General features: G+C 67.2%; 107 protein-coding genes and 1 tRNA gene (2 of these 108 running past the window's edge). 44 read left to right on the forward strand and 64 right to left on the reverse strand.

What is annotated here, in order from left to right:
* The 4 genes from LRA87_RS12385 to LRA87_RS12400 form a co-directional block, all read left to right on the forward strand.
* Positions 1-633 carry the final stretch of a chromosome segregation SMC family protein gene (locus LRA87_RS12385; RefSeq protein ID WP_230631766.1) on the forward strand. 2,754 nt of this gene lie to the left of the window's left edge, so only the last 633 of its 3,387 coding nucleotides appear in the window; its start codon lies beyond the left edge, outside the window; the stop codon is at positions 631-633.
* A 73-nt stretch (positions 634-706) separates the two neighbouring features.
* Positions 707-1,954, forward strand: a complete 1,248-nt coding sequence (locus tag LRA87_RS12390) for a putative DNA modification/repair radical SAM protein (RefSeq protein WP_230631767.1) — start codon at positions 707-709, stop codon at positions 1,952-1,954.
* Between the two features lie 62 nt (positions 1,955-2,016).
* Entirely contained in the window at positions 2,017-2,502 is a 486-nt protein-coding gene (locus LRA87_RS12395; protein ID WP_230632278.1) for a hemerythrin domain-containing protein, read from the forward strand.
* A gap of 77 nt (positions 2,503-2,579) precedes the next feature.
* A complete protein-coding gene (locus LRA87_RS12400; protein WP_230631768.1) occupies positions 2,580-3,971 on the forward strand; it encodes a UdgX family uracil-DNA binding protein in 1,392 nt (463 codons plus the stop codon).
* Positions 3,972-4,008: 37 nt separating this feature from the next.
* Here LRA87_RS12400 and LRA87_RS12405 read toward each other — a convergent pair whose 3' ends face one another.
* Complete coding sequence (locus LRA87_RS12405) at positions 4,009-4,803, reverse strand: aldo/keto reductase (RefSeq protein WP_230631769.1); 795 nt, start codon at positions 4,801-4,803, stop codon at positions 4,009-4,011.
* A 75-nt stretch (positions 4,804-4,878) separates the two neighbouring features.
* On the opposite strand from LRA87_RS12405, the gene LRA87_RS12410 reads away from it, so the two are divergent.
* Positions 4,879-5,517, forward strand: coding sequence for a DedA family protein (locus tag LRA87_RS12410; RefSeq protein ID WP_230631770.1), 639 nt, complete (start codon positions 4,879-4,881; stop codon positions 5,515-5,517).
* Here LRA87_RS12410 and LRA87_RS12415 read toward each other — a convergent pair.
* The 14 genes from LRA87_RS12415 to LRA87_RS12480 form a co-directional block, all read right to left on the reverse strand.
* A complete protein-coding gene (locus tag LRA87_RS12415) occupies positions 5,508-6,200 on the reverse strand; it encodes a DJ-1/PfpI family protein (RefSeq protein ID WP_230631771.1) in 693 nt (230 codons plus the stop codon). The genes LRA87_RS12410 and LRA87_RS12415 overlap by 10 nt on opposite strands.
* Complete coding sequence (locus LRA87_RS12420; protein ID WP_230631772.1) at positions 6,197-7,645, reverse strand: hypothetical protein; 1,449 nt, start codon at positions 7,643-7,645, stop codon at positions 6,197-6,199. The genes LRA87_RS12415 and LRA87_RS12420 overlap by 4 nt, the downstream gene beginning before the upstream one ends.
* Positions 7,646-7,648: 3 nt before the next feature.
* Positions 7,649-8,152: a DUF2306 domain-containing protein gene (locus tag LRA87_RS12425; RefSeq protein ID WP_230631773.1), complete on the reverse strand. Its 504-nt coding sequence runs from the start codon at positions 8,150-8,152 to the stop codon at positions 7,649-7,651.
* 32 nt (positions 8,153-8,184) lie between these two features.
* Positions 8,185-8,655 carry a hypothetical protein gene (locus LRA87_RS12430; RefSeq protein WP_230631774.1) on the reverse strand — a complete coding sequence of 157 codons (471 nt, stop codon included), beginning with the start codon at positions 8,653-8,655 and terminating at the stop codon, positions 8,185-8,187.
* Between the two features lie 11 nt (positions 8,656-8,666).
* Entirely contained in the window at positions 8,667-9,203 is a 537-nt protein-coding gene (locus tag LRA87_RS12435; RefSeq protein WP_230631775.1) for a demethoxyubiquinone hydroxylase family protein, read from the reverse strand.
* Positions 9,200-9,694, reverse strand: a complete 495-nt coding sequence (locus LRA87_RS12440; protein WP_230631776.1) for a disulfide bond formation protein B — start codon at positions 9,692-9,694, stop codon at positions 9,200-9,202. The genes LRA87_RS12435 and LRA87_RS12440 overlap by 4 nt, the downstream gene beginning before the upstream one ends.
* A complete protein-coding gene (locus LRA87_RS12445; RefSeq protein ID WP_230631777.1) occupies positions 9,691-11,025 on the reverse strand; it encodes a S41 family peptidase in 1,335 nt (444 codons plus the stop codon). Before LRA87_RS12445 ends, LRA87_RS12440 begins: the two co-directional genes overlap by 4 nt.
* A gap of 111 nt (positions 11,026-11,136) precedes the next feature.
* Positions 11,137-12,276 (reverse strand): murein hydrolase activator EnvC family protein, encoded by a 1,140-nt coding sequence (locus LRA87_RS12450; protein WP_230631778.1) that lies wholly within the window; start codon positions 12,274-12,276, stop codon positions 11,137-11,139.
* A gap of 106 nt (positions 12,277-12,382) precedes the next feature.
* Complete coding sequence (locus LRA87_RS12455) at positions 12,383-12,805, reverse strand: 23S rRNA (pseudouridine(1915)-N(3))-methyltransferase RlmH (protein WP_230632280.1); 423 nt, start codon at positions 12,803-12,805, stop codon at positions 12,383-12,385.
* A 1-nt stretch (position 12,806) separates the two neighbouring features.
* Positions 12,807-13,163 carry a ribosome silencing factor gene (gene rsfS / locus LRA87_RS12460; RefSeq protein ID WP_230631779.1) on the reverse strand — a complete coding sequence of 119 codons (357 nt, stop codon included), beginning with the start codon at positions 13,161-13,163 and terminating at the stop codon, positions 12,807-12,809.
* 58 nt (positions 13,164-13,221) lie between these two features.
* Positions 13,222-13,842, reverse strand: a complete 621-nt coding sequence (locus LRA87_RS12465; RefSeq protein ID WP_230631780.1) for a nicotinate-nucleotide adenylyltransferase — start codon at positions 13,840-13,842, stop codon at positions 13,222-13,224.
* Positions 13,839-14,069 (reverse strand): hypothetical protein, encoded by a 231-nt coding sequence (locus LRA87_RS12470; RefSeq protein WP_230631781.1) that lies wholly within the window; start codon positions 14,067-14,069, stop codon positions 13,839-13,841. Before LRA87_RS12470 ends, LRA87_RS12465 begins: the two co-directional genes overlap by 4 nt.
* A gap of 14 nt (positions 14,070-14,083) precedes the next feature.
* Positions 14,084-14,341, reverse strand: coding sequence for a hypothetical protein (locus LRA87_RS12475; protein WP_230631782.1), 258 nt, complete (start codon positions 14,339-14,341; stop codon positions 14,084-14,086).
* 36 nt (positions 14,342-14,377) lie between these two features.
* Positions 14,378-15,637: a glutamate-5-semialdehyde dehydrogenase gene (locus LRA87_RS12480; RefSeq protein WP_230631783.1), complete on the reverse strand. Its 1,260-nt coding sequence runs from the start codon at positions 15,635-15,637 to the stop codon at positions 14,378-14,380.
* A 61-nt stretch (positions 15,638-15,698) separates the two neighbouring features.
* Between LRA87_RS12480 and LRA87_RS12485 the strand changes: the two genes are divergently transcribed.
* Positions 15,699-16,769: a DUF3667 domain-containing protein gene (locus LRA87_RS12485; RefSeq protein ID WP_230631784.1), complete on the forward strand. Its 1,071-nt coding sequence runs from the start codon at positions 15,699-15,701 to the stop codon at positions 16,767-16,769.
* Positions 16,770-16,843: 74 nt separating this feature from the next.
* Here LRA87_RS12485 and LRA87_RS12490 read toward each other — a convergent pair whose 3' ends face one another.
* The 8 genes from LRA87_RS12490 to ruvB all read right to left on the reverse strand — a co-directional run bounded on the left by LRA87_RS12490 (position 16,844) and on the right by ruvB (position 26,324).
* Entirely contained in the window at positions 16,844-17,143 is a 300-nt protein-coding gene (locus LRA87_RS12490; protein ID WP_230631785.1) for a hypothetical protein, read from the reverse strand.
* A 157-nt stretch (positions 17,144-17,300) separates the two neighbouring features.
* Entirely contained in the window at positions 17,301-19,280 is a 1,980-nt protein-coding gene (ftsH, locus tag LRA87_RS12495) for an ATP-dependent zinc metalloprotease FtsH (protein WP_329958597.1), read from the reverse strand.
* 146 nt (positions 19,281-19,426) lie between these two features.
* A complete protein-coding gene (gene tilS, locus LRA87_RS12500) occupies positions 19,427-20,440 on the reverse strand; it encodes a tRNA lysidine(34) synthetase TilS (protein WP_230631786.1) in 1,014 nt (337 codons plus the stop codon).
* The gene (locus LRA87_RS12505; RefSeq protein WP_230631787.1) at positions 20,403-21,365 is read right to left on the reverse strand and encodes a tetratricopeptide repeat protein; all 963 of its coding nucleotides are present in this window, start codon (positions 21,363-21,365) and stop codon (positions 20,403-20,405) included. Before LRA87_RS12505 ends, tilS begins: the two co-directional genes overlap by 38 nt.
* A 75-nt stretch (positions 21,366-21,440) precedes the next feature.
* Positions 21,441-22,307, reverse strand: coding sequence for a helix-turn-helix domain-containing protein (locus tag LRA87_RS12510; protein ID WP_230631788.1), 867 nt, complete (start codon positions 22,305-22,307; stop codon positions 21,441-21,443).
* 205 nt (positions 22,308-22,512) lie between these two features.
* Entirely contained in the window at positions 22,513-24,786 is a 2,274-nt protein-coding gene (gene ptsP / locus LRA87_RS12515; RefSeq protein WP_230631789.1) for a phosphoenolpyruvate--protein phosphotransferase, read from the reverse strand.
* A 78-nt stretch (positions 24,787-24,864) separates the two neighbouring features.
* Entirely contained in the window at positions 24,865-25,224 is a 360-nt protein-coding gene (locus tag LRA87_RS12520; RefSeq protein WP_230631790.1) for a DUF3060 domain-containing protein, read from the reverse strand.
* A 77-nt stretch (positions 25,225-25,301) separates the two neighbouring features.
* Positions 25,302-26,324, reverse strand: coding sequence for a Holliday junction branch migration DNA helicase RuvB (gene ruvB / locus LRA87_RS12525; RefSeq protein WP_230631791.1), 1,023 nt, complete (start codon positions 26,322-26,324; stop codon positions 25,302-25,304).
* A 72-nt stretch (positions 26,325-26,396) separates the two neighbouring features.
* Between ruvB and LRA87_RS12530 the strand changes: the two genes are divergently transcribed.
* Positions 26,397-26,993, forward strand: a complete 597-nt coding sequence (locus tag LRA87_RS12530; protein ID WP_230631792.1) for an exopolysaccharide biosynthesis protein — start codon at positions 26,397-26,399, stop codon at positions 26,991-26,993.
* A 93-nt stretch (positions 26,994-27,086) separates the two neighbouring features.
* Here the strand turns inward: LRA87_RS12530 and ruvA are convergent, their stop codons facing one another.
* The 4 genes from ruvA to LRA87_RS12550 all read right to left on the reverse strand — a co-directional run bounded on the left by ruvA (position 27,087) and on the right by LRA87_RS12550 (position 29,443).
* Positions 27,087-27,686: a Holliday junction branch migration protein RuvA gene (gene ruvA, locus LRA87_RS12535; RefSeq protein ID WP_230631793.1), complete on the reverse strand. Its 600-nt coding sequence runs from the start codon at positions 27,684-27,686 to the stop codon at positions 27,087-27,089.
* A complete protein-coding gene (gene ruvC, locus LRA87_RS12540) occupies positions 27,683-28,189 on the reverse strand; it encodes a crossover junction endodeoxyribonuclease RuvC (protein WP_230631794.1) in 507 nt (168 codons plus the stop codon). Before ruvC ends, ruvA begins: the two co-directional genes overlap by 4 nt.
* Positions 28,186-28,581, reverse strand: a complete 396-nt coding sequence (locus tag LRA87_RS12545; RefSeq protein ID WP_230631795.1) for an endonuclease domain-containing protein — start codon at positions 28,579-28,581, stop codon at positions 28,186-28,188. Before LRA87_RS12545 ends, ruvC begins: the two co-directional genes overlap by 4 nt.
* Before the next feature lie 118 nt (positions 28,582-28,699).
* A complete protein-coding gene (locus LRA87_RS12550) occupies positions 28,700-29,443 on the reverse strand; it encodes a YebC/PmpR family DNA-binding transcriptional regulator (protein WP_230631796.1) in 744 nt (247 codons plus the stop codon).
* A 112-nt stretch (positions 29,444-29,555) separates the two neighbouring features.
* Here LRA87_RS12550 and LRA87_RS12555 point away from each other — a divergent pair, with 112 nt between their 5' ends.
* A complete protein-coding gene (locus LRA87_RS12555) occupies positions 29,556-31,022 on the forward strand; it encodes an ATP-binding protein (protein ID WP_230631797.1) in 1,467 nt (488 codons plus the stop codon).
* Positions 31,023-31,040: 18 nt separating this feature from the next.
* Here the strand turns inward: LRA87_RS12555 and LRA87_RS12560 are convergent, their stop codons facing one another.
* The 4 genes from LRA87_RS12560 to LRA87_RS12575 all read right to left on the reverse strand — a co-directional run bounded on the left by LRA87_RS12560 (position 31,041) and on the right by LRA87_RS12575 (position 32,632).
* Positions 31,041-31,319, reverse strand: a complete 279-nt coding sequence (locus tag LRA87_RS12560; protein WP_230631798.1) for a DUF1294 domain-containing protein — start codon at positions 31,317-31,319, stop codon at positions 31,041-31,043.
* A gap of 49 nt (positions 31,320-31,368) precedes the next feature.
* A complete protein-coding gene (locus LRA87_RS12565; protein WP_230631799.1) occupies positions 31,369-31,815 on the reverse strand; it encodes a DUF4440 domain-containing protein in 447 nt (148 codons plus the stop codon).
* 71 nt (positions 31,816-31,886) lie between these two features.
* Positions 31,887-32,153, reverse strand: coding sequence for a DUF2312 domain-containing protein (locus tag LRA87_RS12570; RefSeq protein ID WP_230631800.1), 267 nt, complete (start codon positions 32,151-32,153; stop codon positions 31,887-31,889).
* Positions 32,154-32,257: 104 nt separating this feature from the next.
* Positions 32,258-32,632, reverse strand: a complete 375-nt coding sequence (locus LRA87_RS12575; RefSeq protein WP_230631801.1) for a DUF1244 domain-containing protein — start codon at positions 32,630-32,632, stop codon at positions 32,258-32,260.
* 75 nt (positions 32,633-32,707) lie between these two features.
* On the opposite strand from LRA87_RS12575, the gene pyk reads away from it, so the two are divergent.
* Complete coding sequence (pyk, locus tag LRA87_RS12580) at positions 32,708-34,162, forward strand: pyruvate kinase (protein WP_230631802.1); 1,455 nt, start codon at positions 32,708-32,710, stop codon at positions 34,160-34,162.
* Positions 34,163-34,255: 93 nt separating this feature from the next.
* Here the strand turns inward: pyk and LRA87_RS12585 are convergent, their stop codons facing one another.
* Both LRA87_RS12585 and ykgO read right to left on the reverse strand, forming a co-directional pair.
* Positions 34,256-34,903, reverse strand: coding sequence for an HAD family hydrolase (locus LRA87_RS12585; RefSeq protein WP_230631803.1), 648 nt, complete (start codon positions 34,901-34,903; stop codon positions 34,256-34,258).
* A gap of 6 nt (positions 34,904-34,909) precedes the next feature.
* On the reverse strand, positions 34,910-35,035 hold the full coding sequence (gene ykgO / locus LRA87_RS12590) for a type B 50S ribosomal protein L36 (RefSeq protein WP_003046794.1): 126 nt from the start codon (positions 35,033-35,035) through the stop codon (positions 34,910-34,912).
* 139 nt (positions 35,036-35,174) lie between these two features.
* Between ykgO and LRA87_RS12595 the strand changes: the two genes are divergently transcribed.
* Genes LRA87_RS12595 through LRA87_RS12620 form a run of 6 tightly spaced genes read left to right on the forward strand, consistent with a single transcriptional unit; the run spans position 35,175 to position 39,643 of the window.
* Positions 35,175-35,777, forward strand: coding sequence for a DUF4136 domain-containing protein (locus tag LRA87_RS12595; RefSeq protein ID WP_230631804.1), 603 nt, complete (start codon positions 35,175-35,177; stop codon positions 35,775-35,777).
* Between the two features lie 12 nt (positions 35,778-35,789).
* Positions 35,790-36,899 (forward strand): M14 family metallopeptidase, encoded by a 1,110-nt coding sequence (locus LRA87_RS12600; RefSeq protein WP_230631805.1) that lies wholly within the window; start codon positions 35,790-35,792, stop codon positions 36,897-36,899.
* The gene (locus LRA87_RS12605) at positions 36,899-37,360 is read left to right on the forward strand and encodes a GNAT family N-acetyltransferase (RefSeq protein WP_230631806.1); all 462 of its coding nucleotides are present in this window, start codon (positions 36,899-36,901) and stop codon (positions 37,358-37,360) included. Before LRA87_RS12600 ends, LRA87_RS12605 begins: the two co-directional genes overlap by 1 nt.
* The gene (gene gpmA / locus LRA87_RS12610) at positions 37,360-38,046 is read left to right on the forward strand and encodes a 2,3-diphosphoglycerate-dependent phosphoglycerate mutase (protein WP_230631807.1); all 687 of its coding nucleotides are present in this window, start codon (positions 37,360-37,362) and stop codon (positions 38,044-38,046) included. Before LRA87_RS12605 ends, gpmA begins: the two co-directional genes overlap by 1 nt.
* 59 nt (positions 38,047-38,105) lie before the next feature.
* Positions 38,106-38,588 carry a 5-(carboxyamino)imidazole ribonucleotide mutase gene (gene purE, locus LRA87_RS12615; protein ID WP_230631808.1) on the forward strand — a complete coding sequence of 161 codons (483 nt, stop codon included), beginning with the start codon at positions 38,106-38,108 and terminating at the stop codon, positions 38,586-38,588.
* Entirely contained in the window at positions 38,588-39,643 is a 1,056-nt protein-coding gene (locus LRA87_RS12620) for a 5-(carboxyamino)imidazole ribonucleotide synthase (protein ID WP_230632284.1), read from the forward strand. The genes purE and LRA87_RS12620 overlap by 1 nt, the downstream gene beginning before the upstream one ends.
* Positions 39,644-39,665: 22 nt before the next feature.
* Here LRA87_RS12620 and LRA87_RS12625 read toward each other — a convergent pair whose 3' ends face one another.
* The 3 genes from LRA87_RS12625 to LRA87_RS12635 form a co-directional block, all read right to left on the reverse strand.
* Positions 39,666-40,535, reverse strand: a complete 870-nt coding sequence (locus tag LRA87_RS12625; RefSeq protein ID WP_230631809.1) for a hypothetical protein — start codon at positions 40,533-40,535, stop codon at positions 39,666-39,668.
* Positions 40,536-40,740: 205 nt separating this feature from the next.
* Positions 40,741-41,040 carry a hypothetical protein gene (locus LRA87_RS12630; protein WP_230631810.1) on the reverse strand — a complete coding sequence of 100 codons (300 nt, stop codon included), beginning with the start codon at positions 41,038-41,040 and terminating at the stop codon, positions 40,741-40,743.
* Between the two features lie 11 nt (positions 41,041-41,051).
* Positions 41,052-43,895: a M16 family metallopeptidase gene (locus tag LRA87_RS12635; protein WP_230631811.1), complete on the reverse strand. Its 2,844-nt coding sequence runs from the start codon at positions 43,893-43,895 to the stop codon at positions 41,052-41,054.
* A gap of 182 nt (positions 43,896-44,077) precedes the next feature.
* Here LRA87_RS12635 and clpB point away from each other — a divergent pair, with 182 nt between their 5' ends.
* Positions 44,078-46,657 (forward strand): ATP-dependent chaperone ClpB, encoded by a 2,580-nt coding sequence (gene clpB / locus LRA87_RS12640; RefSeq protein ID WP_230631813.1) that lies wholly within the window; start codon positions 44,078-44,080, stop codon positions 46,655-46,657.
* Positions 46,658-46,742: 85 nt separating this feature from the next.
* Here clpB and LRA87_RS12645 read toward each other — a convergent pair whose 3' ends face one another.
* Entirely contained in the window at positions 46,743-49,982 is a 3,240-nt protein-coding gene (locus tag LRA87_RS12645; protein WP_230631815.1) for a TonB-dependent receptor, read from the reverse strand.
* Positions 49,983-50,400: 418 nt separating this feature from the next.
* On the opposite strand from LRA87_RS12645, the gene LRA87_RS12650 reads away from it, so the two are divergent.
* The 7 genes from LRA87_RS12650 to LRA87_RS12680 all read left to right on the forward strand — a co-directional run bounded on the left by LRA87_RS12650 (position 50,401) and on the right by LRA87_RS12680 (position 56,854).
* Positions 50,401-52,878 carry a helicase-related protein gene (locus tag LRA87_RS12650; RefSeq protein ID WP_230631816.1) on the forward strand — a complete coding sequence of 826 codons (2,478 nt, stop codon included), beginning with the start codon at positions 50,401-50,403 and terminating at the stop codon, positions 52,876-52,878.
* Complete coding sequence (locus LRA87_RS12655; protein WP_230631818.1) at positions 52,871-53,164, forward strand: RNA-binding S4 domain-containing protein; 294 nt, start codon at positions 52,871-52,873, stop codon at positions 53,162-53,164. The genes LRA87_RS12650 and LRA87_RS12655 overlap by 8 nt, the downstream gene beginning before the upstream one ends.
* A 107-nt stretch (positions 53,165-53,271) precedes the next feature.
* Complete coding sequence (fdxA, locus tag LRA87_RS12660) at positions 53,272-53,613, forward strand: ferredoxin FdxA (protein ID WP_230631819.1); 342 nt, start codon at positions 53,272-53,274, stop codon at positions 53,611-53,613.
* Positions 53,614-53,818: 205 nt separating this feature from the next.
* Positions 53,819-54,352, forward strand: a complete 534-nt coding sequence (locus LRA87_RS12665) for a CarD family transcriptional regulator (RefSeq protein ID WP_230631821.1) — start codon at positions 53,819-53,821, stop codon at positions 54,350-54,352.
* 231 nt (positions 54,353-54,583) lie between these two features.
* The gene (locus LRA87_RS12670) at positions 54,584-55,312 is read left to right on the forward strand and encodes a GIN domain-containing protein (RefSeq protein ID WP_230631823.1); all 729 of its coding nucleotides are present in this window, start codon (positions 54,584-54,586) and stop codon (positions 55,310-55,312) included.
* Between the two features lie 25 nt (positions 55,313-55,337).
* Positions 55,338-56,102: a head GIN domain-containing protein gene (locus LRA87_RS12675; protein ID WP_230631825.1), complete on the forward strand. Its 765-nt coding sequence runs from the start codon at positions 55,338-55,340 to the stop codon at positions 56,100-56,102.
* 50 nt (positions 56,103-56,152) lie between these two features.
* Positions 56,153-56,854: a GIN domain-containing protein gene (locus LRA87_RS12680; RefSeq protein WP_230631827.1), complete on the forward strand. Its 702-nt coding sequence runs from the start codon at positions 56,153-56,155 to the stop codon at positions 56,852-56,854.
* Between the two features lie 19 nt (positions 56,855-56,873).
* Here LRA87_RS12680 and LRA87_RS12685 read toward each other — a convergent pair whose 3' ends face one another.
* Positions 56,874-57,275: a DUF1489 family protein gene (locus LRA87_RS12685; RefSeq protein ID WP_230631829.1), complete on the reverse strand. Its 402-nt coding sequence runs from the start codon at positions 57,273-57,275 to the stop codon at positions 56,874-56,876.
* Between the two features lie 55 nt (positions 57,276-57,330).
* Entirely contained in the window at positions 57,331-58,734 is a 1,404-nt protein-coding gene (mgtE, locus tag LRA87_RS12690) for a magnesium transporter (protein WP_230631831.1), read from the reverse strand.
* Between the two features lie 143 nt (positions 58,735-58,877).
* Here mgtE and LRA87_RS12695 point away from each other — a divergent pair, with 143 nt between their 5' ends.
* Positions 58,878-59,336 (forward strand): peptidylprolyl isomerase, encoded by a 459-nt coding sequence (locus LRA87_RS12695; RefSeq protein WP_230631833.1) that lies wholly within the window; start codon positions 58,878-58,880, stop codon positions 59,334-59,336.
* 194 nt (positions 59,337-59,530) lie between these two features.
* Here the strand turns inward: LRA87_RS12695 and LRA87_RS12700 are convergent, their stop codons facing one another.
* Positions 59,531-60,415 carry a LysR substrate-binding domain-containing protein gene (locus LRA87_RS12700; RefSeq protein ID WP_230631835.1) on the reverse strand — a complete coding sequence of 295 codons (885 nt, stop codon included), beginning with the start codon at positions 60,413-60,415 and terminating at the stop codon, positions 59,531-59,533.
* A 257-nt stretch (positions 60,416-60,672) separates the two neighbouring features.
* On the opposite strand from LRA87_RS12700, the gene LRA87_RS12705 reads away from it, so the two are divergent.
* Together LRA87_RS12705 and LRA87_RS12710 are read left to right on the forward strand one after the other, a co-directional pair.
* Positions 60,673-62,964 (forward strand): CDC48 family AAA ATPase, encoded by a 2,292-nt coding sequence (locus LRA87_RS12705; protein WP_230631836.1) that lies wholly within the window; start codon positions 60,673-60,675, stop codon positions 62,962-62,964.
* Between the two features lie 275 nt (positions 62,965-63,239).
* Positions 63,240-64,337 (forward strand): metallophosphoesterase, encoded by a 1,098-nt coding sequence (locus LRA87_RS12710; RefSeq protein ID WP_230631838.1) that lies wholly within the window; start codon positions 63,240-63,242, stop codon positions 64,335-64,337.
* Here LRA87_RS12710 and LRA87_RS12715 read toward each other — a convergent pair.
* On the reverse strand, positions 64,334-65,602 hold the full coding sequence (locus LRA87_RS12715; protein ID WP_230631840.1) for an MFS transporter: 1,269 nt from the start codon (positions 65,600-65,602) through the stop codon (positions 64,334-64,336). The two genes, LRA87_RS12710 and LRA87_RS12715, sit on opposite strands and share 4 nt — an antisense overlap.
* Before the next feature lie 14 nt (positions 65,603-65,616).
* Complete coding sequence (locus LRA87_RS12720; RefSeq protein WP_230631842.1) at positions 65,617-65,946, reverse strand: antibiotic biosynthesis monooxygenase family protein; 330 nt, start codon at positions 65,944-65,946, stop codon at positions 65,617-65,619.
* Between the two features lie 174 nt (positions 65,947-66,120).
* Between LRA87_RS12720 and LRA87_RS12725 the strand changes: the two genes are divergently transcribed.
* Together LRA87_RS12725 and LRA87_RS12730 are read left to right on the forward strand one after the other, a co-directional pair.
* Positions 66,121-66,732, forward strand: coding sequence for a class I SAM-dependent methyltransferase (locus tag LRA87_RS12725; RefSeq protein WP_230631844.1), 612 nt, complete (start codon positions 66,121-66,123; stop codon positions 66,730-66,732).
* 90 nt (positions 66,733-66,822) lie between these two features.
* Positions 66,823-67,308: a MarR family winged helix-turn-helix transcriptional regulator gene (locus LRA87_RS12730; protein ID WP_230631846.1), complete on the forward strand. Its 486-nt coding sequence runs from the start codon at positions 66,823-66,825 to the stop codon at positions 67,306-67,308.
* Positions 67,309-67,311: 3 nt separating this feature from the next.
* Here the strand turns inward: LRA87_RS12730 and purD are convergent, their stop codons facing one another.
* Positions 67,312-68,571 (reverse strand): phosphoribosylamine--glycine ligase, encoded by a 1,260-nt coding sequence (purD, locus tag LRA87_RS12735; protein ID WP_230631848.1) that lies wholly within the window; start codon positions 68,569-68,571, stop codon positions 67,312-67,314.
* Between purD and xseA the strand changes: the two genes are divergently transcribed.
* The 4 genes from xseA to LRA87_RS12755 all read left to right on the forward strand — a co-directional run bounded on the left by xseA (position 68,570) and on the right by LRA87_RS12755 (position 72,707).
* Positions 68,570-69,991: an exodeoxyribonuclease VII large subunit gene (xseA, locus tag LRA87_RS12740; RefSeq protein WP_230631850.1), complete on the forward strand. Its 1,422-nt coding sequence runs from the start codon at positions 68,570-68,572 to the stop codon at positions 69,989-69,991. The two genes, purD and xseA, sit on opposite strands and share 2 nt — an antisense overlap.
* A gap of 14 nt (positions 69,992-70,005) precedes the next feature.
* The gene (locus LRA87_RS12745; protein WP_230631852.1) at positions 70,006-70,206 is read left to right on the forward strand and encodes a DUF2093 domain-containing protein; all 201 of its coding nucleotides are present in this window, start codon (positions 70,006-70,008) and stop codon (positions 70,204-70,206) included.
* A complete protein-coding gene (locus LRA87_RS12750) occupies positions 70,203-71,030 on the forward strand; it encodes a M23 family metallopeptidase (protein ID WP_230631854.1) in 828 nt (275 codons plus the stop codon). Before LRA87_RS12745 ends, LRA87_RS12750 begins: the two co-directional genes overlap by 4 nt.
* A gap of 186 nt (positions 71,031-71,216) precedes the next feature.
* Positions 71,217-72,707: a M23 family metallopeptidase gene (locus LRA87_RS12755; protein WP_230631856.1), complete on the forward strand. Its 1,491-nt coding sequence runs from the start codon at positions 71,217-71,219 to the stop codon at positions 72,705-72,707.
* Positions 72,708-72,874: 167 nt separating this feature from the next.
* Here the strand turns inward: LRA87_RS12755 and LRA87_RS12760 are convergent, their stop codons facing one another.
* The 5 genes from LRA87_RS12760 to LRA87_RS12780 all read right to left on the reverse strand — a co-directional run bounded on the left by LRA87_RS12760 (position 72,875) and on the right by LRA87_RS12780 (position 78,771).
* Positions 72,875-74,557 carry an ATP-binding protein gene (locus LRA87_RS12760; RefSeq protein WP_230631859.1) on the reverse strand — a complete coding sequence of 561 codons (1,683 nt, stop codon included), beginning with the start codon at positions 74,555-74,557 and terminating at the stop codon, positions 72,875-72,877.
* A 68-nt stretch (positions 74,558-74,625) separates the two neighbouring features.
* Complete coding sequence (locus LRA87_RS12765) at positions 74,626-75,372, reverse strand: TIGR02186 family protein (RefSeq protein WP_230632286.1); 747 nt, start codon at positions 75,370-75,372, stop codon at positions 74,626-74,628.
* 35 nt (positions 75,373-75,407) lie between these two features.
* The gene (locus LRA87_RS12770) at positions 75,408-76,322 is read right to left on the reverse strand and encodes a sulfite exporter TauE/SafE family protein (RefSeq protein ID WP_230631861.1); all 915 of its coding nucleotides are present in this window, start codon (positions 76,320-76,322) and stop codon (positions 75,408-75,410) included.
* A 62-nt stretch (positions 76,323-76,384) separates the two neighbouring features.
* Positions 76,385-77,389 (reverse strand): hypothetical protein, encoded by a 1,005-nt coding sequence (locus tag LRA87_RS12775; protein ID WP_230631863.1) that lies wholly within the window; start codon positions 77,387-77,389, stop codon positions 76,385-76,387.
* Complete coding sequence (locus tag LRA87_RS12780) at positions 77,386-78,771, reverse strand: glycosyl transferase family protein (RefSeq protein ID WP_230631865.1); 1,386 nt, start codon at positions 78,769-78,771, stop codon at positions 77,386-77,388. Before LRA87_RS12780 ends, LRA87_RS12775 begins: the two co-directional genes overlap by 4 nt.
* Positions 78,772-79,011: 240 nt before the next feature.
* Between LRA87_RS12780 and LRA87_RS12785 the strand changes: the two genes are divergently transcribed.
* Positions 79,012-84,741 (forward strand): alpha-2-macroglobulin family protein, encoded by a 5,730-nt coding sequence (locus tag LRA87_RS12785; protein WP_230631867.1) that lies wholly within the window; start codon positions 79,012-79,014, stop codon positions 84,739-84,741.
* Positions 84,742-84,868: 127 nt separating this feature from the next.
* Entirely contained in the window at positions 84,869-86,998 is a 2,130-nt protein-coding gene (gene pbpC / locus LRA87_RS12790) for a penicillin-binding protein 1C (RefSeq protein ID WP_230631869.1), read from the forward strand.
* A 165-nt stretch (positions 86,999-87,163) separates the two neighbouring features.
* On the opposite strand, the gene LRA87_RS12795 is transcribed toward pbpC, so the two are convergent.
* Positions 87,164-88,237 carry an alkene reductase gene (locus tag LRA87_RS12795; RefSeq protein WP_230631871.1) on the reverse strand — a complete coding sequence of 358 codons (1,074 nt, stop codon included), beginning with the start codon at positions 88,235-88,237 and terminating at the stop codon, positions 87,164-87,166.
* A gap of 52 nt (positions 88,238-88,289) precedes the next feature.
* Here LRA87_RS12795 and LRA87_RS12800 point away from each other — a divergent pair, with 52 nt between their 5' ends.
* The 6 genes from LRA87_RS12800 (at position 88,290) to LRA87_RS12825 (ending at position 94,477) form a co-directional block, all read left to right on the forward strand.
* The gene (locus LRA87_RS12800; RefSeq protein WP_230631873.1) at positions 88,290-89,240 is read left to right on the forward strand and encodes a DMT family transporter; all 951 of its coding nucleotides are present in this window, start codon (positions 88,290-88,292) and stop codon (positions 89,238-89,240) included.
* Entirely contained in the window at positions 89,237-89,890 is a 654-nt protein-coding gene (locus LRA87_RS12805) for a COQ9 family protein (protein WP_230631874.1), read from the forward strand. Before LRA87_RS12800 ends, LRA87_RS12805 begins: the two co-directional genes overlap by 4 nt.
* A gap of 265 nt (positions 89,891-90,155) precedes the next feature.
* Complete coding sequence (locus LRA87_RS12810) at positions 90,156-90,434, forward strand: FeoA family protein (protein WP_230632288.1); 279 nt, start codon at positions 90,156-90,158, stop codon at positions 90,432-90,434.
* A 3-nt stretch (positions 90,435-90,437) separates the two neighbouring features.
* Positions 90,438-92,294, forward strand: a complete 1,857-nt coding sequence (gene feoB, locus LRA87_RS12815) for a ferrous iron transporter B (RefSeq protein ID WP_230631875.1) — start codon at positions 90,438-90,440, stop codon at positions 92,292-92,294.
* A gap of 18 nt (positions 92,295-92,312) precedes the next feature.
* A complete protein-coding gene (gene ssb, locus LRA87_RS12820; RefSeq protein ID WP_230631876.1) occupies positions 92,313-92,885 on the forward strand; it encodes a single-stranded DNA-binding protein in 573 nt (190 codons plus the stop codon).
* Positions 92,886-92,905: 20 nt separating this feature from the next.
* Positions 92,906-94,477: a sensor histidine kinase gene (locus tag LRA87_RS12825; RefSeq protein ID WP_230631877.1), complete on the forward strand. Its 1,572-nt coding sequence runs from the start codon at positions 92,906-92,908 to the stop codon at positions 94,475-94,477.
* A gap of 24 nt (positions 94,478-94,501) precedes the next feature.
* Here the strand turns inward: LRA87_RS12825 and LRA87_RS12830 are convergent, their stop codons facing one another.
* The 4 genes from LRA87_RS12830 to metX form a co-directional block, all read right to left on the reverse strand.
* Positions 94,502-94,906 carry a response regulator gene (locus LRA87_RS12830; protein WP_443024874.1) on the reverse strand — a complete coding sequence of 135 codons (405 nt, stop codon included), beginning with the start codon at positions 94,904-94,906 and terminating at the stop codon, positions 94,502-94,504.
* An 89-nt stretch (positions 94,907-94,995) separates the two neighbouring features.
* Positions 94,996-95,583, reverse strand: a complete 588-nt coding sequence (metW, locus tag LRA87_RS12835) for a methionine biosynthesis protein MetW (protein WP_230631878.1) — start codon at positions 95,581-95,583, stop codon at positions 94,996-94,998.
* Positions 95,580-96,011, reverse strand: coding sequence for a GNAT family N-acetyltransferase (locus LRA87_RS12840; RefSeq protein ID WP_230631879.1), 432 nt, complete (start codon positions 96,009-96,011; stop codon positions 95,580-95,582). The genes metW and LRA87_RS12840 overlap by 4 nt, the downstream gene beginning before the upstream one ends.
* The gene (gene metX / locus LRA87_RS12845) at positions 96,008-97,138 is read right to left on the reverse strand and encodes a homoserine O-acetyltransferase MetX (protein ID WP_230631880.1); all 1,131 of its coding nucleotides are present in this window, start codon (positions 97,136-97,138) and stop codon (positions 96,008-96,010) included. The genes LRA87_RS12840 and metX overlap by 4 nt, the downstream gene beginning before the upstream one ends.
* Before the next feature lie 73 nt (positions 97,139-97,211).
* Here metX and hisC point away from each other — a divergent pair, with 73 nt between their 5' ends.
* Together hisC and LRA87_RS12855 are read left to right on the forward strand one after the other, a co-directional pair.
* Entirely contained in the window at positions 97,212-98,306 is a 1,095-nt protein-coding gene (gene hisC, locus LRA87_RS12850) for a histidinol-phosphate transaminase (protein WP_230631881.1), read from the forward strand.
* A complete protein-coding gene (locus tag LRA87_RS12855; protein WP_230631882.1) occupies positions 98,306-99,211 on the forward strand; it encodes a prephenate/arogenate dehydrogenase family protein in 906 nt (301 codons plus the stop codon). The genes hisC and LRA87_RS12855 overlap by 1 nt, the downstream gene beginning before the upstream one ends.
* 4 nt (positions 99,212-99,215) lie before the next feature.
* Here the strand turns inward: LRA87_RS12855 and LRA87_RS12860 are convergent, their stop codons facing one another.
* Genes LRA87_RS12860 through ftsE form a run of 4 tightly spaced genes read right to left on the reverse strand, consistent with a single transcriptional unit; the run spans position 99,216 to position 102,026 of the window.
* Positions 99,216-99,902 (reverse strand): lysophospholipid acyltransferase family protein, encoded by a 687-nt coding sequence (locus tag LRA87_RS12860; RefSeq protein WP_230631883.1) that lies wholly within the window; start codon positions 99,900-99,902, stop codon positions 99,216-99,218.
* Complete coding sequence (locus tag LRA87_RS12865) at positions 99,899-100,435, reverse strand: YdcF family protein (protein WP_230631884.1); 537 nt, start codon at positions 100,433-100,435, stop codon at positions 99,899-99,901. The genes LRA87_RS12860 and LRA87_RS12865 overlap by 4 nt, the downstream gene beginning before the upstream one ends.
* Positions 100,432-101,319 (reverse strand): cell division protein FtsX, encoded by an 888-nt coding sequence (locus LRA87_RS12870; protein ID WP_230631885.1) that lies wholly within the window; start codon positions 101,317-101,319, stop codon positions 100,432-100,434. Before LRA87_RS12870 ends, LRA87_RS12865 begins: the two co-directional genes overlap by 4 nt.
* Positions 101,316-102,026, reverse strand: a complete 711-nt coding sequence (gene ftsE, locus LRA87_RS12875) for a cell division ATP-binding protein FtsE (protein ID WP_230631886.1) — start codon at positions 102,024-102,026, stop codon at positions 101,316-101,318. Before ftsE ends, LRA87_RS12870 begins: the two co-directional genes overlap by 4 nt.
* A 171-nt stretch (positions 102,027-102,197) precedes the next feature.
* Here ftsE and LRA87_RS12880 point away from each other — a divergent pair, with 171 nt between their 5' ends.
* On the forward strand, positions 102,198-102,953 hold the full coding sequence (locus tag LRA87_RS12880; protein WP_230631887.1) for an MJ0042-type zinc finger domain-containing protein: 756 nt from the start codon (positions 102,198-102,200) through the stop codon (positions 102,951-102,953).
* Here the strand turns inward: LRA87_RS12880 and LRA87_RS12885 are convergent.
* The gene (locus tag LRA87_RS12885; protein WP_230631888.1) at positions 102,925-104,292 is read right to left on the reverse strand and encodes an MATE family efflux transporter; all 1,368 of its coding nucleotides are present in this window, start codon (positions 104,290-104,292) and stop codon (positions 102,925-102,927) included. The two genes, LRA87_RS12880 and LRA87_RS12885, sit on opposite strands and share 29 nt — an antisense overlap.
* A 133-nt stretch (positions 104,293-104,425) precedes the next feature.
* Between LRA87_RS12885 and LRA87_RS12890 the strand changes: the two genes are divergently transcribed.
* A tRNA-Leu gene (locus LRA87_RS12890) sits at positions 104,426-104,512 on the forward strand.
* A 43-nt stretch (positions 104,513-104,555) separates the two neighbouring features.
* Here the strand turns inward: LRA87_RS12890 and LRA87_RS12895 are convergent.
* From LRA87_RS12895 to LRA87_RS12920, 6 genes are all read right to left on the reverse strand, one after another.
* On the reverse strand, positions 104,556-105,167 hold the full coding sequence (locus LRA87_RS12895) for a PilZ domain-containing protein (RefSeq protein WP_230631889.1): 612 nt from the start codon (positions 105,165-105,167) through the stop codon (positions 104,556-104,558).
* A gap of 4 nt (positions 105,168-105,171) precedes the next feature.
* Positions 105,172-105,411, reverse strand: coding sequence for a hypothetical protein (locus LRA87_RS12900; protein WP_230631890.1), 240 nt, complete (start codon positions 105,409-105,411; stop codon positions 105,172-105,174).
* A 3-nt stretch (positions 105,412-105,414) separates the two neighbouring features.
* On the reverse strand, positions 105,415-110,430 hold the full coding sequence (locus LRA87_RS12905) for a DUF11 domain-containing protein (RefSeq protein WP_230631891.1): 5,016 nt from the start codon (positions 110,428-110,430) through the stop codon (positions 105,415-105,417).
* Between the two features lie 70 nt (positions 110,431-110,500).
* The gene (locus tag LRA87_RS12910; RefSeq protein ID WP_230631892.1) at positions 110,501-111,607 is read right to left on the reverse strand and encodes a hypothetical protein; all 1,107 of its coding nucleotides are present in this window, start codon (positions 111,605-111,607) and stop codon (positions 110,501-110,503) included.
* A gap of 41 nt (positions 111,608-111,648) precedes the next feature.
* Positions 111,649-112,119, reverse strand: a complete 471-nt coding sequence (locus LRA87_RS12915) for a hypothetical protein (protein WP_230631893.1) — start codon at positions 112,117-112,119, stop codon at positions 111,649-111,651.
* Positions 112,120-112,130: 11 nt separating this feature from the next.
* Positions 112,131-112,967: the 3' portion of a hypothetical protein gene (locus LRA87_RS12920; protein ID WP_230631894.1), read on the reverse strand. It continues 180 nt past the right edge of the window; only the last 837 of its 1,017 coding nucleotides appear in the window; its start codon lies off the right edge, out of view; its stop codon occupies positions 112,131-112,133.

The raw sequence follows: 112,967 nt of genomic DNA on the forward strand, positions 1-112,967 counted from the left end.
GAACGCATCGGCCCGGTCAACCTCGTCGCCGCGACCGAACTGGCCGAGCTCGAAGCCGCAGGCCAGAGCAACGCCGCCGAACGCGATGAACTCGGGCAGGCCGTCAACCGCCTGCGCGGCTCGATCGGCACGCTCAACCGCGAAGGGCGCCAGCGCCTGCTCGCCGCGTTCGAGGCGGTCGACGGACATTTCCGCCGCCTGTTCACCACGTTATTCGACGGCGGCGCCGCGCATCTCGAACTGATCGATTCGGACGATCCACTCGAGGCGGGGCTTGAGATCATGGCGCAACCGCCCGGCAAGCGGCTGCAATCGCTCACCCTCCTGTCCGGCGGCGAACAGGCGCTGACCGCCGTCGCGCTGATCTTCGCGCTCTTCCTCACCAACCCCGCGCCGATCTGCGTGCTCGACGAGGTCGACGCACCGCTCGACGACGCCAATATCGAACGCTTCTGCGACCTGCTCGACCGAATGACGCAGGAGACCGACACGCGCTATCTGATCGTCACCCACAATGCGGTGACGATGAGCCGGATGCACCGCCTGTTCGGCGTCACCATGGTCGAACGCGGCGTCAGCCGGCTCGTGTCAGTTGATCTAGGCGGCGCGACGACATTGCTCGCGGCGGAATGATGTTGCGGTCGATCAATATCCTATTGCAGCCATCGCCCTTGTCGCTCGCTGTCGCGGAACGTATATCGAACGGATGGCGCAGCTCGACACCCGTGAAAAGCTCGCGATCCTCGCCGATGCCGCCAAATACGATGCCTCCTGCGCGTCGTCGGGCACCGAAAAGCGCAACAGCCGCGACGGCAAGGGGCTGGGCTCGACTGAGGGCATGGGCATCTGCCACGCCTACGCTCCCGATGGCCGCTGCATCAGCCTGCTCAAGATCCTGCTGACCAACAGCTGCATCTTCGACTGCCATTATTGCATCAACCGCAAGAGCAGCAACGTCCGCCGCGCGCGCTTCACCGCGCAGGAGGTCGTCAATCTGACCATCGCCTTCTACAAGCGCAATTATATCGAGGGGCTGTTCCTCTCGTCCGGCATCATCAAATCGTCTAACTACACGATGGAACAGATGGTCGAGGTCGCGCGGTCGTTGCGCGAGGATCACCATTTCCGCGGCTACATCCATCTCAAGACCATCCCCGATGCCGATCCCGAACTGGTCCATCAGGCCGGGCTGTACGCCGACCGCGTCTCGATCAACGTCGAGCTGCCGACGGTCAGCGGGCTGAAGCGCCTCGCGCCGGAAAAGGACGGCGCGCGGATCGAGGGCGCGATGAAGGACGTGAAGACCTCGATCGCCGACAACGGCGACGCCCGCAAGAAGTACAAATCCGCGCCGCGCTTCGCCCCCGCCGGCCAGTCGACGCAGATGATCGTCGGCGCCGACGCCGCGACCGATGGCGAGATCGTCACCCGCGCCTCGACGCTTTACGATCGCTTCGGCCTGCGCCGCGTCTATTACAGCGCGTTCAGCCCGATCCCCGACGCCAGCACGGTGTTGCCTCTGCAACGCCCGCCGCTGATGCGCGAACACCGGCTCTACCAGTCCGACTGGCTGATGCGCTTCTACGATTACAAGCCGCACGAGGTCGTCGCGGCGGCGGACGATGCCACCGGCATGCTGCCGCTCGACATCGATCCCAAGCTCGCCTGGGCGCTGAAATTCCGCGAAAGCTTTCCGGTCGACGTCAACCGCGCCCCGCGCGAGATGTTGCTCCGCGTGCCGGGCCTCGGCGTAAAGGCGGTCGACCGGATCATCGCCACGCGCCGCTGGCGCCGCCTCCGCCTCGATGATGTCGCGAGGTTGACCGTCAGCATCGCCAAGATGCGCCCGTTCCTCATTGCCGAGGACTGGCGCCCGGTCGCACTCACCGATCGCGCCGAACTGAAAACGCTCATCGCACCGAAGAAGCAGCAGCTGGAGCTTTTCGCCGCGTGAGAATGACTCACAAGTGAAACGACCCGGACGCTCGCCGGTTGGGTGAGCCGAAGGAGATCATGATGGCGCTGGCACAAATCTACGCGGACCTGAAGCGGGATCACGACAAGCAACGCGACATGCTGAAGCAGCTTGCCGACATGCAGGGTGCCGGCGAGGAGCGGCAGCGGCTGTTCGAGGCCTTCCGCCTCGAAATCCAGAGCCACGCCGCCGCCGAGGAGGAGTCGCTCTACGCGACGATGCTGCGCGATCCCGAACTGCGCGACGACGCCCGCCATTCGGTCAGCGAACACAAGGAGGTCGACGACCTGCTCGGCGAGATGGCCGACGTGGAATTCGGCTCCGATGCGTGGAGCGAAAAGTTCTTCCACATGCGCCGCCGCTACGAACACCACATCACCGAGGAAGAGGAAGAGATGTTCCCCGCCGCCGCCGAGGAACTCGACGACAAGACCGAAGCCGAACTCGCGACGATCTACGAGGAGCGCAAGCCCGAGGAGCTGGAGCTGGCGAAGGCCAATCCCCCCGGTGGCGACGAACGCGACTGATTACGTGAGGCGGACGCCCATCCCTGCAAACCTACCGTCACCCCGGACGTGTTCCGGGGTGACGAGGTGAATACCCAATGCGTATAGCCGTACTGCCCGCGCCCGACGATTTCGATGCCTGGCGTGACACCGCCCGCGCGCTCGCCGCACAACAGGTGCCGCCAGACGACGTCGTCTGGCAGGTCGGCGACACGCCCGAAGACCTGTTCGCCACCACCCCCGAAGACGCCGCACCAGCGCAGGCGCCCAGCCCCTTCTCCGTCCCCCGCGCCTTCATCGACCTCGCCCGCAGCGTCGTCATGGCCGACGAACCCGAACGCTTCGCCCTCCTCTACACCGCGCTCAGCCGCCTGCGCCGCGAACCCAAGCTGATGGAGGATCAGGCCGACCCGCTGATCCGCAAGCTGGAGGTCATCGCCAAGAACGTCCGCCGCGACATCCACAAGATGCGCGCTTTCCTCCGCTTCCGCGAGGTGCAGGACGACGACGGCACCAGTCGCTACGTCGCGTGGTTCGAGCCCGAACACCATATCGTCCGCGCCAACGCTGCCTTCTTCGTCAACCGCTTCGCCAGCATGCGCTGGTCGATCCTGACGCCCGAAGTGTCGCTCCACTGGGACGGCAAGGCGCTGTCGGAAGGCCCCGGCGCCAGCAAGGCAGACGCCCCCGACGGCGATCCGACCGAAGAGGTGTGGAAGACCTATTACGCCAGCATCTTCAACCCCGCCCGCGTGAAGATCGGCGCGATGCTGAAGGAAATGCCGCGCAAATACTGGAAAAACATGCCCGAAACCGCGTTGGTCGGCCAATTGATCGCAGGCGCGCAGGCACGGGAGAGCGGCATGATCGAAACCGCCAGAACAGCCATCGGCGGCAATGCACAGGCGGCGTGGGAGGCACTGCGCGACGAGGCGGCGACCTGCACCCGCTGCCACCTCTACAAGCACGCGACGCAAACGGTGTTCGGCGAAGGTCCGGTCGATGCGGCAATGATGTTCGTCGGCGAACAGCCCGGCGATCAGGAGGACCTCGCCGGCACGCCGTTCGTGGGTCCAGCCGGGCAGGTATTCAACCGCGCCGTCGCCGCCGCCGACATCGACCGCTCGCGCGTCTACGTCACCAACGCGGTCAAGCATTTCAAATACGAACAGCGCGGCAAACGCCGTATCCATGCCAAGCCCGACACCGGCGAGATTACCGCCTGCCGCTGGTGGATCGAACAGGAACGCATGCTCATCCGCCCGCAGGTGACTGTCGCGCTGGGCGCCACCGCCGCCCGCTCGCTGCTGGGTCGCACCGTCACGATCGGCAAGGAACGCGGTCGCCCGGTGCAGCTACCCGACGGCGGCGAAGCATGGATCACCGTCCACCCCAGCTACCTCCTCCGCCTGCCCGACGAGGCGCAAAAGCAGGACGAATACGCACGTTTCGTGGAAGACCTGAAGCTGGCGAAGGCGGCGTTGGGCTAGCGTCTTCAACCGCGACACGCCTTACCCACGGGCCAGATCACATCGCGCGAGCATCCTCCCCCATCCGCTCGCCCCGCTCCAACGCATCGATCGCCGCCAGATCCCCGTCGTCGAGCGTCAGATCCAGCGCCGCGAAATTGTCGCTCATATGCTCCGGGTCCGCGGCCTTCGGGATCACCGAAAACCCGTGCGCCAGATGCCAGGCGATCACCACCTGCGCGGCCGAGCGCTGATGCTTCTCCGCCACCGCCACGATCGCCGGATCGCGCAACAGGTCGCCGCCCTGCCCCAGCGGGCTCCACGATTGCGTCACGATGCCGTGCGCCTCGTGATACGCCCGCTCCTCGCGCCGCTGATAGCGCGGGTGGAGTTCGATCTGGTTGAGCACGGGCGTCACGCCCGTCGCCTCGATGATCGCATCCAGATGTTCGGGCAGGAAGTTCGATACGCCGATCGATCGCGTCTTGCCTGCCACGCGCAGCTCCACCAGCGCCTTCCACGCATCGACGTACAGGCCCTGCCCCGGTGCCGGCCAATGGATCAGATACAGGTCGACCGCGTCCAGCCCCAGCAGCGACAGGCTCTCGTCCAGCGCCGCCGCCGGGTCGCGCTGCCGATCGTTCCACAGCTTGGTCGTGACGAACGCCTCGCTACCCCGAACGCCATCGCCGACACCACGCTCGTTGCCATAGATCGCGGCGGTGTCGATCAGGCGATAGCCCGTATCGAGCGCGCGCCGCACCACCATCGGCGCCTGCGCATCGGGAAGTTTCCAGGTGCCGAGCCCCAGCTGGGGCATGGTGCGGCTGTCGTTGAAGGTGAGATCGGTCATGGTCGCACAAGCGCCCGATGCCCCCACGCGGTTCCCCCTTCCCTTCGCGCGCGCGATCCGCCAAGCCCCACGCCCATGTTCGAAAAGATCCTGGGCGTCCTCGCCACCTTCACCATCTGGGTGATCTCCAGCGGCGGCTACGTCGGCATCGCGATCCTGATGGCGATCGAGAGCGCATGCATCCCGCTCCCGTCCGAGATCATCATGCCCTTCGCGGGCTATCTGGTCTCCACCGGCCGCTTCGACCTCTATCTCGCCGCGACCGCCGGCGCGATCGGCTGCAACCTCGGCTCGATCGTCGCCTATGAAGTCGGCAAGCGCGGCGGCCGGCCGATGGCGGAACGCTGGGGTCGCTATGTGCTGATCGGGCCGGGCGAGCTCGACGCCGCCGACCGCTTCTTCGCGCGCTGGGGGTCGGCCGCGGTGCTGATCGGTCGCCTGCTGCCCGTCATCCGCAGCTTCATCGCCTTTCCCGCCGGCGTCGCCCGCATGCGGCTGGTGCCGTTCCACGTCTACACCTTCATCGGCAGCTGGCCGTGGTGCTTCGGCCTCGCCTGGGTCGGGCTGAAGCTCGGCGACAAGTGGAACAGCGATCCGCGCGTCAAGGCCGCCTTCCACCGTGCCGACCTGCTGATCGGTATCGTCCTCGTCGCGCTCGTCGCCTTCTACATCTGGCACCGCGTCCGCGGCCTGAAGCGCCAGCCTCAGCCGTAACCGCGCCGTTTCGCGAGCGCGCGCAAATCGTCGTCGCGGGTCGGCACCAGCGCCCGCGTACGACGCTGGACCGCGGCGACGATATCGGGACCCGCGCGCTCCGGTGAGCCGCTGTCGAACGGCGGCTGCGGATCGTATTCGAAGCTGAGCTGCACCGATCTGGCATGGTCCTCACCGCGCAGGATCGCGGTCAGCCTCAATGCGAAATCGATCCCCGCCGTCACCCCGCCGCCGGTCACCCGGTTGCGATCGATCACGACGCGCTCGGCGACCGGTTCCGCCCCGAACAGCGGCAGCATGTGTCGCTGCGACCAGTGGCACCCGGCGCGATAGCCATCCAGCAAACCGGCCGCACCGAGGATCAGCGATCCGGTGCACACGCTGGTTACCCACGCCGCCTCGCGCCCGATTGCCCCCACCCAGTCCATCACCGCATCGTCGGCGATGACGCCGTTCACCCCGAACCCGCCCGGCACGCACAGGATGTCGGCGCGCGGTATCTCCGCCAGTGTCGCGGTGGGCAGGATGGAGAAACCGGCATCGGTCGGCACCGGCTCCAGCGTCTTCCAGACCAGATCGAGCCGGGCGTCACCGAGTCGCGAGAGCACCTGCACCGGCCCGGTAAGGTCGAGCTGGGTGACGTTCGGAAACAGCAGAAAGGCAACGCGAAGCGGCTCGGTCACGGGCAGTTTCCTTCCAGCGAGGCCGAAGCCTGTGTCCGTCGCAAGTCCGCCCGGTGCACCCGCCACGCAAGCCATCCCATCATCGGTATCGCCAGCGCTGCCCACCAATAGAATCCCGCCCATGCGCTCCAGCCGAACCACTCGCTCGGCACGGTGCGCAGGTATCCGTTGGCGAAATTGCCCGCGATCACCCATTGCCACACGGGAAACGCAGTCAGTGGCGGCGCGAAGATATCCGCCGAGGCGATCGCCGCATTGATGGCGATCGAGAGCGCCAGCACCAGCGTCATCGCGGTCCGCTCGCCGCGGCTGTTCGACCGCATCCACTCCGCCGCAAGACCCAGCGCCAGCGGGGCGACCACGGGGATCGCGAACCGGGGCCCGGTCGCATTGCCGCCGTCCCAATAGACATAGGCGGCGTTGACCAGCAGCACGATGGCCGCCACGGCCACCGCGACGATCGCCACGTCGCGGGTGGACCGCCGACGCGCCCAGAACCACAGGCCGAGCGGAGCGAGCACCAGCACAGGCGCCACCCAGATCAAACCCAGTCGAAAGCTGAACAGGATCGATTGCACCACGCGCAACCGCGGCATGCCGAGCCCGAACAGCCCCTGATGCATGCCCTCCCACCCGACGACGCCGGAATAGCCCACGCGAAACGGCGTGCCGAACGCCACCAGATTGTAGAGGCCGAGCGGCACGAGCGCGATGACGCCCGCTGCCGTCGCCGCGCCGATCAGCCGCCACCGGTCGGGACGCGGCCATATTCGCCACGCGGCCCATCCGGCGATCGCCAGCCCGGCGAGCACCGCCTGATGCTCCACCACCACGGCCCACCCCAGGCTCGCGCCGGCGATCATTGCATAGCCGATCCCGCCCGACGAATGACGGGTCCCGCGCATGATCGCCCACAAGGCGACGACGTAGCAATCGGCAACGACGGCATGCCCCAGCACCGTCGTCGACCAGCCCCATACCGGCGTACCGAGCGCATAACCGATTGCCGCGAACAGCCCCGCTGCCGCACTGCCGGTGATCCCGACCGCCAGATCGAACAGCAATACGGCTGCCAGCGCCGTCAGCATCGCCGGTCCGCTCGCGGTCGCCAGCCGGGTTCGCAGCCGCAGATATCGCTCGAACCCCGGGCCTGCCGGCGCCGCCCCGAACGTCGCGCTCGTTTCCCCCGTCGCCTTGCCCGCCAGCCACACGGCGGGCAGCGCCATCAGCGTCATGCCCGGTGGCTTGTCGAGATAGGCGTGACCCGCGAACGCCGCCTTGTCGATCGTCAGCGCTGCGAACTCGTCGATCGTCGCATCGCCGTCCTCGACCAGGCTGACCGCGGCGAACATGCGCGTGGCATTGTTCGCGTTGAGCTCCCAAGATCCGAACCACGCGCAACTGAACCACACCAACGCGAACAGGACGATGCGTATGTCGCGCATGCGTCAGCCGAACAACCAGTGGCCGAGCATTCTGTCGAACGGAAAGGTGAAGAACCCGGCGATGAGCAACGCGCCGGTGACCAGCCCGCGAACGCTGCGCCGGTGGCGCGCGACCTGATGCGTCCGCGCGGTATGCCACAGCAACGGTGCCTGGATCAGCACCCATATCGACAGGATGTGGATCAGGCTGAAGCCGCCGGGATCGGCGAAGCGGATACCGAACGACAATGCCGCCGTCAGCAGCATGGCGGCGACCCAGATCCGTCCGAGTTGCCGATGGCGCGTATCGCCCCTTCGGCCCAGCAGGATGACGGGAGTCAGGGTCAACGCAACGAGGATCGTCGCGATATGCGCCCACACCATACCCGGCACCGCATGCCATTGCGCCTGTCCGCGGGCGAGGGCCGCCGCGACCGCGGCGATCAGGACGACGGCGAATGCGCTCAGGATGCGCTCGAATGCATCGGCCTTCAGTGGCACGGTGCGTCGTTCGATGATCGTCGCCATGTCGTGTCCCCCCGGATCGTCGAGCGCCCCCGTCAGGGAACGCGGGCTTCCTCGACCTTGCGTGCCTGGTTCTCCTTGCGGACGGCACGGGCATTCTGGACGAAGCAGCCGGTCTGGCCTGCCGCACCCACCGCCGAACAGCTCCCCAACGTGCTGACGCCGACGCCGGTGTCGAGCGTACCCTGCGCGCGCGCCGCCCAGCTTTCATTTTGCGGCGTCACCTGGAAATCGCGCAGTTCCTTGGGAACGCGATACTGCTCGCGCGCGCTCCGGCGTTCGCAAACGACGATCTCGTCGCCATCCGTATTGGTCGGGCACCGCTCGTTGCCATACAGCACCAGCACGCCGTTCACCGGTGCGCGCTTGGCGACCTCTCCCGGCGTATTGATTACGGTCGGCCTGGATGCTCCGGGCAACGCGGGCGTTGGCGTGACCTGCGCGGCCTGTTGGGCCAGCGCCGGGCTGGCGACCAGCATCAGTGCGGTTGCGACGATCGTACGCATCGACATTCCTCTCAAATCCTCTTCGCCGCCGCGATCGCGACTTTGCAGCCCAGCCGGATGAATCCGCTCAGCACTGGATAGCCCACCGCCTGTTCGGCACCGTTGGCAAGCGCATGGTCACGATGCTCCAGCTCTTCCGCCTGAAAATCGGCGATCGCGTCGGACAGTTCGGGGTCGCTGGTTCCCAACGCGTCCAGCTGTTCCTGATAATGCTGGTCGATCTCGGTCTCCACCGCCGCGGTGCAGGCCATCGCGGCATTGGGGCCGATCGCCGCGGTGATCGCGCCCAGCGCAAAGCCCGCCTTGTCCCAGAACGGCTGGAACAGTGTCGGCCGCACGCCGCGCCGCGCGATCAGATCGTCGAAAAAGGCGCGATGCCGCTCCTCCTGCACCGCCATATGGTGGATCGCGCGCGAGGCTGGATGCCGGTCGCCCAACACCGCGAGCTGCCCCGCATAGATGCGCGTCGCGCCGTATTCGCCCGCCTGATCGACGCGGATCATCGCATCGGTCGGCTCGCGCCGGTCCCCGGGCTTCCAGCGGCTCATCGCGATCTCCTCATCAGCCACAAGATAAGGGCCGCGCCGCCCAATGACAGGATCGCGTTGAACCCGGCGAGCGAAATGCCCGCCACCGACCATTGCGCGACGTCGCAGCGCACCACCGGCGCCTTCATCAACGCCTCCAGCCGCGCCTCCGGCCCCAGCCCGCGCAGATCGACCGTCTGGGTGCAGGCGGTGAAGCCGTTCCACCAATGATATTCCACCCCGGCATGCGCGACGCCGATCGCCCCCGACACCGCGATCAGCAGCGCGGCGAGGATCACGAATGCCTTGGCGATGCTTCGCTGCGGCACGACGAATGCCAGCACCGCGAACGGCAGCGCGGCATAGTGCGGCCAGCGCTGCCAGTGACACATCTCGCACGGATACAGGTGGCCGATCAGCTGCGATCCCCATGCCCCCGCCAGCAAGGCGGCCGGCAACAGCAGGGCGATCCAGCGCGCCTGCCGCTCGGCGTGGGTCAGCGGGCGGCTCACTTGGCCTTCGGCCTGGTCGCCGCCGCCACCTGCGTCGGCCCGCCCAGTCGCGCGACCGTCTTCAGCGCATAATAGAGCTGGAAGTCCTCGATGCCCTGCTTCTTGAGCTGGTCCGCGGTCATCGCAAAGCGGGGATCGTCCTTGACGTCCTCCTCCAGCACCTTGTTGTCCGCCTTCACCTCGTTGATCAGGTGGCGGCGCAGGTCGGCCTCGCGGAATACGGGACGCGTCTTGAAATCGGGGTCGCTGATCTGCGGCACGCGGATGTCGGGCTCGATCCCGCCCTCCTGCACGCTGCGACCGGACGGCGTGTAATAGCGCGCGGTGGTCAGGCGCAGGGCGGTCTGCGGCCCGAGTTGCAGCAGCGTCTGCACCGATCCCTTACCGAAGCTGCGCTCGCCCATTACCAGCCCGCGGTGATGATCCTGCAGCGCGCCCGCGACGATCTCGGATGCCGATGCGGTGCCGGGATTGGTCAGCACGACGACCGGCAAACCGTGTGCATCATCCCCCGATTTCGCGAAATAACGCTCGATGTCCGCCTTTTCACGCCCGCGCTGTGAAACGATCTCACCACGCTCAAGAAACGCATCACTCACCGCGATCGCCTGCGTCAGCAGCCCGCCGCCATTGTCGCGCAGATCGACGACATAGCCGAGCGGTCGATGGCCGAGGCTCTTGTCGATCGCCATGATCGCGGCGCGGGTATCGGCTCCAGTGCTTTCGGAAAACGTGTTGATGTTGATGTAGCCGACCTGACCGCGGACTTCCCATTTTACCGGCTTCTGGATGATGACCTCACGGTTCATCGTCACCTCGACCGGCTTGTCCTGCCCAGGTCGGACCAGCGTCAGGCTGATCTTGGTCCCGGGCTTGCCCCGCATCAGGCCGATCGCCTCGTCCAGCGTCTCGCCATAGATCAGCTTGCCGTCGATATGGGTGATATAGTCGCCCGACTTTACACCCGCGCGGAACGCCGGCGTATCCTCCTGAGGCGCCACCACCTTGACCGCGCCGTCCTCCATCTGGACGGTAAGGCCGAGGCCGCCGTAATTGCCTTCGGTCTGGATACGCAGATTGTCGTAGTCGAGCGCATCGACATAGCTCGAATGCGGATCGAGACTGGTCAGCATGCCCTGGATCGCGCCCTTGATCAGCTTCTTATCGTCGACCTTGTCGACGTAATCCGCCTTGATCCGGTTGAACACGTCGAGGAACTGGTCGAATTCGCGGTAGGTGTCGGTATCGACCGCCGCCATCGCCTGCGTTGCGAGCGGGATCAGGCAGAGCGAGCCGAGGATTGCGGTCGCGGTAAGCAGCGGACGGGCCATCGAACATCCTGAAGGCGGGAAAACTGTACGCGTTTAGCCTTTTTCTCGAACACTAGCAAAGCGCAGCGACGCTGAATGCGGGCTGACTTTGACCCAACGAGTCCGGGGGCTTCAGCCGAGCAGCGCAGCGATGTCCATCGGCCGGCCGCGACGGCGCAATTCGACGGTGATCCGCGGCTCCTCGCTCCGGCTGGCGATACCCAGCGGCGCTCCGGTAGGCAGGCGCTGGCCGACCACGACCCCGGCACTGGCCAATCCCGTGATAAGACTGGTCCAGCCGTCGCCATGATCGACGATGACGATCGTACCGTAACCCCGGAACGGCCGGGCGTAACGCACCACGCCTGCCGCCGGTGCGACGACCTGCGCGCCGGACGACACGGCAAAGGTCAGCCCGCGCGAACGGACGCCGGCTGCGGATATCTCGTCGAACCCGGTGACGAGCCGCCCGCGCACCGGCAAGCGATAGGCGCCTGCCAGCGGCACGGGCAGGACTGCGCCGGGTGCCAGCGGACGCGGCAATGGCCCGACCAGCCCGGCGAGATCAACCGCCGTCGCCTGAGCGACATCGCCCTCGTCGAGAGAATCGACAAGATCGCGTGCACGCTCACCGAGTGCCAGCGCACGGTCCGATTCGCTCATCGCGCCGCGGACCAGCATTCGACTGCGCTGTCGATGATTCGCCTCCAGCCGCGCCAGCTCGACACGACTCGCTTCCAGTTCGGCACGTCCGGTGCGAAGGGCAGCAGCAGCGACGATCGCGTCATGCTGAAGCGCGCGAGTGCGCGCGATCTGCCGGCGGACCGATTGCGTTTTCGCCTGCACGATCGGCAGTGCCCCACCCAATACCGCGCGAACATGGACGAGGTCGTCGACCGATCCGGGCTGCGCGATAGCGACCATCGTCGGCCGCCGGGCCAGCGCGGTCAGTGCGGCGAGCAGTCGCGCAACGGGGGCCTGTGCCGTACCGAGCGTCGCCTGCTGGTTTGCAAGCAGCCGGGTGACGATCGCCTGCCGCGCCTGGGCCGCGGTAAGCGTAGCCTCGGCAGCGGTGACGCGCGCGGCGAGTGCGGCTTCCTCGGCACGCGCCTTGTCGGCCGCGTTTCGCTCGGCGGAGGCGCGGGCGGCGAGATCTTCTGCCTTGCGCGTGGCAACGGCGGCATCGCGCTTGGCCGCCGCGAGCCGCTGGCGCTGATCGGGTAACGTCTGTCCTTGCGCGGGAATGACGAGCGAAAGAAGGGCTAGGGCCACCAGCGCGACATGCTTGTTGCCCCGCCCCCTCGCTCTCTTGCCCCCCTCTCTTAGCGAGAGGGCACCGCAGGTGCGGAAGGGTGAGGACAGCAGCACCGCCATCGCTTTACCCCTCCCGATGATACGGATGACCCGCCAGGATCGCCGTCGCGCGAAACAATTGCTCCGCCAGCATCGCCCGCGCCAGCATGTGCGGCCACGTCGCGCGACCGAACGACAGCAGCAGGTCCGCCTCGGCGCGCTCGGCGTCGCCGAAGCCGTCCGCCGCGCCGATCATGAAGCGGACCTCACGCGTACCGCTGTCGCGCCAACGCTCCAGCCGGCGCGCGAAATCGATCGAGCCCAGCACCTCGCCCTTCTCGTCCAGCAGGACGCGGATCGTCTGCGTCGCCAACGTCGGCAGCTTGCCGCCGGTGTCGGGCAGCTCGGTGACGCGCGTCGGCCAGACGATCCGCTTCAGATAGCGGTCGACCAGTTCGGCCTCGGGCGAGCGCCCGATCCGCCCGCGTGCGACCACGTGAAGAAGGATGTCAGACCTCGGTGGTCGGGTTGGTGACTTCCGGCGGCAGCGGCTTCAGCGACGACGACACGGTATCGCCGAACTGCCACATCCGCTCCAAGTTGTAGAAGGTGCGCACCTCCGGCCGGAACAGGTGGATGATGACGTCGTTCGCGTCGATCAACACCCAGTCGGCGGTCTGCAATCCTTCGATCCGCACGCTGCGGCCGAATTCCGCCTTGATCTTCTCGGCGAGCTTGTGCGCCATCGATGCGACCTGGCGCGTCGACCGACCGCTGGCGATCACCATGTGATCGGCGATCGACGATTTGCCGGCGAGCGGGATCGTGATGACCTCTTCCGCCTGATCGTCGTCAAGCGACGCCATGATCAGCCGATGCAAAGCTTCGACTTCGGCCGGGTCGGCTGGCCGCACGGCATGGGGGTTACTCGCCAAGGGTACTCCTGGGTTGCTGGGCCGGGTGGCGCCGGTGCCAGTCGGGATCGGCCGCTCGGGCCGCGGTCGCGGAGGTAGGGTCGGGGCGGAAGCGCAACAGCACGAGTGCCGGCAATCTCCACGTCGTCCAATGCTTCGCCTGGCGTGCGGGCCGTTGGAAGCGTCGCAGCCAACCCATCGCGACACTCGCGAGGGCGTCATCGTCATACCCCGGACGCGCGATCACCGCAATCGGCATCGTACGGGCGATCTCACGCCATCCCCGCCAGCGATGGAACTGCGCCAGATTGTCCGCCCCCATCAGCCAGATGAACCGTCGCTTGGGGTACCGACGCTCGAGCTTGCGCAGGGTATCGAGCGTGTAGCGCGTGTGCAGCCGCGTCTCGATGTCGGTCGCCCGGATCGGCGCACGCCGCGCCATGCTTCGAGCAGACGCGAGCCGCGCAGCAAGCGGCGCCATGTCGCGCGCGCCGGCCTTCAGCGGGTTGCCGGGCGACACCAGCCACCACGCCTCGTCGAGGTCCAGCGCGCGGATCGCGGCGAGCGTGATCCCGCGATGCCCGCGGTGCGCCGGATTGAACGATCCGCCGAGCAGGCCGGTTGTCCTCAACGACCAAACAGCCAATTCTCGCACTCTCGAACGCAGATGATCTCTACGGCCGTATCAATAATACGGTCGCGGATCAGGTGAGGCGTATCATTACCGCGAAGGATGCGATGATCGTCGACGATCAGACAATCACCCTGCGCGACATTGCCGAAAAACTGGCTATTATCTCGCGCTGCCCTCAACGCCACGGGGCGACGTCTGACAGCGCCTTCCGCATCGGCAGTCATCGATGTCGCGGATGTCATCCAGCGCCAACGGCGACCGGATTATCCGCGTCAAGCCGGCGCTTGGCGATCATCGCATCGAGCCCCGCCATCGCCGGCTCATGCGGTATGCCGTCACTCCGGTCGAGCACATCGACACAGACCTGAATGAACGCGTCCAAACCGTCATTGCTTTCCGTCGCCCGACGGATCGCCTGACTGCTTATGCCCCGCCGTTGTGCGATACGATCGAAGAGCGCCATCCTCTCGGTTTGAAGCGGCTGACGATTGGCCATAAGACCGATATAGACCGCTTGTCCCGCCATCTCAACTTATCGGCGCACCTGCCCCGTCCCGCGTCCTACCCATTTATACGTCGTCAGCCCCTCCAGTGCGACCGGACCACGCGCATGCAAACGGCCGGTAGCGATGCCGATCTCCGCGCCGAGCCCGAATTCCCCACCGTCGGCAAACTGGGTCGACGCGTTCCACAAGACGATCGCGCTGTCGACGCCAGCCAGGAAGCGTTCGGCGACCGTCGTGTCCGCGGCGACGATCGCATCGGTGTGATGCGAGCCGTGGCGGGCGATATGCGCCATCGCGTCCTCGACGCCGTCAACTTGCGCGACCGAGGCGATGGCGTCGAGATATTCGGTATCCCAATCGGCAGCATCCGCGGGTGCCGCGCCAGTCAGGGCAACGATCGCATCGTCACCGCGAACCACGCAGCCTGCTTCTGCAAGCGCCGTCACCAGCGCTGCAGGCTGCGGATAGCCACGATCGATCAGCAGCGTTTCCATCGATCCGCACACCCCCGTGCGGCGCATCTTGGCATTGACGACGATGTCCCGCGCCATCGCCGAATCCGCAGAGGCGTGGACATAGACGTGATTGATACCGTCGAGATGCGCGAGCACCGGCACGCGCGCCTCGGCCTGGACACGGGCGACGAGGCTCTTGCCGCCGCGCGGCACGATGAGATCTATCGCGCCGTCCGCAGCCAGCATCGCGCCGACGGCGGCGCGGTCGGTGGTCGGCACCAGTTGCACCGCATCGACGGATAGACCGGTGTCGGCGAAGCCCGTGATCAGCGCAGCATGGATCGCGCGGTTGCTGTGGACGGCTTCGGAACCGCCGCGCAGGATCGCCGCATTGCCCGCCATGACGCAAAGTGCCGCAGCGTCCGCAGTGACGTTGGGGCGCGATTCGTAGACGATGCCGATCACGCCGATGGGCACGCGGACGCGCGTGAGCGCAAGGCCATTAGGCCTTTCGCTGCGGTCGATCGTCCGGCCGACCGGATCGTCCAGCGCCGCCACCGCCTCCACACCCGCGACCATTCCTGCAATGCGGTCGGGATCAAGTCTCAACCGGTCGAGCAGCGCATCGGACAGCCCCCGTCCGGCTGCCGTCGCCATGTCCCGGGCATTGGCGGCGAGGATCACAGGCTCCGCATCGCGCAGACGGGCGGCGGCAGCCCGCAGGCCGGTGGCCTTTGCCGGCGTCGGCAGGCCCGCGATCGCTCGGGCGGCGACCCGAGCGCGCCGACCCATTTCCGCGATCAATTCTGTCAGATGCGCTATGTCGGTCATACCGATCGTTATCATGACAAGGCCCCTCGCGCCACGATCGAGAGCTTGCTAGGCATCGCATATGTCGGGGGATATCGCAGCAGCAGGGGATTTCATCACGGGTGCGCTCGCCGCCCGGTCGGTGGAGCCGCACGCCGGAGAAGGCGCGCATCAGGGTCATGGTGACTTGTGTCTCAATTGCGGGACGAGGCTGATCGGCGCGCATTGCCACGCCTGCGGGCAATCGGCACACGTCCATCGAACGGTCGGCGCGATCGGGCATGAGATCGCGCACGGCGTCTTTCATTTCGAAGGCAAGATCTGGCGCACCCTTCCCATGCTGCTGTTGCGTCCTGGTGACCTGACCCGCCGCTATGTCGCGGGTGAGCGGGCACGGTTCGTATCTCCGCTGGCGCTGTTCCTGTTCACCGTATTCCTGATGTTCGCGACGATCAGCGCGCTGGGCGGCGATATTGCCGAGGCGGTTTCACCCGAAACCATGAGCCGCAACGTGGTGGGCTTCGCCCGCGGCGCGGAAAAGGCGCAGAAGGCGCTCGAGAAAGCCGAGGGGCAACGTGTCACGCTGGCTGCGGAGGGCAAACCGACGCAGGAGGTCGATCGTGAGATCACCGCGTTACGCACCACAATAGCAGCACTGAAGAAGACGCAGGCCGGCGGAACGAGCGATACCGAATTCAAGCTGGCCGAAGCGAAGACTGGCTGGGTGGCGCTGGACCATGGCCTGGAAAAGGCGAACAAGAATCCAGGGCTGGCACTCTACAAGCTCCAGACCAGCACCTATAAATATAGCTGGTTGCTGATCCCGATCTCGACGCCGCTCGTCGCCCTCCTGTTCCTGTGGCGGCGGCGGTTCGGGCTGTACGACCATGCGATCTTCGTCACGTACAGCCTCGCGTTCATGATGCTGATGGTGATTGCGCTGATGCTGCTGAGCGTTGCCGGCCTGAGCGGCGGATGGATGTCGCTGGTGGTGCTGTTGCTGCCGCCGGTCCATATGTTCCGGCAGTTGCGTGGCGCCTATTCGCTGCGCAAGCGGTCGGCATTGTGGCGGACGGCTGTGCTGCTGGTCTTTGCCTGGACCGCGCTGTCGATGTTCCTGGTGTTGCTGACCTTGCACGGACTGACGGACTAATCGAACTCCGGTTCCGTGTCGTTCGGAACTGCCCGTTTCGTGATTGCCCGTCCGCGCAGTCCGTGCCGGAAGGATCAGCAGGGATAGGTTCGGGCCAGAACCTTGGCGTAGCCATCCTTGAGCGGCAGCTTCCGATCGGACGCAGGCAACGCATCGAGGCCGACGAGCATCTGGAGAATGCCGATCTTCTCACCGTCTGGCACGCAGGCGATCGGCTTTTTCTTGCCAACCTTGCGTGCAGCCGATTCCGCGCGGAGTTGGCGCGTCGCGGCGTCGGCTTCCGCCTTCAGCACCTGATAGTCCGGGTTGGTCAGGGCAGTGAAGGGATTGGCGCGTAGTGGGGCCGCCTTCGCCAGGAACGTGCCGACGGTCATTGCTGCGGATGCGGGAGCGGCAAGGCCGAGTGACACCGCACTTAAGATGATCGCGGGGGCTATCAGAACTTTAAACGACATCGGCGGCACTCCTAGGGAATGCCGCCGAATTAGTCGGATATTGCTGACGGGGCGATGAACACCCCGCGATACCGGATCACGCGCCCAACGGAGCCGGAGTCCCGAACGGTCCGCCCGGACGGCGCGTTTTCGGAATCGAAGTTCCGGCGCGCGGCACGCTGGACTTGGGACCCGCCGGATCAGGACGACCGATTTCCTCACCGGCGATCAGCTTCTTGATCTCGTCCCCCGAAAGCGTCTCATATTCGAGCAATGCACCGGCTAGCAAGTGAAGCTGATCGACATGCTCGGTCAGCAACTGCTTGGCACGGGTCAGGCCGCCTTCGACGATGCCCTTGATTTCGTCATCGATCAGCTGGGCCGTCGCATTCGACATGCGGACCGGCTGCGAAGACGAATAGCCGAGGAACGATTCGCCCTCCGGCTGGGCGTATTCGACCGGGCCGACCTTGTCCGACATGCCCCATTTGGTGACCATGTCGCGGGCGAGGCCGGTAGCGTACTGAATGTCGCCCGACGCGCCCGACGATACCTTGTCGTAGCCGAAGATGATCTCCTCTGCGACGCGGCCGCCCATCGCCACCGCGAGGTTCGCGTACATCTTGTCGCGATGATAGCTGTACGAATCGCGTTCCGGCAGGCGCATCACCATACCCAGCGCGCGGCCGCGCGGGATGATCGTCGCCTTGTGGATCGGGTCCGACGCCTGTTCGTGGATCGATACGATCGCGTGGCCGGCCTCGTGATAGGCGGTCATCCGCTTCTCATCCTCGGTCATGACCATCGAGCGGCGCTCGGCGCCCATCATGACCTTGTCCTTGGCCTCTTCAAACTCGGCCATCGCCACGAGGCGCTTGCCCTTGCGCGCGCCGGTGAGCGCGGCTTCGTTGACGAGGTTGGCGAGGTCCGCACCCGAGAAGCCCGGCGTACCGCGCGCAATGACGCGGGCGTCGACGTCGGGCGCCAGTGGCACCTTCTTCATGTGTACTTCGAGTATTTTTATCCGGCCTTCGATATCCGGGCGTGGAACGACGACCTGACGGTCGAAACGGCCGGGACGCAGCAGCGCAGGATCCAGCACGTCGGGACGGTTGGTCGCGGCGACGATGATGATGCCCTCGTTCGCCTCGAACCCGTCCATCTCGACGAGCAGCTGGTTGAGCGTCTGTTCGCGTTCGTCGTTGCCGTTGCCGAGGCCGGCACCGCGATGGCGACCGACCGCGTCGATCTCGTCGATAAAGACGATGCACGGCGCGCTCTTCTTGGCCTGTTCGAACATATCGCGGACACGGGATGCGCCGACACCGACGAACATCTCGACGAAGTCGGAGCCCGAAATGGTGAAGAACGGCACGCCCGCTTCACCTGCGATCGCGCGGGCGAGCAGCGTCTTGCCGGTGCCGGGCGAACCGACAAGCAGGGCGCCCTTGGGGATCTTGCCGCCGAGGCGCGCGAACTTGGTCGGGTCCTTCAGGAAGTCGACGATCTCGGTCAATTCCGATCGCGCTTCGTCGATGCCGGCGACATCGTCGAACGTGACCTTGCCTTCCTTCTGCGTCAGCATCCGCGCGCGGCTCTTGCCGAAGCCCATCGCGCCGCCGCCGGTGTTCTTCTGCATCTGCTTCAGAACGAAGAAGGCGATGCCGAGAAACAGCAGGAAGGGCAGCGACTGATAGAGCAGCACCATCCACATCGACGTGCCCTCGTCGGGCTTGGCCGCGATCGTCACGTTCTTGGCACGCAGGTGCGGGACCAGCGTCGCGTCCTGGATCGGATAGGTCCGGAATTTTTCACCGCTCGAGTAGGTGCCGGTGATGACGTCGCGACTGATCGCGACATCCTTCACGGTGCCTTCGTCGACCGAATCGAGAAACTTCGAATAGGCGACGGTATTGCTCGCGCCCGCGCTCGTCGGCCCGTTGAACAACTGCACGAACAAGGCGAGCGCCAGCAGGATACCCACCCATATGAGCAGGCTTTTCATCCAGGGGCTGCCACCATTGTTGCCGCCGTCATTCCCGCCGTTGTTGGGGGACTGCTTGTCGTTGTCGTTCATCCGCTCAAGATAAGCGTACTCAGGTTAATGGCAATGGAACGGCAGCGCGTATTCGTGACGTCCGACGATGATTCCGGGCGGATCGCCCACCCGCCGCTTTATAAAAGTTTCAAAACCCCGATCGACCGACCAATGCGCGGGGCGTATCAGCTCGATCGCCGCGCCGGCGCAGGGCGGAAGCGCCACTCCGTACCTTGCGGATTGACCATCACACCCGCCTGCGTCGCACGCTTGCCGACGGCGAGCGCGTCCAGCAGCGCCTCGATATTCACCGAATCGTTCCACCGCGGTGCGACGAGGCCGGCGGTGTCGATCACCAGCCCGATCGCGCGGCGGGCGAGGCGCCGCGTCAGTTCCCGCGGCAGGCCGTCCACATCGATCCGCACGACGTTGCCCCTGGCGGACGCGCGGCTCGACCACAGCCATGCGACGATCGCCCGGACATCGCCGTCCGCCTCCGCCAGCGCCGCGGCCGACCGTGCCAGTTGCGGCGGACCGAGCCATTCGTTGGCATCGAGCAGGCGGCGGAAACGGGTGCGATCGTGTGCGGGATCCTGGTTCGACGGGTCGTCGACGAACGGCACCTCCGCGCGCCGGACGATCGCCCGCAATTCGGCACGACGCCATTCAAGCAGCGGCCGGATGACCGTGACGCCGTCGATCGTCGCGCGCGGTCGCACGCCCGCCAGCCCCGCGATGCCCGACCCGCGGGCGGCACGCATCAGGAAGGTTTCGGCCTGATCGTCGACGTGATGCGCCGTGGCCAGCACCTCCGCACCCGTCTCGCACGCATGCGCGGCGAGCAAAGCGTATCGGGCGGTCCGCGCCGCCGCCTGAATGCTGGCACCGGCGATCGGTTCGGCGGGGGTTAGAATCGCATGCGGCACGCGCAGCATCGCGCAATGCGCGGCAACCATCGCCGCCTCGTCCGCCGCAGCCTCGCGCAGGCGATGATCGACCGTCACCGCCTGAACCCGCCCCGCGAACGTCGCGGCGGCGAGCGTCAGCATCGCCATGCTGTCCGGCCCGCCGGATACGGCGAACAGCGTCGGTCCACGGGGCTCGTGCCCCAGCGTCCGGATCAGGTCCTGATGGAAACGTTCCGCCTGTCGGGCGAACGGTTCACTGGCATTTGGCGGCGGTGCGGCCCTTTTCGACATCGGCCTTCATCTGTCCGGAGATCTTGGTGGCATAGACATCGGTCAGCTCGCCGTACACCTTGCAGGCGTCGGCAGGCTTGTTGAGCTTCATCAGCGATTGCGCGAGATAATACAGGCTGTCCGGCGCCCGCTCCCCGTCCGGCATCTTCTTGTAATTGTCGTAGAACGCCATCGAGGCGAGGCTCGGCTTGCCTTCATCCAGATAGGCGCGACCCAGCAGATTCTGCGCGAAGCTGGCGCGGCGGTGCTTGGGATAGGCCGCGACCATCTTCTTCAACTGCGCCTCGGCCTGCGGATATTGCTTCGCCGCCCACAGGCGGTAGCCATAGGTATATTCATCCTCGGGCGTGTCACCTGTGGCGGGCTTTTCGACGCCAGCGACCGCAACCGGGGCAGCCGCAACATCCTCGGCGGCGGGCCGCGACGCGGTCGCCGTGGGCCGGGACGTCGTCGTGCGCGGGGGGCGACCGGTGGTGCTGGCCGTCGCGCCGCTTGCGGCCGCATCGTCGCCGAGCGGTGTCGACGGCGTGGTCGTCGCCAGCGCGGGCGTCGCAGCGAGGCCGGCGAGCTTCGCATCGGTGCCGCGCTTGTACGCGTCGAACTGGTCCTGCAACTGGCGAAGCTTGTAGCCGGTTTGTTCGATCTGGTCGGTCATGCCGGCCATCTGCTGTTCCAGCGCGGTGACGCGGCTGGTGACATCGGCGACCGCGCTGGTCGCGGGAATGCCGCCGGCCTGCTGCGGCGCATCGGGACGGGTGATCTCGGGCTGAAGATATTGGCCGCCGCCTCCCGGGAACACCTTGCGCTGCACCGCGCGCATTTCGCTTTCGAGCTTGCCGACGCGGCCCTCGACGTTGCTCTGCGCCAGCGCAGCGGCCGGAACGAGAGCGGTTGCGGCGGCGAGCGCCCAAATGATCGTACGCATGGTCAAGGCACCCCCCGGCGCGTGGTTGGTTAATGGCACGCCGTCATAGCTGCATCCGGCCACCTGTCGCCAGCCTTAAGGCGCGGAAGAATTTACCGTAGCCGCCGGTTCTTGCGACGACTGGAGGTTGGCACGCTGCGTCCCGGTCAATGCGGGACGCGTGTCGCGCCGGCTGGTGCGCGCGCCGCTGCTCCCGCCGGTCGAGCGATCGACGCCGGTATCACCCGCCACGCCGGGGCTCGACGTGGCGGCGGCCGCCGGCTGGCCGGACAGGCGCGCAGCGATCGCCTCGCCACTGACGCGGACGTCCTTGATGGCGCGTGATCCATCGCCGAGCGGTGGAATCGCAGAGCCGTTGAGCGTCACCGCCAACTTGTCCGGACGGCCGACGTTGATCATCGGATTGTTCGCGTTCGCCGGCACCTCGAACCGCTCGCCCGGCTTCATCGTGCCGAGGTACAGCGTCTTGTTGTCCGCATCGTAGACGCGCAGCCACACGTCGTCGCTGGCGGTCAGCACCACCTGGCCACCGGTCGCGGCCACAGGCCGGGCAGCGGCGTTCGGCGTCGGCGCGATCGTTTGCGCGACGACCGCCTCGCTGGTTCCCGGGGTCCGGTTGCCCGGCTGGAACAGGTTGGTGCCGTACCACAGCCCGACCAGAATGAGCACCGCGAGCGCGATGCCGACACCGGCGATCGCGATACCCCGCGACGGCACGCGAGCGGGATCGGCGGTTTCATAGGGGACATATTCCGGACGGCGTGGCCCGAGCCGGTCGAGTTCCGCGCGAATGGCCTGGCCGATCGCGACCTCGTCCGCATCGACGGCGCGGGCATAGGCCTTGGAAAAGCCCATCGCGTAGGTCGGCGACGGCAAGGCACTATAATCGCCCGCTTCGAGCGCCTCCAGATGCCGTTGCGGCACACGGGTGCGCGCAGCCACTTCCGCGAGGCTCAGGCCCCGGCTTTCCCGCGCGACACGCAACCTCTCCCCCGGACGTGCCGGCGGAACAGGGTTCGGTGAGGGCTGGCCGGAATCGACCTCGTCCATTCGTGTCTCCAAGGGAGGGCTGCGGATTGCTGACCGGGCGACATTCCCCGATGCCTTGCTGCAAGTCAACGTGAGCGACGCCCGGTTCGCCCGTGGTTTAGGCCAGATCGACGCCGCTTTGGGTCGCCCAGTCGGTCAAAGCGCCGCGCATGTCGCGGGGCGGACGTGCGATCAGTTCGGCGACGAAGCGGCGCAGGGCGGCGGAATCGAGGCTGCGGACCATCGCCTTGATCGGGCCGATCGCCGCCGGCGTGATCGACAGCCGATCGATACCCAGACCGATCAAAGCCATCGCTTCCAGCGGCCTGCCGCCCATTTCGCCGCACACCGCCAGCGCCACGCCGGCTTCCCTACACGGCGCGACGACACGGCTGAGGAAGCGAAGGATCGACGGGCTGAGCCAGTCGTACCGCTCCGCCAGCCGCGGATTGGCGCGATCGGCGGCGAACAGGAATTGCGTCAGATCGTTGGTGCCGACCGACAGGAAATCGATGTCCGGCAGCAGCAGATCGAGCTGGTCGGCGAGCGCAGGCACTTCGAGCATCGCGCCATAGCGGATCTCCACCGGCAGGCGGCGGCCCCGTGCACCGATCCACGCCCGCTGCGCCTCGAACAGCGCCTTGGCCTCGGCGAACTCCCAGGCCTCCGACACCATCGGGAACATGACGTTGAGCGTGCGGCCCGACGCCGCCTCGATCAACGCGCGCGCCTGCACCTTCATCAGGCCATCGCGATGGAGCGCCAGACGCAGCGCGCGCCAGCCCATCGCGGGGTTCTCCTCGTCCGCATGCTCCTTGTTGAGGTAGGGCAAGGCCTTGTCGCCGCCGATGTCGACGGTGCGGAAGATGACGGGACGATCGCCGGCGGCATCCAGCACCTCCTTGTACAGGCGCTGCTGACGCTCGCGCTGTGGCAGCGTCGCGGAAACGAGGAACTGGAATTCGGTGCGGAACAGGCCGATGCCGTCCGCGCCGGTGATGTCGAGTGCCGCCACGTCGTCGCGCAAACCGGCATTGACCATCAGCGTGATGCGATGGCCGTCCTTCGTTTCCGGCGGCACGTCGCGCAGCGCGGCAAACGCGGCCTTCCGCTTCTGACGGAGCGCCAGCTTGGATTCGAACGCCTCGTCCATCGCCGACGACGGACGGACGAAGACGTTGCCGGCGACCGAATCGAGCAGCAACAGGTCGCCCTCGGCGATCAGGCGCCGCACGTCGCGCACGCGGCCCAGCACCGGCACGCCCATCGCCCGCGCGACGATGGTGACGTGCGCGGTCAGCGATCCTTCCTCGAGGATCACGCCCTTCAGCCGGCGCTTGTCGTATTCGAGCAGTTCGGCGGGGCCGAGGTTGCGCGCGATCAGGATGGTATCCTGCCGCAGTCCCATCTGCGCCGCGGTGCCCATCTGGCCCGACACGATGCGGAGCAGGCGGTTCGCCAGATCCTCGAGATCGTGCATGCGGTCGGCGAGGAGCGGATCGTCGATCTGGCGCATGCGCTGGCGGGTGCGCTGCTGGACGCGCTCGATCGCCGCCTCGGCGGTCAGGCCGCTGTCGATCGCCTCGTTGATCCGGCGCGACCAGCCTTCGTCATAGGCGAACATCTTGTAGGTCTGGAGGACCTCCTCATGCTCGCCGCCGACGCCGAATTCCGCCTCGCGCGTCATCCGGTCGATCTGTTCGCGCATCTTGTCGAAGGCGGCGTAGACGCGGTGGCGTTCGGCGTCGGTATCCTCGGCGACGGTATGTTCGACGACGATGCGCGGCTGGTGGAAGACGGCATAGCCCGACCCCATGCCCTCGACCAGCTTCTGCCCGGGCAGGCGCACGGCGGCGGTCGACTGGGGCCGGTTGTTGCCGGTGCCGGCGGTGTCGATCAGCCCCGCATTGGCGATCAGTTCGGACAGCACCATCGCGACGGTCTGCAACGCCTCGATCTCGACGTCCTGATATTTGCGCTGTTCGCTGTGCTGCACCGCGAGCACGCCCACCGCGCGCTCGCGGCGGATGATGGGGACGCCGGCGAAGCTGTGGTAGCGTTCCTCGCCCGTCTCGGGCTTGTAGGCGAAGTCGGGATGGCTGGCGGCCTCGTCGAGGTTCAGGACCTCGACGTCTTCGGCGATCGTGCCGACAAGGCCCTCGCCGAGCGCCAGCTTGGTGACGTGCACCGCCGCCTGATCCAGCCCGCGAGTGGCGAACAGTTCCAGCACGCCTTCGCGCAGCAGGTAGATCGAGCAGACCTCGCTATCCATCGCCTCGGCGATGATGCCGACGACGGCGTTCAGCTTGGCCTGCGCCGGGTTTCGGCCGGCCATAACGTCATGAAGGCGGGTGAGGATTTCACGGGCGGAGGCGGCGGCGGACACGGGCATTCGCGTTAGCTATCAGACGCCAGCCCCGAGTGCCACGCAACAAAAGGCGCTTGGCGGCGCAGCCCCGCTATCGATCGATTACGGGGCGCGCCGGATGCGATTGTCGGCGCCCGTGCTCAAGACCCGCGGTCGCGCCTTTTCCGGCGCACGCCACGTGATCCTATTGCCGCTTCCGACCACGCGGATCGTGGATTTCGCCGCCAGATCGACCGTCACGATGTTGCCGGCGCCCTGCACCGACAGCAAGGTGCAGGGACCGTTGACGGTGATGGTGTTGCTGGCGCCGTTGATCTGCGCTTCTCCCCCGTCACAATCGATTTCCGAAGCCTGTCCGGCTCCCTGGAAGACCGCCTGTGCCGCGGCGGTCTGCACCCAGCAGCCTGCCGATAGGATCGCCGCCATCGCCAGGATACCGGTGGACTTCGTGGTGGACGGCATGGATCGGCTCCGGATGATGATCGATCCGGACGATAGATCACATCCGGTCCGTCAGCGCAAAGCGGCGACGGCGAGCGTCAGTCGAACAGTCCGTCCTGCGATCCGGCGGGCGGGTTGAGGCCGAGGTGCTTCCAGCCCCCCGCATTCAGGACGCGTCCACGTGCCGTCCGTGCTACCAGCCCGAGCTGGATCAGATACGGCTCGATCACCTCCTCGATCGTGTCGCGCGGTTCGGACAGGCCAGCGGCGAGCGTCTCCACGCCGACCGGGCCGCCGCGATAGATGTCGGCGATCATGTGGAGGTAGCGGCGGTCCATCGCGTCCAGCCCGAGCGAATCGACTTCCAGCCGGTTGAGCGCGCGGTCGGCGGCGGCGCGATCGACGGTCGGCGTGCCGGCGACGTTGGCAAAATCGCGCACCCGGCGCAGCAGGCGGCCGGCGATGCGCGGCGTGCCGCGGGCGCGGCGGGCGATTTCGCTCGCGCCATCGGGGGCGATGCCGAGGTCGAGCAGCCCGGCGGCGCGCGTCACCACCCGCGTCAGTTCCTCGACCGTGTAGAATTGCAGGCGGACGGGTATGCCGAAGCGATCGCGCAGCGGCGTAGTGAGCAGACCCTGCCGCGTCGTCGCGCCGACCAGCGTGAATTTGGGCAGATCGATGCGGACGCTGCGCGCCGATGGCCCCTCGCCGATCATCAGGTCGAGCGCGCGGTCCTCCATCGCCGGGTAGAGCACCTCCTCGACCGCGGGTTGCAGGCGGTGAATCTCGTCGATGAACAGCACGTCGCCGTCCTCGAGGTTGGTGAGCAGCGCGGCGAGGTCGCCCGACTTGGCGATGACCGGGCCGGAGGTCGCGCGGAAACCGACACCCATCTCGCGCGCGATGATCTGCGCCAGCGTCGTCTTGCCGAGACCGGGGGGGCCGAAGAACAGCACGTGGTCGAGCGCGTCGCCGCGCCCGCGTGCCGCCTCGATGAACACGCGCAGGTTCTCGCGCGCCGCCTGCTGGCCGACGAATTCGTCGAGGCTGCGCGGGCGCAGCGCCGCGTCGACATCCTCGGGACGGCGGCTGGCGGAGAGAAGGCGGTCGCTGTCGGTCACGCTTCGTTCCGTAGCGAAGCGTGTCGCAGCGGGCAAACCGGAACGCGCCGCACGTGCTCTCGTTTGTCGGTGATGGCAGACGAACCGCAGAGCATCGGCGATATTCTCGATACGTTGGAAGAGCTTGCCGGCAAGGACGAGCGCGTGTCGCTGGGCGATGCGATTCAGGCGTTCGGCAATCGCAGCTATGGCCCGTTCCTGGTGTTGTTGCCGTTGATCGAGCTGTCGCCGATCGGCGGCATCCCGGGCGTACCGACCGCGATCGCGGCGATCATCATCCTGATCGCCGGGCAGATGGTGTTCGGTCGCAAGCATCTGTGGCTGCCGGGCTTCGTCGAGCGGCGGAGCGTGTCGGCGGACGCATTGTGCAAGGCGACCAACAAGCTGCGCGGGCTGGCGCGGTTCATGGATCGCTGGTTCCACGGCCGGCTGCCGGCGCTGACCAAGGGACCGTTCGTGCGGATCACGGCAGTGGGGTGCATCGTGCTGGCGCTGACCGTACCGCCGCTGGAACTGCTGCCGTTCGCCAGTTCGGCGCCGATGCTGGCGATCGCGGCGTTCGGGCTGGCACTGCTGGTGCGCGACGGCGCACTGATGATCGCGGCGATCGTGATGGCCTGTGCGGCGCTGGCGATCGGGGCGGGACTGTGGGGTTCTCGAGGTGGTTAGTGCGTCGCGCCTGCCCTCACCCTTTCGCCGCCTTCGGCGTCTTTTCCCTCTCCCGGCGGGAGAGGGAAGCAGCGGCATCACCGCGGAAGGCGCTTAGCTTTTTGCGGCCTTGCGCAGCGCGAGGCGAACCAGGGCATCCAGCGTCGCCGCAGGGCCGAGGTCTTCCTCTGCCGCACCGACCGCATTCGCCGCTTCGGCGGGACGGAAGCCAAGGTTGAGCAGCGCCGACACCGCATCCGCAGCGGCGCCGACGGGCATGACCTGCGCCGCCGCCGCCGGACCGAGGGCCACCGTGCCGACCTTGTCCTTCAATTCGCGGACGATGCGTTCGGCGAGCTTCGGGCCGACGCCATTGGCGCGGGCGACAATCGCCTTGTCCTGCGCGGACACCGCGCGGGCGATCTCCTGCGTGTCGAGTGCCGACAGAATCGCGAGCGCGACGCGCGATCCTACCCCCTGAACACTCGTCAGCAACCGATACCAGTCGCGCTCCTCGGCGCGGGCGAAGCCGACGAGGCGGATCGAATCCTCGGCCACCAGCATCTCGGTGTGGAGCATCGCCGCCTCCCCCACCGGGCCGATCGCAGCGAGCGTGCGAGCGGAGGCGCCAATGAGGTAGCCGACGCCGCCGACGTCGATCACCGCGTAATCCACGCCCGTCGAATCGAGGCGGCCTTTCAGGTGTGCGATCATGCGGTCACTCTGGCACGACGGGCCATGCCTTGGGCAGAGGCGAGATGATGCGCATGCGTGATCGCCACCGCGAGCGCATCGGCGGCGTCCGGGCCGGACAGCTTCGCGCCGGGCAACAGCACCGCCATCATCGCCTGAATCTGCCGTTTTTCCGCGCCGCCGGTGCCGACGACCGCCTTTTTGACGGTCGAGGGATGGTATTCGCCGATGTGCAACCCGCTGGAGGCAGCGGCGAGCAGCACGACGCCGCGCGCCTGACCCAGCTTGAGGGTGGATTGCGCATTGGTGTTGCCGAGCACCTCCTCGACCGCCGCGCCGTCGGGACGCTCCGCAAGGATGACGTCGATCAGCGCGGCGTGCAGGTTGGACAGCCGGCGGGGGAGTGCCATCGACGGATCGGTCTTGATCTGTCCGTTGGCGATATGCCGCAATCGGTTGCCGTCGGCATGGATGACGCCCCAGCCGGTGGTGCCGAGGCCGGGGTCGAGGCCGAGGATGATCATCGGGAAAGCCCCTCCTCTTCAGAGGAGGGGTTGGGGTGGAGGACACCCTTCGTTATCCAGCGGGACGGCATGTGGCGGGCGTGGCCGAGGATGGTCAGGAGTACGCCCTCCATGTTGGTCATGACGTCGGTGTTGGTAAAACGCAGGACGGTGATGCCATGCTGATGCTTGAGAAGCGCATCCCGACGGCGATCGTCGTCGGGATCGTGGGTCTGGCCATCGATTTCGATCCCGAGAGCGATCGAAGGGCAGAAGACGTCGAGGATGCGGTTGCCGATCGCGTGCTGACGGCGGAACTTGAAGTCGCCGAGTTGCGAGTTGGACAGGTGGCGCCACAGGCGGAGTTCCGGCTCGGTCGGGTTACGGCGGTTTTGGCGGGCGTTGTCACTCATCTCCACGTATCCTCCACCCCAACCCCTCCTCTGAAGAGGAGGGGCTTTTCTGCTGCTCAGCCAATCCCGTTTAGGGGAAGGGGTTGGGGTGGAGCAGGTCTCACCGAAACCCTACATCTCAGCCCAGCTTTTCCATCACCTCGTCGGACACTTCGTAATTGCCCCATACCGTCTGGACGTCGTCATCGTCGTCGAGCGTGTCGATCAGCTTGAACAGCGTCGCGGCGTCGCCCTCATCGACCGACACCATCACCTGCGGGCGCCACGCGAGCTTCGCACCCTCGAACTCGCCCAGCACCGACTCCAGCGCCCTGGCGACTTCGTGCAGGTCGCCGACCGCCGTCCAGATCTCGTGGCCATCCTCGGACGAGGTGACGTCCTCGGCGCCGGCTTCCAGCGCCGCCTCGAACACCGTTTCGGCGTCACCCGCGCTTGCCGGGTAGGAGATCAGGCCCATCCGGTCGAAGGCGTGGCTGACCGATCCGCTCGCGCCGAGATTGCCGCCGTTCTTGGCGACCGCGGTGCGGACGTTGGTGGCGGTGCGGTTGCGATTGTCGCTCAGCGCCTCGATGATGAGGCTGACGCCGCCGGGGCCGAAGCCCTCGTAGCGGATTTCCTCGTAATTCTCGGTGTCGCCCTTCGACGCCTTGTCGATCGCGCGCTGGATGTTGTCCTTGGGGACCGACTGCGCCTTGGCGGCGTTGACCGCGGCGCGCAGGCGCGGGTTCATGTCGGGGTCGGGGAGCCCCATCTTCGCCGCCACCGTGATTTCGCGGGACAGCTTGGAGAACATGCCCGAGCGCTTCTTATCCTGCGCGCCCTTGCGGTGCATGATGTTCTTGAACTTGGAATGGCCTGCCATGACTGCCTCTAACCGATAATCGCATGGCCTTTAGGCCGGTGAGGCGGTTTTCGCCAGACCGAGCCACACGCCCCTTGCCCCGCACCCCCGCGATACGCCAAACGCGGGAGCAATGACCGTCAGCGTAGACATGGGCAGCGACGATCGCGGCGCGCCCGTGACCATGGACCTCGAAGAACTGCTCGCCACCCGATTGCTCGTCCAGGGCAATTCGGGGTCGGGCAAGTCGCATTTGCTGCGCCGCCTGCTCGAAGGATCGGCGGGTCAGGTGCAGCAGGTGGTGATCGATCCGGAGGGCGACTTCGTCACGCTCGCCGGGCCGTACGGTCACGTCGTGATCGAGGCGGCGGATTATTCGGTACCGGAGATCGCGCGGATCGCCACCCGGCTGCGCGAGCACCGCGCCTCCGTCGTGCTGAGTCTCGAGGGGCTGGAGGCAGAGGGGCAGATGCGCTGCGCCGCCGCGTTCCTGTCGGCGCTGTTCGATGCCCCACGCGAACATTGGTATCCGGCGCTGGTGGTGGTGGACGAGGCGCAGTTGTTCGCGCCCACCACCGGCGGCGAGGTCGCCGAAGAGGTGCGGCGCGCGTCGCTGTCGGCGATGACCAATCTGATGTGCCGCGGGCGCAAGCGCGGGCTTGCCGGCGTGATCGCGACGCAGCGGCTGGCGAAGCTCGCCAAGAACGTCGCGGCGGAAGCGTCGAACTTCCTGATGGGCCGCACCTTCCTCGACATCGACATGGCACGCGCCGCCGACCTGCTCGGCATGGAACGACGGCAGGCGGAATCGATCCGCGACCTGGCGCGCGGCACGTTCCTGGCGCTCGGGCCGGCGGTGTCGCGGCGGCCGATCACGGTGAAGATTGGTCAGGTCGCGACCTCGGCGCGCAGCGGCAGCCCCAAGCTGACGCCGCTACCAGCCTCGCCGGCGGAGAATTTGCAGCAACTCATCTTCGCGCCCCCACCCGAAGAAGCGCCGCAGCTGCCGATGAGCTTCGAGTCGCGCCCGCGCCGGGTGCCGGCCGACGAATTGCTCGACACGATCGAACGCCCGGTGTCGCAGCAGACGACGCTGGCGCCGCTGCCCTACAAGTCGGATGGCGAGGTCGAGGCGATCTACGCCGCCGTGCTGGAGGCGATCGTCGCGGACCGCGATTCGGCGCTGCGCCCGCCATCGGTGCTGTTCCAGGATTTCCAGGTCCGCTGCCGGATGGCGGGGCTGGCGAAACCGCCGCTCGACCTGCCCGGCTTCACCCGGCGGCTGTCGGCGGCGCGCGCTGGCATCTTCGACGTCACCGACCCGCAATGGGCGGAGGCGATGGAGCTGGCCTATTCGCTGCCCGACGACATGATCGGCGCGTTCCTGCTGGTCGCGCGGGCGGCGAAGGGCGGCGAGCCGTGCCCCTCGGACGCGGCGATGGCGGAGACCTACGGCACCAGCTCGCTGGGGCGGGTACGGCGGCTGATCGGATATATCGAAAGCCGCGAGCTGTTCGTCGCGCGGGTCGACCTGTCGGGCAAGCGCTCGATCACGATCCCGCGTCTGGGCTGGACGACGGCGGCAAGCGAGGCGGCGTAACTCCGATCCGACCGGCGATTACCAGATCGCCAGCGTCGCCAGTCCGATAAGCACGCCGGCGTGCACCATCGCAATCAGGTCGAGGTAGGTCGCGAACGGCTGTTTGCGGGTCTTGTGGCGGAACCGCCGTCGCGCCCACAGAGCACCCGGCGACCCGCCGATAAAGGCCAGGCTCAGCAACGTCGATTCGCGAACGCGCCAGCCCCCTGACGCCGCCCGCGCCTTGTCGTGGGCGAAGGTCAACACGGTCAGCAGGTTGATCGCGATCAGGACGATCAGCGGTGCGATGAAGGTCATGACGGCATCATCGTCAACGCCGCTTACGAAAGCATTGCCCCGCCCGTCGTCATTTCGCGGGCGGCATTGGGGTATATTGCGCCGACAGCAATCGCCAGACGCCACCACCGCGCACGGCGACATAGCGAACACGCATCGATCGTGTCGCCGCGACGCCGTCCGGCCGCGTCATGGTGAAGGAGAGCCGCTCCGTCTCGATCGCGAACGTCCCGTGCAGGCTGGTGCGACGATCGGCACGCTCGATCGCCGGTCCCGCCCGCCGCTGGTCGGCGCGATAGAAACCGAGCACCTTCGCCCGATCGTCGACGTCGCCGACCGGCGAGATTTCCTGATAATCGGGTGCGAGCGTGTTGCCGAGCGCCGCCTCGTCGAATGCGGCGCGGGCCGCGTTGAACCGGTCGACCACGCGCTCCACCGAAGCGATATCGGATGTGCCCGCCGCCGTGGCGGACGCCGCGATCGTCGAAAACAGGGCGGCGGCAAAACGATAGCGCATCGGCAGCATCCTCGCACAGGTGAGTTATGCAAGTAATACAGCCGAGCCCGCAGCGTCAAGCCGCCGTCGGATCAGATCATGCCGAGCGCCTGCATGTACACCTCGAGGATCGCCTCCTCCTCTTGGTACTCTTCCTTCTTCTTCTTGCGGATCGACAGGATCTTGCGGATCGCCTTGGGATCGTAGCCGCGACCCTTGGCCTCGGCCATCACGTCCTTGATGTCGTCCGAGATGCCCTTCTTCTCTTCTTCGAGGCGCTCGGCGCGCTCGATCAGCAGGCGCAGTTCGTCCGCTGCGACCTGTCCGCCGCCCATGCCTTCTTGCCGTTCGTCCGCCATTGTCCCACCCCGCCGCGAGCGTCCCGCGGCCCTCATATGATTCGCTGAAAGGATACCGGTCGCGACCGGTAGGGGCGGGCGTCTAGGCGTTTACCCTGTTCGGCTCAACCCCGGCCGGGTTCGGTCATCGCCGGCGGATCGCTGGCCGGGAAGCTTTCGTCCAGCGCTTCGTCGAGCGCGTCATCCTGCGCGTTCAGCTTGAGGCTCTCGTCCATGCGGGCGAGTTGCTCCGGGGTCGCCTCGGTCTGATAGCGCGCCTTCCATTCCGATTGCGGCATGCCGTATATCGTCTCGCGCGCATCGGCCTTGGGCATATCTCCCGCCTCCTCGATCCAGTCGGACAGGCAGTTGCGGCAGAATCCGGACAGGCCCATCAGGTCGACGTTCTGCGCATCGGTGCGGTGGCGCAGGTGGCGGACGAGGCGGCGGAAGGCTTGCGCGGCCACCGCATCGGGCAGGGCGTCGAGTTTGTCGGTCATACGGGTCTTTCCGAAGGTTGATCGCGACTAGATAGGGTCTAGAGGGGGGCGCGGCCATTCCCCAGGAGCCTTTCTATGACCACAGCCATTGCGCCCCGTTCGCGGAAAGTGCGCGTGCTCGCGACCCTTGGTCCGGCGAGCAACACACCCGAGATGATCGCTACGCTGTTCCAGGCGGGCGCAGACGCGTTCCGCATCAACATGAGCCACGGCGACCAGCAGTCCAAGATCGCGGTGATCCAGGCGATCCGCGGGCTCGAGAAGGAGTTCCAGCGGCCGACGACGATCCTCGCCGATCTGCAAGGGCCCAAGCTGCGCGTCGGCAAGTTCGAGGGCGGCAGGACCATGCTCGAAAGCGGCAGCACCTTCGTTCTCGACCGCGACAAGACCCCGGGTGACGCCACCCGCGTCGAGCTGCCGCACAAGGAAATCTTCGCCGCGATCGAGCCCGGCGCACGCTTGTTGCTCGACGACGGCAAGCTGGTGCTGCGCGTCACCGATCACGGTCCCGACCGGATCGAGACGCAGGTCGAGGTCGGCGGCGCGCTGTCGAACAACAAGGGGCTGAACGTTCCCGACGTGGTGCTGCCGATGGCGGCGCTGACCGAGAAGGATCGCAGCGACCTCGCCTTCGCGGTCGAACAGGGCGTCGACTGGATCGCGCTGTCGTTCGTGCAGCGGCCCGAGGATCTGGCCGAGGCGCGCAAGCTGATCGGCGGCAAGGCGGCGCTGCTCGCCAAGATCGAGAAGCCGGCCGCGATCGATCGCCTCGAGGAGATCGTCGAGATGTGCGACGGCGTGATGGTTGCGCGCGGCGACCTGGGCGTCGAATTGCCGCCGCAAACGGTGCCGCCATTGCAGAAGCGCATCGTCGAGACGTCGCGTCGGCTGGGACGACCGGTCGTGGTCGCGACGCAGATGCTCGAATCGATGATCCAGAGTCCCTCCCCGACCCGCGCGGAAGTGTCCGACGTCGCCACCGCGATCTACGACGGTGCGGATGCGATCATGCTGTCCGCCGAAAGCGCGGCGGGTGCGTGGCCGGTTGAATCGGTCGCCATGATGAACTCGATCGGCATCTCGGTCGAAGGCGACCCGATGCACGGCGATCGCGTCCATTTCACCGTGATGCGGCCCGATCCGACGACCGCCGACGCGCTGGCGGAAGCCGCCAAGCAGATCGCCAAGACGACGTCGGCGACGGCGATCATCTGCTTCACCACGTCGGGCTCCACCGCGCGCCGCATCGCGCGCGAGCGGCCATCAGTGCCGATCCTGGTGCTGACGCCGAGCAAGGACACCGCGCGCCGCCTCGGCCTGTTGTGGGGAACGCATGCCGTCCACACCCGCGACGTCGAATCGTTCGAGGACATGGTCGGCAAGGCCAAGCGCATGGCGTTGCGCACCGGCATCGCCAAGGCGGGCGACCGCGTGATCGTGATGGCGGGCGTCCCCTTCCGCACGCCGGGATCGACCAACGTGTTGCACGTGGTGCGGATCATTGGCGATGAGTTGAAGGACTACGTCTAAGCTCGAAAGGGTGCCCCGGAGCCACGGCTGTGCCGTCGCTCCGGGTTCCTGCGTGCGCAGGAATGCTGCGCTGTTATGTGAGCAGGCCCGCTCTTACCTGAGCAGGCCCAGTGTGCGCATGTCGCTGCGCAGGGTCGGTTCGTCGGTGAAGTGCAGCGCGATCAGGCCGACGCTCAGCGCGCCTTCGATATTTGTCGCATTGTCGTCGATAAAGACGGTGCTTTCCGCGCGCAGTCCGAACCGGTCCAGCGCGAGGCGATAGATCGCGGGATCGGGCTTCACCATCTTCTCGACGCCCGACACGACCACGTCGCGAAAGCGGTCGAACATCGCGGCTTCGCGCGCGCGGAACGGTGGCCAGAATTCGTGGCTGAAATTGGTGATCGCGTAGAGCGGCACATTCGCCGCTTCCAGTTCGTCGACCAGGGCGCGCATGCCCGCGATCGGATCGCCGATGCTTTCCAGAAAACGCGGGCCCCACACGGCGATCAGTTCGGCATGCTGCGGGTACAGCGCGGCAAGCTCCGCCGAGGTGTCGGCGAAGTCGCGTCCGGCATCATGCTGGAAATGCCATTCGTGCGTGACGACGTCGCGCAGGAACGCATCGAGCGCCCGATCGTCGTCGATCAGGCGCCCGTAAAGGATACGCGGATCCCAGTCGTACAGGACCCGGCCGACGTCGAAGATGACCGCCGTTGGAACAACGGCCGCCGGTATGACGTCGGCCGCAGGCGTCGCCAAAATGGCTTAGCCCTGACGCGCCTTGAAGCGACGGTTGGTCTTGTTGATGACATAGGTGCGGCCGCGACGACGGATCACGCGGTTGTCGCGATGACGGTCCTTGAGCGACTTCAGGCTATTGCGGATCTTCATGATCGATTCGCTTCTTTTTAGAAATTGACGGTGTCGGTGAAAGCGCGAGCGCCTAAGGGCCGGGGTCGCAATAGTCAAGCAACGCAGGGCGCGTTAGAGCGTTTCAGCAGCGCAACGTATCGCAAAGGTAGCTCCCGTCATGACCATCCGTTCCCTTCTGGCCATCGGCATCGGTGCCGCGACGCTTGCCGGTTGTGCGACCACCGCGCCGCTGCCGCCGACGGAGGTCATCCGTTATCACCTCGGCGAGCCGATCGCGCGCGGCACCGTGGCGGTCGAGCCGCTGTCGGGCGGCGCGCCGGCCAGTCTGGAGTTCAAGACCTATGCCGCCGCGGTTCAGGGCGAATTGCTGAAGGCCGGCTATAGCGTCCCGGCGCAGGGCGTGACGCCCGATTTCATCGCCACCGTCGGCTTCACGCGCACCAGCCAGGAGGGACCGCCACGCCGATCGCCGATCAGCATCGGCATCGGTGGCGGCGGCTTCAGCGGCGGCCGGAGTGGTGGCGGCGTCGGACTGGGCGGTGGCGTCGGCTTTCCGATCGGCGGCGGCGGGTCAACGCAGTTGCTGGTCGCGGAGCTGTCGGTGACGATCAAGCGGCGGGCCGACCAGTCGCCGGTATGGGAAGGCCGCGCGCAGGGCGTCAGCGACATCAAGGGTGCCGACGAGCAGGCGGGCAAGCTCGCGCGGGCGCTGTTCACCGGCTTCCCCGGTCAGTCCGGCCGTACCATCACCGTCAAATAATCGGGCGTTTTCATGACCATCAGCATCAACGCCGCCTTCGACGGCGGCAATATCCGTCTCGTCGGCATCGATGGCGATCGCGTCGATCTGGAGATCGTGCAGGATCACGCCTCGGACTTCTTCCAGTGGTTCTACTTTCGCGTGGCCGGGGCGCACGGGCGGCGGCTGACCTTCCGCATCATCAATGCCGGCACGTCCGCCTACCCCTTCGGTTGGCCGGGATACAAGACACGCGCCAGCGGCGATCGGCGGGCGTGGCGGATGATCGACACGACCTACGACGACGGCGTGCTCTCCTTCGATTACACGGTCGAGGGCGAGTTGGCGTGGTTTGCCTATTTCGCGCCCTACACGATGGAGATGCACGACGATCTGGTCGCCCGGATCGCCGCAAAGCCGGGGGTTACGCATCGCGAACTGGGCGTGTCGCTCGACGGGCAGGCAATCGACTATTTCCGGATCGGCAATGGTCCCAGGCCGGTGTGGCTGTACGCGCGTCAGCATCCCGGCGAATCGATGGCCGAATGGTGGATGGAGGGCGCGCTGGAATGGTTGACCAGCGACGCCGCGGCACCGCTGCTGGCCAAGGCGACGGTGCATGTCGTCCCGAACATGAACCCGGACGGCACGCGACGGGGGCATCTGCGCACCAATGCGGCAGGCGTGAACCTCAATCGCGAATGGCATGCACCTTCGGCAGAGCGCAGCCCCGAGGTGTTGTGCGTGCGCAATGCGATGGACGAGACCGGCGTCGCCTTCGCGATCGACGTGCATGGCGACGAGGCGATCCCGGCGAACTTCATCGCGGGCTACGAGGGTATTCCCAACTGGACCGACGATCACGGCGCGAAATTCTATGCGTTCGGCGATCGGCTGGCGGCACACACGCCCGATTTTCAGGTCGGCAAAGGATATGAGAAGTCGAGCGCCGGCAATGCGAACCTGTCGATGTCGACCAATCAACTGGCGCAGCGGTTCGGCGCGGTGTCGGTGACGCTGGAGATGCCGTTCAAGGATCACGACCCCAATCCCGACGCGGAATTCGGCTGGTCGGGCGAACGCAGCAAGCGACTCGGCGTGTCGTGCCTCGAGGTGCTGGCGACGATGATCGACGAGATCTGATGCATATCCGCCGCGACGATCCGGCAGCGCCCTACGTCGCGGCTTTGCTGGCGCATCACCTGACCGAATTGCGCGGGAATATGGCGGAGTTCGCCTTCGCCCTCGACGCGACCGGGCTGGCGGCGCCGGAGGTGACGTTCTGGACGGCATGGCGCGGCGAAACGCTGGTCGGTTTCGTCGCGCTGAAACAGCTCGATTTTGATCACGGCGAGCTGAAGTCGATGCGGGCCGCCCCGGAGGCGCGCGGCACAGGCGTCGGCCGCGCGCTGCTCACCCATGTCATCGAGGAGGCGCAGGCGCGCGGCTACTGCCGGTTGAGTCTGGAAACCGGCACGGCCGATCTGCACGCGCCCGCCGTCGCGCTATACCGCAGTGCCGGCTTCATCGACACGAATGCCTTCGCGGACTATCGCCCCAGTCCGCACAACCAGTTCCTCACCCTTTCTCTTCGGGAGTCCTGATGCCTCGCCTCGTCCTGATCCGCCACGGCCAGTCCAGCTGGAACCTCGAAAACCGCTTCACCGGCTGGTGGGACGTCGATGTCACCGAAAAGGGTGCGGCGGAGGCCCGCGCGGCGGGCGAGCTGATGGCGGCGAAGGGCCTCGATTTCGACATGACGTTCACGTCGTTGCAGACGCGCGCGATCAAGACGCTCAATCTGGCGCTGGAAGCGATGGGCCGGCTGTGGCTGCCGACCGAAAAGGACTGGCGCCTGAATGAGCGGCATTACGGCGGCCTGACCGGGCTCGACAAGGCGGAGACCGCGGCGAAGCATGGCGACGAACAGGTACATATCTGGCGCCGCAGCTTCGACATTCCGCCGCCGGTACTGGAGGCGGGCAGCGAATATGATCTGTCGCAGGATCGCCGCTATGCCGGCATCGCCATTCCGTCGACAGAGAGCCTGAAGGACACGATCGACCGCGTCCTGCCCTATTACGAGGAGCGGATCGCACCGCTGCTGCGCGAAGGGCAGCGGGTGCTGATCTCGGCGCACGGCAATTCGTTGCGTGCATTGGTGAAGCACCTGTCGAACATTCCCGACGATGAAATCACCGGACTGGAGATTCCGACCGGTCAGCCGATCGTCTACGAACTGGACGGTTCGCTTGTGGCGACGGATCGCTATTATCTGAGCGAACGCTGAGCTTCACCCACCGGGCAACTCAAGTTGCCCTCCCCTTCCTCCCCCGCTAGGTGCGCGCGATGGAATATCCGCTGGTCGGCATCATCATGGGCTCGACGTCCGACTGGGAGACGATGCAGGGCGCGGCGGACGTGCTGGCCGAACTTGGCGTGCCGCATGAGACCAGGGTCGTCTCGGCGCATCGTACCCCCGACCGGCTATACGATTATACGAAGACCGCGGCGGATCGTGGGCTGAAAGTGGTGATCGCAGGTGCCGGCGGCGCGGCGCACCTGCCGGGCATGGCGGCGGCGATGACGCATTTGCCGGTGCTGGGCGTGCCGGTGCAGAGCAAGGCGTTGAAGGGGCAGGATTCGCTGCTGTCGATCGTGCAGATGCCCGCGGGCATTCCGGTCGGCTGCCTCGCGATCGGCAAGGCCGGCGCGATCAATGCCGGACTGCTCGCTGCGGCGATTCTCGCCACCAGCGACGAAGCGCTGTCGCAGCGGCTGCAGGCGTGGCGGCAGAAGCAGACCGACGCGGTCGCCACCGAACCGGCATGATGCTGAAGCCCGGCAGCACGATCGGCATTCTCGGCGGCGGGCAATTGGGCCGTATGCTCGGCGTGGCGGCGGCGCAGCTCGGCTATCGCACGCACGTGCTCGCGCCCGACCGCGAGAGCGTCGCGGCCCAGACCGCATCCAGCATGACGCGGGCGGATTATCACAACCGCATCGTCCTCGCCGATTTCGCCGCGTCGTGCGACGTCGTCACCTACGAATTCGAGAATATCGCGCTGGCGCCGGTCGAATGGCTGGCAGAACGCGTGCCGGTCCACCCCCACCCGCGCGCGCTGGCGGCGGCGCAGGAGCGGATCGCCGAAAAGCGCTTCGTCGAGCACGTCGGCGGCCGCCCGGCGCGCTGGGCCGCGGTCGACAGCCGCGAATCGCTGGAGGTGGCGCTGGCCCATGTCGGCACGCCCGCGGTGCTGAAGACCGCACGCTTCGGTTATGACGGCAAGGGACAGGTGCGGTTGCACACACCTGCCGATGCGGATGCGGCGTGGGAGGCGATCGGCGGTCCGGCGGTGCTGGAGGCGTTCGTCACATTCAGCCACGAATTCTCGATCCTGATCGCGCGCGGGCAGGATGGCGCGACGGTACGCTACGACCCGCCGCATAACGTCCACGTCGACGCCATCCTGCGCACCTCGACCGTGCCCGCTCCGCGCGACATCCTGGATCAGGCGGAAGAAGCGACCGCGCTCGCCTGTCGCATCGCCGCCGAGCTGGACTACGTGGGCGTGCTGGCATGCGAGTTCTTTGCGACCGCCGGCGGCCCCGTGTTCAACGAAATGGCGCCGCGCGTCCACAATTCGGGGCATTGGACGATCGAGGGCGCGGAAACCTCGCAATTCGAAAACCACATCCGCGCGATCTGTGGCCTCCCGCTCGGCAGCACCGCGCTGACCGGGCGAACCGTCGCGCTCGAAAACCTGATCGGCGCGGATTCGTGGCAGCCGGTACTGCGCGAGCCGGGCGCGCATCTGCATCTTTACGGCAAGGGCACGGCGCGCCCCGGACGCAAGATGGGACACATCACCCGCATCGTGCGGTAGCACGCATGTCGCGCACCGTTACTCAGGGCGCGGGAACGAGCGAATCGGTTCCTTTGATCGCGACTGCCCAGCGATATACCGCATCAGCGACGTACATGCGAAATTGCGCCGGATCGAAATAGACCTTTTTCGCACGACCGACACAGACGAGCCCACCGCCGACGATCGATGCTTCCAGCTTGCCGATCAGGTCGGCGCGTTGGGTCCGCACCAGACGCAACGATAGTTCGGGCTGCATCCGGACCAGACATACGGCGATCTCGAAATACCGGCGGTCGACCGGTAAGCGATAACGCGCGAGCGGGATCTCGCGTGCATCGAACCGCCGTTGCACGACCGGATCAGCCGTTTGCGCCCTGGTCATAGTCAGCCCCGGCGCGAAAATCTGGAGAGCGCGAAGGTACATTGCGCCGCGATCATAATAACTTGGATCGTAATGCTTGCCGTCGATCGCGGCGAGGCCGTGCAGCCGCGCGAGTTGCGGGTCCTGCGCGCAGGTCGAACGCAGGCCGACGAAACGACCTTGCCAGAAGCGCTGCCCGGCGCCGTTGATGGGGCCATCCAGTGCCCGGCGCAGCGCGTCGCGCGCCGCGGGCTTCGCGTTGAGTTCCGGCGTGACCGCGCATCGTGCAAACCGCTCCGACATCGCGAAGATGCCGTTGCTGGCATTGGCGCTGTAACCGGTCCGATTGGTGCCCATGGTCCGATGCGTCACCGGTGCCTCGGGATCGTTGAGATCGAGATCCCGCAACCCATTCACCACGATATCGTCGGTGGGCGGTGTCGGCGTTCCGGATACGGCGCCCGGGGTTGTCGGCACCTGTGCACCAGCCGCTGCGGTCACGCCCAGCGTTACAACGCCTGCCGCCCTTACGATGTACCTAAGCGTCATACATCCCGATACCACTGCCTCGTCATGTAGCATGACAGGTCGAGGCCCGCGCGTCGAACATGACCCTGCGACGCGCATCGGGCATCCTCCATTCCGATGCCAGCGATCGATCGGCCGCGAAGCGGCGCCCCGGAAACCGTCACGGCCCGCCTCCTCGTCAGGAGACGGGCCGCGCATGCGCTACGATCGGCGGTTGCCGATCGGATCAACCCGTGCGCTTGCCCGACAGCGGGAAGCTGCCGAACGCGCCGGCGCCGACCGTGCCGGTCAGCGTGTCGCCCTCCGCCGTCGCTTCGCAATCGAGCGTCATCGGCATCGGCACGGTCATCTGCTGCTTCCAGGTGATCGTGTTGCCCGAGACTTCGCCGGTCACGTCGCTCGAGCCCATCGCACCCGATGCGGTGCCGGTGAAGGTCGACCCGTCGCTGTTCACGGTCAGGGTCAGGTTCTGGTCGCCCAGCGGCGATTTAACGGTGCAGTCCCAGCTGCCATCGACATCGGCCATTGCCACTCTCCTTACTTCGCTGCGGTCACGGCACCGGCAGAACCGCCGGCCACCGCACTTGCCGGCACGACCTCGACCGGCAGGCCAAGGGTGTCAAGCTGCGGCTTCACCTTGGCCGCGTCACCGACGACGACCCAGGTTATCCGCTTGGCATCCAACGCACTCTGGATCGCGGAGTTCAGCTGCGGCAGCGTGTAGCCACGATAGCGCGCGGTCAGCGTTGTCTGGTAATCGTCGGGCCGCTTGTAGAGGTCGTTGCTCTGCATCGCCGCCAGCACCGCGTCCGACGTTTCGTAGGTGCCGGGCAGCGCGTTGATCGCGCCGTTGATTGCGCGGGTGAATTCCACCTGAGTCATCGGCTCCTTGCCGAGGAACGCCACGACATCGTCGCGTGCCGAGGCGAGCGAGGGGCCGGTCTTGTCCGCCTGCACCGGCGCGGACAGGATGAACGGCGCGGCATATTCCGCGGTCTGGAAGCGGCCATTGGCGCCATAGGACCAATGCTTGTTCTCGCGCAGGTCCATATTCAGCCGGCCGAGGAAGCTGCCGCCCAGCGCGTCGTTGGCGGTGGCGACCGGCAGCAGGTCCTGCGTGCCCTTGAGGGTGGTCGGGATCACACCGACGATCACCGACTGCGGGCTGTCGGGCCGATCGATCAGCTTGATCGCGGGCACGGCCGGACGCTGGGCGACGGCGAAGTTCTTGGTGCCGGCCGTGCCGGTCGCCGTCCAGTCGCCGAGCGCCGCGTTCAGCGCCGCGGTCACCTCGGCGAGGGGGCGATCGCTGGTGACGAACAGCTTTGCCTTGTCCGGCCGCAGCCAGGCCTGCCGATAGGCGATCAGGTCGGCACGGGTCAGCGCCGCCACTGCACGCGGGTCGCCGCCACCCTGCGCCTTGGCATAGGGGAAGTCGGGGCCGTAGGTGACCTGCGGCACGACGCGGCCGATCAGGCCCATCGGATTGGTCAATTCCTGCTGGATGCCGGCAAGCGTCTGCGTCTTGACGCGGGCCAGCTCCGCTTCGTCGAACGCGGGATTGCGGGCGATGTCCGCGAACAGCGTCAGGGCCGGCATCAGATTGGCGCTCGGGACCTGCATCAACATCGTCGTACGATCGAGACTGCTGCCGGTGCCGATCTCCGCGCCCAGCCTTTCCTTCGCCTCGGCCAGCTGGATCGAGTTCAGGCTGGTCGTCCCTTCATCGAGCATCGCCAGCGTCAGCCCCTGTGTGCCGAGCTTGCCCGCGACGTCGGCGGCGGTACCGGCATCGAAGCTCAAGACCGCCTGCGTCACCGGCACCGCGGTGCGCTGCGCGTAGACGACCTCGATCCCGTTGTTCAGCCGGGTACGCTGCACCGCCGGGAAGGTCAGCCCGGTGAGCGCACCGACGGCGGGCAGCGGCCCGCGCGTGCCCTTCACCGGCGTCTCGGGCGCAGCCTTTACCGCGACTGGTGGTGGCACGGTCGCCTCCGCATAGGCTTCGCGCGCACCCTGTTCGACGGTCAGCGCATAGGCCGGACGACCGAGCCACTTGTCGGCGGCGGCCTTGACCGTGGCGGGTGTCTGCGCAGCGAGGCGGGCGAGACGGGTCTTGTAGAAGCCGGGATCGTTGTAGAACAACGCACCTTGCGCCAGCGCGACCGCCTTGCCGCCGAAACCGCCGACCGATTCCAACCCGCCGATCGTGCCGGCGACGCGTGTGGTCACTACGCGGCTGACCTCGTCCTGCGTCGGGCCGTTCTTCAGGAAGTCCGCGAGGATCGCGTCGATACGCGCCTCGACCAGTTTGGGGTCGACGCCCGGCTTGACGATCGCGCGGATGCCGAAGTTGCTGACCTCGGCTCCGCCACCGGCATAGGCCGACACGTTGACCGCCAGCTTCTCCTGCTTGACGAGGATGTTGTCGAGCCGGCTGGAGGCAAGGCCGCCGAGCACCGTCGCCGCTACGTCGAGTGCCGCGGCATCGGGCGCGTTGCCGCCGGGGATCGCCCAGTTGCGCGACACCATCACCGCGGCGACGCGATCCTTGATCGTCTCCGCCTTGGGCGCGGCGAGCGTGGGTACCGGTGCGGGGCGCTTGACGCTCTTCGGGCCCGCCTTGATCGCGCCGAAATACTTTTCGACCAGCGGCCGTGCGGTGGCGACATCGACATCGCCGGCGAGCACCAGCACCGCGTTGTTCGGGCCGTAATTGGCCGTGAACCAGTTCTTCACGGTCTGCAGCGACGCCGCATCCAGATCGGCCATCGACCCGATCGTGTCATGACCATAAGGGTGATCGGCGGGAAACAGCCCCTCGGTCACCTTGTAGCGAACCAGGCCATAGGGCTGGTTGTCGCCCTGCCGCTTCTCGTTCTGGACGACGCCGCGCTGCTCGTCGAGTTTCGCCTGCGTGATCGCGCCGAGCAGATAGCCCATGCGGTCGCTTTCCAGGAACAGCGCCCGGTCGAGCGCCCCGGTCGGCACCGTCTCGAAATAATTGGTGCGGTCGAGGTTGGTGGTGCCGTTGAAGTCGGTCGCGCCGACCTGCTTCAGCGGTTCGAAGAAGTCGTCGGGCGCATTCTCCGACCCGTTGAACATCAGATGTTCGAACAGATGCGCGAAGCCGGTCGACCCCTTCGGCTCGTGCTTCGCGCCGACGTCGTACCATACGCTGACCGCGACGACGGGCGCCTTGCGATCGGTATGGACGATGACGCGCAGGCCGTTCTTCAGCGTGAACTGCTGGTAAGGGATGTCCACCGACTTGACGAGCGCCGATACCGGCGCGGCTTTGATGGCGGCCGCGGTCTGGGCGTGCAGCGGCGCGACGAGCGCGATCGATGCGACGCCGGCAAGCGCGAGAAGCTTCGTCATGGTGCAGGATCCCCGGTATGTCTTGAACGACTGTGCTGGTGGAGCATAACGGTGACGGTACCGCTGGCAAGCGACCGACACGGATTTTGTTTTCGGCGATTCCGACGATCCGCCACACTTGTGTTGCACAATGGCAACACTACATTCGGGCAATACTGAGATGAGGTTGGAGCAGGGCTGATATGAACCTCGAGAAATTCACCGATCGCGCGAAGGGTTTCCTCCAGTCGGCGCAGACCGTCGCGATCCGCATGAACCATCAGCGGATCACGCCGGACCATATCCTCAAGGCGCTGCTGGAGGACGATCAGGGCATGGCGGCCGGGCTGATCCAGGCTGCCGGTGGCGACGCGAAGCGCGCCGTCGCGGAGGTCGACACCGCACTCGGCAAGATTCCGGCGGTGTCCGGTTCGGGAGCACAGACGACGCCGGGGCTCGACAACGACACCGTGCGGGTCCTCGATTCTGCCGAACAGGTCGCCCAGAAGGCTGGCGACAGCTACGTCACCGTCGAACGGCTGCTGCTGGCGCTCGCGCTTGCGCAGACGACGAATGCAGGCCGGGCGCTGCAGGCTGCGGGTGCGACGGCGGAGGGCCTGAACGGCGCGATCAACGCGCTGCGCGGCGGCCGGACCGCGGACACCGCATCGGCGGAGGACCGCTACGATGCGCTGAAAAAGTTCGCCCGCGACCTGACGCAGGCGGCGCGCGACGGCAAGCTCGACCCGGTGATCGGCCGCGACGAGGAGATTCGCCGTACGATCCAGATCCTCGCGCGCCGCACCAAGAACAACCCCGCCCTCATCGGCGAACCCGGCGTCGGCAAGACCGCGATCGCCGAGGGGCTCGCCCTGCGCATAGCCAATGGCGACGTACCCGACACGCTGAAGGGTCGGACGTTGATGTCGCTCGACATGGGCGCGCTGATCGCCGGTGCGAAATATCGCGGCGAGTTCGAGGAGCGGCTGAAGGGCGTGCTCGACGAAGTGAAGGCCGCAGAAGGCGACATCGTCCTGTTCATCGACGAGATGCACCAGCTGATCGGCGCCGGTAAGTCCGAGGGCGCAATGGACGCGGGCAATCTGCTGAAGCCGGCGCTGGCACGCGGCGAACTGCATTGCGTCGGTGCGACCACGCTCGACGAATATCGCAAGTACGTCGAGAAGGACCCGGCGTTGCAGCGCCGCTTCCAGCCGGTGTTCGTCGGCGAACCGACGGTCGAGGATACGATCAGTATCCTGCGCGGGCTGAAGGAGAAATACGAGCTTCACCACGGCGTGCGGATCACCGACGGTGCGCTGGTGTCGGCGGCGACGCTGTCGAACCGTTACATCACCGACCGGTTCCTGCCCGACAAGGCGATCGATCTGATGGACGAGGCCGCGAGCCGCATCCGCATGGAGGTGGAGAGCAAGCCCGAAGAGATAGAGACGCTCGATCGCCGCATCCTCCGCCTGAAGATCGAGCGCGAGGGATTGCGACGCGAAACCGACGAGGCGTCGCGCGACCGGTTCGAAACGCTGGAGGAGGAACTCGCGAACTTCGAGCAGCAATCGGCCGAGCTGACGCAGCGTTGGCAGGCGGAGAAGGACAAGATCGCCGGCGAGGCGAAGCTGAAGGAGCAGCTCGACGCTGCGCGGCTGGAGCTGGAACAGGCGCAGCGCGCCGGTGATCTGGCGAAGGCGGGCGAGCTCTCCTACGGCCGTATTCCCGCGCTCGAGAAGCAGCTGGCCGAGGCACAGAACGTCACCAAGGGCGCAATGCTGCGCGAAGAGGTCACCGCCGACGACATCGCCGGTGTCGTCAGCCGCTGGACGGGTATCCCCGTCGAGCGGATGCTGGCCGGCGAACGCGACAAGCTGCTGCGCATGGAAGAGGTGATCGGCAAGCGCGTGATCGGCCAGGCCGACGCGGTACGCGCCGTCTCGACCGCGGTACGCCGTGCAAGGGCGGGGTTGCAGGACCCTAACCGCCCGCTGGGGAGCTTCCTGTTTCTCGGCCCGACGGGAGTCGGCAAGACCGAACTGACCAAGGCGCTGGCCGAGTTCCTGTTCGACGACCCCAACGCGATGGTCCGTATCGACATGAGCGAGTTCATGGAGAAGCATGCGGTGTCGCGGCTGATCGGCGCACCTCCCGGCTATGTCGGCTATGAAGAGGGCGGCGTGCTGACCGAAGCGGTGCGACGGCGGCCATATCAGGTGGTGCTGTTCGACGAGGTCGAAAAGGCACACGGCGACGTGTTCAACGTGCTGTTGCAGGTGCTCGACGACGGGCGGCTGACCGATGGTCAGGGCCGCACGGTGGATTTCAGCAACACGCTGATCATCCTCACTTCCAACCTCGGTTCGCAATATCTTGCCAGCCTTGAGGAGGGGCAGGACGTCGAGACGGTCGAGCCGCAGGTGATGGAGATCGTCCGGGCGCACTTCCGTCCGGAATTCCTCAACCGGCTGGACGAGGTGATCTTGTTCCACCGCTTGGGGCAGACGCACATGGCGCCGATCGTTGACATCCAGGTGGCGCGCGTCGGCAGGTTGCTCTCCGATCGCAAGGTGACGCTGGACCTGACCGATGCGGCACGGGCGTGGCTGGGCCGCGTCGGCTACGACCCGGTCTACGGCGCTCGGCCGCTGAAGCGCGCGGTGCAGCGCTATCTGCAGGATCCGCTGGCCGACCTGATCCTGCGCGGCGACGTGAAGGATGGCGCAGTCGTACGGGTGGACGAGGGGGACGGGAAACTGGCGCTTCAGGTCGAGTGAGGCCGGCGTTTCACATCGATCGCGGACAACAAAAAAGGAGCGGCCTTGCAGCCGCTCCTTTCTTTTATTCCAGGCGTCCGAGCGCTTAGAAGTTCACACCGAACTGGACGCGAACGAAACGCGGCGTCTGGTAGGTGAGCGGCAGACCGTAGTTCGGCGACGGAGCGCCGGCATCGGTGGTGCCGACTTCCTGAAGATCGAACACTGCCTTGTCGTTCAGGACGTTGAAGATCGACAGACGCAGCTGCGCGTCGAAGGCATCGGTCGGGATCTTGAACCCGACGTCGAGGTTCACCGTCGTCTGCCAGTCGTTCTCGGTCACGCTGCCGCGCGGGGTCAGGCGGCCCGTGATACCACCGACGTTGGTGTTCACGTTGTATGGCCCCTGCGTCAGGATGCTACCCGCCGTATCGGTGACGCAGTAGAAGCCAGCTGCGCCATACGCACTGGAGTTACCGCCATCGACATTGTTCGGCACGGTACCGATGCAACCATACTTGCGCGGCGAGGTCGCCTGCACGTTGAGGCCCACATTGATCAGATCGTTGATCTGATAGCTGCCGTACAGCTTGATGTTGTGGGCGTTGTGCGTGGGCAGATAGCCGTATGCGCCGTTGACCAGCGCCGGATAGTCGAAGTTGGTGGTCAGGCCGGAGTCTGTCTGGCCGTTGTCCGAACGGACACCACCTTCGATGTTACCCACGTTCTTCGAGTAGGTGTAGTTCGCCGACAGGCTCCACACACCATCGAATTCACGGTCGAACGTGAAGGTCATCGCCTTGTAGCTACGCTTCGCCTTGGGCAGACCGAGGTCGGCAGCCGTCAGCGTTACTTCACGACCGTCTAGCGCGCTGCCGTCGAGCACCACGGTCACGTCGTTGCCCGGGTTGAGCAGCGCATACTGGTGAGCGCCGCTGAACGTGGCGAGACAGGAAGCGAGCACAGTCCCCGTCTGCGTGCGGCGGCAATAGCCCTGCACGCCGGCGTCGATGTACGCGTCCTCCAGCGACACGCCCAGATCACGCTGGGTGTAAAACGCGCTGAACTTCATGCGCGCGCCGACCCGCTGTTCGAAGCCGATCTGATATTCGTCGGTCGACTGCGCCTTCAGGTTCGAACTGACCAGCGTGTTGAACGGCGGCGAAGTGCCGTCGCTATTGACGGTGCAGTTCCGCACGTTGCCGGGCGTAGGCTCGAGCGCCGCTGCCGGACACGCCGTCGCCGCGCCGCCGCTGATTGCGATCGGTGCGCCGTAGATCGGCGTATTGTCGGCGTTCACGCCAGCCAGAACGTAATATTGCGTATAGTCCAGTTCCGGACCGGCAAGGCGGACGTTCGTGTTGGTGGCCACCGGCAGGAAGTAACGGTTGAACGAACCGAATACCTTGGTGCGGCCATCACCCACCGGATCGAAGCTGGCGCTGATGCGCGGCGCCCAGTTGTCGCCGGATTCGAAGAACGTCTCACCGTCGGCGTTCTTGTTGGTGAAGCGATCGTTGCGAACGCCGGCCGTGATGTTCAGACGGTTGCTGAACAGGATCCAGTTGTCCTGCAGGTAATAGGCTTCGCCCTTCGTGGTGAACAAGCCACCGTTACGGAAGAAGCGACGCGTGACATACTGGGTGTTGGGCGTCGTGACGGTTCCGGTGCCGCCCGGACCCGAATTGGCATAGACCAGATTGTAGTTGCCGTTGCGCTGCGTGGTCGACTGATCGCGCAAGTTTTCGCGATCGTAGCCGCCACGGATGTGGTGGCTGCCGAGCAGGTTGAAGTACAGATCGGCATCAGCGCGATAGAATTCGCGACGGGCTTCCTCGAACGTCGAGTTGGTCGTCGGATTGCCGATGGCGACGCTGGCACCGCTGCGCTGGTCGGTGATCACCGGGAAGTTCGGCGTGGAGGACGTGGTATCGCCACCCTGATAGGAGCGTCCATATGCACCCGACAGGGTGAACCAGTCGGTGAACGTGCCGGTGTAGCGAGCCACGTAGTTCTCGCCGCCGACGCGGGAGACTGACGAGGCCGCATAACGACCGAGCTGGTTCGTGTTCGGGTTGTACCGGCCGCCACTGGCGAGCGAGTAGGTGCCGTTGCCGAACGTGTCGCTCCGCGTCGTGCTCTCGGTATTGAAGTACGTGAACTCGAGACGCTGGCCGTCGACGATCACGGCGTCGATCTTGCCACCGTAGAACGGGCTGTTGGTCGTCGAACGCGTGAAACCGGTACCCGCGAGCGCGAGGCCGGCCGTCGCCGGACCCGGATAGGCAGCGCAGAGCGTCGGATAGGTCGAGCAGCCGTTGACGCCGGTAGCAGCGGCCGTGACGGCACCGGTCGAACCGACACCCGACACGATGTTACGGCTGTTGTAGATACCGTAGAAGAACAGATGGTCCTTGATGATCGGACCCGACAGCTGCGCGATGAATTCCTTGCGCTCGTTGAAGCGTGAATCATTGTCCGTCGCATAGGTGTTGGGCGACTTGGCGCGCAGGTCGTCCGGCTCCCAGTTGAACGTCACGCCGCCATGGAATTCGTTCGAGCCCGACTTGGTCGTCGCATTGACGAAACCGCCGGTGAAACGGCCGAATTCAGCGGGGATGCCGCCCGTCTTCACTTCGACCGACTGGTAGAAGTCGAACGGCACCGTGTTCGCACCGATACCGGTGGTGAAGTTGGTGATGTTCAGGCCGTTGATGTAGAACGTGTTTTCCGACACCGACGACCCTGCGATCGACGGCACGTTGCCGAAGGTGGGATCGCCCGTCTGCGTGCCCGGTGCGAGCAGGATGACCGAGGTGATGTCGCGCGCCACGGGAACGCGCGTCGCCAGCTCGCCGAGGTTGATCACGGCGCCGGTGGTGTTGCGGTTGAAGTCGACGGTCTGGACGCGACCGGCGGTCACGACGATGTCCCCGCCATCGGCGGAGGTGCTGGCCGAACCGGCCGGCGACAGCGTGAACTGGTTGGCGGCGCCAGCCTGGTTCAGGCCGACGTTGTTGTCGGTGAAGCTGTCGAAGCCCGATGCCTCGATCGTGAAGGTGTAATTGCCCTGCGGCAGTGCGGGCACGCGGAACGTGCCGTCGTTGCCGGTGGTGACGGTGCGGGTGAAGCCCTGGTCGTTCGACGTGACGGTCACGGTCGCGCCGGCGATCGGCTGGCCGCTGGTGCTCTGGATGCGACCCGTCGCGTTGACCTGGCTGTAATCCTGTGCGGCCGCCGGTGCGGCCACGGCGAACGCGCCGAGGCCGGCGCCAACCAGCGCCAGCGCCTGGAGCGCCGTGCTGCCGCGCAACGACTTCCGCGCGAAGTTAAGTGTGTTGATCATGTTTTTCCCTCGCTTGACCCGAAATGGTCGCGACCCGCTGTGACGGTGCCGGTTTCGGGCAGTGCCTAGCCCCCTTTCAGCCGCGCGAGCGGCTCCCAAGGGCCATGGGAAGAAGGAATGAGGCCGGACTAATTAGCTGTAAAGACGCCATTCATCTTAGAGGCGCCTTTAACGTGCAGTGTAGCGAAAAAGACACAATTATTGTCATACCAGATTGCCGCACTGCACAAAGATTATGCGGAGCCGCCGATTACCGGATGAATCTGCCAAAAATTGAAGCACGGTCGTTGGCCTTTCCGACCTTCCGCCGATCCGGATGGTCATCGGTCGGTCGACGATCGGCGATGCCGGGCGGCTCGATCGATGCTGTGCGCCCAAGTCATTGCGCCGCGCCGAAAGACACCCGACATTGCCCATCATGAAAGCGGCGGTCACCGCGGTCCTGGGACCCACCAACACCGGCAAGACGCATCTCGCGGTCGAGCGGATGTGCGCGCATTCCAGCGGCATCATGGGGTTTCCCCTGCGATTGCTGGCGCGCGAGGTGTACGACCGGGTCGTCAAGCTGAAGGGCGCGGATCAGGTCGCGCTGGTCACCGGCGAGGAGAAGATCGCGCCACCCAACGCGCGCTGGCACCTGTGCACGGTCGAATCGATGCCCGAACACGACGCCGCCTTCGTCGCGCTGGACGAGGCGCAGCTGGGGACCGATGCGGAGCGGGGACATGTTTTCACCGACCGGCTGCTGCGGCGTCGCGGGCGGGAGGAAACGATGATCCTGGGATCTGAGGCGCTGCGCCCGATGATCCGCGATCTGGTGCCGGATGCCGAGATCGTCGGACGGCCGCGCTTTTCGAAGCTGACGTACGCGGGCGCGAAGAAGATCAGTCGCCTGCCTAAGCGCTCGGCGATCGTCGCGTTCAGCGCGGAGGAGGTCTATGCCGTCGCCGAGATGCTGCGCCGGCTACGCGGTGGCGCAGCGGTGGTGATGGGCGCGCTGTCACCGCGTACCCGCAACGCGCAGGTTGCAATGTTTCAGGCTGGCGAAGTCGATTATCTGGTCGCGACGGATGCGATCGGCATGGGCCTGAACATGGACGTCGCGCATGTCGCCTTCGCCGGGCTGCACAAGTTCGACGGGCGCCGCAACCGCCGACTGACCGTGGCAGAAATGGCGCAGATCGCCGGCCGGGCCGGACGCCACCAGCGCGACGGCACCTTCGGCGGCGTCGTCGAGGAGGGACCCGGCGCATTCCTGCCCGAAGAGGTGTTCGCGATCGAGGAGCATCGCTTTCCGCGGATCGAGCATCTGTATTGGCGCAACGGCGAACCCGACTTCTCCAGCGTCGACGCGCTGATCGCCAGTCTGGAGCGAAGGCCGGAGCCGGGCGTGCTGCTGCCGTCGCCACGGTCGACCGATCTCGCCGTGCTGAAGCGGCTCGCCGACGAACCGTGGGTCCGCGACCGGTCGCGATCGCCGGCGATGGTCAAGCGATTGTGGGCGGCGTGCGGCCTGCCCGATTTCCGCAAGCTCGGCATCGATCCGCACGCCCGCTTCGTCAGCCGTGTCTTCGGCTATCTGTCCGAGGGGCGCGGCGTCATCCCCAACCAATGGTTCGCCGACGAGGTGACCCGGCTCGATACGATCGCAGGGGATGTCGAGACGATCGCCGGGCGGATCGCAGCGATCCGCAGCTGGGCCTACATCGCCCAGCGCCCCGACTGGCTGGCCGATCCCGCATACGGCGCCGAGCGCACCCGCCAGATCGAGGAGCGGCTGTCCGATGGGCTGCACGCCAGCCTGACCCAGCGGTTCGTCGACAAGCGCACCACGGCACTGATCCGCCAGATCGGTGCCGATGCCAGCCTGCTGCCGGTGGTGATCGGGCCGGAGGGCGAGGTGCTGGTCGAGGATCATCCGATCGGCCGGCTCGACGGCTTTCGTTTCACCGTCGATCCCGCCGCCCGGGCAGGCGATCGCCGTCTGTTACTGGCCGCCGCGGAGAAGCGGCTGGCGGGCGAGCGCACGCGCCGTGGTGAAGCATTGGTCGGCGCCGAGGACGCCGCCTTCATGCTGGATGGCCCTGCGATCAGATGGGGTGGCCATACCGTGGCGCAACTGACGCCCGGGCCGTCGCTGGCCCGGCCGCAGATCAGGCTGGATCGCGACCTCGACTGCCTGACAAAACCACAGCGCGAGGCGGTGCAGACGCGGCTGACCCGCTGGCTGGCCGCTATGATGGCGAAGCATCTGCCCGTCCTGCCCGCGCTGTCCGAAGCCGCACGCGACCCCGAGGCCACCCCGGCGCTGCGTGTCGTCGCGGGCGAACTGGAAGCGACGGGAGGGCTGTTCCCGAGACTGGGTTTGCGCGAACCGCTGGACGCGCTCGACCAGGACGAGCGCAAGCGGTTGCGCAAGATCGGCATCACCATCGGCGCACTCGATCTTTTCGATCCCCGGCTGCTGAAGCCCGCGGCGGCACGTTGGCGTCTGGCGCTGCTCGCGGTCCGCGGAACGGTACCGGCCTCGCCGCGGGAGGGCGCGAGTGTGCTGCCTCGAGGTGCGCCGGGCGCGACGCTCGCTACCGGGTTCCGCCCGCTCGCCGCACAGGCGGTACGCGTCGATCTGGTCGAGCGGATCGCGCGCGCCGCGCACGACGCGCGGCAGGGCCGCAAGCCGTTCGCGCCCGATCCGGCGCTGGCGACATCGATGGGCGTGGAACCAGCGACGTTCGAGCGGCTGATGGCCGAACTGGGTTTCCGCACCGTTCGCAGGGACGGGCAGGACGTCCCGGCATGGGTGTGGCACGGCCGGCGCCCGCCCAAACGCGAGGAGCGACCCGCACCACCGCCGACGGGTGCGTTCGCGGCACTGGCGAGCTGGCGCCATGGCTGAAGCGAGCATGCGCCTCGACCGCTTTCTGTGGTTCGTGCGGATCGCCAAGACGCGGCAGCGTGCGCAGGAGATCGCCTGCGATGGCCGCATGCGGATCGACGGACGGGTCGTGGATCGCAGCGCCGCACCGGTGCGCATCGGCAATATCCTGACCTTTGCATCCGGTGATCGCGTGCGCGTGTTGCGGGTCGAGGCGCTGCCGACACGACGTGGCCCCGCGCCCGAGGCGCAGGCCTGTTATCAGGAGCTGGTTGCAAACGTATCGCAACCGTCCCCTATCGATTGACGTGAGGGGGAACGGGGCATAGCAGCCTCGCGTTCATATCCGGCTTCGCGTGGAGCCCGTTACCCCGCTCCGCAGGGAGCAAATTATCAAGGCCGCAAGGAACGCCCATGACCTACGTCGTCACCGATGCCTGCATCCGCTGCAAGTATATGGACTGCGTCGAGGTATGTCCGGTCGACTGCTTCTACGAGGGCGAGAACATGCTCGTCATCAATCCCAGCGAGTGCATCGACTGCGGCGTCTGCGAACCGGAATGCCCGGCCGAGGCGATCCTGCCGGATACCGAATCCGGGCTGGAGCAATGGCTGGAGCTTAACACGACCTTCTCCGCGCAATGGCCCAACGTGACGCGCAAGCTGGACCAGACGCCGCCCGATGCGGATACGATGAAGGGCGTCGAGAATAAGTACGACCAGTTCTTCTCGCCGGAACCGGGCACGGGCGATTAAGTCGCGAATTTCGCGGGCATGAGGCAGCGTCGCTGACTGATCCGCGCTGGTAATTTTATTGCGAGTATGTTAAAAGGGTCCATGACGGGCATGACGAGTCATGCCTGCTCAGGAGACACTCGTACCAACCATCCTCGTCGGTCCGACAGCGGTTTGCCGCCACGGGCCGTCCACGACGAGCGATGCGATCCAGAAAGGCCCGTTCATGGCTGCCAAGGCATTGTCCTTCGATGTCGGTGATTACGTTGTTTACCCGAAGCATGGCGTCGGCCGTGTGATCGAGCTGCAAAAGCAGGAGATCGCCGGGACCAGCCTGGAGCTGTATGTGCTCCGCTTCGAAAAGGAGCGCATGACGCTCCGCGTCCCCACCAACAAGGCCGAGTCGGTCGGCATGCGCAAGCTGTCGTCGGACAAGACGATGCGCGAGGCGATGGAAACGCTGAAGGGCAAGCCCAAGGTCAAGCGCACGATGTGGTCGCGCCGCGCGCAGGAATATGAGGCCAAGATCAACTCGGGCGACCTGGCGTCGATCGCCGAAGTGGTCCGCGACCTGTTCCGCGCCGACGACCAGCCCGAGCAGAGCTATTCCGAGCGCCAGATCTTCGAAGCGGCATGCAGCCGCCTCGCCCGCGAACTCGCCGCGATGGAAGAGGTCGACGAGCCCAAGGCGCAGGAAAAGATCCTCGAAATCCTCCGCGCCGCGGCCGCGATCTACAACAAGGAGAAGGTGCCGGCATAACGCCGGGGCTTTCGCCAGAGCTTATCAAGAGGCGGTCCTGCGAAGGGCCGCCTTTTTCGTTGTGGGGGCTGGGCCCGGCCCTTGGAGCGGGCGCCGATGCGCATGAACACGCGAATTCGCAGGCGAGAGCGTCACGCGTCTCCAATCCACATAACCTACCCCATATTCACCGTTTACAACCGTAGACGATCCACTGTATCGCTTGGCTATAACAGCTGAGGATGCCGTTCGATGAAGTATCTCGCACTCGCCCTGATCCCCCTCGCCGCCGCCGGCGCGTTCGCCGCGGAACGCGATAAGGGACCGGGTCTGCCGGGACAGCGCGACGGCAATGCACTGGTCTATGCCGCGCGCGGCTTCGACACCGTCAGTCTCGGCGGCGCCGCCCGCGTGCTGGTCCATACCGGCCCCGCCTTCTTCGTCCGGGCCGAGGGGCCGGCGGGCGCATTCGCCAACTTTCGCGTCGCGGTGAAGGATCGGACGCTGGAAGTCGGCCGCCGCTACGAAGGCCGCAGCCAGTACAAGCTGGAAGACCGTATCGTCGTCCACGTCACGCTGCCTGCGCTCGCCGGGGCCAGCGTCGGCGGTTCGGGCAGCATCGCCGCCGACCGCGCCGGCGGCGCACGCTTTGCGGGTGCGGTCGGTGGATCGGGGTCGCTGCGCATCGCACGGCTCGATGCACAGAAGGCCGAATTGAGCATCGGCGGATCGGGCGAGATCGCGGCGGCAGGCAACGTCCGTGCGCTTGAGGCGAACGTCGGCGGTTCGGGCCGGATCGTCGCTCCCGGTCTGCGCGCTACCAGTGCCGAGGTGTCGGTCGGTGGATCGGGCAGCGTTCGTGCCCTCGTCGCCGGTCCAGCCGAGGTATCGATGGCTGGCAGCGGCACCGTCGATCTGGGGCCGCAGGCGCGCTGCGAAGTGAGCAAGATCGGTAGCGGCACGGTACGCTGCGGGCGTTGATCGCCAGCTTGCCTATCCTCCCGATGTGTATTATACAGACAATACACATCGGGAGGAACGGGTGATGCGCAACGGAGCGATCGTGATGCTGGCGGCGGTTTCGCTGGCCGGATGTTCCATCGGTAACGACGACGGCCCGGGCATCGCGCCGACCGGCGGCGGCACGACCCGCGCCTACGCCGCCGAAGCGTTCGACACGATCGCCCTGAACGGCAGCGACGATGTCGACGTCCGGGCTGGCCCCGCCTTCTCCGTCCGCGCCGAAGGTCCGTCCGACGAGCTCGACACGTTGCGGATCGCCCGGGACGGCAGCACGCTATCGATCGGACGCCATAACCGCCTGTTCGGCTGGGGCAGCAGGGACAAGGTCAAGGTCTACGTCACCCTGCCCCGTCTGGGCGAGGCGAACATCGCGGGATCGGGCACGATGGCAGTCGATCGGATCGAGGGCGACCGGTTCGCGGCGAACGTTGCCGGATCGGGCGACCTCAACGTCGCGGCGCTGCGCGTCGACCGGGCGGAGGTCTCGATCGCGGGATCGGGCAACGTCCGCGCCGGCGGCACGATCCGGCGGCTGGAAGCGAATATCGCCGGATCGGGAAGCCTCGACGCCGCCGGTCTGCGCGCCGGAGAGGCGGAGGTGTCGATCGCCGGATCGGGCGACGTTCGCGCGGCGGTGAATGGCCCTGCACAGATCAGCATGCTGGGATCCGGCGACGTGGACCTTGGCCCGCAGGCGATCTGCAAGGTGTCCAAGATGGGATCCGGCTCGGTTCGCTGCGCACGATAGGGGCTGCGCGGGACTTGCCCCGGCCGCGCGGCAATGCGACGTTCGGGCCCATGTTCCGCATCCTCATCGCGCTCCCGCTGCTGGTCCCCGCCGTCGCCTCGGCCGACGAGCGCCGCATCGATCTCGGCAGCTTCGAAAAAATGCGGGTCAACGGCGCGTTCGATGTCACCGTCACCACCGGCGGTGCACCGGGTGCGACGGTGATCGCCGATCGCGGCGTGATCGGCGACATCGACCTCCATGCCGAAGGAACGACGTTGACCATCCGCCGCAGCACGATGGGGCGCTGGAGCGAACAGACGCAGGCGACGGCAACCGCGCCGGTCAGGATCATGGTGACCACGCCGAGATTGATCGGCCTCACGGTGGTCGGCGGTAGCCGGGTGACGGTATCGAAGCTGAAGGGCACGCGCATCGATCTGGCGGCGACGGGCAACGGTGCCATCGCCGCCGGTTCGGTCGAGGGAGACCAGCTCAACGTCCAGCTGATCGGCGAGGGCAAGGTCAGCGTCGCCGGACGCGTCGCCAATGCGCGGCTGCTCGCCAACGGGTCGGGCACGATCGATGCAGCCGGACTGGATGCCGGCGATCTCGGCGTGCACCTGGACGGGCTCGGCACGATCAGCGCCCGTGCGCGCTATACCGCGCAGGTGTCGAGCACCGGACTGGGGACGATTACCGTCGCCGGCCGTCCGAAATGCCGCGTCACCGCCAGTGCCGGCGCGCCGGTGACGTGCGGCACTGCGAACTGAGCGCGGATCGCAGCAAGGATCAGATCAGGGCCAGTTCCGCAAGCTTTCCGACCAGCGCGGGCGGCATCGCGGCAAGGCCATCCGCCTCGCCGCCGAGATCGACGGGGGCATCCGCCGCCTCCAGATAGCGCCAGCCCTGATGCGCGCGCTTGGGACGGGCCTGCACCAGCACCAGGACCGGATCGATATGGATCGCGACGCGCCCACCCTCCGCCTCGCCGAAGCCGAGGATCGGCGAGCGCGCCACCAGCTGATGCTTGAGGATCCAGAACAGCGATCCCTGTCCCGCCACCTCCTCATGCCGCTTGGGCAGATAGCGCGTGGTCAGGAACACCGGGCCATCGGCGGCGCGTAGCGTCAGCCGCTCGGCAAGATGATCGACGCTCGCCGCGCCGAAGGCCACTTTCGTCAGGTGCAACATGAACTTGCGATGTGGGTTAGCAGCGCATCACCCGCAAGACGCGCCGTGACCGACGCTAGCCGCCCAGCCCTGCGAGGGTCGCAAGGCCGAGGAACGAGAAGAAGCCCATTACGTCGGTCATCGTCGTCACGAACACCGCGGAGGACACGGCAGGATCGATGTTGAACCGGTCGAGCGTCACCGGCACCAGCACGCCCGCCAGCCCTGCGACGAGATTGTTGGTCACCATCGCCATCGCGATGACCAGCGACAGTTCGGCATTGTGATAGAACAGATAGGTGCCGAGCCCGATCAGCACCGCGAGGCTGAGGCCGTTGGCGGTCGCGATGCGGAATTCGCGCAGGATCATCCGCGCCGTGTTCGAACTGGTCAGCTGGTTGGTAGCGAGTGCGCGCACGACGACGGCGAGCGTCTGCGTGCCGGCATTGCCGCCCATCCCCGACACGATCGGCATCAGCACGGCAAGCAGCGCGAAGCGCGCGATCGTCCCCTCGAACGCGCCCACCACCGACGCGGCGAGCATGGCGGTGCCGAGATTCACCACCAGCCACGACAGGCGCGTGCGCACCGTCAGCCGGATCGGTTCGTTGATGTCGCCCTCGCCCGCGCCGGACAGGCGCAGCACGTCCTCGCCCGCCTCCTGCTGGATGATGTGGACGATGTCGTCGACGGTGATCATGCCGACCAGCCGATTGGCCGAATCCACGACCGCGGCACTGATCAGCGCGTATTTCTGGAAGCGGAGCGCAACCTCCTCCTGGTCCATGTCGACCGGGATCAGAGTCTGTTCGCGCTTCATCACATCGCCGATCGCGATGCCGCGCGGGGTGCGGAGAATCCAGGACAGCTGGCACGTGCCGACCGGATGGTGGCCGGCATCGACCACGAAGATTTCCCAGAAATCGGTCGTCAGTTCCTCGTGGTGCCGCAGGAAGTCGATCGCATCGCCGACGGTCCAGTGATCCGGCACCGCGATCAGCTCACGCTGCATCAGGCGGCCGGCGGATTCCTCGGGGTAGGACAGCGCCTCCTCGATCGCGGCACGATCGTCGGGATCGAGCGCGCGCAGCACCGCGCGCTGATCCGCTTCTTCCATGTCCTCGATGATCGCGACGGCGTCGTCGGTATCGAGTTCACTGGCGAGGTCGGCGACCTGCGTCGGGGTCAGCGCATCGATCAGGTCTTCACGAACGTAATCGTTCATCTCGGCGAACACGTCGCCGTCGAGCAGGTCCTTCAGCGCCTTCGCCAGCGGCCCGCGGTCCTCGTGCGGGGTCAGCTCGAACAGATCGGCGATGTCTGCCGGGTGCAGGGGTTCGACGAGCGCGCGCGCCGCCTCGTCGTCGCCGTCCTCGACCGCGTCGAGCACCGCACGGACGAATTCCGGCCGGAGGCGGTCGTCTTCGTCCAGCTCGTCCTGCTCGTTGGTAGGGGCGTCGGGAAGTTCGGTCTCGCTCATCGCTGCTCCTTCCCGGTGGGGCGTGCCCCGATCTGGCCTGCTTCGGGCGCGTCTACCGCGCTGCGGCACGAATGGCCACCCTCGCGCATTTGCCCTCCGGCACTTGCGACACTACCTGCCCGTCAACCACAAGAGGATAGAATATGGCCGATACCTTCGAAACCCTGACCCTGACGCTCGATGACGGCGATGTCGTCATCAAGTTCCGCTCCGACCTCGCGCCGAACCATGTCGCGCGCATTGCCGAGCTGGCCAACGAGGGCTTCTACGACGGCGTCCCCTTCCACCGCGTGATCCCCGGCTTCATGGCGCAGGGCGGCGACGGCGGCCGCGGCGACGGCACCGGCGGATCGAGCAAGGCGAACCTGAAGCAGGAATTCTCGAAGGAGCCGCACGTCCGCGGTATCTGTTCGATGGCGCGGACCAGCGATCCGAACTCGGCGAACAGCCAGTTCTTCATCGTCTTCGACGACGCGCGCTTCCTCGACAACCAGTACACCGTGTGGGGCGAAGTGACGTCCGGCATGGAACTGATCGACGCGCTGCCAAAGGGCGAGCCGCCGCGTGCGCCGGGCAAGATCGTCAAGGCTCGCGCTGAGTGATGTGACCGGGGGGGGGGGCGTTCACTGCCCCCCTCATCCACCGCCAAATCCGTCATCCCCGCGAACGCCGGGACCCATGGTAGCAAGCGGCTGATGGCATGTTCCACCGCTGATCGAGCGTATCCATGGGTCCCGGCGTTCGCCGGGATGACGGAACGTTTGGGCGGGGCAATTGAAGCAGGTGGACCGGATCGTCAGACCTCGCCCAGGGTCCGGATCAGCCAATCGTGGAACATCCGCACCGGCCGCTGTTGCAACGCGCGGGGGCGGCACACGAACCAGTAGCTGTACGGGCTCTCCACCACGATATCGAACAGCCGCACCAGCCGCGGGTCGCGCGCGTCCTGAAAATGGCTCTCGTGCATAAACGCGACGCCCAGCCCCTGCGCCGCCGCCTCCAGCATCAGCGCGCCCGAATCGAAATAGTCGATCGCGAGCGGCTCGATATCGTCGACCCCCGCCGATTCGCGCCAGGCAGAAAACGTCTCGGGCATCTCGCGATGGATCAGTGCGGTCAGACCGGCGAGCTGTTCCGGCCGCGTCACCGGGTCCGGTCCCTCCAGCAGGGTCTTCGCACCGATGACGTACACCTGATTGCGGTCGAGCCGCTTGGCGTAGAGCGTCGGTTCGATCTCGCGCGACAAGGCGATCACCGCGTCCAGCCCTTCGCCCAGCCGCGCGACGCCATGCCCGGCGGTATCAATGTCGAGGTGCAGTTCGGGATGCGCGCTGCGCAACTCGCCCAGCCGCGGGAACAGCCGCTGCGAGGCGAACAGCGGCAGGATGCCGAGCCGCAGGCGCAGCACGTCGATCGTCCCGGTCATCGCCTCGACCGCGTCGGACAGGCTGTCGAGCACCGGTGCGATCTGCGCGAGCAGCCGCTCGCCGTCGCTGTTGAGCACCATCGCCTGATGCCGGCGTTCGAACAACGGCCGGTCGATGAAGCGTTCCAGCGACTGGACACGGCGGCTGAGCGCGGGTGCGGACAGCGCGAGTTCGGTCGCGGCGGCCTTGACCGACCCCAGTCTTGCGACCTGTACGAAGGCTTCGATCGCGCCCAACGGCGGCAGCCTGCGCATCGCTTGTCCTCCTGCCCTTCATCTGGTTTAACGAATGCAACTTGTGCAATCGTATCGCATCTTTTCGCACTTGCAACATAAAGCTGCCGGCGACAAAAAGGACGTGCCTTTCAGGCATCCTCTCCTAAAACTTTCACGGGCTGGCGCTTCATGCGCCGGCCCTTTTTTTGTCCTCTCCCGTTCGGGGGATACCCTCGCACAGGCGGAACCGCCTTCCTATCTTGCGCGCTTCGAAGGACCTTCGAGGAACGAGTTTGATGGCCGACACCGATACCCCCACCCGCAAGATCCAGGTGGCGAACAGCCGTCCGGAGGATTCCGGGCGCGGCCTCGCGCACCTGCCGCGCAGCCTGATGGCCGCGCTGGGCGTGGGCGAAGGTGACGTGATCGAGATCGTCGGCAAGCAATCCACCCCCGCGCGCGCGGTCGGCCCCTATCCCGAGGACGAGGGGATCGAGGTGCTGCGCATCGACGGCCTGCAACGCGCCAATGCCGGCGTCGGCGCGGGTGACTTCGTCGAAGTGCGTGCGGTGGAGTCGAAGCCCGCGACGCGTGTGGTCTTCGCGCCGGCGCAGGCGAATTTGCGCTTGCAGGGCCAGCCGCAGGCGTTGAAGCGCACCTTCTTCGGGCGGCCCTTGTGTCAGGGCGACGTGGTTGCGACCGCGGGGCACCAGCGCGTCGGCAACATGCCGCCGGGCATCCAGCAGTTCATGAACGCGCCGGCCTACGCCTTGCAGGAGATCCGGCTGGCGGTGGTGTCGGCGAGCCCCAAGGGTGTCGTCCATATCGACGAGAATACCGAGATCGAGCTGCGCCCCGAATATGAGGAACCGACGCAGCGCCGTGCCGACGTCACCTATGACGACATCGGCGGCATGGCGCAGACGATCGACCAGTTGCGCGAGATGGTCGAGTTGCCGCTGCGCTATCCCGAGCTGTTCCAGCGCCTCGGCGTCGATCCGCCCAAGGGGTTGCTGCTCTATGGCCCTCCCGGCACCGGCAAGACGCGCCTTGCCCGCGCCGTCGCGAACGAATCGGACGCGAGCTTCTTCCTGATCAACGGCCCCGAGATCATGGGGTCGGCTTATGGCGAATCGGAAGGCCGCCTGCGCGAGATATTCGAGGAAGCGGCCAAGTCCGCGCCGTCGATCGTCTTCATCGACGAGATCGATTCGATCGCCCCCAAGCGCGGCAACGTGCAGGGCGAGGCGGAGAAGCGCGTCGTCGCACAGTTGCTAACGCTGATGGACGGCCTTGAATCGCGGGCCAACCTCGTGGTGATCGCGGCGACCAACCGGCCCGAGGCGATCGACGAGGCGCTGCGCCGGCCCGGCCGCTTCGATCGCGAGATCGTCGTCGGCGTACCGGACGAGCGTGGCCGGCGCGAGATTCTAGGCATCCACACCCGCGGCATGCCGCTGGGCGACAAGGTCGACCTCGCCGAACTGGCGCGCACCACCTATGGCTTCGTCGGCGCAGACCTCGCCGCGCTGACCCGCGAGGCGGCGATCGAGGCGGTGCGGCGGATCATGCCGCGCCTAAACCTCGAGGAACGCACCGTGCCGCCCGAGGTGCTCGACGACCTCTCGGTGACGCGCGAGGATTTCCTCGAGGCGCTGAAGCGCGTTCAGCCGAGCGCGATGCGCGAAGTGATGGTCGAGGCCCCGCGTGTGCGCTGGGAGGATGTCGGCGGGCTCGACGCGGCGCAGAACCGGCTGAAGGAAGGCGTCGAACTGCCGCTGAAGGACCCTGATGCCTTCCGCCGGCTCGGCATCCGGCCAGCCAAGGGCTTCCTGCTGTACGGCCCGCCCGGCACCGGCAAGACGCTGCTGGCCAAGGCGGTGGCGCGCGAGGCGGAGGCGAATTTCATCGCCACCAAATCGTCCGACCTGCTGAGCAAATGGTATGGCGAGAGCGAACAGCAGATCACGCGCCTGTTCCAGCGCGCGCGTCAGGTCGCGCCGTGCGTGATCTTCATCGACGAACTCGATTCGCTGGTGCCGGCGCGTGGCTCCGGTGCAGGCGAGCCGCAGGTGACGGAGCGGGTGGTCAACACCATCCTCGCCGAGATGGACGGGCTGGAGGAATTGCAGTCGGTCGTCGTGATCGGTGCGACCAACCGGCCCAATCTGATCGACCCGGCGCTGCTCCGGCCGGGGCGGTTCGACGAACTGGTCTATGTCGGCGTGCCGAATGCCGAGGGGCGGCGGCGCATCCTCGCGATCCAGACGCAGAAGATGCCGCTGGCGAGCGATGTCGATCTTGACGAGGTCGCAAGGCAAACGGACCGCTTCACCGGTGCCGATCTTGAGGACGTCGTCCGCCGTGCCGGTCTGACCGCGCTCCGCCGGTCGCTCCAGTCGGCAGAGGTGACGATGGCCGATTTCGAGGAGGCGCTCACCCAATCGCGGGCGAGCGTGACGCCGGAGATGGAGAAGGATTACGAACAGATCGCCGCGCGATTGAAGCAGGACGCCGCCGCGATCCAGCCGCTGGGTTTCATCTCACCCGGACAATTGCGAAGCCGGGGTAGCAAGGCGGACGTCTAGGGACGATCGGTATTTCGGCATCGATGGCCCGGATGGGTCATCACAACGCATGGTCGTCACTCCCGCGCAGGCGGGAGTCCATACAGGCTGACGCTGCGAGCAGAGCCGAAACGGCAGGGCTTATGGATTCCCGCCTGCGCGGGAATGACAACCATGCATCAGCGTCCCTGAATGTCGCCTCGCCCTGTCCCATCCTCCAACGCCCGCTCACCCGGCTATCGCGTGCTCGTCATCCCCGTATTCGGAGAGTCACAATCTTCCACCTGATCTTCAGCTTGCCGGCCTTGCTCGTCCTCGCGCGCTTCGTCTGGCCCCTCACGCTGCCGCTGGGGATCAAGGCGATCATCGCAGTGCTGCTGATCGCGGCCTCGCAATATCACCTCTGGAACCGCCTATCGTCGGGATCGGTGTTCTCGCCCGAATTTCCCCGGCCGTTCGTCATCGCGTTCAACTGGGCGTTCGGTGCGATCCTGTTGCTCGCGATGCTCGTGCTGGTCACCGACGCGATCCTGCTGCTCGGCAGACCCGTGCTGGGCCACTGGCCGGTCGTGCCGGACGAGGTGCGCTATGCGACGGCGGGGGTCGCGGCCTTGCTCGCCGCGATCGGTGTCGCCAATGCGATCCGGGTGCCGCCGGTGAAGGACATCACGGTCGCCATTGCCGGGTTGCCACGGCGGTTCGACGGCTATCGCCTGGTCCAGTTGACCGACATGCACATCAGCCGGCTGTTCCCGGCGCGCTGGACGCGGGCGATGGTGGATCGCACCAACGGCCTCGATGCCGACCTGATCGTCATCACCGGTGATTTCATCGATGGCACGCTCGATGCCCGCCGCGTCGATGTCGAACCGCTCCGCGATCTGCGTGCCCGCGACGGTGTCTGGGCGATTCCGGGCAATCACGAATATTTCTTCGGTTACGAAGACTATATGCGCCACTTCGCCGGCATGGGGATGACGATCCTCGCCAATCGACATGGCGTCCTGACCCGCGACGGCGCGGCTCTGGTGCTGGCCGGCGTCACCGATGCATCCGCGCCGGCGACCGGAAGGCCCGGGCCCGACCTGGCCGCCGCGCTGGCGGGAGCGCCGGCGGACGTGCCGGTCGTGCTGCTCGATCACCAGCCGAAGAACGCCCGCAACGCCGCTGCACGCGGCGTCGCGCTGCAACTGTCGGGGCATACGCATGGTGGGATGATCGCCGGCCTCGATCGGCTGGTCGCCGGGCCGAACGCAGGCTTCGTGTCGGGCCGCTATCGCATCGATGGCATGACGCTGTACGTCAACAACGGCACCGCGCTGTGGCCCGGCTTCGCCCTGCGGCTGGGGCGGCCGTCCGAACTCACCCGCATCACACTGCGGCGGGCGGATTAGCGGTCGCGCAATGTGGCCCATGCGTAGACGAACAGCAGCACCAGTCCGGCCGCCGCTGCCAGATACGGCAGCGGTCGCGCAATCTCGTACAGCCCTACGCCGATCGACGGGCCCAGTACGAAGCTGGCGCCGTTGACGCTGGTCACCTTGCCCGCGACCGAGCCTTGCGCCGCCGGCCCCACCGCCAGGCTCGCCCCCGCGGTGAAGCCCGGCCGGGTGAAGCCGAATCCCAGGTTCGCCAGCGCATAGGCGGTCGCGATTCCATACAGCGAGGTCGCCACCCCGGTCAGCGCCACGCCCGCTGCCGCGAGCACCAGCCCGACCAGCACCAGCCGCCGCGGGCTGAGGCCGAGCAGCGGGATCACGCCCCATTGCACCAGCAGCGCCGCGCCCGCTCCCATCATCAGCACGATGCCGGTCGGTTCCAGTGCCAGCGCCGGCGCGATTGCCAGCCGGTCGATCACCAGAAAACCGATCGCCTGGCTGGTCATGGCCTGCGCGTGACCCATCACCAGTCCGGCGATCATCCAGCCGCGCACCCGGATGTCGAGATAGCCGACATGCTCGACATGCGGCTGCGTCGCCGCGGTCACGCTGGCGCCGGTGGGAGCGCCGCCGATCGAGGGATAGGCCGATGATGCACCATGTTCCGCATGTGGCTGCGCGCGATCGTCGGACAGCATCACCCGCACCGTGATCCACACGCCGACGCCGAAGACGGCGAACACGAACGCCGGCCCCGCCAGCCCGATTTCAACGCCGCCGACGCTGCCCAGCAACAGGTAGGGCGCCACCGCCGGCCCCAATATGGTGCCGAGGCCGAACGCGCTCGCCAGCAGGGTCAGCGCCTTGGTCCGCTCCTCGCGACTGGTCTCGCCGGCAACCAGCGCCTGCACCGCCGGCGGCGCGGCCGAGCCGAAGGTGCCGTAGATCAGCCGCCCGGCGATGAAGAGCCCGAACGCCGCGGTACCGCCGATCCAGCCGTTGATCCCCGCCGCCAGAAACACGCCGCACAGGCTGAGCGACACCGAAAAGCCACCTACCCCGAGCAGGATCATCGCCCGCCGCCCCTGCCGGTCGGACCGGTTCGCCCAGAACGGTGCGGCCAGCACCCACAACAATGCCGATAGTGAAAATGCCGCCGCCACCGCGCGATCGGCGACGCCCAGCGATCGGCCCAGCGCCGGCAGGATCGATTGCAATGCGGTATTGCCCGCCGCGATCGTCAGCATCACGAGGAACATCAGCGCGAACCGTCGGTCCATCGTCCTGTCCCGCGTCATGAACGCACCCAGTCATAGCTGCGGGTGACCGCGCAGACGGTGACGCGATAGGAATCGTACCAGCGAGCCCGCCCGATATTGCGAATCGCGGCGTGATCGGGATGGTCGCGCCACGCGATCGCCGCCGCCTCGTCCGCCCAATAGCTGATCGTCAGACCGACGCCGTCCGGTCCCCGCGCACTCTCCACTCCGCGATACCCCGGCTGCTGCGCGGCGAGCGCATCCATCGCGATAGCGGCGACGTCATAGCTCGCGTGATCCACGTCGTTGCGCGTCGAGGTGAAGATCACCGCCACTTCGCCGACCCGCCGCTGCTCCACATCCATCCCCCGTTGTCCGCCCCTCCTACGCCGTACCGGCGACAGGGCAAGCATCGCGATCCTGCGGCAAACCGCATCGCTTTACGCAACCCCCAGTCTTGAAACGCGTTCGGGAAACGTGGCACGGGGTGTCATCCGCGTGTTCGCGCGGGACGATCACGCGAGAACGACAGGATTCCGATGCCCAGTCCGACCACCGCCGCCCGGCGCAATACCCGTACCGCCGGCGTGCCGAGTCCGGTCGCGATGTTCTTCCAGGGTTTTCTGAAACACCCCGTGATGGTCGGTTCGATCATCCCCTCTTCGGACAAGCTGATCCGCAAGATGCTGGGTCCGGTCGACTGGGGCGCGTGCAAGCTGTTCGTCGAATATGGGCCCGGCGTCGGCACCTTCTGCCGCCCGATCCTGGAACGGATGGCGCCGGACGCCATGCTGATCGCGATCGACACCAATGCCGATTTCATCCGCTATCTCGACCACACCATCACCGATTCGCGCTTCGTCGCGGTCGAGGGGTCGGCGGCGGACGTCGAGCGCATCGTGCGCGAACACGGGCACGATCATGCGGACTACGTCCTGTCCGGCCTTCCCTTCTCGACGTTGCCGGACGGCGTGGGTCCGGCCATCGCGTCGGCAACGCACCGGGTCATCCGCACAGGCGGTGCCTTTCTGGTCTATCAATTCTCGCCCAAGGTGAAGCACTTCCTCACCCCCCATTTCGACACGATCGATCACGATATGGAATGGTGGAACGTTCCACCTGCGCAGCTGTACTGGGCGTGGAAGGATTGATCGAAACTGCACCGATCTGCGACACTATCGATCACAGAACTACTGGGTCGCGGCTTTCCTTTTATCCTATGTTAGGCTAGCTGGTCCGTTATGGACGGACCGAAGCTTTCCCCCGCGCTGTTTCTGCACGATGCAGCGATTCGCCGTGGCATGGAATTGATGCTGTTCGCCCAATCGCGTTTCGTGCGGAGCGCCGACGAAAAGCTGGCGGAAATGGGTCTCGGCCGTGCCCACCACCGGGCCATGTATTTCATCGGTCGAAAGCCCGACGTGACGGTGGGCGACCTGCTGGCGCTGCTCGGCGTCACCAAACAGTCGCTCGGCCGGGTGATGAAGGATCTCGTCGACCGCGACCTGGTGCAGATGCGGCACGGCGATCACGATCGCCGCCATCGCCTGCTCCGCCTCACCACCACCGGAGCCGCGCTGGAAGCCGCCTTGTACGAAGAACAGCGCGACAAGATGGCCAAGGCCTATTCCTATGCCGGTCAGGATGCCGTCGCCGGTTACTGGACGGTACTGGAGGCACTGATCCCGGAGGCGGCGCGCGTCCACGTCGACGCGCTCAGCCGCTGACGTTCAGCGCGACAATTCGCGCCAGCCGATATCGCGCCGGCAGAAGCCGTCGGCAAAATCGATGGCGTCCACGCCCCGATAGGCGGCATCGCGCGCGCTCACCAGATCGCTTCCCAAACCGGTAACCGCTAACACGCGCCCGCCCGCTGCGACCAGATCATCGCCGTCCTGCCGCGTTCCGGCCTGAAACACGATTCCTCCCGTCGCCTCGGCCTCCGCGACCCCTCGGATCGCGCCCCCCGTCGTGGGCACGCCGGGATAACCCGCGGCGGCAAGCACCACGGTCATCGCCGTGGCATCGGTAAAGGCCGGCGCCCCGATCTCGGCCAGCCGCCCCTTGGCCACCGCCAGCATCAACGTGATCAGATCGCCCTCGAAACGCGGCATCAGCACCTGACATTCGGGGTCGCCGAACCGAGCGTTATATTCGATCAGCTTCGGTCCCGCCGATGTCAGCATCAACCCGGCGTACAGCACGCCGCTGAATGGCGTGCCCTCGTCAGCCATCGCCTTGACGGTGGGTGCGACGATGCGTTCGATCGCCTGCCGCTCCAGTTCGGCGGTCAGCACCGGCGCCGGGCTGTACGCCCCCATTCCGCCGGTGTTCGGCCCGGTGTCGCCCTCACCGACCCGCTTGTGATCCTGCGCGCTGCCGAACGGCATCAGCGTCACGCCGTCGGTCAGCACGAACAGGCTCGCCTCTTCGCCGTCGAGGAATTCCTCCAGCACCACAGGCGCATCGCCGGAATTGAACATCGCATCGAACGCAGCCGCCGCTTCGGCCTCGCTGGTGGCGATCACCACGCCCTTGCCGGCCGCCAGTCCATCCGCCTTGATGACCAGCGGATAGCTGAACGTAGTCGCCAGCGCCGCTTCCGCCTCGGTACGGCTGTTGACGCGGACATAGCCCGCGGTGGGAATGTCGGCGCGACGGCACAGATCCTTGGTGAAGCCTTTGGACCCTTCCAGCTGCGCCGCCGCCTTGTTCGGCCCGAACACCGGTACGCCCGCGGCGCGCAGGGCATCGCCCAGCCCGTCCACCAACGGCGCTTCCGGTCCGATCACGACCAGCCCGACGTCATGCCCCGCCACGAAATCCAGCACTGCGGCATGATCCGTCGCATCCAGCCCGACGAGCGTCGCATGCGCGGCGATGCCGGGGTTGCCAGGCGCGGCGTAGAGCGTATCCAGGAGGGCCGATTGCGCCAGTTTCCAGCCGAGTGCGTGCTCGCGGCCGCCTGAGCCCAACAGCAGGACGTTCATGCCCGAATTCCGATCCGATACCGATGACGCGCCGCTGCTAGCCGAGCAGCGCCCCGGCGACAACGCACTCGCGATGTCGGTCGGCGAACTGAGCTTCAAGCTGAAGCGGATGGTCGAGGGCGAATTCGGCCACGTCCGCATCCGCGGCGAGATTTCGGGCTACAAGCGCGCGACCTCCGGCCACGTCTATCTTGCGTTGAAGGACGACAGCGCGGTGATCGACGGCGTGATGTGGAAGGGCGCGGCGAACGGCCTCGCCTTCGCCGCGCAGGACGGGATCGAGGTCATCGCGACCGGCAAGCTGACCACCTATCCCGGCCGTTCCAAATACCAGATCGTCATCGACCGGATGGAGCTGGCCGGTGCCGGCGCACTGATGGCGCTGTTCGAAAAGCTGAAGGCGAAGCTGGCGGGCGAAGGGCTGTTCGATGCCGCGCGCAAGCAGCGCCTGCCCTATCTGCCGAAGACGATCGGCGTCGTCACCTCCCCCACGGGCGCGGTGATCCGCGATATCCTCCATCGGCTGGAGGATCGCTGTCCCACCCACGTCCTCGTCTGGCCCGTGAAGGTGCAGGGGCACGGCGCCGCCGAGGAGGTCGCAGCCGCGATCCGTGGATTCGACGCGATGCCCGCCGATGGCCCCACCCCGCGCCCCGATCTCGTCATCGTCGCGCGCGGCGGCGGCTCGATCGAGGATCTGTGGGCGTTCAACGAGGAGGCCGTGGTCCGTGCCGTTGCCGGATGTTCGATCCCGATCATCTCCGCGGTCGGCCACGAGACCGACACCACGCTCTGCGACTTCACCGCCGACCTGCGCGCACCGACCCCGACCGCGGCGGCGGAACTGGCGGTGCCGGTGCTCGCCGACCTGCGCCACACCATCCAGAGCCACGGCCTGCGGACGCAGCGCTGCGCCAACCGCTATCTGGAGCGTGGTCGCGAACAGCTGACCGCGCTCGCCCGCCTGCTGCCCAAACGCGACGCCCTGTTGGGGCCGCAGCGGCAGCGTGCCGACGATGCCGGTCAGCGGCTGGATCGTGGACTGGAACGCCGCATCACGCTGGCACGCGGCCAGCTGGACCGGTCGAGTGGTGCGCTGCGACCGGCAGTGTTGCAGCAACAGGTGACGCGCAACCGCGACCGGCTGGCGGCGACATGGCGGCTGGTGCAGTCGCTCAACCCCGATGCCGTGCTCGACCGGGGCTATGCACGGGTGACGGCGCGGGGCGGGGCGACCCTGTCCTCCGCCACCGCCGCCCGCGAGGCGGGCGCGCTGACGCTGCGCTTCCGCGACGGCAGCGTCGATGCGATCGTCGACGACGGCACCACGTCGCCCTCTCCGCCCCCGGCACCGAAGGTTGAGCGCAAGCCGCCGCGCGCCTATGCCGCGCCCAAGCCCGACCAGCCGACCCTGCTCTGATACGGACCCGCCCGATGCTCGTTTCCAATTCCGACCGTCCCGCACGGCTGCACTACATGGCCAATGGTTTCCGCGTGCTCAGCCCGGGCGATCATGTCGTCTGCGGCATCAGCGGCGCGCGCATCCCGCTCGAGCTGCTGCGCTACTGGAGCGTCGCGCGACAGGAAGCTTTCGCCAGCGCGCACCTCGCCAGCGAAGCGCTGGCGCCGCGATGAAGGGATCCGCCGGCCTGCTGCTGACCGCCTGTATCGCGGTCGCCGCACCGGCGCAGGTTTCGAACCCGGCCTTCCGTTGGACCGGTACGCCGATGCAGGGCGGGCTGATCGCCGGCACCGCCCCCACCGGCAGCGTCGCCGTGACGCTCGACGGCCATCGGCTGGACATGGAGCAAGGCCGCTTCATCGCCGGATTCGATCGTGACGCAGGTCCGCAGGCACTGCTCGCCGCAACGCTTGCCGATGGCCGCAGCATCACGCAGCCGCTTGCCATCGCGCCGCGCGCATGGCGGATCGAGCGGCTGAACACCCTGCCCCGCTTCCCCGCGCCCGATCCGGTGATGGCCCGGATCCGCCCCGGCGAACTCGCACAGATCGCCACCGCCCGTGCGATGGTCACCGATGCTGGTGGCTGGCGTCAGTCGTTCCGCTGGCCCGCGACCGGTCGCATCTCCGGCCTGTTCGGCGCGCAACGCATCTATCGCGGCGAGCCGGGCTCGTACCATTCCGGTACCGACATCGCCCGGCCCACCGGAACGCCCGTGATCGCTCCCGCCGACGGCGTCGTCATCCTGGCCGCCGATCGGCCCTTCACGCTGGAAGGGCACCTGCTGATGCTCGACCACGGTCACAGCCTCAACAGCGCGTTCCTCCACCTCTCGCGCATCGACGTGAAGGTCGGCGACCATGTGCGTCAGGGCGAGCCGATCGGCGCCATCGGTGCCAGCGGACGCGCCACCGGCCCGCACCTCCACTGGAGCCTGCGCTGGCACGACGCCCGCCTCGATCCGATACTCGTCGCCGGGCCGATGCCGCCGGGATAATCCCTGCGAGCGGCACCTGCGCGGCGCCTTACGTGTCGACTGCACCGACCGCCGCACCGGCAAAACGGCTCGTCGCGTGACCGATCGACCGTGCCCGCGGTTAATTTGACTTTCAACATTTGCGCCCACACCCCCTGATCCCAGCGCCGGGGGGAATTCGGCGATCGATGATGAGGCGCCGTCCGCGTGTTCCTGCGCAACGATCAGGGTTTCGAACTGGCAGGTGGCACGACCGCGCGCGGGCTTGCGCGCCCGTTCGGCCGCGCCGCCGCGGTCGCACGGCCACTCGGCACCATCGCCCGCCTGCGCGACGATGCCGTCCGGGTCGACTGGGCGCCCGATCTCGGCGCGCAGATCGGCAGCCGCGACTGGTGGCGCGGCCTCGCCACCTTCACTGCCTTGTGTGGCGCAACCTGGATGCTCGCGCCGGGATTCGAACCGCTCGCCGGAGTCGCCCCTGCGCCGCTCGCCGGGCCGGTATGGGAGAATGCCCGCGCACAGGCGATCGCACCGCTCGCCTGGGGTGCGGACACGGGCCATCGTATGGCCGCGAACGATCTCGTCGCACCGCTTGCCGAGGCCCCCGAACGCCCGACCGTCGACCTCAGTGCGACACTGGGCGAAGGCGACGACTTCCTTCGCGTGCTGACTCGCGCCGGCGTCGGCCGCAGCGATGCCGCCGCGGCCGCACGACTGGTGGCGCAGGCGGCGACGCTGGGCGACATCCGGCCCGGTACGCGGATCGCGCTGACGCTCGGCCGGCGTCCGGCCCGGACGATGGCGCGCCCGCTCGACAAGCTGGCTCTGCGCGCGCGCTTCGACCTTGCGGTCAGCCTCGACCGGGTCGGCAACGGGCTGGTCATGACGCGACAGCCGATCGCCATCGACACGACGCCGCTGCGCATTCAGGGCCTTGTCGGATCGAGCCTCTACCGCTCGGCCCGCGCCGCCGGGGCACCCGCCCGCGTCGTCGAACATTATATCAAGGCGCTCGCCACCCGCCTGTCGATCGGCCGCGACATCACCGCCGCGGACAGCTTCGACCTGATCGTCGAACAGGAACGCGCCGCGACCGGCGAAGTACGGCTCGGCGACCTGCTGTTCGCCGGGATCGATCAGGGCCGGCGCAAGGTGCAGCTGGTTCGCTGGAACGATGGTGACAAACCGGGGTGGTTCGACGCCAAAGGGCAGAGCGAACGTCGCGGCTTCATGGGTATGCCGGTGGCCGGGCGCATCACATCGTCCTTCGGCTATCGCATGCATCCACTGCTCGGCTACCTCAAGATGCACAAAGGCCTCGACATCGGCGCGCCCTATGGCTCGCCGATCTATGCCGCGCTCGATGGCGTCGTGCAGGGCGCAGGGCGCTCGGGCGGCTACGGCAATTTCGTCAAGCTCGTCCACGGCGGCGGCCTCGCCAGCGGCTACGGCCATATGAGCCGGATCGCGGTATCGCGCGGGCAGCACGTCCGGCAGGGCGAGGTGATCGGTTATGTCGGCTCGACCGGCATGTCGACCGGACCGCATCTGCACTGGGAGGTGTGGCGCAACGGCCAGACGATCAATCCGAGTTCGATCAGCTTTGCCAGCATTGCGGCGTTGTCGGGCGAGAATCTGCGCCGCTTCAAGGCGCAGGTCGCGGGATTGCTGGCGGTCAAGGTGGGGACGGGAAGCTAGCCCTCCGCAATTTCTCCCCCGCGAGAAGGAGGTGGCGCACCTTAGCTGCGACGGAGGGGAAAGTAAGCGACGCCCTCCACAACAGCATTCATCGCTCACCTAACTCCATCATTCGGCCGACGCCGAACGGTTTCCCTCCCCCCTGCGGGAAAGGAATAGACAAGAGGTCACCGTCCCTGCGCGCGCCAGCGCATGATCGTCCGCTGGATGATGCCGTCTTCGCCGCCGGCGTCGCGCCACAATTCCGAGAATAATGGATCGCCCGACGCAGGCCGTCTCGCCTCGTCCAGCCCGTCGAAGCTGACGCGGATCGGCACTGCGACGCCCTCGCCGCAGATGATGCATTCGCGATTGCGCAGGGCCGGGATCGAATCGAGGAAACCGCGTGCCCCTTCCGGCATCGCCGCACGAACGAAGGCCTGATCGCGTTCGTTGTTGAGGCGCATGGCGATGATCGTACCGCATTGCGACAGCACGCCTTCCTCGAGGTCGGACGGACGCTGCGTGATAAGGCCCAGGCTGACCCCGTATTTTCGCCCTTCCTTGGCGATGCGCCCGAGGATGCGCCCGACCGAGGCACTGCGCCCTTCCGACTTGGCGCTGCTCGGGATGTACCGGTGCGCCTCTTCGCAGACGAGCAGGATCGGGCGCTGCGGCTCGTTGCGCGACCAGATCGCGAAGTCGAACGTCATCCGGCTGAGCACTGCGACGACGACCGACGTGATGTCCGACGGTACGCCGGACACGTCGACGATCGAGATCGGCCGCCCGTCGCCCGGCATGCGGAATATACGGGCAAGGAAATCCGCCATCGTGTCGGCGACCAGCATGCCCGAAAACATGAAGCCGTAGCGCGGGTCGGCCTTGATCTCGTCGATCTTGGTCTTCAGCCGCAGATAGGGCGCGGTATCCCCCGCCCGGTCCATCTTGCCCATTTCCAGGTTGATGAGATTGGTCAGGTCGCTCAGCAGATACGGGATCGGCGCATCGACCGTCAGTTTGGCGATCTCCTGCCCCAGCCGATTCTTGGCGCGTGCCATCAGCAGGCATTTGGCCAGAATGTCCGCATCGATCTGGCGATCGGATCCACTGCTGGTGACGAACACCTCGCAATGTTCCTCGAAGTTCATCAGCCAATACGGCATCTGCAGATTGTTGACGTCATAGATCGCGCCGTTGCCGCGGAAGGCGGCGGCATATTCGCCGTGCGGATCGATCATCACGACATGCCCCTGCGGCGCCAGTTCGCAGATACGGTGCAGGATCAGCGCGGCGCTGGTCGACTTGCCGGTGCCGGTCGACCCGACCAGCGCGAAATGCTTGCCGAGCATCGCATCGACGTACAGCGACGCCCGGACGTCGCGTGTCGGATAGACGGTGCCGATCTGGATGTGCGGCTGGTCCGCCGCGGAATAGATCTGGCGCAGGTCCAGCGTCGATACCGGAAACACCTCGCACCCGGGGATCGGGTAACGGGTGACGCCGCGGCGGAAGCGATAGAGCTTGCCGGTCAGCCGCTCCTCGTCGCCCTCGCCCAGAAAATCGATCTCGGCGGCGACCCAGTCGTTGCCGATCTCCTCGAGCGCGAGGCTACGGACGTTGGCGACCAGCCACGATCCGCCGACCCGCATCTTGATCTGGCCGCCGACCTGACCCGCGGCCGCCACCACCGGATCGGTATCCTGCGCGATCAGGTCCAGCGACGCGCGATCGAACAGGACACGGCTGCTGCTGCCGGCGATCGCCTGAACGCAGCCGATCGGCAACAGCCCGGCGGTCATCCCGCCCAGCGGCATCGCGTTCATTGGCACCGCACCGGCAAAGGCGCCTGGTCCCGGCATCTCGGTCATCACGCTGCATCCCCGTCCATATCGGACGCACCATGGAGCGTAGCGGTTAAGATACCGTGATGATGGCGTTAAACACGTCTCGCCAGCCACCCCGCGGCCCATCCCAGCGCCACCGAAAGCGCAACGGCGACCAATCCGTACAACACCGAATCACGATCCGCGGCTCTCGCCACGAATCGCTCGAAGCCGGATTTACGGATATCGATGTCGCGCACCGCGGCGGCCAGAACACGTCCATCGCGAATCAGGAACGTCTCCGCGGTGAAGCGGCCGACGGGTACGCGTGCCGGGATGGTCAGTCGCGCCCGGTACAGCACGCCGTCGGTGATCTCGACCGCGCGGGGCGCCTCGACATACAAACCGGCACGCCGCTTCAGGTCGACCAGACCGCGCTGGAACCGCTGCTCCACCGTGCTCACCGCATTCGATCCCGGCGACAATTGCAGGCTGCCGAGACCCAGCTCATAGATCGCGCGGGTGCGTTCGTCGACGATCCGGTCGATCGGCCGCGATGCCGCCAGCGCATAGAAACTGGGCACCGAACTGTAGCGCTGGTGCTCGGCGTTGATCCAGATTCCGGCGACCTTCTGCTTCTCGCGCACCAGCACCGGCTGGGTCGGCCCCTTCACGACGACGACGATGTCGGTCGGCGCCTCGCCGCGGGGCAGCCGCCCGCCGGGGTACAGGATCGCGCCGAACAGCAGCAGTTCGGCACCGGTGAAGCTGTACGCGATCTCGATGTTCCGCTGCGATACGTCGGGCACCAGCACGGGCTTGCCCGTGTTTGTTCCCGCGGGGGGCGACGCCTGCCCCATCAACGGCAGCGCGAGCAGCAGGGCGAGCCCACGCCTCACGTCAGTTCGACCGTGAAGATCTCTTCCGGTCGCCAGACCAGACCCAGCAGGATGCGCAGACCGACGAGCAGCACCATCACTGCGAGCGCAAGGCGCAGATATTCGGGCTTCACCCTGGTCGCGAATCGCGCGCCCAGCTGCGCGCCGGTGACCGATCCGATCAGCAGCAGGCCAGCGAGCACGATGTCGACCGCCTTGGTGGTGGTCGCGTGGACCATCGTCGCCACCGCGGTCACGAACAACGTCTGGAACAACGAGGTGCCGACGACGACGCTGGTCGCCATGCCGAGCAGGTAGATCATCGCCGGCACCAGGATAAAGCCGCCGCCGATACCGAGCAGGATCGTCAGGATGCCGGTGAAGAACCCGAGCAACAGCGGCGCGAACGGCGAGATGTAGAGGCCGGATGCGTAGAAGCGCGTGCGCAGCGGCAGTGCGGCGACGAAGGGGTGGTGACGGCGCTTGCGCGGCTTCACCGGGCGCCGGCCCTTGGCGACGCCGATCGCGCCGATCGATTCGCGCGCCATCATCGACCCGATCGAGCCGAGCATCAGTACGTAGACAACACCGATCACCGTATCGATCTGGCCACTCGCCTGGAGCAGGCGGAATATCCACGCGCCGGCGAAACTGCCGAGGATGCCGCCGGCGACCAGCACGCCGCCCATCTTGGTATCGACGCCGCCACGGTGGAAATGCGCGAAGACGCCCGATACGCTGGCCCCCGTCACCTGACTGGCCGACGACGCGGCCGCCACGGTCGGCGGAATGCCGTAGATGATCAGCAGCGGCGTCGTCAGGAATCCCCCGCCGACGCCGAACATTCCCGACAACAGCCCGACGCCGCCACCGAGCAGCACGATGAACAGTGCGTTGACCGACAGGTTGGCGATGGGAAGGTACAGGTCCACGGGATCGCGTTATAGGCTGCTGGCGCCTGCGGACCAGAGCGGTTCGCACCATGGCGGCAGGGTCAGAAGTTCGTTCCGATCGACAGGGCCGGGCCGGAATCGGGGCGCGAATCCCCCGCGATCCGTTCGCGCCAGTCGGCGGTCAGGCGCACCGATCCGCGTCCTACCGGTACGACGACTCCCACCGACGGACCGATGTCGAGTCGCGCGGCACCGCGCTGCGCGCCGCCCCAGATGCCAGCCCCGATATCGATGTGGAGCCGACCGATGGCGGGCAAAGGATGCGATGCCCGCAACGCCCCGTCGGCAAACCCTTCGCCGCCGTCGCGCGCGATCACCCCCGCCTGGCCATAGCCCTCCAGCCGCACGCCGCGCAGGACCGCAACCGGACCGAACCCGCCCACCACGCCGATCATCGCACCGCCGCGCCCGCCATCCAGTGCGATGCGGTGCTCGGCGATGACATGGATCGGCGCGCGGAACGGCTGCCAGTCGAGTCCGACCGCCGCTTCCACGCCCCTGCCTGACAGGGGTGCCGAAATCCGCGCGGCCAGCGCCACGCGCCGGCTGCCGCCCAGCGCATAGGTGATCCGTGCGCCGGCTTGCGATGCGCCCAGCTGGCTGCCCGACACGCCGGGCGCCGAACCGTTCCGGGCGATCAGCCAAGCGCTGCCCGCCAGCCGCGAGCCGGCATGGGCGATCGTCGGCGGCAGGACAGCCGGCGAGAGCAGCGGTGCGACAGGCCGTTGCGGCGACGCTTCTTCCCCGTCGCTCGCCGTCGCCACCCGTGGCGACGCAAATGCGCGCAGGCGCGCAGCCGATATCGTCCTGCGATCCGCGGTATCGCGGCTCGGCACCGCCGCGACGGTACGGCGCGTCGCCGGATGAGGCCCGGCCAACGGCGTCGCCGCGGCAGGGCTCGTCACCAGTGACGCCACCGCGCGTGCCACCGGCGCCACCCATGCCGGCAGTTCGGGACCATCTCCGTTATAGATGTCGATCCCGCGCGCCGTCGCCCATCCGCTGAGCAGGATGGCGAGGAAACGGAGCGGACGGCCCCCGTTCATGTCGGCGACGTCGGCGGGCCGAGGGCATAATCCGGAAAGACGTGCGCGGTTTTCTCCCAGACCAGCGCTTCGCCGCGCAACAGCCCCAGGTAGCGGTGCAGCGCCCGTGGTGCAGCGACCAACGATACGAGATTACCGACGAAGAACCGCGGCAACGACCAGCACGCCTCGCGCCAGCCATAGGCCCGGCCGGTACAGGTGACGCGGATCAGCAATCGCCAGCCGAGCAGCAGCGACGTGGTCAGCAGCAGCCAGTTCGCCAGCCGGTCGTCGGCCGCCGGCATCGACCGCAGCCAGCGGAGCCCCGCCGCGACCGGCCACAACAGCACCGCGGCATAGGCGACCGCCAGCACCAGCACCGACACCAGCGCACGCCGGTCCCGCATCCGCATCCAGTGATCGGCGATCGCACGCGGCCGTCCCCAGCCGGTGCGATCCCATCCGGCAAGGGCTATGCCGGTCATCCAGCGCGCTTTCTGCCGCGTGGCGGCTGGCAAGGTATCGGGAAAATACGCGCGCACCGCGACGAGGCTGCCGTCGCGGGAATCGCGTACCCGGGCGAAACGGCTGGTGCCGCCGCGATCGGCGACGTGCAGGCCCAGTTCGTAGTCCTCGGTCAGGCTGCTGGCGTCGAACGGTGCGTCGCCCCGTTCCGCGGCGATCGCCCGCAACATGCCGGTTGCGATCGCACAACCGGTGCCCGCCAGCGGCATAGCCGCCCCCAGCATCGCCCGCACCGGTTGCTGGACGCTGTGAGCATAGGCAAATTCATCGGCGTAATGCCCCGATATCAGCGATCCGCGACGCACCAGCGGCAGCACCGGCAGCTGCACCAGCGCATGATCGTCGATCAGCGCGTCGAACACGGTGAGTTCGGCCGGATGCACGACATCCTCCGCATCGTGCAGCACCACCGCTCTGGTGATGCGCCCCGCCGCCTCGTCCCGCATCAACGCGTGCCACACGGTATTGAGACAATCCGCCTTGGTGGTCGGCCCGTCGCGCTCGCCGACGATCACGCGGACACGCGGGTCCAGCGCGGCGACGGCCCGGGCCGCGGCGATCGTTGCCGGATCGTTCGGATAGGTTCCGACGTAGATCCGGTAGTCGGGATAGTCGAACCGTCGTACCGCGGCGGTCAGCATCCCGCCGATCACTGCCGCCTCATCCCATGCGGCGACGAATATCGCGAACGGGGCGGGCGCCGCGCTGTGCGGCAATGCATCAAGGCTCAACCTGTCGGCCTGCCGTTGCGACAGGCGACGGACGATAAAGCAAAGGTCGACGATCAGGTCGTCGATACCGCCGATCAGCAGGCCTGCCGCGGCGAACAGCATGGTTTCGCGTGCCGCCGCATCCAGGATCAGCGTGACTAGATCCATGAAACCCCGCTCGAATGCCATGCACAAGGTTCATTGTGGACAGATATGACGCAAGGTATTTCGCCCAAGTGACTTGCCTTGAACGTCTTTACCGGACGCGGCAGCATGGTCGGCGGGTAGCCATGCCTCCGAATCGGCTGCGATTCCGGCTCACTGGCCTCCGGACAGGCACCGATATCTTCACGCTGGATTCGCCTTCCCGACACGCCTAGCGTCCCGGCGTTGCGGGGGAGATGGCGGATGCATGGAGCGATGCGGTGGGCGGTGCTGGCCTTGGCGCTCGCTCCAGTGGCGGCGTTCGGCGACAACAGCCCCCAGGTGGTGCTCGCCCAGCCCGGTATCGGCGGTGCGGCGGGGGCGGTCGAACGCTATACGATCCGCTTCAGCCAGCCGATGGTGCCGCTCGGCGATCCCCGCGCGCCCGCACCCTTCACCACCGCCTGTCAGGGAACCGGCCGCTGGGTCGACCAGCAGACCTGGGTCTTCGATTTCGCCGCGGCGTTGAGCGGCGACGCCAAATGCAGCTTCGACGCCGCCAAGGGGCTGAAGAGCGTCGCCGGCTATGCGCTGAACGGCCGCGCCACCTACAGCGTCGATGCGGGCGGCCCGTCCGCCCGCGCGGTGCTGCCATCGGGCGACGGCGACGAGATCGAGGAGGATCAGGTCTTTCTGGTCGCCGCGACGCAGATGCCGACCCGCGCCTCGGTCGCCGCCAATGCCTATTGCGCGGTCGACGGCATCGGCGAAAAGATCCCGGTAGACGTGCTGCCCGCCGATCTGCCGGCGAAACTGATCGGCGAGATGGGGACGCAGAACTGGTCCGTCCGCAGCTTCCTCGACAGCGCCGGCCTGCCCGAAGCGGTTCCGGAAAAGCCGGCCGAGCGGCAGGCCCTCTATTCCGGTGTCACGGCGCTGAAATGCCGGCGCGCGCTGCCGCCGGGTCGCGACATGGCGCTCGTCTGGCCGCAAGGTATCGCGTCGGCCTCCGGTCGCCTTGCCGGCAGCGATCAGCGCTTCGACTATACCGTGCGCAAGCCGTTCGCCGCGCGTTTCGAATGCAGCCGTACCAACCCGCAGGCCGGGTGCAGCCCGGTACAGCCGGCGTACGTGCGCTTCACCGCGCCGGTGCCGATGAGCCAGGCTGCGGCGATCCGCCTGACGCTGCCCGACGGCAAGCAGATCGCGCCCGCGTTCGATGACGACGACAAGAAAAAGGCGACGATCAGCGACGTCACGTTCAAGGCGCCGTTGCCGTACGAGACAGCGGCGAAGCTGACGCTGCCTGCCGGACTGAAGGACGAGAGCGGTCGCACCCTGTCCAACGCCGAACGCTTTCCGCTCGACGTGAAGTTCGACGCCGCACCGCCGCTGGTGAAGTTCGCCGCGCCGTTCGGCATCCTCGAAGCGGCACAGGGCGGCGTGCTGCCGGTCACCGTCCGCAACGTCGAACCTGCGCTGCAGGGCAAGAGCCTGCCGATCGGCGGGCGCACGCTGAAGGTGGGCGACAGCGATGCCGCGGTCGCCGAATGGCTGCGCACGGTCGACGACGCGGACGACGACGATGTCGAGGAGGTCAAGCGCGGCGACGAGGTGATCCGCCGGATCAATCACACCGGCGACCGATCGATCCTCGGCAACCAGGGCGCCGGCATGACGATCGGCCTGCCCGGCAAGGGCCGCGATTTCGAGGTCGTCGGCATTCCGCTCGGCAAACCCGGCTTCTACGTCGTCGAACTGGCCAGTCCGGCGCTAGGCCGTGCGCTGCTCGGCCGCAACGCACCGCGCTACGTTGCGACCGCTGCGCTGGTCACCAACATGGCGGTGCATTTCAAATGGGGCCGCGAGCGCAGCCTCGTGTGGGTGACATCGCTCGACACCGGCAAGCCGGTCGCCAACGCGAGCGTGCAGGTCAGCGACAGCTGTTCGGGCAAACTGCTCGCGCGCGGCGCGACCGATCGCAGCGGCGGGCTGATGATCCCCGCCGGCTTGCCCGAACCCGAAACCTATGGTGGCTGTCAGGACGGATCGTCGGCGCATCCGCTGATGATTTCCGCGCGCAGCGGTGACGATTTCAGCTTCGCGCTGACCAGCTGGGGCGATGGCATCCGGCCCTACGATTTCGAACTGCCCTATGGCTATTCCGCACCCTCGGAAACGTTCCACACCGTCTTCGACCGTGCACTCGTCCGGCAGGGCGAGACGATCCACATGAAGCACATCGTCCGCCGTCCCAGCGGCAACGGCTTCGCGATACCGGCGGGCTTTTCCGGTACGCTGCGGCTGGCGCATCGCGGCTCGGACACGCAATTCGACCTGCCGCTGACGATCGATGCAAGGGGTATCGGCGAGACGACTTGGACCGCGCCGCAGGGCGCACCGATGGGCGATTACGACCTGCGCATCGTTCGCGGCGACGACGTCACCTTCACCAGCCAGTCGTTCAAGGTCGACGAATACAAGCTGCCGACGATGCGTGCGAGCGTCACCGGGCCGAAGGCGGCAGCGGTGCGACCGAAGTCGCTGCCGCTTGACCTGTACGTCGGATATCTGTCCGGCGGCGGTGCAGGCGGGTTGCCGGTCGACGTCCGCGTCGGCTGGTTCGCGCATTCCGCCACGCCGGAGGGCTATGACGGCTATACCTTCGGCGGGGCGAAGGTGGAGGAAGGCGTCAAGCCGATGAACGGCGATGGCGACGATCAGCAGACGCCGCTGCCACCGACGCAGACGCTGCCGGTGACGCTGAACGCCGGCGGCACCGCGCGCACCAGCGTCGACGTGCCGGCACTGGACGGCCTCGCCGACATGCGCGTCGAGATGGATTATCAGGACGCCAATGGCGAGGTGCTGACCGCCAGCCGCAATGTGCCGATCTACGCCTCCGCGGTGCAACTGGGGGTGAAGACCGACGGCTGGCTGATGAAACAGGACGACCTGCGCCTGCGCTTCGTCGCGCTCGATACCGGCGGCAAGCCGCTCAGGAACCAGACGGTGTCGGTCGCGCTCTACAGCCGCCAGATACTGACGGCGCGGCGACGGCTGATCGGCGGCTTCTACGCCTACGACAACCAGATGCGTACGACGAAGCTCGACGCATCCTGCACCGCGACGACGGACGATCAGGGCTTCGCGCAATGCACGGTTGATCCCGGCGTATCGGGCGAGGTCTATGTCGTCGCGACCAGCGCGGATGCGGACGGCAATGTCGCACGTGCGGTGCGCTCGGTGTGGCTGGCGGGCGACGATGCGTGGTGGTTCGGCGGCGACAATGGCGATCGCATGGACGTCGTGCCGGAGCGCAATGCCTACCAGGCGGGCGAGACGGCGCGCTTTCAGGTCCGCATGCCGTTCCGTTCCGCCACCGCGCTGGTGACGGTCGAGCGCGAGGGCGTGTTGTCGAGCTTCGTCACCGAACTCTCCGGCACCGATCCCGTCGTCGAGGTGCCGATGCCGGCCAGCTACGCGCCCGACGTCTATGTCTCGGTGATGGCCGTGCGCGGCCGCATCGAAAGCGGCTGGACCAGTTGGCTGCGCGGGATCGGCCAGAGCCTCGGGCTGGTGAAGCCGGAACCCGCGCCCGAACCGACCGCGCTGGTCGACCTGTCGAAGCCCGCCTACCGCCTCGGCATCGCCAAGGTAAAGGTCGGGTGGGAAGGCCATACCCTCGGCGTGACCGTGAAGGCCGACCGCGAGCGCTTCTCGCCGCGCGGCACCGCCAGCGTCGCCTTGCAGGTCCGACGGCCCGACGGCAGGCCCGCGGCCAGCGCCGATGTCGCCTTCGCTGCGGTGGACGAGGCGCTGTTGCAGCTCGCGCCGAACGACAGCTGGGATGTCCTGACGGCGATGATGGGCGACCGGCCGCTGTCGGTGCTGACCGCGACCGCGCAGATGCAGGTCGTCGGCAAGCGCCATTACGGCCGCAAGGCGGTGGAGGCCGGAGGCGGCGGCGGCGATGCCGCGGCGGCGCTCAACCGCGAGAACTTCCAGCCGGTGTTGCTGTGGAAGGGCCGCGTCGCGCTCGATGCGCAGGGCCGCGCGCAGGTGGCAGTGCCGCTGTCGGATGCGCTGTCCTCGTTCAAACTGGTCGCGATCGCCACCGATGGCGACGGCCTGTTCGGCACCGGCAGTACCGCGATCCGCACCGCGCAGGACTTGTCGCTCTACGCGGGCCTGCCGCCGCTGGTGCGTAGCGGCGACTGGTACGCGGCGGGCTTCACGCTGCGCAACGGCAGCGACAAGCCGATGACCGTTACCGCGACCGTCGACGTCTTCCCCCGGATCGCGCAAGGGCGGCCGCTGACCGTAACGATCCCGGCGGGCGGCGCCGCGCCGGTGGCGTGGAACCTCACCGCTCCGCCGTCGAGCGGCACGCTGCGTTGGCAGGTCACTGCCCGGTCGAAGGACGGCAAGGCCACCGATCGCCTGACCGTCACCCAGGACGTCGTCCCGGCCGTGCCGGTGGAGACATGGGCAGCGGCGCTCACCCGCGTCGGTGACACGACGCTGCCGATCGCCCCGCCCGCCGGCGCGCTGCCGGACCGCGGATCAGTCGACGTGCAACTCACCGACACGCTTGCCCCGCCGCTGACCGGCGTCCGGCGCTACATGAGCGATTATCCCTACAATTGCTTCGAACAGCAGTTGAGCCGGATCGTCGTGCTCGGCGATCCGACGAAATGGGCCGCGCTGGCGGGGGCGATCCCGACGTATCAGGCGCCCGACGGCCTGCTCCGCTACTGGCCGAGCGAATCGCTGGAGGGATCGGAGGCGCTCACCGCTTATGTCCTGTCGCTGACCAGCGAGGCCGGGCTGCCGCTGCCTCCCGCCCCGCGCGCGCGGATGGTCGAGGGGCTGAAGGCGGTGCTCGACGGGCGGGTGCGTCACGAAAGCTACGGCGATCCGCGCCAGCAGCGGCTGGTCGCCTTCGCCGCGCTGGCCCGTGCCGGAGAGGCAACACCGGCGATGCTCGGGCAGGTCGGCCTCGCGGCGCAGGATATGCCGACGTCGCTGCTGAGCGACTATATCGCCGCGCTCGACCGCGCACCGCTCGCCAACGCCGCAGCGCTGAAGGCGCAGGCGGAGGGCGTGCTGCGCAGCCGCCTCGTCTACGAAGGCACGCGGCTCGACATGTCGGACGCATCGGCGGCGCCGTGGTGGCTGATGTCCTCTGCCGACGAAGCGTCGATCAAGACGCTGCTGGTGACGCTCGGCCGTCCCGGCTGGCAGGACGAGGCGGCTAAGATGATGGTCGGCGTCGCCCTGCGCCAGTCGCGCGGTCATTGGGACACGACCACCGCCAACGCCTGGGGTGCGGTCGCGGTGCGCAAGTTCGCCGGCCTCTACCCGGCACAGGCGATCGCCGGCACGACGACGATACAGCTAGGCGCGACGAGCGTATCGCGCGCATGGCCGCTCGCCGCCGAGGCCCGCTCGCTCAGCCTGCCGCTGCCCGCCGCCGCCACGCCGCTGATGTTACGTCAGAGCGGCGGCGCCGGCCCATGGGCGATGGTCGCCGTCCGCGCCGCGGTGCCGCTGAAGGCGCCGCTGTTCGCCGGCTATCGCGCCACCCGCAGCGTCACGCCGGTGCAGGTGCGGAACGCCGGGCAGCTGACCCGCGGTGACGTCCTGCGCGTGACGATCACCGTCGACGCCACCGCCGAGCGCAACTGGGTGGTGGTCAACGACCCGATCCCGGCCGGCGCGACGATCATCGGCGACATGGCGAACCAGTCGCAGATGCTGGCCGAGGGTGGCGCAAGTGAGGGCGTGCAGCCGTCCTATGTCGAGCGCGGCAACGACAGCTGGCGCGGCTTCTTCGCCTGGGTGCCACGCGGGCGCTTCACGGTGAGCTACGCGGTACGGCTGAACGGCGCCGGCCGCTTCAGCCTGCCGCCGACCCGCGTCGAGGCGATGTATTCCCCCGCCATCCGTGCGCAGGTGCCGAATGCGCCGATGGTGGTGGCGCAGCGATGATCGTGTCGCGCACCGTCGCGCCCTGCCTCCACTGCGCCGCTGGAGGCAGGGCAGGACGTGCCGCCCTTTCCCCTCGCCGCTCGGTGGATCCCGGAACGAATCCGGCGTGACGACGGACGTAACGCCCATGTCGCTCCGCTCCCGACTCGCCACGCCCCGCGCCGTCATGGCGCTCGTCGCCACCGCCGCCGTGACGCTCGGCACGCTCGATTACACCACCCGCCCGCCCGCACTCCCCGACTATGCGCAGGTCCGCGGGGCATGGCATCCCTCGGAAGCCTGGCTCTACGATCGCCACGGCGTTCTCATCGACAGCGCCCGCGTCGATTTCGCCGTACGCCGCCTCGCCTGGACACCGCTCGCGGCGATCGCGCCCACCGCGCGCGACACGATCGTCGCCGCCGAGGACCACCGCTTCCTCGCCCACGCCGGCGTCGACTGGCTCGCGCTCGGCGGCGCCGCCCGCGACCGGATCGAGCGCAACCGCCCGCGCGGCGCATCGACGCTGTCGATGCAGCTCGCCGCCTTCCTCTCCCCCGCCCTCGCCCGCCCCGGCGCACGCGGCTGGCTCGACAAGCTCCGCCAGATCCGCGCAGGCCGCGCGCTCGAGGATCGCTGGAGCAAGGACCAAATCCTCGAAGCCTATCTCAACCTCGCGGGTTACCGCGGCGAGGCGCAGGGGATCGGCGCCGCCGCGCTCGGCCTGTTCGGCAAGACGCCGGCCAGCCTGTCGCGCGACGATGCCCTCCTGCTCGCCGCGCTGCTGCCCGATCCGCGCGCCGACGCCGTCACGATCGCCCGCCGCGCCTGCGCCCTTGCCGACGGCAAGGACTGCCCCCGCTTTCCCGCCGCCGTCGCCGCGATGCTCGGCCCGGCACGCAGCCTCGCGCTCGATCCCGGCCTCGCCCCGCATCTGTCCGATCGCCTGCTGACCCGGCCAGGCCTGCGCATCACCACCACGCTCGACGCCGGCCTGCAACGCCTCGCCGCCGCCGCGCTGCGCCGCCAGTTGCTCGGCCTCGGCGGCACCCGCGCCCGCGACGGTGCCGCGGTGGTGATCGACAATGCGAGCGGCGACGTCCTTGCCTATATCGGCGGCATCGGTGGCGCCTCGACCGCCGCCGCGGTGGATAACGCCAACAGCTATCGTCAGGCGGGATCGACGCTGAAGCCGTTCCTGTATGCCCAGGCGATCGAGCGTCGCTATCTCACCTCCGCCTCGATCCTCGACGATTCGCCGGTACAGCTCGACACCGCAACAGGCCTCTACGTCCCCCAGAACTACGATCGCGGTTTCAAGGGGCCGGTGTCCGCCCGCACCGCGCTTGCCGGATCGCTCAACGTCCCCGCGGTCCGCACGCTATTGCTGGTCGGGGTGGAACCGTTCCGCGACCGGCTGTGGGACCTCGGTTATCGCGGACTCGTCGAGGACGGCGCCTATTACGGCTTTTCGCTCGCGCTGGGGTCGGCGGAGGTGACGCTGCTCGAACAGGCCGCCGCCTATCGCGCACTCGCACAGGGCGGCCGGTGGAATCCGCTGCGCCTGACGCTCGACCAGCCCGCCACGCCACCGCGCGGGATCGTCTCCCCCGCCGCCGCATGGATCGTCGGCGACATGATCGCCGATCCCAACGCCCGCGCCGCCACATTCGGCCTCGATTCGGCGCTGCGCCTGCCGTTCTGGGCGGCGGTGAAGACGGGGACGTCCAAGGCGATGCGCGACAATTGGTGCGTCGGCTATTCCGACCGCTTCACCGTCGCCGTATGGGTCGGCAATGCCGAAGGCGATCCGATGCGTGCCGTCTCCGGCACCAGCGGCGCGGCGCCGGTATGGCGCGACATCATGCTGGCGCTGCACACGCGCATCCCCGGTCGGGAGCCGCCAGCGCCGCCACAGGTGGAGGCCTCCCGCATCGCCTTCGCCGATGGGACGGAAGAGCAACGCCGCGAATATTTCCTGCGCGGCACCGCGCAGAGCCTTATCGCCGCCGCGCCCGCCGCCGCGCGCCGCCCGCGTTTTACCAACCCGGTCGCGGGGAGCGTCTACGCGCTCGATCCGGACATTCCGATCGATCGGCAACGACTGAGCATCGGCATCAGCGGCGCCGCGGCGGCCCATCGCATCGTGCTCGACCGTCGCGATCTCGGTCCGGCCGATCGCGCGCCGCTGATCCTGCCGGGGCCCGGAGCACACCGGCTGCGGCTGGTCGATCTTGCCGGGCGCATCGTCGACCAGGTGATGTTCACGATCCGCTGAACGGATCAACCGGAATGATGGCGACGAAATTACGTCCGCCTAGAACCAATCGGAATCTGGCGCGTTGCGGCCACTGATCCCTTCCCCCTTTCGGGATCAGTGCCGGTCCAAGCACGGCACGGCCGCGCCGATGCGTAGCAGGCGGCGCGGCCAACCGTGGGGGGATCAGGCGGCTTCGTCTTCCAGCGCCGGATAGTCGATGTATCCCTCCGGCCCCTTCGAATACCATGTCGCCATATCGTCCTGGTTGAGTGGCGCACCCCGGCGGAAGCGTTCGACCAGATCGGGGTTGGCGATGAACTTGCGTCCGAACGCGATGCCGTCCGCCAGACCGGAATCGAGATCGGCCTGTGCCTGTTCCTGCGAATAGTCCTGGTTCAGGATCAGCGGCCCCTTGAATACCTTGCGAATCTCGGGTGACAGCTTCGGCACGTCGGTGCTGCCGAAGGTGCCGTCCGGCGCGATTTCGCGCAGCTCGAGGAAACCGATACCCAGCGCGTCCAGTGCCGCCGCGGCCGGAATGAAGACGCTCGCGGGATCGCTGTCATCGGCACCCTGCGTCTCGCCGTTGGGCGACAGGCGGATGCTCGTCCGGCCCGCGCCGATCGCGTCCACCACCCGCGCCACCGCTTCGCGCATGAATCGGATGCGGTTCTCCGGGCTGCCGCCGTAATCGTCGTCGCGGAAGTTGGTGCCGTCGCGCAGGAACTGGTCGATCAGATAGCCATTGGCGCCATGCAGCTGCACGCCGTCGAACCCGGCGCGCACCGCGTTGGTGGCGGCGGTGGCGTAATCGTCCTGCGCGCGGGCGATGTCGTCCAGCGTCGCCGCCTGCGCCTCGCCATAGGGATTTTCCGGCTTGTGATAGGGCGCGCGCGTCGCCGACGACGACAGCGGCGCCATGCCAATCACGTCGGGACGCGACAGCCGTCCCATGTGCCAGATCTGCGCGACGATCTTGCCGCCCGCCTGATGCACCGCCTCGGTCACCGGCTTCCACGCTTCCACCTGCGCATCGGTCCACAGGCCCGGTGCGTTCGGCCAGCCCAGTCCCTGACGGCTGATGCCGGTACCCTCGCTGATGATCAGCCCGGCACCGGCGCGCTGCCGGTAATAATCGACCATGATGTCGGTCGGGACATGATCGTCGGTCGAACGGCCGCGGGTCAGCGGCGACATGAGGATACGGTTGGCGGCGGAAATGTCGCCCAGCTGGATGGGATCGAAAAGGCTCGGCATGGATGCTCCGTAAGTGGCCTGACGAACGACAAATAGGCGGCTACAGGGCGGCATGCATCAGGCGCGGCCCCCAAGAAAAACTGTCCCGGCCGCAATTGTCTCGGGTGACGCTACGGCATCCGCCGGTCTGGCCTTCGTCGCGCTGGTCGTCGCCAATATCGCACTGGCCTTCGGGCCGTGGTTCGTCCGGCTCGCCGATGTCGGACCGGTCGCGGCGGGGTTCTGGCGGATCGCGATCGCGGTGCCGTTCCTCGGTAGCCTGGCGCTGGCGAGCGGAGCGCGCCCTGTCCGCTTGCCGCCATTGCTGTGGATCATGCTCGGCATCGGCGGCATCGCCTTCGCCGCCGACCTCGGCAGCTGGCACCTCGGCATCGTCCGTACGACAATGGCCAATGCGACGCTGTTCGGCAATTCGGCGATCCTGATCTATCCGATCTACGGCTTCCTCGTCGCGAGGGCATGGCCGACGCGGATGCAGGGATTCGCGCTGCTGCTGGCGGCGGCGGGCGCGGCGCTGTTGCTGGGGCGATCGTACCAGCTCGATCCGCGCAATCTCGCCGGCGACCTCCTCTGCATCCTCGCGGGCATCCTCTACACCGTCTATATCGTGCTGATGGCGCGGGTGCGGGGCACGATGCGGCCGCTGCCGGCGCTGGCGTTGTCGAGCACCGCCACCGCGCTGCCGCTGCTGCTGTTCGCGCTGCTGCTCCACGAACAGGTCATGCCGCAGCACTGGACGCCGTTGCTGGCCCTCGCGCTCGTCAGTCAGGTGGTGGGGCAAGGCTGCATGATCTACGCGCTCGGCCAATTGTCGCCGCTGGTCGTCGGCATCGCGCTGCTGATCCAGCCGATCGTCGCCGGCGCCGTCGGCTGGATCGAATATGGCGAGCGGTTGCAGGGACCGGATTGGGTCGGCGTCGCGTTGGTGGCGCTCGCATTGGTGCTGGTGCGGCGCGCCGAGGTTGCACCGAAGCGCGCGGCGGCGCAGGAGGAAGCGGCATGACGCAGGATCTGACACTCGACGAAATCCGCGATCGCCTTGCCCCCGGGATTGCCGACAATGCGGCGTTCGACGGCTGGAGCGACGATGCGCGCGACATGGCTGCGGATGGCGCCGGGATCGATCGCGACGTCGCGCGACTCGCCTTCCCGGACGGTGCGGTCGACATGATCGACGCCTGGTTCGCCGCGATCGACCGGCAGATGGCCGCGGCTCTGCCGTCCGATGCGCTGGCAGCGATGAAAATCCGCGCACGGATCTCCGCGCTGGTCGAGGCGCGGCTGGATGCGGTCGCGATCAACCGCGAATCGCTGCGCCGTGCGTTGACGATCCTCGCCCTCCCGCAGAACGTCGTCCGCGCCGCACGACTCGGCTGGCGCACCGTCGATCTGATGTGGCGCATGGCCGGCGATACCGCGACCGACTACAATCATTACACCAAGCGCACGATCCTGCTCGGCGTCTACGGCGCCACGATCACCGTCTTCCTCGACGACGACAGCGAAGGTCATGCCGACACCAGCGCCTTCCTGTCCCGCCGGATCGACGGGATCATGCGCTTCGAAAAGGCGAAGGCAGGCTTCGTGAAGCGTTACGAACACCGCCCCAGCCTGTCGCGCTTCGTCGGCCGGTTGCGCTACCCGGTGGTGTAGGGACGCGGCGGAAGTGGGACTGCCGGCGCATGCCGGATGGGCGGGATCGCCCAGAGGGCATCGTCACCCCGGACTTGTTCCGGGGTGCACCGTGCAGCCACAGGAAAAGCTGGAGCCTCTGAATATTCCCTCGCGGCACCGTGGACCCCGGAACAAGTCCGGGGTGACGAAGTAGATAGGGCTATCGCCCGAACCCGACATTTCCGCGGCGAACGGCAAGCGCACCGCTTTACTCCCCCCACGGTAAATGATAATCAGTCGCATCATGGATATGTCGCGTACCGTCGTGCCCGCCCTCGATCTCGTGTCGCTTCCCCGTCGCCAGCCCGCGACCGTATCGGGCATCGACTGGACGCGGCTGGCGCTGCCCGAAGCGCGGCGGCTGCGCGAACTCGGTTTCGACGAAGGCGTGCCGGTAGAGGTGCTGCACCGTGCTTCGCTGGGTGGCGGACCGATCGCGTGTCGTATCGGCCGGATGACCGTGGCACTGCGTCGCGCGGTGGCCGGCGCTATCCATGTCGCTCCGGCGCTTCCAGCCGAATAAACGGTGCACGCGTCTCCGCTGGTCGCGCTGGTCGGCAATCCCAATGCCGGCAAAAGCGCGCTGTTCAACGCGCTGACCGGCGCGCGGCAAAAGGTCGGCAACTATCCCGGCGTCACGGTCGAGCGGCATTCGGGCCGGCTGGTCATGGACGACGGCCGCCCGATCGAACTGATCGACCTGCCCGGGGCCTATAGCCTCGAACCCTCCAGCCCCGACGAACGCGTCACCCGCGACGTCGTGACGGGGACCAGCAGCCTCGAACGTCTGCCCGACGCGCTGATCGTCGTGGTCGATGCCGCCAATCTCGACAACCATCTGCGCTTCACGTTGCAGCTGATCGCGCTCGGATTGCCGGTGGTGGTCGCGCTCAACATGGTCGACCTTGCCGAGCGGGACGGACTGACGCTCGATGCGGCAATCCTCGAACGCGAACTGGGTGTGCCGGTGATCCCGACCGTCGCGGTCCGCAAGCGCGGCCTCGATGCCTTGCGCGGCGCGCTCGGCGAAATCGTCGGCGGCGGCAGCCGCAAGCCCGATGTCGGTGCGGGCACGCAGGACGATATCGTCCATCTGCAACGCCGTGCCCGCCAGATCGCCACCGCGGCGACCGTGTCCGAAACCGCCGGGCGCCGCTGGGCGCACATGCTCGATTCGGTCGCGTTGCACCCGGTGGCGGGGCCGCTGCTGCTCGTCACGATCCTGTTCGTGATGTTCCAGGCGGTGTTCACCTGGGCGAGCGTACCCGCCGATGCGATCGATGCCGGCTTCGGCTGGCTGCAGGATGCGATCAAGACCGCGATGCCCGACGGCTTCGTCCGGTCGCTGCTGACCGACGGGCTGATCGCCGGCGTCGGTGCGGTGATCGTGTTCCTGCCGCAGATCCTGATCCTGTTCCTCTTCATCCTGGTGCTCGAATCGTCGGGCTACATGGTCCGCGCGGCGTTCCTGATGGACCGGCTGATGGCGACCGTCGGCCTGTCCGGCCGCGCGTTCATCCCGCTGCTGTCGAGCTTCGCCTGCGCCGTCCCCGGCATCATGGCGACCCGCACGATCGACGACGAGAAGGACCGGCTGACCACGATCCTGATCGCCCCGCTGATGACGTGCAGCGCGCGCTGGCCGGTCTACACGCTCATCATCGGCGCGATGATCCCCAACACCCAGCTGGCGCCGTTCGTGCGGTTGCAGGGCGTGGTGATGTTCGGCCTGCTCGTGATCGGCATCGCCGGCGCGTACGTCGCCGCGCTGATCCTCCGCCGCACCGTCACCAAGGGCGAATCCTCGGGCTTCATGATGGAGATGCCGAAATATCAGGTCCCGCGCATTCGCGACGTGCTGCTCGGCCTGTGGCAGCGCGCGGTGATCTTCCTCAAGCGCGCTGGCACCATCATCGCCGCAACCACCGTCGTCCTCTGGCTGCTGCTGAGCTTCCCCAAGCCGCCCGAGGGCAGCGGCATCAGCCCGGTCGATTATTCGGTCGGCGGCCGCATCGGCCACGGCATCGAATACGTAGTCAAGCCGATTGGCTTCAACCGCGACATCGCGCTCGCCCTGCTACCGGCGATGGCGGCGCGCGAGGTCGCGGTGTCGGCGATCGGCACCGTCTATGCCATTGACGATGCCGAGGGCAGCGGCGCGGACCGCATCACCGACCAGATCCGTGGCCGCTGGACGCTGCCGACCGCGCTCGCCTTCCTGATGTGGTTCGTCTTCGCGCCGCAGTGCATTTCGACCATCGCGGTGACCCGGCGTGAGACCAACGGGTGGAAGTGGCCGCTGTTCATGGTTGGCTATTTGTTCGCCGCCGCCTACATCATGGCCGGGATCACTTACTGGCTGGCCATCTTCGCCGGCCTCTAGACATTTTCGGGGCATTTCATGGCGGGCAGCGTCAACAAGGTCATTCTGGTCGGCAACCTGGGGCGCGACCCCGAATCGCGATCGTTCCAGAACGGCGGCAAGGTCGTCGAACTGCGCATCGCCACGTCCGAATCGTGGAAGGACAAGTCGAGCGGCGAGCGCAAGGAAAAGACCGAATGGCACACGGTGAAGGTCTTCAACGAAGGCCTTGCCAACGTCGCCGAACGCTTCCTGCGCAAGGGGTCGAAGGTCTATATCGAGGGCGCCCTCACCACCCGTAAGTGGCAGGACCAGCAGGGTCAGGACCGCTATTCGACCGAGGTGGTGTTGCAGGGCTTCAACAGCGTGCTGACGATGCTCGACGGCCCGAACGGCGGCCAGGGCGGCGGCGGCGGCGGCGGCGGTGGCGGTGGTCGTGGCGGCGGCGATTTCGGTGGCGGCAGCGACGACTTCGGCGGCGGATCGTCGGGTGGCGGCTATGGCGGCGGCGGCGGCAGCCGCGGTGGCAGCGCGCCGTCGGGTGGTGCGCGCGGCGGCTTCGGTCAGGGCGGAGGCTTCGCCGACGATCTCGACGACGACGTGCCGTTCTGAACGCGTCGCGACCCTTCGACATGCTCGATCCCGATCTGCTGTGCAGCGGCGCGATCGCGGCGACCCCGTCGCCGGTCGCACGCGGCTGGCAGGTCGACGAGGCGGCGCGCACGGCCGCCCTGCAGACCTATAACCTCGAATCGCTGCGCAACAGTGCGGCGCTGAAGCGGATCACCGATTTCGCCGCGGCGCTTTGCGATACCCCGGTCGCGTTGATCAGCCTCGTCGAGGAAACGCGACAGACGTTCATTTCGCGGACCGGCATCGACGTGACGGAGACGTCGCGCGAGACGTCGTTCTGCGCGCATGCGATGCTGGAGGACCAGATCATGGTCGTCCCCGACGCGACGCGCGACCCCCGGTTCGTCGACAATGCGCTGGTCACCGGCGACATGCACATCCGCTTCTACGCCGGCGCGCCGCTGGTGTCGGACGACGGCATTCCGCTCGGTTCGCTCTGCGTCATCGACACCGAACCACGCGAAGGGCTTACCCCCCTGCAATTGCAGGGGCTGGCGACGCTGGCCGACAATGTCCTGGCGCGGCTGCGCGACAGTCGCGATGCGGCCGCGTGGCGCGCCGCCGAGCGCGACACCCGCCGCCTGCTGTCCGACAGCGAGGACCGGTTCCGTACGCTCGCCGACACCATGCCGCAGATGGTGTGGTCGACGCTGCCCGATGGCTATCACGATTATTACAACGCCCGCTGGTACGAATTTACCGGCACGCCGCCCGGATCGACCGATGGCGAAGGCTGGAACGACGTCTTCCATCCGGAGGATCAGGAGCGTGCCTGGAGCGTCTGGCGGCATTCGCTGACCACCGGCGAACCCTATCAGATCGAATATCGCCTGCGCCATTTCGACGGCACTTATCGCTGGGTGCTCGGCCGCGCACTGCCGATCCGTGACGATGCCGGCACGATCACGCGCTGGTTCGGCACCTGCACCGACATCCACGAACAGAAACTGGCGCTGCACGAGCGCGAGGTGATCAGTCAGGAACTGTCGCACCGGATCAAGAACATCTTCTCGGTGATTTCCGGCCTGATCTCGTTCGCCGCGCGCAGCCGGCCGGACTTCGCCACCGTCGCGGCCGACCTGCGACTCCGCATCACCGCGCTCGGCCGTGCGCACGACTTCGTCCGCCCGCACAGCCCCAGCTCGCGTCCGTCGATGCAGCAGGACAGCCTGCACGGCCTGCTGGGCGAATTGTTCGAACCCTACCGCCGCAGCGATCGCCAGCCGATCGTCATCACCGGCGACGAGATCGCGATCGACGATCGCTCGGCAACGCCGCTCGCGCTGCTGTTTCACGAGCTTGCGACCAACGCGACCAAATATGGCGCTTTGTCGACCGAGGACGGCGTTATCGACCTGTCGATCCGGCGCTTCGACGACCATGTCGCGCTATGCTGGGTCGAGCGCAACGGACCGGCCGTGGTCGTGCCCACCGGCCCGCAGGGGTTCGGCAGCCAGTTGATCGAATTGTCGGCCGTACGTCAGCTGGGCGGCACGGTGGACCGCGACTGGCGTGTCGATGGGCTGGTGGTAACTGTCACGGTGCCGCTGGCGGCGTTCAGCCGGGCCTGACGTCGCCGGCCGCGCCGGGTTTCGTCAGCTTCCGGTCGGGCGATAGACGACGATGTCGTCATTGGCCGGTGTCTCGCCGGCGCCCGTCGCCATCGCCGCCGCTGCCAGAATCGCGGCCTCGCTGAACGGCTTGCGGATGTAACCGAGGGCGCAGTCACCGTCGCAGTCGATTTGCGACGGATTGGCCGTGACGAACACCACCTTCACACCGAAATCGCGCGCCATGCGCTGTGCGATACCCGGACCGGTAGGGCCATCGCGAAGATTGACGTCGACGAAGGCGAACCCGCAACCCGGTGCCGCCTCGATCGCCGATACGCTGTCCGCCGCGATCGCCGCGACGGTGTAACCGGCATCGATCAGGATACGCTCAAGATCGAGGGCTACGAAAATCTCATCTTCGACGATCAATGCTGTCTTGGTCATCATACTTCCCGGCCTGGCATAGCCAAACACAGGTTAACCCCTTTAGTTCCACGGTTTTCCTGACAATCGTCCAGTTCAGACATTTTTCGGCATCATCGTCGCAACAGGAACACGGCATGCTGGGCAAGCAGGTTCGCCGCCGCCGCGCTGCGCTGCCGATCGCCGGACAGGAACCACGCGCCCCCGACGACCACGTGCCGCGACTTCAGAAAGGCGCGGAAATCGTCGATCGTGACGTGATGGATGTTGGGCGTATCGAACCATTGTTCGGGCAATTGCGGCGTCACCGGCATCCGTCCGCCCCACAGCAACGACAGCCGCACCCGCCATTGCGCGAAATTGGGGAAACTGACGAACGCCTGTCGTCCGATCCGCAGCAGATGGTCGAGCACCACGTCGGGGGCACGCGCCGTCTGCAACGTCTGGCTGAGGATCGCATAGTCGAAGCTCTGATCGGGATAACCGGCGAGGTCGACATCGGCGTCCCCCTGAATCACCGATAGCCCGCGCGAAACCGCGGCGGCGACGTTGCCCGCATCGATCTCCAGCCCGCGCGCATCGCAACCGCGGCGGTCGCGCAACGCCGCCATCAGCGCGCCGTCGCCGCACCCTACATCGAGCACGCGCGATCCCGGCGCGACGTGATCGGCGATCACGGACAGGTCGGGGCGCAGGCTCATGGCGCAGCCCGCAGCATCGCCGCCGCCTCCACCGACAATCGCTCCATGTACCGATCGGGTCGCAGCGGCGGGTGAAACCCGAGCGTCGCGTACACGCCGTGCGCATCGGCCGTCACGAGCGCGATACGGCGTATCCCGGCAAAACGCGGGTGATCGACGAACCATTGCACCATCCGCCGGCCCAGCCCCTGCCCGCGCGCCGGCGCATCGATCCACACGTCGGCGATCCAGGCGAAGGTCGCATGGTCGGTGATGGCCCGCGCGTAACCGATCTGTTCGCCATCGCGATAGGCGCCAAGACAGTGCGAGCCGGCGATGGCCCGTTCGACCAGCGACCGGTCGATATCCGGCGACCAATAGCTCGACGCCAGCCAGCCGTGCACACGCGCCACGTCCAGCCGCGCGCTGTCGTCGTCGAGGTCGATCATCGTCCGCCCTTCAGGAAACCGTCGACCACGCGGTTCATCTCCGGCGCGTCCAGCAGGAAGGCGTCATGCCCGTAAGGACTGGAGAGTTCGACGAAGCTGACCGGCGCCCCGGCCGCATTCAGCGCCTGAACGATGCTGCGCGATTCGGCGGTGGGATACAGCCAGTCGGTGTCGAAACTGACGAGGCAGAACCGCGCGCCGGTCGCGCGGAACGCATTGGCAAGCAACCCGCCATGCTCCTCCGCCAGATCGAAATAGTCCATCGCCCGCGTGATGTAGAGATAGCTGTTGGCGTCGAAGCGATCGACGAAGCTCAATCCCTGATGCCGCAGATAGCTTTCGACCTGAAAATCGGCGTCGAAGCCGAAGCTCTTGGCGCCATCCTCTTTCCCCGGCCGCGCCTGCAACCTGCGGCCGAATTTCTCCGTCAATCCGGCCTCGGACAGATAGGTGATGTGCGCCGCCATCCGCGCCACCGCCAGCCCCGCGGCCGGTGGTTCCTCGCCGTAATAGTCGCCGTCCCGCCATTTCGGGTCGGCCATGATCGCCTGTCGTCCGACCTCGTGGAAGGCGATGTTCTGTGCGGTATGACGTGCCGTCGATGCGATCACCACCACCGCATCGACACGGTCGGGGAAGGTCGCGGGCCAGCTGAGCGCCTGCATCCCCCCCATCGATCCGCCGACGACGGCCTTCAGACGATCGACGCCGAGATGATCGAGCAGCATCGCCTGTGCCCGCACCATGTCGCGGATCGTAATGACGGGAAACGCCATGCCCCATGGCCGGCCGGTCGCCGGATTGACGCTTGCCGGCCCAGACGACCCCATGCAGCTGCCCAGGACGTTGCTGCAGATCACGAAATCGCGTGCCGGATCGATCGGCTTGCCGGGTCCGATCATCCGCGCCCACCAGCCGGGCTTGCCGGTGCGGGGGTGGGCGGAGGCGACGTGCTGGTCACCGGTCAGCGCATGGCAGATCAGGATCGCGTTGCCGCCGTCGGGGGCAAGCGTGCCATAGGTTTCGTATGCGATCTCGACCGGTGACAGCAGCACACCGCCATCGAGGCGCAGCGGCCCCGGCAACGTCACCTGACGGGACAGGCCGAAGCGGTCATGGTCTGACATGCCGGGTTCGCTACGGCGCTCTTCCCCGCGAAGCAAGTTGTCAACGCGCGCACCGGGCCGCTAAGGCCCCATCATGTCTGCACCCGCCCCCAAGCCCTGGATCATGGGCATCGCGCCCTATGTCCCCGGCCGCGCCACCAGCGAGGACGGCCGCAAGGTCGCCAAGCTGTCGTCGAACGAGAATCCGTTCGGCACCCCCGATGCCGCCCGTGCCGCGTACCGCGATGCCGCGATGCATCTGGAGCGCTATCCGGACGCCGCTGCGGTCGATCTGCGCAGCGCACTGGCGGCGCATTACGGGGTAGAGGCCGATCGGCTGATCTACGGCACCGGATCGGACGAAGTGTTGCACCTTGCCGCCGGCACCTTCGCCGGGCCGGGGGACGAGATCATCCACGTCCGCTACGGCTTCGCGGTGTACGAGATCGCGACGCGGCGCGTCGGCGCGACGCCGGTGGTGGTCGCCGACCGCGACTATGCGACCGACGTCGATGCGATCCTGGCGGCGGTGACCGAGCGGACCAAGGTCGTGTTCGTCGCCAATCCGAACAACCCGACCGGCACCTATTCCACTCGCGAAGAGATCGCCCGCCTGCATGCCGGGCTGCCGTCTTCGGTGCTGCTGGTGCTCGATCAGGCGTACACCGAATATCTCGAGCCGGAGGACGACGACGGCGGGCTGGAACTCGCCCGCACCGCCTCCAACGTGCTGGTGACGCGCACCTTCTCCAAGATCTTCGGGCTGGCGTCGGAGCGGGTGGGCTGGGGCTATGCCTCGCCCGGCATCATCGATGCGATGCACCGTATCCGCGCGCCGTTCGCGTTCAGCATCGGCGCACAGGCTGCCGCGATCGCCGCGCTGGGCGATGCCGGCTTCGTGGAACGCAGCCGCAGTCACAACCGTGAATGGCGGGCGTGGTTCAGCCGGCAGATCGATGTGCTGCCCGGTTTGCGCGCGGTGCCGAGCAAGGCCAATTTCGTCCTCGTCCTGTTCGAAGGGGCGCTTACGGCAGAGGTCGCATACAAGGCGTTGATGGCCGCAGGCTACGCGACCCGCTGGCTGCCGGGGCAAGGCCTGCCGCATGGCCTGCGCATCACGATCGGCACGGATAGCGAGATGCGCGATGTCGTCGACGTGCTCCGGACAGAGGTCGGGAACGCCGGCTGATGCTCCCTTTCGCGCGCGTCACGATCATCGGGCTGGGGCTGATCGGCTCGTCGGTGGCGCGGGCGGTGCGGGCGACGATGCCGACGGTACGGATCACCGGTTATGACGCCGATCCGCAGGTGCGCGCCGTCGCCGACCGGATCGATCTCGCCGACGACATCGCCGACAGCGCCGGGGCGGCGGTCATCGACGCCGATCTCGTCATGCTCTGCGTCCCCGTCGGGGCGATGGGCGCGGTGGCGGCGGAGTTCGTCGACGACCTGCCCGCCGATGCGATCGTCAGCGACGTGGGTGGGTCGAAGGAAAGCGTGCTCGCCGCCCTGCGCGCGGTGTTGCCGCACGCGACGATCGTGCCCGGCCATCCGGTGGCCGGCACCGAACACAGCGGGCCGGAGGCGGGCTTCGCGACGCTGTTCCGCGGCCGCTGGTGTATCCTGACGCCCGAGGACGGCATGGCCGAGGCACCGGTCGTCCGGCTCCGCACCTTCTGGGAAACGCTCGGCGCGCAGGTCGAGGTCATGACGCCGAAGCATCACGATCTGGTGCTGGCGGTGACCAGTCACGTCCCCCATCTCATCGCCTATTCGATCGTCGGCACCGCCAGCGATCTGGAAGAGGTGACGCAGGGCGAGGTCATCAAATTCTCCGCCGGCGGTTTCCGCGATTTTACCCGCATCGCCGCGTCCGATCCCGTGATGTGGCGCGACGTCTTCCTCAACAACCGCGAGGCGGTCCTAGAAATACTCCAGCGCCTAACCGAAGACGTCACCATGCTCCAACGCGCAATCCGCTGGGGCGATGGCGACCAGTTATTCGACCTGTTTACCCGCACCCGCGCGATCCGCCGCTCGATCATTGAGCAAGGGCAGGACGACGCCAAGCCGGACTTTGGCCGCAGCCACTGACGCGTCAGCCGCGATCCAGCGTGTTGATTGCGGCATGCACCCGCGCCTCGATATGCTCGCGCGGCAGACCTGCGGGAATCACCTCGCCCAGCCGGATCGTCACCACTCCGGGACGCTTCGCACCCTGCTTCGGCCAGACGATTCCGGTATCCAGCGCGACCGGGATCACCGGCATCCCCAATGCCCGGTATAATCCGGCAAAACCCGATTGCAGCGGCGGCTGCTCGCCCGGCGAGACGCGGGTCCCCTCGGGATAGATCAGGATCGATCGCCCTTCCGCCTTCAGCGCCTTCGCCTCCCGCATCATCGACCGCAACGCACCCGCCGATGCCTCCCGGTCGGCGACGATCCCGCCATACTGCATCGCCGCCCAGCCCCAGAACGGCAGCTTGCTGAGTTCGCGCTTGATGACCATCGCGGGGCCACCAAGCAGCAATTGCAATTCCAGCGTCTCGAACATCGCCTGATGCTTCGCCGCGAAGAAATAGGTGCCGGGAGGCACCACGCCTTCCACCCGCACCCGAATGCCCATGACACGGCGGTACAGCATCCGATGCATGAGCGCCCAGACATGCGCATGGCGCACGACGGCCGCGCGCCCGAACAGCGCCGACACTGGCACGCTCAATACGATCGGCACCGACAATCCGTAGAACAGGATCGAGAAGAGCAAGGTCCGCAGCCGATTCACCCACCCACTCCCAGCCACAGCGCCACGCGCCGCAGGATCAGTTTGTTGTATTCGTTGACCAAAGTACCCAATCGCGGGGTGCTCGGCACCCCGTCCCCCAGCACCAGCACGCCCGGCCCCATTGCCGCCGACAGCTCCATCCGCGCACGGGGAACGTGCCAGTCGGAGGTCACGAGCCGCACCGTGCGATAGCCATGCGTCTTGACCCAGGCTGCCGTCTCCTCGGCGTTCGACCGGGTATCCACCGCATCCGCGCCCAGGTCGATGCAACAGGCGAACAGCGACTGCGGCGTGCGATATTCGCGAGCCAGATCAACCGCCCGCACCCCCGGTGCAACCCCCGTCACCAGCATTCGCCGCGCCTGCTTCGCTTGCAACACGGCGATGCCGCGGTCGATTCGCCCGGCGCCACCGGTCGGCACGACGATCGCATCGGTCGTATTCGCCGCCAGCGGCACCGGCAGCAGCAACATGAATGCCGCAAACCCCAAGCACCACGACAGCCCCACCAATCCGAGGAAACGGACGATCACAGCGACCGCCGCAGCGCGCCGATGACGGTGATCCGCGCCGCCACCGTCGCCAGCAACACGAAGGCGAGCGGTAACAGCACCAGCAGCGTCCAGTCGCCCGCGCCCAACGTGATGCCGCCGAGCAGTTGCGATCCCAACGCTGCCAGCCGTGTGCCGAGGAACACCAGAACGACCAGCGCCGCCAGCCCGCCGGCCACCCCGCCGATCGCCGCATCCAGCGCGACGCGGCGTTGAAAGAGACGGGCGACCTGCACGTCGGTCGAGCCCAGCATATGCATTACCTCGATCGTCGCGCGATGTGTCTCCAGTCCGGCCCGTGCTGCGAGCACCACTACCGCACCGGTCGCAACCAGCATCAGCACGACCAGCGCCAGCGCCAGCCACGTCAGCGTGTCGAGGAAGCCGCTGACCGGCGACATCCAGCGCTGGTGGCGATCGACGCGGCTCGACGCACTCACCCGGCGCACCGCCGCGATCACGCGTTCGGGATCGGCTCCGCTCGCCAGATCCACATCGATCATCACTGGCACCGGCAGATCGGCATCCTCTGCAGCATCGCCCAGCCAGGGTTCGAGCAGGCGCGCCAGCTCGGCGCGATCCACCGCACGCACCCGGCGCACCTCCGGCAACGCCTGCAATACTGTCAGCGTTCGCGCCGCCAGCGCGTCGCGCGCGACCGGGCTGCCCTCGACCACCTGCACCGTCAGGCGGCCGGCCAGCTGCCGCTCCAGCACCGCCGCTGATTGCCGCGTCCCCAGCCCCAGCGCCGCGGCGAGCAGTGTCAGGAACAGCATGATCGCCATGACCCACGTCATCGCGCGCAGGCCCCCCGCTTCGTCGAGCACCCGCCGTTCGCTGCCGCTACTGGCCCGGCCGGGGATCACGCCTGCCCCCGCGGCGGCGGCGGATAGCGGAGCGCGCCCGTCGGATCGAGCAGTCGTCCTTTGTCCAGCCGCATCATCTGCGCACCCTGTACACGGCTCAGCAGCTGAAAATCATGCGTGGCGACGACGACGGTAGTACCGAGCTTGTTGAGCGATTCGAACAAATGGATCAGCCGGTCCGCCATCTCGGGATCGACGTTGCCGGTCGGCTCGTCCGCGACCAGCACTTCGGGCCGGCCGATCACAGCCCGGGCGATGGCGACGCGCTGCTGCTCGCCGCCCGACAGCGTGGCGGGCCGCGCCTGCGCTCGTTCGCCCAGCCCGACCCAAGCCAGCATCTCGCGTACCGGCTGCTCGATATTCTCGTCCGGCATACCGGCAACGCGCAGCGGCAGCGCGATATTGTCCCATGCCGACAGGTGCGGCACGAGCCGGAAATCCTGAAACACCACCCCGATGCGCCGGCGAAATCCGGGCAGGCGGCTGCGCGGCATCGTCACCGCATCCTCACCAAACAGGCGGATGATCCCCCGACTTGGCCTTTGCGCCAGATACAGGAGTTTCAACAGCGACGTCTTGCCTGCGCCGCTGGCCCCGGTCAGGAAGTAGAAGGCGCCGCTGCCCAGCGTAAAGCTGATATCCGACAGGGTTTCCTGGCCCGTGCCATATCGCAGCCCAACATTTTCGAACTGCACGATATTTGCCATGCGCCTGGCCGCAACCGCTCCATCGAGGTGGCAGCCGATGATATCCGGCCCCGAACCCGTGCCTTCGCATGGCCGGCGTGCGGCTTCAAGCTTGCCACGCGGGCGGGGGTCGTGCTTACAATCGCCATCGTCGCGGTTCTCGTTCCGCGGCACGTCCGTAAAGCGTTGCGCATGATCCTCGAATGTCCCGAATGCAGCACCCGCTATCTGGTGCCCGACAGCGCGATCGGGGCCGAGGGTCGCACCGTGCGTTGCGCCAATTGCCGGCATAGCTGGTTTCAGGACCCGCCGGAACCCGAAGCGCCGCCGCTACCTGCATCCCCGGTCGAACGGATACAGTCCGAGCCAACGGCCATTGCCGAAGCGGACGACGATACCGTCCCGCCGTTCCTGGAGCCCGCGGCGATCCCGTCCGCCCGCCCGGTACCGGTGCTGGAACCGATCGTCACCGCGCCCGATTACGATGCCTTCGCGCATCGCCCGCCGTTCCACCCCCGCCGCAATACGTCGAAGCGGTGGACCGTGATCGCGGTGGTCGCCGGCCTGCTGATGATCGCCGGGGTGGGCGCCATCCTCTATCTCGGCGCGCCCGGCCTGCTGGCGCGCATCGGCCTGCCCGTCGGCGCGACTGATTCGCCTTTGCGCTTGAAGGATAATCCGATCGAGCGTCGTGAGCTGGAGAATGGGTCGGAGCTGTTCGCGGTGAGCGGACAGGTCACCAATCCGTCGAGCGAGCGCCAGCGCGTGCCCGATATTCGTGCCGAGTTGCGCGATGCGCAGGGCCGCATCGTCTACAGCTGGACGATCACGCCGCAGCAGCGCACGCTCAATCCCGGCGGATCGATCGACTTCAATTCCGCCAAGCTCGACGTGCCATCGAACTCCAAACGACTAGAGCTTAGTTTCGCCGGCGAAGCCGCGAACTGACCTGCGCGAATCGACCGCCGTGCAGCAGCGCGGCGGCAAGCATACCGACGCCGGACGCCCAGACCAAAGCGACCGGCCCGACCCCGTGATGCACCAGCCACCAACCGGCGCCGCCGGTGAGGATGAAATAGGCGAGGATGCTGTTGACGCCAGCCACCACCTGATCGCCCAGACTGCGCAGGGCATAGACCAGCACCACCTGAATCCCGTCGAACACGATGAACGGTGCCCAGCGCGGCAACATCGTCACGGCGATCGCGTGGACTTCCGCCGTTGCCGGGAACAACACGACGATCATCGGCGCAGCCAGCGCCAGCAGAGTCGCTCCGATCCCCAGCGCGACGCACGCCAGTCCCAGTGCGATCGACGTGCGTCGCACTGCCGCGGTCGGCTGCCCCTCACCCACCGCATTGCCTGCGCGCACGCCCGCCGCCGATCCCAGCCCGAGGGCGACGGCAAAGGTGACGTTGTGCATCGAGAACACGATCTGGAATGCATGTGCCGCCGCATCGCCAAGCTGCGTCGATAACGCGATCAGGATCGAAAACCCGGCCAGTTCAAGCCCCGATGCCACCGCCGGCACGATCCCGAACGCCGCCAGCGACCACGCGCCGCGTGGCACCGCCGCCCAGGCGAATCGGTCTAAGCGCAACACCTCGCGCGCGCGTGCGCGCGGCAGGGTTAACACGCTCGCGATCATGCCGACCGCGCCGAACATCGATGCGATACTGGTCGCGAGCGCCGCTCCCACCGCACCCATCGCCGGCAATCCCAAATGCCCTGCAGATAGCGCCCAGGCGAGTACGGCGTTGATCGGCAGCACCGACAGGTTGACGACGGTAACCCTGCGCGGGCGGCTGACCCCTTCGAGAAAGAAGGCGGCAGCGACATTCACCAGCTGGAACGGATAGGCGATCGCGAATGCCCGAACGACACGCGCGCTTTCGTCCACCCGGTCCGACGCGACCCCGATCAGGGTGAGCAACGGCTCGGCGAAGGTGAGGAATATGCCGGCGATCGCCAGTCCCAGCACCAGACCGAGCAGCAATCCCTCGCGGAGCACTGCGCCAGTGCGTGGCAGGTCGCCGGCGCCATCCGCGCGCGCCGCCATCACCAACACGCCCGACAGCCACGACAGACCGGTAACGATCCCCACGAAGCCGAGCGCCCGGCTCGCGCCCAGTGCGGCGACTTCTTCGGTCGAGACGAGGCCGACGACCATCACGTCGGTGACCTGCAACAACGTCCAGTTGAGGCTGGTCAGCACCACCGGCCACGCCAGCGCGAGCAGCAGCCGGGTCTCGGCGCGCGTCGTCAGAACGGGGGCTGCGTGCGCCATGCCGCGGGCGCTACCCGCTCCTCCCCTATCCGAAAAGCACGATGATCATGAAAAGGTACGTTGCGGAGTGGGAAACGCTTTGCTAGGGGCCTGCGCCTGCCAGATGCCGGCTCAGCCCGGCGTTCTCACACGTGCGGCCGTGGCGGAATTGGTAGACGCGCAACGTTGAGGTCGTTGTGGGCGAAAGCCCGTGGAAGTTCGAGTCTTCTCGGCCGCACCACTTCTTTCATCCTTCCCGAACAGCGAGATGCCCTCAGGTCCCCTCACCCGCAGCCGAGCACGCGCGACAGGCTGGTGAGCGGCAACGGTGCACAGAACCGGAAGCCAAAGCGGTCCTCGCGGGTCCAGCACACCGATCCGAAGGTCGCGACGTTGATCTCCGGCAGCAGTACACTGCCCGCTTGACTGACGTGGATTGGGGTGTGGCTAAGTAATTTTACCCCGCCGGGCGAGATGTCGAGGATATCGACCGCTATCCGGGCATCGCCGACGCGCATGATGGCGCTTGCCTGCATCGCAAAGCGTGGCGTCCGGGCGATATGCCCGTGATCGTCGCGCAGGCAGAACACGGCGGAGATATCCTGTGCCGCGTCGAATTCGACGCCGGCCTTGAACCCGTTCACCCAGCGGACGGTCACCGCGGTTTCCGACATGCCGCGCACTTCGATCAGCATGCGGTCGCCGACCAGCGGTGCCGACGTGAAGCGTGCCATCAGTCCGTGACTGGATATGTCATGGACGAGGCAGGCCGATTCGCCGCCGGTGTGCCGGATCCGGCCGATGAGCAGCACGGTCGCGTGCCGCTTGCCTCCGCGACGCTGGTCGGGATGCGTCGGCACCGGATCGTGCGACGGCGTGATGGGGCCCTGACACATCGCGTCATTCCTTCCGTGCGGTGCTGGATCGATGGCTGGTCGCGGTTCGGATCATCCGCGACCGGAATTTGACGCGTTGCCAGAACGTCGCATCGGACACCCGCCATTCGCGGATCGCGACGGCGACCTGCAGATCGATGGCGCTTTCCGCATCCTCGCGCGGCATGGCGGCGAAGCGGCGGGCGGTGACCTCCAGTCTTTGGGGCAGATGTGGCAGCGGCGGCAGGGCGGATTGAGCGGGCATGATCTATTTTCCAAACAGCGCGCGGGTGGCGCCACCAAGGGAGAGTTGGTCGAACTTCAGCCGCATCGTCACGTACGGACCCTGACGGGTGTAACGATCGTCCTCGAAATCGCGGTCGCGATAACCCGCCAGATTGTAGCCGGCGCTGATCCACAGGTTCGCCGCGGGCGAGATACCGACCGACGGTCCGCCGCTCCACGACCACACGCCGCGATCCCAGGCGTGCTGCACCGATCCGGTCACGCCGATATCGAAACGGGTGCCGACATCCTGCCGCAGATCGAATCCGGCGACGTCGATAAAGCCGTCGAACCGGTCGTCGGCGTAGCGGCCGGCGACATATTTCGCGCCATAGTACAGCGTACCCTCGAAACCGTGGCCGAGCCCTTCGGGACCGCTGCGATAGTTGAGCTCCAGATTGTTGATCACGCGCGTCGTGACCTGATCGCCCGCACCATAAGCAGGCACGCCGAGCACGTTGCCGTCGTCGAATGCGCCATCGGCACTCTCGTGACGGAATTCGAGGCGTTCGAGCAGCGACCAGCGGCTGTCGAGCGGACGCCATGCCAGTGCCAGGTCCGCGCTCGCCTGCATCGCGAGCGCACCCGATGCGTCGCGGACCCGGAACGCGCGCAGGCTGGACGCGATCGTCTTGCCCTCGCCCAGCCGCCGCAGCAGGCTGGTGACGATCCCGAAGCGATCCTCGTTCTGGCCGTCGCGATATTCGATCCGCCCGGTCCACGACCATTGCCGCGCACGATAGGTGGCGCCGAGCGTCGCTGCGGTGAAATCGCCGTCGCCCGAACCAACGACCGTCCCGCCTCCCAAGCCGCCGCTGCTGCTGCTGCCGACGATGCCGCCCGACGCGACCGGCTGGAATGCGTTGATGACCGCGCCCTGCGGAATGCGTCCGCGCACCGTGCTGGTCGCGTCCCATGTCGCATCGACCGACCAGCGCTTGCCGAGCGGCAGCGACTGGCTGAGCCCGTATTGCGCATAGGTACGGCTGCCATTCTCACCGATGGCCTGCTGGTTGAGCGTGCTCATCAGCTTCGCACCCGTCCACGGCGCGACGTCGAAGCCGACCTGGGCGGTATGCGCGGTATAATCCTTGCCGCTGGCGATTTCGTAGCCGGTGAGCAGGCGAATGCCAGGCTTGATCCGCCATGCCGCGGTCAGCTGATGCCGGACGGGGAAGTCCACCGACGCCTTGTCGCCGCCCGGCGCGACCTGCGTCTGGCCGGCCAGCGTCAGCTTGCCGCCGAACAGCGACTGGCTGCCGCCCAGCGTGAGCAGTCGCGAATCGCGGTCGCCGCCATCCAGCCCGCGATCGGATGCGAACTGGCCGCCGACGAAGATCGTGCCGGCATCGCGGCGATATTCCAGACGGGCCTCGCCCGCGGTACGCCGGGCGGCGCTGACCAGCATGTCCTGATACCAGGCGGTGCCGGTGATGCTCAGCCGGTCGGTCAGCGCGACGCGGCCGTCGAGGCCGACCTTGCGCGTGCCCGCCTCCACCAGATTCTGCTGGCCGAGGCCAAAGCCGGCATCCTGCTGGCGGATGTAGCCGAGCAGGTCGACCCCGCCGCCATGATGCTCCGCTTCGGCGAGGAAGGCGATGGCATGGCCGAAGGCATCGTCCGGCCCACCCTTGCCGCCGGTCGCGAACTCGCCGCGCAATTCGGTCGCGGTGCCGATCCGCGCCTTGATGTCGGCGCCAGCGACGGTGGCATTGCCCGCGGTCTCGTCGCGGATAACGCTGGCGCCGATCTCGACCTTGCCGACCCTGGCAGAGGCGCGGGCGGCGGCGGCGAGCTTTTCGGTGCGGCCGCCCTCGACCTCGTAGTCGGCGACGATGAAGACCGGATTCTGGCTGATGTCGCGGCTCAACACCGGTTCGCGGAAACGGACCGTGCCGAGATCGACGTCGATATCGTAATCGATGTGCCGGGTCAGCTGGGTGGTCGAGACGATCAGTTCCGAGCGGAAGCGATCCCGCACCTCGATCCGCAATTTGTCGCTGTTGGGGACGATGCGGCGGGCGCGCAACCGGTACGGACCGCTCAGGCCGTTACCCTGGATCTCGTCGCGCGCGTACAGCGTATCGGTCTTTGCGGCGAAGCCCTGCACGGCGACGGTGCGCCCCTGATAGGCCGCCTTCACACCATTGAGCGTGCGGCTGTAGCGGGTCAGCTGCGTGTCGGTGAAGCCGCTCTCGAAATCGCCGAACAGGGCATAGAATTCGCGCCGTTCCAGCCGGAGGTACAGCTTGCGCCGGGTCGCCGCGTCATAGCCCTGCGCGCTGCCGTCGCCGTAGACCGTGTAATAGCGGTTGGGATCGATCGTGCCGAGCAGGCCGCGTGTCGGATCATAGGCTCGGTCGCTGTCATAGGCGATCGTCATCAGCCACGATCCCTTGATCCGGCCCTTGGCGTAGAAGGCGAGCTGCCCGTCGGTGACGACGGCGTTGCGCTGCGAGCGGGGCAGCGAGCGGCCATGTTTGCTGAGCATGTCGTAGCCGACGCTGCCGGCGCCGAAGCCGACGACGGTCCAGTCCTGCTGCGCCGCGTCCAGCCAGGCCCGGATTTCGCTGCTGCGAACCTGCTTGTCGTCGGTAAGCGTCACCACGGCATGCACCGCACCGGCCTGCGTCGTCGGCTGGAGCGCGATGAAGGCATAGCCGTCGTCGCCGACGACGCGTGCGGTGGTTGCGGCACTGTCGCGGCCGGCGAGCTGGCGACCCTGCTGCAGTTCCGCCTCGATCGCTGCCTGATAGGGTTGATCGACGCGGAAGGGCACCAGCGTGCCCGCGCGAACCGGACGGCCATCCGTGTCGGTGACGCGAACCGCGATCAGCGGGCGGTGCAGGCCATCGGCCAGCAGGCGGCTTTTGGCCGGATCGATCACGGCCCGGACGGGTACGCCGGCGTAATGGACACTGCGCTCCAGCGTCTGCACGACCGCGCCCCCGGCATCCAGCACGCGCGCCACCAGCCGGTTGTCGCCCGCCTGCAGCGGCAGCCCGGTCCAGGTCGAGACGGCGGCGGCACCGTCGCTGTCGACACCGTCGAAGGCGAGCGGATCGGTGCCATGCCCGTTGACGGTCAGGGCGACGCGCTGGCCGGGGGCGTGCAGGATGGCGACCCGCAACACCGGTGCGCGCGGGTTGTGATCCACCGCCGGGAACAGCCAGTCGATGCCGGGCGCCTGCCCCTTCAGCCAGTTGCGGTTACCCGCCGCCTCGGCATCGCCTGCGACCGAGATCGGCAGCGCGTCGATCGCGACCGCGGCCTTGCCGGTCGGACGCAGCTGGAAATCGACGCGCTTCAACACGCCGCCTTCGGCCTCGACGAAGCGCGAGATCGCGCTGCGCGCCTGCCGCGTGTCGATGTCACAGGCGACGGGTTGATGGCTGGCGGGCACGCTGGCCGTGTCGATCTGGACGACATGCCGGCCCGGACGGATCCCCTCGATATGATACAGGCCGTCGCGATCGGTGACGACGAAGGTGCCATCCTCCAGCATCAGGCGGATGCCGGCCAACCCCTTGCGCTTGTCGACGGGGTCGCCGCAATCGCCCTCGGTCACGCGCCCGATCAGCGTCATCGCATCGGTGAACAGCAGCGGGCGCAACCGGACCGAAGCCGCCGCCGGGTTGCTGGTGACGCGAGCATCGCCCGACACCTGCGCGCGGTTGAGCGCCTCGCCCGACGGCGCGCCGGGCGCGACGGTGACGACGTAGCGGATATCCGCAGTACCACTGGCAGGGATCGATGGAATCGCGAAGCTGAGGTTGCGTCCATCAGCGGAGATCGTCGGTTCGGCGCCGCCGCGCGTCGATCCCCGTTCGTAGCGCAGCCCCTGCGGCAGGTAATCGGCCAGCGTCAGCCCCGACGCCGCCACCGAATCGCGATTGTTGACGAGGATGCGGTACTGGATGAAGTCGCCCGGCGACGCCTCGCGCACCGACGCGGTCTTGGTCAGCAGCAGCTTGCCGTCACCGGGCCGGTCGAGCGGCACGTCGACATAGACCGGATCCCGATCGACCAGCGTCAGATATCCGCCATAGCTGGCATCGACGATGATGAACGGATCGCCCGCGGGGTCCTTCAGCGCCGCCAGTGTCGCCGGACCGACGACGGAGGGCGCGGTATAGTCGCCGGGCGGCACGATCTTCAGCGAATAGCGTCCCGGACGCGCGAACGGGAATCGGAACCGGCCCGGCAGCGGCTCGTACTTGCGTCCTGACGCATCGGTGACGGCCGCACCGCTGACGACGGTCGCGGGATAGCGGCTGACGCCGTCGTCGCCGAAGACGATCGCCGGCTGCCCGGCTTCATCCAGCAACGTCACCTCCGCGCCGTCCACGATCTGGCCGGTGCGCGAATCGAAGACATAGCCGGCGGGATCGATCAGCAGGTCGATCGTCGAGCCGTAGCTGTGCTGATCCTCGGTGAAGGTCAGGCGCAGGCGGTCGCCGCGCTTCAGATCGAGCGAACAGGCGGCCAGAGCGGCATTGCTGCGGTCGTTCGCCGCCGGCACGGCGCCGGCGAACACGCCGGTATCCTCACCGGTTTCCAGCAGTGGCAGCTTGCCGGTGATCTTGCCCGTATCGAACTGGACAAAGATCGTCTCGCGCAGCTTCGGATCGCGATTGTTACCCTCTGCGTCGATCGCCATGATCAACGGCGAGGTGATGTCGACCGACGCCAGCTCCGGTGCGGCGGCGAGCGTCGCCGCATCGATCGGTGCAGGCGTGAACGTCGGCGGCGTACCGTCGCACCGCATACCCGTGGGGACGTAGCCATTGGGTAGAAGGTGGAAGGTGAAACTGGTGGGCCGTTTCAGGCGGATGACGTCCAGCCCGACGGCGTTCGAGCGCACGACCTGTTCCGCGCCGCCGTCCCGGTAGGTCAGCGTGGCGATATTCTCGACGTGCGTCTGTGCGGCGGCCGGCAGGATGCTGCCAAGACCTGCGACGAGCGCGAGCATACGGAGGAAAGGCCGGACGATAGGCATGAGGGGACCGTGTCCCGGCGCGGGAGGGGCCGCGCCGGGATTCGGAAACTCCTTTTCTGGCTGGCGGAGGTTAGTTGATCTTGACGCGGAAGCTCGCGGCCACGGACGTGCCGCCGAGAAGGGTCGGGATCGTCGCCGTCACGGTCTTGGTGGTGGCATTGTACGATCCGTTGTAGGGACCGAGCACCTGCGTGCCGTCGTCGTTCTGGACGAAGCCGCTGAGCAGGCATTCGCCGCCAACGCCGAGGCCACCGATCGTCAGCGTGCCCGGAACGTAGGTGGTGTTGGCCGGGATGACGTCGGTCAGCTTGACGTCCGATGCCGGCGTCAACAGCGTGGCGTTGGTCGCGGTCAGGCAATATTGGACGATCGCCCCCGGCAAAGCCTTGGGGTTGAGCACGCTGATGTCGTCGGAGATGACCGTCGCCGTCTTGTTGACCGTCAGGTTGACGCTGCGGATGCCGACTTCATAGGTGGCATAGGCCCAGCCGGCGCCGTTGCGCAGCGCGTCGAAGCCGAGCAGACCGTCGTTGTCGTCATCGGCGAACACGACGTCGATGTCGTCCTTGCCGTTGACCGCCGACGGCGTCAGCGCGAGACCAGTCGTGCCCTGAGCGCCGCCGACCGCCGCCGTCGCCTTCAGCCCGACCTGCGCCATCGACGTCAGCACCGATGTCGGGATGTCGCCGACGATGAACACCGTGGCGCGGCCGTCGGCGGGCAATTCGTCGATGAACGATGCGGTGTCGACGCCCGCATCGTAGATGCCGTTGTTGTTGCTATCGACGTAGATCTTCAGGTCGCCGATATCGTAATTGTCGGTGCCGGTCAGGAAACCGGTCGGGATCAGCTGGCTCGATTCCAGCAAGAAATCCTGCGTGCCATTGGTGTTGTTGGTCACCTGAAAGGTGGTGACCGCACCGGTCTGGCCCAGATTGACCTGCGTCTTGGCCTGCGTGGCGATGACCGTCAGGTTGACCTTGCGGTCGACCACGAAGCTGGCCGTGTTCGACGTCGCCGTGCCGGCGGTGCCGTTGACCGTATAGGTCGCGCTGGCGGTGTTGGTGATGGTGGTACCGGCGACGGTACCGGTGGTGGACTGCGCGTGCGCGGTCCCGATCGACGCTATTGCGGCCGTGCCGGCCAACAACAAACGCCGCGCCCCTGTTGCGGACATGCGTGTTGCTCCTTGATGGTGATGATTGACGGGGGGAGAGATCATTTGAGGACGGCCTTGAACGCGAGTTCGCCCCCCTGCCCGGCCGATACTGGGCTGGAGAGGCGCCACCGAACGTGGGTGACATCGTCGGCAGTGGCCGGCCGCATCGTGCCTGCGGGCGTCGTCACGCGCAGGGCGGCCAGGGTGCCAAAGGTCTTGCCGTCGACCGATACTTCGGGGGCGGCGGTGGTCGCCGCGCCGCGATAGGCGACGTTCTTCGGAACCGGGTTGGCGAGGACGAGGTCGCCCAGCGCCGCCGTGCCGGTGTTGCGATAGGCGAGCACCACGGTGATCCGGTCGCCGGGCGCCACGCTGACCGCCGGCACCAGCGACGTCGTGGTCGATCCGTCGGCGGCGGCAACGCGCTTTTCGACCATCATGCGGGTCGTCATGGTCAGGGGTCCTGCGGCGAAGGCAGGCGCGGCAGCGGCGACGACCAGCGCGGCCGTGACGAGCGAACGAAATTTCATGGACGGGTTCCTCACTGGATGATGACCTGGAACTGGATGGTGCGGATCGTGGCGCCGGCGATGTCGCCCAGCGTCACCGCGACGGCATTCGCATCGGCGCTGCCCGCATCGTCGTCGGCACCGTCGCTCAGCCGGACCGCGTCGAGCGTCAGGCTGCCGGGCACGTAAGCCGTGCCCTGCGGGATGGGATCGTCGACGCGGACCTGCGGGGCCGGTCCGGGAAAGCGGGCTTCGAGCCGGTAGGTGACGACGGCCCCGGCGACGGGCGTGCTCGACCCGTCGGGTGCGCGCACGCTCTGCGACTTAAGCAGCGACGGCGCGGCATCGGCACCGGTACCGACCGGTACGACGACCTCGGCGATGGCGTTGGTCTTCCCCGTCACCGCATCGGCGCCGCCATCGCCCCTGGTCGCGAACATCGTTCCCGTCAGGCCGTCACCCGTGGAGGCACGCGCGACGACGGTGAGCGAAACCGCCGTGACGTTCGCCGCGGCGGGATCGACCAGCACGAGCAACGGCAGGACCTCGCCCGGCTCGAGCAGTGGCGTGCGTGCATCGGACAGGATGGTATCGATCGCCGCGTCGAACCGCCCGTCCCCGTCGCGGTCGATCGCGATGAGGCGAACCTTCGCGCTGGCGTCGGATAGCGCGCTGCTCAGGGAAAAGGCCTCGCGTCCGTTACCGCGATTGGCCAGCGTCAGCGGCACCGCGGTGCCGCCGGGCACGACGAGGATCGGCGCGGTGTCGCGCCGCTCCAGCGCCACGTCGAGGCGCTCTGCGACCAGCAACGTCACGGTGTTGGAGCGCAGCGTCGATTCGCCCTGCTCGTCACGCAGGGACAGGGTCGC

The sequence above is a fragment of the Sphingomonas sp. Leaf37 genome (assembly GCF_920939475.1).
GTDB lineage: Bacteria > Pseudomonadota > Alphaproteobacteria > Sphingomonadales > Sphingomonadaceae > Sphingomonas.

Excerpts from the sequence above, each read along its gene's own strand:
- LRA87_RS12705 (WP_230631836.1), top strand. The coding sequence starts at position 60,673 with ATGGCCGACACCGATACCCCCACCCGCAAGATCCAGGTGGCGAACAGC.
- LRA87_RS12625 (WP_230631809.1), bottom strand. The coding sequence starts at position 40,535 with ATGACGCTTAGGTACATCGTAAGGGCGGCAGGCGTTGTAACGCTGGGC.
- LRA87_RS12400 (WP_230631768.1), top strand. The coding sequence starts at position 2,580 with ATGCGTATAGCCGTACTGCCCGCGCCCGACGATTTCGATGCCTGGCGT.
- LRA87_RS12775 (WP_230631863.1), bottom strand. The coding sequence starts at position 77,389 with ATGAACGGGGGCCGTCCGCTCCGTTTCCTCGCCATCCTGCTCAGCGGA.
- LRA87_RS12760 (WP_230631859.1), bottom strand. The coding sequence starts at position 74,557 with ATGACCGAGATGCCGGGACCAGGCGCCTTTGCCGGTGCGGTGCCAATG.
- metW (WP_230631878.1), bottom strand. The coding sequence starts at position 95,583 with ATGAGCCTGCGCCCCGACCTGTCCGTGATCGCCGATCACGTCGCGCCG.
- LRA87_RS12745 (WP_230631852.1), top strand. The coding sequence starts at position 70,006 with ATGCTCGTTTCCAATTCCGACCGTCCCGCACGGCTGCACTACATGGCC.
- LRA87_RS12885 (WP_230631888.1), bottom strand. The coding sequence starts at position 104,292 with ATGGCGCACGCAGCCCCCGTTCTGACGACGCGCGCCGAGACCCGGCTG.
- ssb (WP_230631876.1), top strand. The coding sequence starts at position 92,313 with ATGGCGGGCAGCGTCAACAAGGTCATTCTGGTCGGCAACCTGGGGCGC.
- rsfS (WP_230631779.1), bottom strand. The coding sequence starts at position 13,163 with ATGGCGTCGCTTGACGACGATCAGGCGGAAGAGGTCATCACGATCCCG.
- LRA87_RS12425 (WP_230631773.1), bottom strand. The coding sequence starts at position 8,152 with ATGGCGACGATCATCGAACGACGCACCGTGCCACTGAAGGCCGATGCA.
- ftsE (WP_230631886.1), bottom strand. The coding sequence starts at position 102,026 with ATGGCAAATATCGTGCAGTTCGAAAATGTTGGGCTGCGATATGGCACG.
- mgtE (WP_230631831.1), bottom strand. The coding sequence starts at position 58,734 with ATGAGCGAGACCGAACTTCCCGACGCCCCTACCAACGAGCAGGACGAG.
- LRA87_RS12550 (WP_230631796.1), bottom strand. The coding sequence starts at position 29,443 with ATGGCAGGCCATTCCAAGTTCAAGAACATCATGCACCGCAAGGGCGCG.
- LRA87_RS12905 (WP_230631891.1), bottom strand. The coding sequence starts at position 110,430 with ATGCCTATCGTCCGGCCTTTCCTCCGTATGCTCGCGCTCGTCGCAGGT.
- ptsP (WP_230631789.1), bottom strand. The coding sequence starts at position 24,786 with ATGCCCGTGTCCGCCGCCGCCTCCGCCCGTGAAATCCTCACCCGCCTT.
- pbpC (WP_230631869.1), top strand. The coding sequence starts at position 84,869 with ATGTCGCTCCGCTCCCGACTCGCCACGCCCCGCGCCGTCATGGCGCTC.
- LRA87_RS12600 (WP_230631805.1), top strand. The coding sequence starts at position 35,790 with ATGACCATCAGCATCAACGCCGCCTTCGACGGCGGCAATATCCGTCTC.
- LRA87_RS12395 (WP_230632278.1), top strand. The coding sequence starts at position 2,017 with ATGGCGCTGGCACAAATCTACGCGGACCTGAAGCGGGATCACGACAAG.
- LRA87_RS12410 (WP_230631770.1), top strand. The coding sequence starts at position 4,879 with ATGTTCGAAAAGATCCTGGGCGTCCTCGCCACCTTCACCATCTGGGTG.
- LRA87_RS12605 (WP_230631806.1), top strand. The coding sequence starts at position 36,899 with ATGCATATCCGCCGCGACGATCCGGCAGCGCCCTACGTCGCGGCTTTG.
- LRA87_RS12785 (WP_230631867.1), top strand. The coding sequence starts at position 79,012 with ATGCATGGAGCGATGCGGTGGGCGGTGCTGGCCTTGGCGCTCGCTCCA.
- LRA87_RS12655 (WP_230631818.1), top strand. The coding sequence starts at position 52,871 with ATGGCTGAAGCGAGCATGCGCCTCGACCGCTTTCTGTGGTTCGTGCGG.
- LRA87_RS12470 (WP_230631781.1), bottom strand. The coding sequence starts at position 14,069 with ATGACTGCCGATGCGGAAGGCGCTGTCAGACGTCGCCCCGTGGCGTTG.
- LRA87_RS12805 (WP_230631874.1), top strand. The coding sequence starts at position 89,237 with ATGACGCAGGATCTGACACTCGACGAAATCCGCGATCGCCTTGCCCCC.
- LRA87_RS12505 (WP_230631787.1), bottom strand. The coding sequence starts at position 21,365 with ATGCGTACGATCATTTGGGCGCTCGCCGCCGCAACCGCTCTCGTTCCG.
- LRA87_RS12765 (WP_230632286.1), bottom strand. The coding sequence starts at position 75,372 with ATGGGGCAGGCGTCGCCCCCCGCGGGAACAAACACGGGCAAGCCCGTG.
- LRA87_RS12880 (WP_230631887.1), top strand. The coding sequence starts at position 102,198 with ATGATCCTCGAATGTCCCGAATGCAGCACCCGCTATCTGGTGCCCGAC.
- gpmA (WP_230631807.1), top strand. The coding sequence starts at position 37,360 with ATGCCTCGCCTCGTCCTGATCCGCCACGGCCAGTCCAGCTGGAACCTC.
- LRA87_RS12575 (WP_230631801.1), bottom strand. The coding sequence starts at position 32,632 with ATGACCGACAAACTCGACGCCCTGCCCGATGCGGTGGCCGCGCAAGCC.
- LRA87_RS12900 (WP_230631890.1), bottom strand. The coding sequence starts at position 105,411 with ATGCCCGCTCAATCCGCCCTGCCGCCGCTGCCACATCTGCCCCAAAGA.
- LRA87_RS12915 (WP_230631893.1), bottom strand. The coding sequence starts at position 112,119 with ATGAAATTTCGTTCGCTCGTCACGGCCGCGCTGGTCGTCGCCGCTGCC.
- pyk (WP_230631802.1), top strand. The coding sequence starts at position 32,708 with ATGACCACAGCCATTGCGCCCCGTTCGCGGAAAGTGCGCGTGCTCGCG.
- LRA87_RS12725 (WP_230631844.1), top strand. The coding sequence starts at position 66,121 with ATGCCCAGTCCGACCACCGCCGCCCGGCGCAATACCCGTACCGCCGGC.
- LRA87_RS12715 (WP_230631840.1), bottom strand. The coding sequence starts at position 65,602 with ATGGACCGACGGTTCGCGCTGATGTTCCTCGTGATGCTGACGATCGCG.
- LRA87_RS12665 (WP_230631821.1), top strand. The coding sequence starts at position 53,819 with ATGGCTGCCAAGGCATTGTCCTTCGATGTCGGTGATTACGTTGTTTAC.
- LRA87_RS12485 (WP_230631784.1), top strand. The coding sequence starts at position 15,699 with ATGTCGGGGGATATCGCAGCAGCAGGGGATTTCATCACGGGTGCGCTC.
- LRA87_RS12530 (WP_230631792.1), top strand. The coding sequence starts at position 26,397 with ATGGCAGACGAACCGCAGAGCATCGGCGATATTCTCGATACGTTGGAA.
- LRA87_RS12560 (WP_230631798.1), bottom strand. The coding sequence starts at position 31,319 with ATGACCTTCATCGCACCGCTGATCGTCCTGATCGCGATCAACCTGCTG.
- LRA87_RS12635 (WP_230631811.1), bottom strand. The coding sequence starts at position 43,895 with ATGACGAAGCTTCTCGCGCTTGCCGGCGTCGCATCGATCGCGCTCGTC.
- LRA87_RS12480 (WP_230631783.1), bottom strand. The coding sequence starts at position 15,637 with ATGACCGACATAGCGCATCTGACAGAATTGATCGCGGAAATGGGTCGG.
- LRA87_RS12910 (WP_230631892.1), bottom strand. The coding sequence starts at position 111,607 with ATGTCCGCAACAGGGGCGCGGCGTTTGTTGTTGGCCGGCACGGCCGCA.
- LRA87_RS12730 (WP_230631846.1), top strand. The coding sequence starts at position 66,823 with ATGGACGGACCGAAGCTTTCCCCCGCGCTGTTTCTGCACGATGCAGCG.
- metX (WP_230631880.1), bottom strand. The coding sequence starts at position 97,138 with ATGTCAGACCATGACCGCTTCGGCCTGTCCCGTCAGGTGACGTTGCCG.
- LRA87_RS12700 (WP_230631835.1), bottom strand. The coding sequence starts at position 60,415 with ATGCGCAGGCTGCCGCCGTTGGGCGCGATCGAAGCCTTCGTACAGGTC.
- ftsH (WP_329958597.1), bottom strand. The coding sequence starts at position 19,280 with ATGAACGACAACGACAAGCAGTCCCCCAACAACGGCGGGAATGACGGC.
- LRA87_RS12795 (WP_230631871.1), bottom strand. The coding sequence starts at position 88,237 with ATGCCGAGCCTTTTCGATCCCATCCAGCTGGGCGACATTTCCGCCGCC.
- clpB (WP_230631813.1), top strand. The coding sequence starts at position 44,078 with ATGAACCTCGAGAAATTCACCGATCGCGCGAAGGGTTTCCTCCAGTCG.
- LRA87_RS12855 (WP_230631882.1), top strand. The coding sequence starts at position 98,306 with ATGCTCCCTTTCGCGCGCGTCACGATCATCGGGCTGGGGCTGATCGGC.
- LRA87_RS12445 (WP_230631777.1), bottom strand. The coding sequence starts at position 11,025 with ATGGCCCGTCCGCTGCTTACCGCGACCGCAATCCTCGGCTCGCTCTGC.
- LRA87_RS12810 (WP_230632288.1), top strand. The coding sequence starts at position 90,156 with ATGGATATGTCGCGTACCGTCGTGCCCGCCCTCGATCTCGTGTCGCTT.
- LRA87_RS12670 (WP_230631823.1), top strand. The coding sequence starts at position 54,584 with ATGAAGTATCTCGCACTCGCCCTGATCCCCCTCGCCGCCGCCGGCGCG.
- tilS (WP_230631786.1), bottom strand. The coding sequence starts at position 20,440 with ATGTCGAAAAGGGCCGCACCGCCGCCAAATGCCAGTGAACCGTTCGCC.
- purE (WP_230631808.1), top strand. The coding sequence starts at position 38,106 with ATGGAATATCCGCTGGTCGGCATCATCATGGGCTCGACGTCCGACTGG.
- LRA87_RS12555 (WP_230631797.1), top strand. The coding sequence starts at position 29,556 with ATGACCGTCAGCGTAGACATGGGCAGCGACGATCGCGGCGCGCCCGTG.
- LRA87_RS12750 (WP_230631854.1), top strand. The coding sequence starts at position 70,203 with ATGAAGGGATCCGCCGGCCTGCTGCTGACCGCCTGTATCGCGGTCGCC.
- LRA87_RS12630 (WP_230631810.1), bottom strand. The coding sequence starts at position 41,040 with ATGGCCGATGTCGATGGCAGCTGGGACTGCACCGTTAAATCGCCGCTG.
- LRA87_RS12520 (WP_230631790.1), bottom strand. The coding sequence starts at position 25,224 with ATGCCGTCCACCACGAAGTCCACCGGTATCCTGGCGATGGCGGCGATC.
- LRA87_RS12420 (WP_230631772.1), bottom strand. The coding sequence starts at position 7,645 with ATGCGCGACATACGCATCGTCCTGTTCGCGTTGGTGTGGTTCAGTTGC.
- LRA87_RS12830 (WP_443024874.1), bottom strand. The coding sequence starts at position 94,906 with ATGATGACCAAGACAGCATTGATCGTCGAAGATGAGATTTTCGTAGCC.
- LRA87_RS12570 (WP_230631800.1), bottom strand. The coding sequence starts at position 32,153 with ATGGCGGACGAACGGCAAGAAGGCATGGGCGGCGGACAGGTCGCAGCG.
- LRA87_RS12430 (WP_230631774.1), bottom strand. The coding sequence starts at position 8,655 with ATGCGTACGATCGTCGCAACCGCACTGATGCTGGTCGCCAGCCCGGCG.
- LRA87_RS12565 (WP_230631799.1), bottom strand. The coding sequence starts at position 31,815 with ATGCGCTATCGTTTTGCCGCCGCCCTGTTTTCGACGATCGCGGCGTCC.
- LRA87_RS12840 (WP_230631879.1), bottom strand. The coding sequence starts at position 96,011 with ATGATCGACCTCGACGACGACAGCGCGCGGCTGGACGTGGCGCGTGTG.
- LRA87_RS12645 (WP_230631815.1), bottom strand. The coding sequence starts at position 49,982 with ATGATCAACACACTTAACTTCGCGCGGAAGTCGTTGCGCGGCAGCACG.
- LRA87_RS12685 (WP_230631829.1), bottom strand. The coding sequence starts at position 57,275 with ATGTTGCACCTGACGAAAGTGGCCTTCGGCGCGGCGAGCGTCGATCAT.
- LRA87_RS12620 (WP_230632284.1), top strand. The coding sequence starts at position 38,588 with ATGCTGAAGCCCGGCAGCACGATCGGCATTCTCGGCGGCGGGCAATTG.
- hisC (WP_230631881.1), top strand. The coding sequence starts at position 97,212 with ATGTCTGCACCCGCCCCCAAGCCCTGGATCATGGGCATCGCGCCCTAT.
- LRA87_RS12895 (WP_230631889.1), bottom strand. The coding sequence starts at position 105,167 with ATGTGTCAGGGCCCCATCACGCCGTCGCACGATCCGGTGCCGACGCAT.
- LRA87_RS12780 (WP_230631865.1), bottom strand. The coding sequence starts at position 78,771 with ATGGATCTAGTCACGCTGATCCTGGATGCGGCGGCACGCGAAACCATG.
- LRA87_RS12825 (WP_230631877.1), top strand. The coding sequence starts at position 92,906 with ATGCTCGATCCCGATCTGCTGTGCAGCGGCGCGATCGCGGCGACCCCG.
- ruvA (WP_230631793.1), bottom strand. The coding sequence starts at position 27,686 with ATGATCGCACACCTGAAAGGCCGCCTCGATTCGACGGGCGTGGATTAC.
- purD (WP_230631848.1), bottom strand. The coding sequence starts at position 68,571 with ATGAACGTCCTGCTGTTGGGCTCAGGCGGCCGCGAGCACGCACTCGGC.
- LRA87_RS12490 (WP_230631785.1), bottom strand. The coding sequence starts at position 17,143 with ATGACCGTCGGCACGTTCCTGGCGAAGGCGGCCCCACTACGCGCCAAT.
- fdxA (WP_230631819.1), top strand. The coding sequence starts at position 53,272 with ATGACCTACGTCGTCACCGATGCCTGCATCCGCTGCAAGTATATGGAC.
- LRA87_RS12650 (WP_230631816.1), top strand. The coding sequence starts at position 50,401 with ATGAAAGCGGCGGTCACCGCGGTCCTGGGACCCACCAACACCGGCAAG.
- LRA87_RS12435 (WP_230631775.1), bottom strand. The coding sequence starts at position 9,203 with ATGAGCCGCTGGAAGCCCGGGGACCGGCGCGAGCCGACCGATGCGATG.
- xseA (WP_230631850.1), top strand. The coding sequence starts at position 68,570 with ATGCCCGAATTCCGATCCGATACCGATGACGCGCCGCTGCTAGCCGAG.
- LRA87_RS12595 (WP_230631804.1), top strand. The coding sequence starts at position 35,175 with ATGACCATCCGTTCCCTTCTGGCCATCGGCATCGGTGCCGCGACGCTT.
- LRA87_RS12390 (WP_230631767.1), top strand. The coding sequence starts at position 707 with ATGGCGCAGCTCGACACCCGTGAAAAGCTCGCGATCCTCGCCGATGCC.
- LRA87_RS12800 (WP_230631873.1), top strand. The coding sequence starts at position 88,290 with ATGCATCAGGCGCGGCCCCCAAGAAAAACTGTCCCGGCCGCAATTGTC.
- LRA87_RS12545 (WP_230631795.1), bottom strand. The coding sequence starts at position 28,581 with ATGAGTGACAACGCCCGCCAAAACCGCCGTAACCCGACCGAGCCGGAA.
- LRA87_RS12405 (WP_230631769.1), bottom strand. The coding sequence starts at position 4,803 with ATGACCGATCTCACCTTCAACGACAGCCGCACCATGCCCCAGCTGGGG.
- ruvC (WP_230631794.1), bottom strand. The coding sequence starts at position 28,189 with ATGATCATCCTCGGCCTCGACCCCGGCCTCGGCACCACCGGCTGGGGC.
- LRA87_RS12695 (WP_230631833.1), top strand. The coding sequence starts at position 58,878 with ATGGCCGATACCTTCGAAACCCTGACCCTGACGCTCGATGACGGCGAT.
- ykgO (WP_003046794.1), bottom strand. The coding sequence starts at position 35,035 with ATGAAGATCCGCAATAGCCTGAAGTCGCTCAAGGACCGTCATCGCGAC.
- LRA87_RS12720 (WP_230631842.1), bottom strand. The coding sequence starts at position 65,946 with ATGGATGTGGAGCAGCGGCGGGTCGGCGAAGTGGCGGTGATCTTCACC.
- LRA87_RS12475 (WP_230631782.1), bottom strand. The coding sequence starts at position 14,341 with ATGGCCAATCGTCAGCCGCTTCAAACCGAGAGGATGGCGCTCTTCGAT.
- LRA87_RS12680 (WP_230631827.1), top strand. The coding sequence starts at position 56,153 with ATGTTCCGCATCCTCATCGCGCTCCCGCTGCTGGTCCCCGCCGTCGCC.